The sequence below is a fragment of the Notoacmeibacter sp. MSK16QG-6 genome (assembly GCF_024158145.1).
In the GTDB taxonomy this organism is placed as follows: Bacteria; Pseudomonadota; Alphaproteobacteria; order Rhizobiales; family Rhizobiaceae; genus Notoacmeibacter.
This window is the reverse complement of sequence record NZ_JAMYXM010000007.1, coordinates 1-111,987: the sequence shown is the minus strand read 5'-3', so window position 1 is coordinate 111,987 and position 111,987 is coordinate 1. Positions and strand designations below refer to the sequence as shown.

Sequence of the window (111,987 nt, the reverse complement as noted above, 5' to 3'; positions counted from 1 at the left end):
TTATATGCGTTTAGGCGGGCTGATGCGCGAGCTGACGTTGAAGAGCGTGCAGGAGCAGGACGGCGGTGAATTGCGTCATTATGCGACTTTCGGCGGCGCTCCTATCGACATCCGGCTCGACATGCGGCGGATCATGACCGATGCCGACAAAAAGCTGAAAGCCTGGCACAAGCCGGATCGCCTGCTTTATCATGGTGTTATGACCGTGGGTCGTGGCGATGCGGTCCGTGAACTCGGCTTTACCGGAAGTTGCGGTTAGGCGCGGCGACCGATCTGCAAGCGGTGTCCAGAGAGACTGAGGCGTTATGGAATTTGCACTCCCCATACCTGCTGATCCGGGCGAATGGCTGGCTCTCGCCTCGGCCGTGGTGACGGCCGTTCTCGGTCTTTACATGATGGCGGTTCCGCGCCGCGCTCTCGGCCTTCGGCATATGGATGCCGAATTTATCGGGCTTCCGGCTTCCGGTATCGCAAGAGCAAGGGCTGGCGGCTTTCATCTCGGTCTTGGCCTGGCTGCGATCCTTCTGTGGCAGCCTCTTCTTTTTCTGGCTCTGGGCGCGGCCTGGATTTTCGCCGCGATTGGCCGGCTTCTCTCTGTGCTGATCGATTCGCCCGCACGGGGGCGCAACGCCGTTCTTCTGATCATTGAAGCACTTCTGGCGTTCGGCGCGGTGGCCGGGCCGCTCAGCCTGATCTGAAGCCGGCGGCCTTGCGCCGAAAGTCGGTGCTTCCACGTGCGACAAGAGCGCCAAAGGCGTGTTGCACGCTCAGATTGCCTCTGCTATAGCGGCCACGAAATCGACGGGAGGACGCCTTTACGAGGCCTGTTTCCGTTGTCTATTTCCAGCGAGATCAAAGGTTTCGCCTCGGCTTTCCATTTCGATGCCAGGCCCTTGATCTCGGTCGAACGAGAGATTGATCGCCCGTGTCGCAAACCACATCTCCCATTTCCGGTGTTGCTTCCCGCTATGCGTCTTCGCTTTTCGAACTGGCGCAGAATGAAGGCGCCGCCGATCAGGTGGAGAAGGATCTGACGGGGCTTGGCGATCTGATCGCTGAATCGGATGAATTGTCCCGTCTGATCAAATCGCCCGTCTTTGCAGCCGACGAGCAGGAAAAAGCTCTGCTTGCGATTGCACAGAAGGGCGGCGTCGCGTCGCTGACCGAGAATTTTCTTCGTGTCGTCGCAGCCAACCGGCGTTTGTTCGCGCTGCCTGGAATGATCGAAGCCTACAAGGCCATCGCGGCTGACGCTCGCGGCGAGGTGACAGCCAAGGTCGTCGCGGCGCACGATCTGTCCGAATCGCAACGGACCGAATTGGCCGAGACGCTGAAAGGCGTTGCCGGCAAGGACGTGGCGATCGACCTGTCCGTCGATCCATCCCTGCTGGGCGGACTGATCGTTCAGATCGGCAGTCGCCAGATCGATACATCTCTGAAAACCAAACTGAATTCGATGAAGCTTGCACTGAAAGAGGTCGGCTGATGGATATCCGCGCGTCGGAAATCTCCGAAATCCTGAAAAACCAGATCAAGAACTTTGGCCAGGAGGCCGAGGTTTCCGAAGTCGGACAGGTCCTGTCCGTTGGCGACGGTATCGCCCGCATCTATGGTCTGGACAACGTCCAGGCCGGTGAGATGGTGGAATTTGCCGGCGGCCTGCGCGGCATGGCGCTGAACCTCGAAGCCGACAATGTCGGTGTCGTGCTGTTCGGCGACGACCGCCAGATCAAGGAAGGCGACACCGCCAAGCGAACCGGCGACATCGTCTCCGTTCCGGTCGGTCCCGAGCTTCTCGGCCGTGTTGTCGACGCTCTTGGTAATCCGATCGACGGCAAAGGCCCCATCGGCGCAGCCCAGACCCGTCAGGTCGACGTCAAGGCGCCGGGCATCATTCCCCGCAAGTCGGTGCATGAGCCAATGGCGACCGGCCTCAAGGCCATCGATGCGCTGATCCCGATCGGCCGCGGCCAGCGCGAGCTGGTCATCGGCGACCGCCAGACCGGCAAGACGGCTATTATTCTGGACGCCTTCCTCAACCAGAAGCCGGCCCATGACGAAGTCCGCGAGAACGACAAGCTGTTCTGCGTTTATGTCGCCGTTGGCCAGAAGCGTTCCACGGTCGCCCAGTTCGTGAAGGTTCTGGAAGAGCGCGGCGCGCTGCCTTACTCCATCATCATCGCCGCCACGGCATCCGATCCGGCGCCGATGCAGTATCTGGCGCCGTTCACCGGCTGTACGATGGGCGAGTATTTCCGCGACAATGGCCAGCACGCGCTGATCGGTTATGACGATCTGTCCAAGCAGGCCGTGTCGTATCGTCAGATGTCGCTTCTTCTGCGCCGCCCGCCGGGCCGCGAAGCCTATCCGGGCGACGTTTTCTACCTGCATTCGCGCCTTCTGGAGCGCGCAGCGAAGCTGAACGACGACAATGGCGCGGGTTCGCTGACGGCCCTGCCGGTCATCGAGACCCAGGGCGGCGACGTCTCGGCCTTCATCCCGACCAATGTGATTTCGATTACAGACGGTCAGATCTTCCTTGAAACGGATCTGTTCTTCCAGGGTATCCGTCCGGCCGTGAATGTCGGCCTTTCGGTTTCCCGCGTCGGTTCGTCCGCGCAGATCAAGGCGATGAAGCAGGTGGCCGGCTCGATTAAGGGTGAGCTTGCGCAGTACCGCGAAATGGCGGCCTTCGCGCAGTTCGGCTCCGACCTCGACGCCGCGACGCAGCGTTTGCTCAACCGCGGCGAGCGCCTGACCGAACTGCTTAAGCAGCCGCAGTTCAGTCCGCTCAAGACCGAGGAGCAGGTAGCCGTGATCTATGCCGGCGTGAACGGTTATCTGGACAAGATTCCCGTCGATCAGGTGACCAAGTTCGAGGCCGGTCTCCTTACCCATATGCGCAATGACGGCAAAGAAGTGCTCGACGCCATCGCTCGCGAGAAGGCGCTGACCGACGAGATCAAGGACAAGCTGAAGGCCGAAGTCGACGCTTTCGCCAAGACATTCGCCTGATCGCGCTCCAGGAAGGACCATTCCATGGCCAATCTGAAAGAGCTTCGTGTCCGGATCGCCTCGGTCAAATCGACCGCGAAGATCACCAAGGCGATGCAGATGGTCGCCGCCGCCAAGCTGCGCCGCGCGCAGGAAGCGGCGGAGGCTGCGCGTCCCTACTCGAAGCGGATGAGCAAGGTGCTTGCCAATCTGGCAGGCGGCGGCGAGCCCGCAGACGCGCCGAAGCTGATGACCGGGACCGGTAAGGATGACGTTCATCTACTCGTGGTCTGCACAGCGGAACGCGGACTTTGCGGCGGCTTCAACTCGTCGATCGCGCGCCTGGCCCGCGATCACGCGCGGAGGCTGCTGGCGAACGGCAAGACGGTGAAGTTCATCTGCGTCGGCAAGAAGGGCTTCGATATTCTTCGCCGCGAGTTCGGCGATAAGATCATCGACCGGGTCGATCTGCGGTCCGTCAAGCGTCTCGGTTTCGCCGACGCCGACGCTATCGGCAAGAAGGTCATTGGCTTGTTCGAGGACGGCCAGTTCGATGTCTGTACGCTGTTCTACTCCGAGTTCGAGAATGTCGTGACGCAGACGCCGCAGGCTCAGCAGATTATTCCGGCGAAACCGGAAGCGATGTCCGAGGGCGATGCCGATGAGGCAGGCTCCGATGTGCTCTATGACTATGAGCCGAGCGAGGCCGACATTCTGCGCACGCTGATCCCTCGTAATATTTCCGTGCAGATTTTCCGTGCGCTGTTGGAAAACGCCGCATCGGAACAGGGCGCGCGGATGAGCGCCATGGACAATGCAACGCGCAATGCGAACGATATGATCGACCGTCTCACGCTGGACTACAACCGCCAGCGCCAGGCCAAAATCACGACCGAACTGATCGAAATTATTGCGGGCGCCGAAGCGCTCTGACGACTTAGGAGGCATTCATGGCCGAAGAAAACACCAATACGGCTTACACGCTGCCGGAAGGCCCGAAAGGCAAGGTCCATTCGGTCGTCGGCGCCGTCATCGACGTTGCTTTTGAAGATCATCTGCCGCCGATTCTCAACGCTCTGGAAGCTAGCAACAATGGCAACCGGCTCGTTCTGGAGGTTGCTCAGCACCTCGGCCAGAATATCGTGCGCACCATCGCGATGGACTCGTCCGAGGGTCTGGTTCGCGGGCAGGATGTGGTCGATACCGGTTCGCCAATTTCCGTTCCGGTCGGCGAAGGCACGCTCGGCCGTATCATGAACGTGATCGGTGAGCCGGTCGACGAAGCCGGGCCGATCCCCAGCGAAGGCACTCGCGCCATCCACCAGCCCGCGCCGGAATATGTCGATCAGTCGACGGAAGCGCAGATTCTCGAGACGGGCATCAAGGTCGTCGATCTTCTGGCGCCTTACGCACGCGGCGGTAAGATTGGTCTGTTCGGCGGCGCAGGCGTCGGCAAGACCGTTCTTATCATGGAGCTCATCAACAACATCGCGAAAGCGCACGGTGGTTACTCCGTCTTCGCCGGCGTCGGCGAGCGCACCCGTGAGGGCAACGACCTCTATTGGGAGATGATCGAGTCCAACGTGAACAAGGAAGGCGGCGGCGAAGGCTCCAAGGCCGCTCTGGTCTATGGCCAGATGAACGAGCCGCCCGGCGCCCGCGCCCGTGTTGCCCTGACAGGCCTGACCGTTGCCGAGCATTTCCGCGACCAGGGACAGGACGTGCTGTTCTTCGTCGATAACATCTTCCGCTTCACGCAGGCGGGTTCAGAGGTGTCGGCGCTTCTCGGCCGTATCCCTTCCGCCGTGGGTTATCAGCCGACGCTCGCGACCGATATGGGCGCGCTGCAGGAACGCATCACCACCACGACCACCGGTTCGATCACCTCGGTGCAGGCGATCTATGTGCCTGCCGATGACTTGACCGATCCGGCGCCGGCGACGTCCTTCGCTCACTTGGACGCGACGACCGTTCTGTCGCGCTCGATCGCGGAAAAGGGCATCTATCCTGCGGTGGACCCGCTGGACTCCACTTCGCGCATGCTCGATCCGCAGATCGTCGGCGAGGAGCATTACGACGTGGCCCGTCAGGTGCAGTCGATCCTACAGCGCTACAAGAGCCTGCAGGACATCATCGCCATTCTCGGCATGGACGAGCTTTCCGAAGAGGATAAGCTCAGCGTTGCCCGCGCCCGCAAGATCGAGCGCTTCCTGTCGCAGCCGTTCTTCGTGGCCGAGGTATTCACCGGCTCGCCGGGCAAGCTTGTTGCGCTGGAAGACACGATCAAGGGCTTCAAGGGTCTCTGCAACGGCGAGTATGACCATCTTCCCGAGTCGGCCTTCTATATGGTCGGTACGATGGAAGAGGCTGTCGCCAAGGCGCAGAAGCTGGCTGAAGAAGCGGCTTAAGCACTACGGCCATCAACCCTGTCGCTCCACGAAGCGGCGGCAGGGTTTAATACGAACCAAGCCGCCGGAGCGGAATTTCCATGGCATTCACATTCGAGCTGGTTTCGCCGGAACGTCTTCTCGTCTCGCGCGAGGTGGATTCGGTGGTCGTGCCTGCCGCAGAGGGTGAGTTGACCGCGATGCCGGACCACGCGCCGACCATGTCCGCTCTGCGGGCCGGTATGGTCACGGTCGAGGCTGGCGGCGACAAGGAAGAATATGTCGTGCTGGGCGGTTTCGCCGACATCCAGCCGGAAAGCTGTACGATCCTGGCTGAGTTGGCATCCGCGCCGGGCGAATTCGACCGCGATATCCTGGCATCCCGGATCGAAGAGGCGCGCACGCGTCTGAAGGAGACGTCAGACGATGACGAGCGCAGCGAGTTGGAAGAAATTCTTGGGTCGCTGACCACTCTGAACGAACAAATCCTCCCCGCCTGAGGCCATATGCCTTAGATTGGAAGGTTGAATAACGGACCCCGTGCGGGTCCGTTTTCTTTTGGGCTGACGCCGCGCCCATCCGCGCTAGTTCCCTGTCGGCGTACAGGGAGTGAACCGATGTCAGAGCCGATCGAAGTTGCCGTGTTCGATATTATCGAAACGGTGTTCTCGCTGGAGCCGGTGCGCCGGGCCATTGCGACATGCGGGCTGGATGGGCGCGATCTGGAAACCTGGTTCGCCTTCGGCTTGCGCGATGCGTTTGCCCTGGATGTCACGCACCGGGCCAAACCCTTTCCCGATATCCTGGCCGATGCATTGGACGAACTGCTTTGCATCCGTCGCGTCGGCGCCAATCAGGCAGAGAAGGATGCGGTTCTGGCCGCCTTTTCGCAAATGCCGGCGCAACCGGGCGCGGGGGAGTGTTTCGACATTCTGCGCGATGCCGGCATCCGCATTGTCGCGCTCTCCAACGGTCCGGCGGAACGAACCAGAGCCCTACTCGAGGGGGCCGACCTGGACGGTCACGTCTCCGATATTCTCAGCGTCGAGGCTGTTGGACGTTTCAAACCGCATGAGAGCGTTTATCGCCAGGCTTTCGAGGCGACGGGCCGTGCGCCTGGCGCGCATTGTATGATCGCCTGCCATGCATGGGATCTCCACGGCGCGAAATGCGTCGACATGCAGACAGCCTTTGTCGAGCGCGGCCAGCATTATCCAGCGGTTATGGAGCCGGCGGATATTATCGGCGACGAATTGATCGACGTGGCGAGGATGATCGTGGACCGCGCCGGATAGCCGATTACGGCAGAAGATGACTGAAATGGGCGATAACCTGCTCATACAGGGATCGCTTGAAGGGCACGATCAGACCGGGTAGATCGGTCATCTCCTTCCAGGCCCAGTCGTCGAATTCGGCGCTATGGCCGTCCGGCGGGGGATCGATGCGGATTTCGCTTTCGTCACCCTCAAAACGATAGGCGAACCAGCGCTGCTTCTGGCCGCGATATTTGCCTTTCAGCGCTTTGCCGATCAGATGATCTGGCAGATCGTAAGTTAGCCAATCCGGCGTTTCGTCGAGCAACCGGACGGTGCGGATGCCTGTTTCTTCGTAAAGTTCTCGCCTTGCTGCCGGTTCGGCATCCTCACCCTTGTCGATGCCGCCCTGCGGCATCTGCCAGAGGTGCTCCGAGCTTTGCACTTCGCCATTCGGTTCGACCTTGCGATGGCCTGCCCAGACCAGACCGTCGCGATTCAGCACCATGACTCCAATACAGGGGCGATAGGGCAGGTCTTCAGCTCTCGGCTTTGCCATCATCTTCTTTCGCTTAGCGATTGTCCTGGGCGAGGGCGCTGACCGGCACGAAACGAATACCCCGCGCTGCTGCCTTGTCCATCCATTGCGACAGCTCGTCCACCGTCACGCGGAAGGCGGAGGCAGTGGCGATCGCGGCTCCGTTCTCTCGCGCTTTCGTTTCGAGCGCCGTTAATGCGCGGCGGATCATTTCGGGTTCGCGGATGGTATCGACCGGATCGCCGGCCATGGCGAAGGGAGCGCCTTCGATAGCGGACAACCGCCCCGCCTGAGATGCCGGCGCCGTCCCGTCATCGACAAACATCAGCCCACGTCCTGCGAGTTCTTCGACAATGGGTTGGAGGGCAGCATTCTCGGTCAGGAAACGTCCGCCCATATAGTTGATGATACCGGCGTAGTTGGTCGTTGCCGCCAGCGCCTTCCGGGTCAGGGCAAGCGTCTCGTCTGACGTGGCATCGGCCAGCAAGGTGCCAGGCCCCGGATTGGTATTGGGATAGCCGAATGGCTCCATAGGCAGTTGCAGCAATAGTTCGTGGCCGGCCTGCCTCGCCGCCTGCTGCCACCGTGAAAGGCTGTTCCCTGTCGGCGCGAAAGCCAGAGTGACCGTGCCGGGCAACGTCTTGATCGCATGCTGCGTGCCTGTCTGCGACAGGCCCAATCCGCCGACGATCAGCGCTATGGCGGGTCCGTCGATTTGTTCTGCGGGACGCCGATACGCATCGAAAGGCCTCTCGCCGTCCGGTCCGATTTTCGGCAGAGGGCCGGCTGACGAGCTCTCGATCAATGCCGGTTTCGGTTGAGACGACAGTCTGATCGGGACCGAGAGCGACGATGCGTCACGAACGATGATTGCGCCGCCTGTTTCCGCCGGATTCGTGCCGTCCGGCAAATCGGGCATTGATTGATCGTCTGGCGCGACCCGAATGATGGCGGGACCGGAGCCATCGTCAATCCTTTGGCCAGGCGATCGGATTGTGGGTGCGGCGGGGGCCGCGATCTCTTCAGGTGGGGTGGGCGGTTCAGCCGGCGTATTATCTGCAGTCGCGACATCCGTATCGGCAGGCCGGGCGGGGGACCGAAGCGGATCGCGGTAAGTTGCGGTCCAGACCGAGCCGGCGAGGAGCAGCAGGGCGAGCAGGGCAGGGCCGCCGTGGCCGATCATGCGAAAGCGTCGGGGCGAATTCGGTTCGGCTGCCGGACGGTCGAGACCAAGCGGTCGATCGATAGATCGTGTGGCCGCATCTGTCTGGTTCGGCGAGTTCATGGAAGGCAGTCGAATCCGGACGATAAAATAGCAAAACGGCGGATCGTTCGATCCGCCGTCATGAGACGTCTATTTACTGAGCCGAACCGGCATCCGCGCGGTCCTGCGATGGCGGGAAGGACGGGTCCTTGTCTTCTCCGCGTAGCAGGCGCAGGGCGGCCTGGAGTTGAAGGTCGTCCTCGGCTTCCGGCGGCACGTAAGCAGACGAACCGGAACCTTCTTCATCCTCAAGATCGCCGGTGATGTGACCGCGGAGCGAGGACTCGCCGCGCTTCAGATCGGCCTCGCGGCCTTTCATTTCATCCGGAAGCGGCTGGGTGACGCGGATGTCCGGCGTAATGCCCTTGCCCTGAATCGAAGCATCGGAGGGCAGGTAGTAGAGCGCCGTGGTCAGCTTCAGCGCGCCATTCTCGGCCATGGGCAGCACGGTCTGCACCGAGCCCTTGCCGAAAGACCGCGTGCCGAGAACGGTGGCGCGGCGCATATCTTGCAAAGCTCCGGCGACGATTTCGGACGCGGAAGCGGAACCGCCATTGATCAGAACGATGACCGGCTTGCCTTCTGCCAGATCGCCGGGGGTCGCGTCATAGCGCTTGTACTCGCGGTCGTCGCGGCCTCGGGTGGAGAGAATCTTGCCTCGGTCGAGGAAGGCGTCGGAGACGGCAATCGCCTGGGTCAGCACGCCGCCCGGGTTGAGCCGCAGGTCGAGCACATAGCCCTTCAACTCGTCTTCCGGGATTTCCTTCTTGATCTTCTTGAACGCTTTTTCGAGGTCCGAGAACGTCTTTTCGGTGAAGGAGGTGATCTTCAGATAGCCGACATTGCCTTCGGCGCGGACCTTGACGGCTTTCACCTTAATGATGTCGCGGATAACCTCGATGTCCAACGGGCCGTCAGCGCCTTCGCGTAGGATTGTTAGAACGATAGGCTCACCGCGTGCGCCGCGCATCCGCTCCACCGCTTCGGCCAGTGTAAGGCCGCGGACTTCCTCGCCATCGATCTTCGCGATCAAGTCGCCGGCAAGAACGCCGGCCTTCATCGCGGGCGTATCGTCCATCGGGGTAATGACCTTGACGAGATCGTCTTCCATGGTGACTTCGATGCCGAGGCCACCGAATTCGCCGCGCGTCTGGACATTCATGTCCGACGCTTCCTCCGGATCGAGATAGGCCGAATGCGGATCGAGGGAGGCGAGCATGCCCTTGATGGCGCTCTGGATCAGTTCCTTCTCGTCCGGCTCGGTCACATACTGACCGCGCACGCGCTCCAGCACATCACCGAAAATGGCCAATTGCCGATAGGTCTCGCTACTGGCTGCCCTGGCTTGCAGATCGAGGCCATTGGTCACGACGGTCATGGCCGTTGCGCCGACAAGGGCGCCTGCAAAGAGCAGCGAGAGCTTACGAATCATCATCCGTCCTTTCAAAACTGCGATCCGACCACCATGCGGCCGGGTTCACGGGCTTTTTATCTTTCCAGAACTCGACGTAAAGAGCTGGCTCCGAAAGCGTATCTTCCAGCGGCGCCAAAGCCGCCAGTCTTGTATCGCCCATTTCGCCGACCGGCTCTCCTGCGAGCACGGCCTGGCCGCGCGTCACATTGATCGCGTGCATACCGCCCATCACAATCGAATAGCCTTCACCCGCATCCAGAATGATCGTCTGGCCGAAACTGCGAAACCGCCCTGCAAACAGCACCGTACCCCCTGCAGGAGCGGTTACGATGGAGCCTGATTGTGTCCGAACGGTGTCCCCAAGCCGTTTCTCGCCCGTTTCGTCCGTATCGCCGTATCGACTGTCGAATTGTCCGGCCACCGGAAGGACGAGTCGGCCCTTGCGGGAGGAGAAGGGCAAACTAGCCGAAAGGCGATGGTCGACATCCTTTTCGTCAGGGTCACGAAGCCGGGCCAGTCGATCGGCCAGTTCCTTGGCCGCGCGCGCCTTGGCTTCGGCTTCCTCGGTGCGCTTGCGTTTCGCCTCGAGCGCAGCCAACCGGGCAGCCTCGGCTGCGTCATCGGCTTTCTTCTGCGCTTCCAGCCGGGCAGCCTCTTCGGCCTTGCGGCGATCTTCCTCGAGCGTATCGATCAGTTCTGCCAGGCTAGAGGCTTCTTCAGCCAGCTTCGAGGCGCGGGCCTGTTCGGCATCGATCTCTGCCTGACTCTTCTGCCGTGCGGCATTCTTGGCGTCCAAAAGCAGAGAAAGCCGTTCGCGCTCCGCGGCCTGCTCCTGCTGAGCGCCGGCCAGTTCTTTCTTCTGATCGGTGATCCGTGCGGTGACGTTGCGCAGGTCCGAAAGGTCTCGCAGAAGCGCGGTGGTTTCTTCGCGCAGTTCGGGAACCACTGCGCCAAGAAGAATCGCGCTGCGCACCGCCGAAAGTGCGTCGTCCGGCGTGACCAGCAAAGCCGGCGGCGGATTGAGACCCATGCGCTGCAGCGAGGCCAGTACCTCAGCGAGAAGAGCGCGTCGTGCGGTAAGGGAAGTTCGTATGCCGGACTGCCTCTCGCGCAATCCCGTCAGCCGCGATTCGATATCGGCGATGTCTTCCGTCAGTTTGCGTTCGGCCTTCGCTGCCTCGATCAACGCTGCGCCGATTGCGCGCGCATCGTCGCCCAGCGCGGCGATCTCGGCAGCCAGCGTGGCGCGGCGGGCGGCACTTTCGGCAAGGCGTCGCGCCAGAGATTCATACTCGCTGCGCTTGACGTCTCGGCGGAGGGCGATCTTGCGGGCCTTGGTGTAATCGGCCTCGAAGCCCTTCGACTGGAAACTTGGAGGTGTTGCCGGCTCTTCCGCCGCAGCGGGTAAAACGGTCCCGGCCGATGCCAGAACGGAGCCGGCCAGCAGGACACGCAAACGGAAGAGGCAGCGCGCAATCATGCCGCTACCCTATCGCTACGGTCGTTAAGTTTCGCTTAACCATATCGGCGTCCCCTCCGATGGGCCGACCCTTTAGTACGCAACCGTGGAAACAATATGACACAAGCCCTGCGGCAAGCTTGCGGGCGGAAGAAATCACGAACGGTGATAGGGATGGCCGCTCAAAATGGTCGCTGCGCGGTAGAGCTGTTCGGCCAGAAGAATGCGCACGATCTGATGTGGGAACGTCGCTTTGCCGTAGGAGATCACGAGATTGGCCTTGTCACGCAGGGCGGTGTCGTGGCCGTCCGGCCCTCCAATGGCAATGACGAGATCGCCGCGCCCGGCATCGCGGTATCGGGCAAGCGTCTCGGCAAATTCGATGGATGGCAAATTCCTGCCGGCCTCATCGAGCAAAATCAGCGCCGCTCCATTGCCGAGATGAGCACCGAGACGGTCGGCTTCCTCCCGCTTTCTTTGTGCAGCGGATGAAGCGCGGCTTTCGGCAGGTTCGACAATGCCGCCGAATTGCAGGCCAAGCTGACCGCCGGCGCGCTGAAAGCGATCGATATAGCGATCGCACAATTGCGCTTCGGGGCCGGCTTTCATCCGGCCTATGGCATGGATCACAATCCGCATACGCCCGCCTTACAGGGCCGGCGCTCTCCGTTCAATGAACGGTGCCGTCCTCCAGGTCGGGCAACTGCCACATCTTCTCAAGATTATAGAATTCCCGGACTTCCGGGCGGAAGATATGGATGATGACGTCACCCTGATCGATGAGGATCCAGTCCGCCGAACCGTCACCCTCCACGCGGGCCACGCCGAATCCATCGTCCTTAAGCGCCTGCTTCAGGTGCTCGGCAATGGCGGCGACGTGACGGTGCGAGCGCCCGGAGGCGATGACCATGAAGTCACCAAGGCTGGATTTGCCCTGAATATCGATGGAGAGAATGTCCTCGGCCTTGGAATCATCCAGAGAAGTGAGGACTGCGTTCAGCGTCCGTTCGGCGGTGCTACGAGCCGGATCGGTTGTTCGTCTCGGCTCTGCGTTGCGATCGGTCGATGTAGTGGCCGCGAGGGCCTGTGCGTGCTGTGCCAGCGTCGTTCCTTTCTGTTGCTGCCGTCGCCTTTTAGGCGGCACGAATCTAAAGTTGGCAGTAAGGGGTGACAATTTCAAGACGTTGAAATGTTAAAGCTGGCGTGAAGCATGACGCAGCGACATATTCACAACAGCCGCCTACACGTTGTTGCAAAGGGCTGGAGATCATCTGTCATGAACGCCAACAATACCGCATATGTTCACGCCGAATCACAGCCGCCACGCATCAAAAAGTCGAATTACCCGCCGGTTTTCGCCGCGCGCGTGGAAGGCCGGATCAAACGGCCGCTCGGCGATCTGTTCGGCCTGACGAATTTCGGTGTCAATCTTACAACGCTGCAGCCGGGCGGCGAGTCGGCGCTGCTGCATCGCCATTCGAAGCAGGACGAATTCATCTACGTTCTGGAGGGTCGCCCGACTTTGCGGACCGATGAGGGAGAATGGGAGCTGTCGCCGGGCGACTGTGCAGGCTTTCCCGCTGGCGGAGCAGCGCATCACCTCATCAATCGTACCGAGAAACAGGTCGTCTATCTTGAGATCGGCGACCGGACGGCGGGTGATGAAGGCAGCTATCCGGAAGACGATCTAAAAGCCGTGATGACGGATGACGGGTGGGCCTTCACCCGCAAGGATGGCACCGAATATTAGCTGGATTTAAAAGGATGAATAACAAAGGTACATCATGGATATCGGATTCCTGATACTTTGCGCAGTCGTTGCCTTGGCAATTGCGATGTTTGTCCTTGTCGGATCCATCATGGTTCTTGAAGCGGACCTTATCTTCAATCCCAAGCATCGCCCTCACCCCATGGACGGGTGGACGCCTGGTTGGAAGGTTCTGAAAAAACGTTGGCGGCTTGTCGTCGCATTCATAATGATTTGGTTTGTGACAATGGGGCTAGGGTTTCTTGCCGTCGCCGTAGGCAACTGATCATTACTTTCGGATGTGGCGGGAGGTCCGATCAATATTCTCTACGGTTTTCTCATTGCGGATTTCCGTCGACGACAGGGCCGAGCGGGGACCGTGGATGAAGGTCCAGGCGGGCGGTTCGAGGCGCGGAAGAAGCGCGGCATCGTCTTCGTCGACCCGTGCGTGATCGAAGGTTCTGGCCATGCGGGACGACAGAAAGGCAAGTGTGGAGCCGGGCCGGTCAATAATGGCGATTGGATAAGTCTCGGCGATCTCTTCCCAGCGCTGCCAATGATGGAAGTCTGCAAGGCTGTCCGCGCCCATGATCCAGACGAAATAAACCGCCGGATTACGCCGGCGGATATGAGCAAGCGTATCGGCGGTGAAACCGGCGCCGGTCACCGCCTCGAAAGCCGTGACATCGATGCGGGGATGCGCCGCGACCTTTTCCGATTTGGCGATGCGTTCTGCCAGCGGCGCAAGCGCATTGCGGTCTTTCAGCGGGTTGCCGGGCGTGACCATCCACCACAGCCGGTCGAGCTTAAGGCGCTGTATCGCCGTCTCGGCGGCCAGCGCATGGCCCTCATGCGGCGGGTTGAACGAACCGCCAAACAAGCCGATGGCAAGCCCGGCGGGCGCCTGAGGCATCCGCAAATAGCGCTGATGCACGCCCGTCACATCAACATCAGGCCGGTCGCGAGCTGTTCCGATCAGCCGCATGATTGGCGCGCCCGCATCAAAGCAATCTGCGTCAGGGCCGGATCTGGCCGGTGCCGCGCACCCGATATTTGAACGAGCATAGCTGCTCCAAACCGACCGGGCCACGCGCGTGCATCTTGCCGGTCGCGATGCCGATTTCCGCGCCCATGCCGAATTCACCGCCATCGGCGAATTGGGTGGAAGCGTTGTGCAGAAGAATGGCGCTGTCGATTTCGGAAAAGAAACGGGCGACTGCGTCCGCATCCTCGGCGATGATCGCTTCGGTATGACGCGAGGACCAGCGATTGATGTGGCTGATCGCGCCGCCAATGCCATCGACCACGGCAACCGACACGATAGCGTCGAGATATTCGGTGGCCCAATCGGCGTCTTCCGCTTCCTTCGCCTGTGGCCATGCCGCGCGAATGGCATCGTCGCCGCGAATTTCGCAGCCAAGTTCCGCAAGCCTTTCAAGGATCGGCTTCAAATGCGTTTCGACGGCCGCACGGTCGATAAGAAGCGTTTCGAGCGCACCGCAAATGCCCGTCCGCCGCATCTTGGCGTTGGCGACGATCTCGACCGCCATGTCGCGTTTCGCCGATTGGTCGATATAGATATGGCACAGCCCTTCGAGATGCGCGAAAACCGGCACGCGCGCATCGGCCTCGACCCGTGCGACGAGACTTTTGCCGCCCCGTGGCACGATGACATCGATAGTGCCGCTCAAGCCCGTCAGCAATTCGCCGACGGCGGCACGATCTGTCGTCGGAATAAGCTGGATGGCGTCGTCGGGCAGCCCGGCTTCGCGTAGCCCTTCCACAAGTGCAGCATGGATGGCGCGTGAAGAATGAGCGCTGTCGGAGCCGCCGCGCAGGATCACAGCGTTGCCGCTTTTCAGGCAGAGCGCGCCTGCATCGGCGGTCACGTTGGGACGGCTTTCATAGATGACGCCGACGACGCCGAGCGGTGTACGAACGCGCTCGATATGTAACCCGTTCGGCCTGTCCCATTCAGTCATGATCGCGCCGACAGGATCGGGCAGTTCGGCAATCGCGCGCACGCCATCGGCCATGGCGGCGATCCGCTCCTCGTTCAGTTCGAGCCGGTCGAGAAAGGAGCCGGCAAGGCCACGGGCGCGTCCTGCTTCCATATCCTTCGCGTTGGCGAGGAGAATGGTTTCGCGCGCGGCCTCGATCTCTGAAGCCATGGCGCGAAGCGCTGCATTTTTGGCTTCCGTCGTTGCAATGGCGAGCGGCGCAGAGGCTGCACGAGCGCGAAGGCCGATGCCTGCCATCAGGGTCCGGATATCGCTGCTGCTCTCATCGACGCGGTCCAGCATGATCTCGTTCTCGTCCCAGTCCATTTCCTTTTACCGGAAAGGTAAACTTACCTTCCAGCATTGAAAAAGGCTTTTAGAGGCAGGGACGGGGCCGAGCAACCCGATTATCGAGAACGTTAGCTTAGTTGGGCGTAGCACGGAAATTCGTTGCGACGAGCGAGACATGTCGCTCAAGCGGTGGGCGAATTTCAAAAGCCTTTGGCTCTCGATCAAAGTTCCAAAGCCTCAACAAACACCAAGCATCCCGATTTTCATTCGCCACATCGTATTCGTTTCTACTTATATAGAATGGTGTTCTTTCCCAGCCCCGCGTTGTCTTCACTTCAATGAGTTTTTCTCTACCGTCATTTTCAAAGCTAGCGATATCGTAGCCGGCACCATCGCCAAAGTCTTCTGATGTCCATTTTACCTTCTCAGCAAGATCAGATCGCCCGGCTGCAGAGAGGGTTGCACGCTCATGGTTCAAGACACGAAGTTCACCAGCGCGTCCCAAAGCACGGTTTCGCTCGTCTCTTTCCGCAACGTTGAATCGCTTTGCTATTTCCATCAGCTTATCGAGATCGGCCGGAGGAGGACTATTACTCTGCGTCGGAGGAGGGCCAACCCAAAGTGGGCTGCCCTCTTCCCTCAGTTCGGATTTGAAGTGATCAACAAACGTTCCGGGTGGTCGATTCATCCACTCAGGGCTCTTTTCCATCCAACTCATCACTGCATCGACGAGCGACATCTGGAAGCTGGCGGCTGGAACATAGCCTTGCAGCCAGACCTCTCCAAGGCCTTGAAGTACCGCACTGACATTGCGATGTTTAAATTCAATCGATGCTCTTGAGCGATCAATGCGCTTCGTGAGTCTACGATTATATTCAGCTTTAGAGTATTCACGTTTTGCCGCATCAAGTTGAAGCATTTCAAAATAATCTGCTACTAGCAGGCTATTCTCTTGATCAGTCCAGTCATTGCCTCTAGCCATCTTTGGACAATTACCTTTATCAATCAAATTCCGCCAGTCTATATCACTACAAGATCGTCACGATGAACCATCGCGCTGCGGGGCGGCTGGTTGAGGATCGCTTCGATGTCGGCATTGCGATGGCCCGCGATCAATTTCGCATCGTCGCTATCATAGCCGGCAAGGCCGCGGGCGATCTGAGCTCCACTCTCGCAAAGGTGAATCGAGACGGGATCGCCGCGTCGGAATGTGCCTTCGACATGGCGGATACCCGCCGGAAGCAGGCTCTTGCCTGAACGCAGCGCCTTTTCAGCGCCTTCATCGATGTAAAGTTGACCTGCGCAGTCGATCGATCCGGCAATCCATCCTTTTCGGGCTGTGGCCGTGCCCGTCGTTTCGAACAGGGTGTGGCGGGCACCCCCTGCGATTGCAGAGATTGGCGAACGCGTCTTGCCTGAGGCGATGATCATGGCGCAGCCGGCGCCGGTTGCAATCTTGCCCGCCTCGATTTTCGTGCGCATGCCGCCGCGTGAAAGCTCCGAGCCCGCATCGCCGGCCATCGCTTCGATCTGCGGTGTGATCCGAGGCACTGTCGCGATGAATTCTGCGGCCGGGTCATTGGCGGGCGGCGCGGTGTAAAGACCGTCAATATCCGAGAGCAGGACCAGCAAATCCGCTCCGACCATAGTGGCGACGCGTGCCGCCAGGCGGTCGTTGTCGCCGTAGCGGATTTCCTCGGTTGCGACCGTATCGTTCTCGTTGATCACCGGCACCGCGCCGTGTTTGAGCAAGGTGCCAATGGTGGCGCGGGCATTCAGATAACGGCGTCGCGCTTCCGTGTCGGAGAGGGTGATGAGGATCTGGCCAGCTCGGATATCGTGCGTGGCGAGCGCGTTCGACCAGGCCGAAGAGAGCGCGATCTGGCCCATGGCGGCGGCGGCCTGGTTTTCTTCCAGCTTCAGAGAGCCATTCGGCAGGCCGAGAAGGGTGCGACCGAGCGCGATGGCCCCGGACGACACGACGAGAACCTCTGCGCCCTTTTGCCTCAGATCTGCAATGTCGGCACAGAGTGCCGCGAGCCAGTCGGCCCGTAGGCCGGTCTGCCGGTCGACCAGCAGAGCGGAGCCAACCTTGATGGCGATCCGCCGCCATTGCGAAAAATCGGTGTTACGCTCAACCATGCGGTTCAGTCTCCCGCCGCGTCGTTTCCGATTTGCGCCGGTTTCTCCCAGCGATCGTCCTTGCGTTGCGGGTTTTCGACATCGCGCTGGCCGGCAATCTCATCCATCAAAGCGCGCTGGACCGTATCGAGATTGTAATTGGTGGCTGACGAAAGATGAATCGGCTTTCGCCCCGCCGCATCGGTCAGCGCTTTCGCCTTCTCGACCAAGGTCTCGTCATCGACCGTGTCGGTCTGGCTGAGGGCCAGGATTTCCGGCTTGTCGGCAAGGCCATGCTCATAGGCTTCAATCTCACCGCGGACGGTTTGGTAGGCGGCTGCGACATCCTCTTCCTGCGCGGAGACGAGATGCAGCAGGACGCGGGTGCGCTCCACATGGCCGAGAAAGCGGTCACCGATGCCGACGCCTTCATGGGCGCCCTCGATCAGACCGGGAATATCGGCGATGACGAATTCGCGATTGTCGATCCGCGCGACGCCGAGATTGGGTGTCAGCGTGGTGAAGGGATAGTCGGCGATCTTGGGCTTGGCGCGCGTCACGGTCGCAAGGAAGGTGCTTTTGCCGGCATTGGGCAGGCCGACAAGACCGGCATCGGCGATCAGCTTGAGGCGCAGCCAGATCGTCCGTTCCTCAGCCTCCTGGCCGGGATTGGCGTGGCGCGGAGCCTGATTGGTCGAACTCTTGAAATGGGCGTTGCCGAAACCGCCATTGCCGCCGCGCGCGAGACGAACGCACTGGCCTGGCTCCGTCAGATCGGCGATGAGGGTTTCATTGTCCTCGTCGAAAATCTGCGTTCCGACTGGCACTTTCAGCACCACATCCTTGCCGTGGCGGCCGGTGCGGTTGCGGCCCATGCCATGCATGCCGATTTCCGCCTTGAAATGCTGCTGGTAGCGATAGTCGATCAACGTGTTGAGGTTTTCGACGGCTTCCGCCCAGACATCGCCGCCCTTGCCGCCGTCACCGCCGTCAGGGCCACCAAATTCGATATATTTTTCGCGGCGGAATGAGACCGCTCCGGCGCCACCGGGACCGGATTTGATGAAGATTCGGGCCTGATCGAGGAATTTCATGGCAATGCAGTTTCTGCGCGGGTCCGGCGCGTTGGAGAAAGCGGCTTCCTAGCGGAAAAGCATGAGTGTGGCGAGTGCCGGTTCAGCGTTTGTCCGGATAGAAGGTTACTTTCGAACGCGCGAGCGGCAGGAAGAATTTAGAGATAGTGACATCGTTGGCTACGGTGCCGTCCGACCGGGCCGTCATGCGGTGGGTGAAAGAAAGGACCATATCGCCGCCGCCCGGCGCGTAACCGTCATAAGTGAGCATTGCGCCCTCGGGCAGAAGCTGACCGTTTACAGAGGCAGTGTCAGAAAGTTCGCCGTCCTCACCCTCCGTTTGGACGGTTCCGGAAATGGTTATGCCATCCCGGCGGAGATCCCAGATCTGGTCGAATTCGCCATCTGGGAACGTAAAGGTTTCGACAAGTCGCAGCTTTCCGTTGTCGAGCTTCCCACTGAATCGGGCGGTAAAGGGCATCGACTTGCCGATCAACGGGTTCACCGTGCCCTCCGAACGAGCCTTGCCGTCGAAAAATGAAAACAGATCGAACGGCGCTGCATAAGCTGGAACCTCCATGGTCAGTCCAAGGGCGAGGATCATGGCGGCCAGCCGGTATTGGGCGCCGTTTTGAACAAGCGAGCCAAAGCCCCGTTCAACAAATGTCACAAATCGGCCAGTACGGTTTGACCGTTGTTGATCGCCAATCGAATGGCTCATGTGAACCTATTCCTATACGTTTCCATCTTCCGCAACAGGAGGATAGCGCATTGCTTGAGAAAGAAGATCTGGAATTTCGGGACGATGTGATGAGTCGTCTCACTGCGCCCGTCGCAGCACCGAAAGACGACGCGGTCGAACGCGTTCTGAAGGCCATCGACCCATATTTCGAACCGATGCTGATGGGAACTGCGCCCCGTGCCAGCCATGCGCCGGTTGGGGCGATGGTCAACGGGCTCCACAAAATCGAAGATCATCTAGGAAAGATGGATATCGAGCCGCTGGAAGGCGTCAATCGCACCCATACCGCGATCGCAGCCTATCTGCTCATGCAGGCTGTGCAGACACTCGACGATTACGAGATCGCTGACGAATTCGCCGAACTCATGGACCTGAACGCCAATCCCGAGGGCATCGTCTCTCATGCCGGCGAGATGGTCGATCTTTCTGCCGCCATCGATCACGATGCGCTGGCTCGGCATATCGGTCAACAGGCGGAGCGCGACGATGCGTTTCTAGACGGTCTGCGTCGTATGCGAAACCTCATCGACCGCAATAGCGAGCGCATCCGAGAATTTTCACTGAGGGGCGACGGAAAGGAGGGAAGCTGGTCGATCTGGCTGATCGTCACGTGTTCGCTTTCAAACGTGGTCTGCGCTGTCGTGGCCGGCGTCGTTCTCGTCATTATCGCGGGCGTCATCATCTATCGGATCGCCCGCCGTCGTCGCCGTCGCCGCTGACCGGCCGATAGAAAAACAAAAAGCCCGGCCGCCGAAACGAGCAGCCGGGCTTTGCAATGAAAAGCGTATTCTTATTCGGCCGCCTGCTGGAGCGCGTCGACCGAAACGTAGACCTTGCCGCCCGCGCGGGTGCGGAACGAGACATTACCCTCGACCAGCGCGAAGATCGTGTGATCCTTGCCGATGCCGACATTGTCGCCCGGATGCCACTTCGTGCCGCGCTGACGGATGATGATATTGCCCGGAATGACTTTTTCGCCACCGAACTTCTTGACGCCGAGACGGCGACCGGCGGAGTCGCGACCGTTGCGTGACGAGCCGCCTGCTTTCTTATGTGCCATCGTTATTCTCCTATGCGCTGGCGCATCCAGCGCGCATATCGTGATCCAATATGGAGGCGCGAACGCCTCCGGTCAAAGCGCCGATCAGCCGGCGAGTTCCTTGGCCTGCTCGCGCCAGTCTTGCAGCTGCGCAGCCGAAAACGGCATATCGGCGTCCAACTCGTCGATCCGCTTGTCGGTCAGCGCGGCGAGCTGAGCGTAAGTGGTGATGCCGGCATCGTTGAGTTGCTCTGCCGCCTTTGGGCCAATGCCCTTGATCTTCTTCAGATCGTCTGCACCGTCCGACTTTGCTGTCTTCTTGGCTTCAGCCGGCTTGGCGGCCGCTTCGCTCTTCGCAGGCGCAGCAGCGGCTTCCGTCTTGGCCGGAGCCTCGGCCTTTTTCGGAGCGGCCTTCTTGGCCGGCTTCTTGGCGCCATCATTGTCGGCGGCGATCTCGGTGATGCGAACGGTCGACAGAAGCTGGCGATGGCCGCGCTTGCGGCGCGAATTCTGGCGGCGGCGCTTCTTGAAGCTGATGACCTTCTTGCCGCGATGCTGGTCGACGATCTCGCCGGATACCGTCAGGCCGTCTAGCAGCGGCGCGCCGATCTTGATATCGTCACCGTCGCCAATCATGAGGACGCTTTCGAAGGTAACGGAATCGCCAACTTCGCCAGCCAGGCGTTCAATGGTGATCTGGTCGTCGGCGGCAACGCGATATTGCTTTCCGCCGGTCTTGATGACTGCGAACATTTATTTCATTCCTTGCTCGTCCGGGTCTGATCGCGTGACCTCAGGCCATGCGCCGCCCGTCTTTTTGTCAGTTTTGGCCACTTTCAGCGGCATTTCATCCCGTCGCTTCGACGGCGAACGGAAAAACCCGCCGGAGTTCGACACTCCCGCAGGCTGGCGTTGCACTAGTGAATTGTCGGCGGAAGGTCAAGCATTAGTGGGGCGTGTTACGGGGAATTTGTATCATTTGGGCTTGTGAAGCCGACGCGGCGTGATTATGCAGTGCGCGTTCGATCGCCGGTTCGGCCGGATCGTCACGCGGAGAGGTGGCAGAGTGGTCGAATGCACCGCACTCGAAATGCGGCATACCTTCACGGGTATCGGGGGTTCGAATCCCCCCCTCTCCGCCATTTAACAGTTGGCAAAGTCAGCACGTAGAGCGCGGTCGCTGAAGATCGGTCAGAGCGGTTGCGTCAGCCTCTTCCGGCAGGCCGGGCCGGGGCCGCGCATATAGTGACGTTCAGGGTGATAGATCGCGGAATACTGAGCGAAACTGCTTCGCAGAAGTGCGGTGAAACGAAGAAGGCCTGTTCTGAGCGCGGACATCATAAAATGACCTGATGGTGACGGTTCGTTTCAATAAATCGGCAAATTCTAAATAACGGGTGTACCGCTCAGGAGACCGCATCGTCCTGCGGCACATTGTCGCGCAGTTCCTGCAACCAGACATCTGCAACCGCATCGGATGGTGCGCGCCAGTCGCCGCGCGGGCTGAGGGCGCCGCCGGACGACACTTTCGGCCCGTTCGGAATGGCCGAACGCTTGAACTGGCTGAACTGGAAGAACCGCAGCAGAAATTTCTCCAGCCAGTGGCGGATTGTGGCCAGGTCATAGGCGTTTTTGCGGCTCTCGGGAAAGGCATCGGGCCAGATGCCCCGCTCCGCGTCGCGCCAAGCATGCCATGCAAGAAACGCGACCTTGGAGGGACGCTGGCCGAACCGCATGATGTGGTGCAGGAAGAAGTCGTTCAGCTCGTAAGGGCCGATAATCTCTTCCGTGCTTTGGATCGCCCCATCAGTGCCGGCCGGCACCAGTTCAGGCGAAATCTCGGTGGCGAGGATCGCTTCCAAAACGGTATCCGTTGACGGATCGAACTGGTCGGTGCGCGTCGCCCAGCGGATCAGATACTGGATCAGCGTCTTGGGTACGCCGGCATTGACGGCGTAATGGCTCATCTGATCGCCGACGCCATAGGTGCACCAGCCGAGCGCCAGTTCGGACAGGTCGCCGGTACCGATCACGAAGCCGCCATGCTGCCCGGCGAGCCGGAAAAGATAATCCGTGCGCAAGCCCGCCTGCACATTCTCGAAGGTGACGTCATAGACCGGCTCGCCATCGGCGAAGGGGTGGCCGATATCCTCCAGCATTTTGGTCGCCATCGGGCGGATGTCGATTTCCCCGGCCGCAATGCCGAGCGCTTCCATCAGTTTCCATGCATTGGACTTCGTATGATCGCTCGTGCCGAAGCCTGGCATGGTATAGCCGCGAATGGCACTGCGCGGCAGGCCGAGGCGGTCGCAGGCCTTCGCCGCGACGATTGCCGCATGGGTGGAGTCGAGGCCCCCGGAAATGCCGATAATGAGCGATTCTGCTTTCGTGGCTTCAATGCGGCGCATCAGCGCATCGACCTGAATGTTGAAGGCTTCGAAGCAATCTTCATCCAGCTTGTGCTGACGGTTCGGCACGAAGGGGAAGCGGCGGATCGGGCGGATCAAACCGAGATCGCCCGTCGCCGTCTCGTGATGGAAGCCGATGGTCCTGAAGCGGTCCTCGGGCCGTCCCGCGGCTTCTGCGGCATCGTTGAAGGTCTGCAGACGTATCCGGTCTCCGATAATCCGTTCGCAGTCGATATCGGCGATGCAAAGATCCGGCTCCCGCGTAAAGCGTTCCGATTCAGCCAGGAGATCGCCAAGCTCATAGATCATGCCCTGGCCGTCCCAGGCGACGTCTGTCGTGCTCTCCCCATGCCCGGCAGCGGAATAGATATAGGCCGAGGCGGTGCGCGCCGATTGCGAACGCGCCAGCATATGGCGTTCGTCGGACTTGCCGATGGTAATATTGGATGCGGAGAGGTTGGCGATAATGGTCGCGCCGGCCAATGCGCCTTCGCAGGACGGCGGAATGGCGGCCCAATAATCCTCGCAGATTTCAACGAACAATCTGAAGCCGGGAAGGTTTTGAGCCGCGAAGATCAGATCGACGCCAAACGGGGCTCGATAGCCGGCGACATCGATTGCGATTCCGCGGATATTGCGGCCATGCGCGAACCAGCGCTTTTCGTAGAATTCGCGATAGTTCGGCAAATAGCTTTTCGGCACGACGCCGAGCAGGCGGCCGTTAGCGATGACAAGCGCGCAATTGTAGAGACGGCTATTGTGCCGAAGCGGCGCGCCGATGAGAAGAACGGGTGTCAGCCCGGCGCTGGCCTCCACAATGTCGGCCACGGCTGCCTCCACCGCATCGAGCAGCGCGGTCTGCATGTGAAGATCGTCCAGCGCGTAGGAAGACAGGCATAATTCAGGATAGACGAGGAGATCGAGCGAAGCCTCATGGGCGCGCCGCGCTTCGGTCAGGATGGCGTCGCGGTTGAATGCGATATCCGCCGTGCGGACATGCGGCGTGCTGGCGCCGACCCGGACGAAGCCGTGGCGGTGCAGGGAATGAAAATTCTCGCTCGGAGCGCTGGCCATGCGCGGTTCTCCATTGTCTGGCCATGCTCAATAAAGCCGGCCCTTCGACCTGTCCAACCCCTTATGTTTCAATATTCGAGAACCGTTTCTGGACAGGAGCAGGGTTCATCTAGGAATTAGTTCGTCGTTAAGCATGTTGAGCTAGCATCGGCAAACTTTGCACGAGGTCTTTGCCCATGGTCAGCCGTTTTTTCAAATCACGCCCCGCTGAAAATGCAGATCGGCAAGACGATCTGTCGCTTTCGGCCTTGCAGCGAATGGCCGTGCCAACCTTCGTTCTGAATGCCGATGGCCGGGTAGCGCTATGGAATCCTGCCTGTGAAGCTCTGACCGGCATTAAGGCAGAGGACGTGATGGGCACGGACGATCACTGGAAGGGGTTCTACAAGGAGAAACGCCCATGCCTTGCCGATCTCGCTTTCGGCAAGAATCCGGAACTCGTCGCCAATCTGTATGCCACCCAGTCGCGAGAGATGAGCGGACCGGATCTGCGTGCCGAAAACTGGTGCGACCTGCCATCAGGCGGCCGGCGATATCTCCTGATCGATGCCTGTCCGATCATGGACGATAAGGGCGAGGTCGTGGCTGTCGTCGAGACCCTGCGGGACGAAACCCGGCAGGAAGAGAAACGTCTCGAACAGGAGGAGGCGCAGCAGACCCAGACGGCGATTGTCGATGACATCGGTAAAGCGCTGCGGCGTCTTGCGGGGGGCGATCTCGCCGCTGAGCTCACGACGCCGTTTCCTTCCCAATACGAGCCGCTACGCGAAAATCTGAACTATGCGGTCTCGCATTTGCGCGAAACGATAAGCTCGGTCATCTCCAATACGGTGCAGATCGATCATAGCTGTACGGACCTGCTTTCAGCCTCGGCCAGCCTTTCGGAGCGGACAGGCCAGCAGGCGGCCAATCTACAGCAGACCGTCGCCTCGCTCGCGCAGATCAGCGAAGGATTGCAGGCGACGTCCGAGGGGGCGGCCAAGGCCAATCACGCTATCGACGAGACGATGGAGCAGGCTCGTAACTCCGCAGAGATCGTGCAGGACACGATCGCGGCGATGAAGGCAATCGATGATTTCTCGTCTCAGATCAATCAGGTCGTCGCGGTGATCGAAGAACTTGCCTTCCAGACCAATCTTCTGGCGCTGAACGCCGGTGTCGAAGCGGCAAGAGCGGGCGAGGCCGGTCGTGGTTTCGCCGTGGTGGCGCAGGAAGTTCGCGAACTGGCGCAGCGCTCGGCCAAGGAATCAAGCGGGATCAAGGCACTTCTCGAAACGTCGAAATCGCAGGTGCGCAAGGGCGTCGAACTTGTCGACAGGACCGGTGAGTCCCTGCAAGCTATTGTCGAAAAGGCCGGTGTTGTCGATCAGATCGTCACTGAACTGGCCGGCGCCACCGAGGAGCATTCGCGCACGGTCAACGATATTCAGATCTCGGCGAAAAGTCTGGATCAGCTGACAACGCAAAACGCCCAGATGGCTGAAGAAGGCACGGAAGCCAATCAAAAGCTGGTCGATCAGGCGCGCCGGCTTGCGGAGATGCTGCGCGGATTCCAGGTAACGAATGGCGACCGGACCGCCTCCGGCGGTATCGCGCGGGCAGCCTAAACCAAGGCAAGCCGATCATCTGCTTACGCTCGCGTCAGAGGAAGCCGTGTTCGACCTTGTCGTAAACCTGCTCTGAAAACGCGACGAGGCTGGCGCCGATAAAGCCGGAAAAGAGAACCAGCGAGAACAGCGCCACGAGAATTTTCGGAACGAAGGTGAGCGTGACTTCCTGAATCTGCGTCAGGGCCTGAAACAGCGCGATTGCGAGGCCGGCGAACATGGCCGGTACAACGGCGGGAGCCGAGAGGCTGATCACCGTCCAGAGAGCCAGTTGCGACAGATCGAGCGCGTCTGTGGCGTTCATCAGGAGATCACCGTTCCGTTGGACATGGCAACCTCAGTGCCGTTCTCCAGAATCGCGACCGGCCCGGACGATTCGATGCGGACCTGCGATACGACGCCGCTTACGCCCTGGCTATCGGTGATGGTTCGGCCGATCAGCGATCCGGCTTCGGACAGCGACGACATGGCCAGAATCTGATCCAGTTTGGCGTTGATCTGCACGCCCTGCTCGACATTGGAGAAATTGGCGAGCTGGGCGACATAATCCATCGAGTCGGCCGGATTGGTCGGGTCCTGGTTCTTCATCTGCGTGACAAGAAGCTGCAAAAACATGTCGTAGTCGACCGTATTCTGCGCTGCGGCACTCGCCGTCGAACTCGTTGCAGTTGCGCTTTGGGTGGCGGAAACAGCGACCATGGTCAACCCACCGCGCGCTGGAGCGGCGCCGTGTTCTTTTCGAAGTCGGCCTTAATCCGCGAGATGGGATCGAGAATCGCCGATTCGATCGGAAAGAGCTGGCGGATACCGCGCATCGCTTCGAAATACCGCTTTTCATGGACCTGCTGATCGATGACCTTGAGATCGGACACCACCTTGTCGTTCTCGAAAGCGGACAGGAGCGACGGCAGGAGCTGGCGATAGACCGTCATCGACGCTTCGATGTCATTGGGCGTCATCAACATGAGCTGAACCACGAAATAAAGCTGCTTCAGAGGTGTGGTCGCGTCCTCCGCTTGCAGAATGTGGTTTTCCAGCAGGAAGTCGACATCGTTCAGAATTTCCATCGATGTCTTGCGGTCGAAACGGATGATCGCGCCGTTGATGTAGATCTTCTCGTTCGCCTTCAGCGAAATCTTGAATCCATTCATTTCAGACCATCCCGAATTATGCCCGTGATCTCGATCACGCCCGTAAAATTGTCGCTTCTGCCCTGACGGATAGCGTCCAGCGTTTTCAGCACCCAGATGCCAATTGAAATGAGGTTGGCGCGCAATTGCTCCGGCAATACGTTCTCGTTATCGGCAAGGTCCTCCATCAGCGTCATCCAAAGGCGACTGCTGAAATGGATCGCGCGGATGGCCTCGATGGAATTCGCGCCTTTTTCCTTTGCCTGTTCCAGCAGGTCGATGGATTGCGTCATCAGCTCCCGCTCACGACCTCTGGCGTCGCTGAGGGATTCTTCCTGCTGGTCGATGTAGTTCGCCATATACATTGGCTTAATTTCCCTCTTTCGTGGACGGCCCATTGCTCAGATGTATCTGAGCAGCGACAGGCTCTGCACCCGCCCCGTCAACGTGTAAGACGTCTCCAATTGCTGGATCAGATTGTTCAGTCTGGTCGCCGCCTCATAAGGATCGACGGCTACCATATCATCGGCGAATTCCTGCATGAGCGACGATTGCTGCGACAGTCGGTCTTGTGCATTCTGCAGGCGCTCTTCCATGCGGCCGACCTGACCCTGCAGGAGTGTGGTCTCCGCGGTCGCATTGGCGGCTGTCTCATGAACGAAGCTGCGGATGGCGTCCCCGACGCCCTCATCGACGTTCAGATCGAGGAAGGTGGCTCCAAGCCCGGCTGCGGCAAAGGCGAGGCGGAAAGCATTTTCGTTGGTGCCGACGCTTGTTTCCGCAATCTCGGTCGGCAGAATGCGTGACTTGATACCTTCATCCGTTGCACGGGACAGACCGCTCCACCCCGCCCCCGTAAAGAGCGACAGGGCATCGTTCTGCAGGAAATCCTTCATGTCGGCTGCGCTGACCGTGGAGACTGAAGGGTCTGCCGTTCCGAAGCCAAATCGCGCCGCAAAGGCGGCCTCGACGTCTGCGGCGAGTTGGCTGGTCTCGTAGTCGGATATCGGCGTTACATCGGTGTTGATGCCGGCAAAGACATGAATGCCCTGCTGAGATGTGTTGGCCAGCGAGGTAAGCTGTGTCAGGTAGCTCTTCATACCGTTCGAGCTGACAGCGCCGATCCCCTCGATATGGGCCGCGGCCGACAGAGCCTGCGTCGTGCTGGCGAAACTGTCCAGCGCCGCCTGGGAAGCGCTGAGCCTTCCGACAGTCAGGGAGTTGGCGGTCGATATGCTGTCCAGCCGCTCAGACTGCCTCATGAGATAGCGATAGCGATGAACGGTCGCGCCGAGTTTCTCGGCGGTATCCGCCGCCTGGCCCGTCACCGATTCCACCTGCGCCTTTTCGATCTTCGCTTGCGTGTTGAGCAGCGTGGTTCGAAGCGAGTTAGCCAGCGAGTATGTCGAAGCCCCTGTGACTCTCATCGCTTACCCCGTCGCCTGGAAGAGCTGGGCGAGCATCTCGTCGACCACCGAGATTATGCGCGAAGACGCTTCGTAAGAGTTCTGCAGATCGACCAGCAGAGCGATTTCTTCGTCGAGATTCACGTTGACCGTGTTGGAGAATCGTTCGGTGAGGCTCGTTGTCAGAGCGCTGGCCCGTTCCGCCGTGTCTGCCGCCGCCACGCGTGCTGTTTCCATATTCGCTTCGGTGGCGAGCGTGAAATCCATGAGACTCTTTGTCGGTCCGCCGGCAGCGGAGGCATCGAAAGCAAACGGCGTGTCGAATGCCGACACAATGGCTTCGAGACGGGTCGAATAGGAAGAGTAGCCGTTCGTGTTGACCATATAGCTTGCGCCGTTGGCCCCGCCGTCACGAAGCGCTGCCGCCGAGCCGCCCTGGCTGGAAACAAAGGCCGCATTGACGGAAAGCGAGAGCGCCATGCCGGGCACATGCGACGTAATCGCCGAAATGTCCGGTCCGCCATTCCATGTGAAGAGCCCCGCCATGTCTGGCAAAGTGGCCGATGCGTCGCTCTCGCCGAACGTCACGATCAGGCTGCGCGCCATCTCGTCCAGTTCACGCAAGGCTGTCGGAATGGTTTGCTGACTCATATTGAGAAGTGCTGACAGGCGGCCATTGGCCGCGGCGCTTTCGTCATCGGCCGGTACGCGCATCGCGATGCCATCGATATAGACCGCGTTTCTCGACGCGTCGGTCGGATCGATTACGGCGGTGACATCGCGTGGCACCTTGTCGAACAGGGTAACGCCATTGCTCGTAAGGAGCATCATGTCGCCATTCTCGCGGTCGATCTGCGAGACCGGGACGATGGCGGACATTTCGTTCAGAATACGGCTTCGTTCGTCCAGAGCATCGGACAAATCCTGACCGATCGTCTGGCCGCTGACGACCGCCTTGTTGACCCTTGCGAAGTCCGACAGCAATTGCTGAAGCTCGCCGGCCTCGTCCTTGATCTCCGAGCCGACGACATGAGCGAAACCGTAAAGCGACTGCGCGTTGCTTCTGATCGTCGTGGTGAGCTGTTCCGCCTTGCCGACGACCGCCTCGCCCAAAGCGGTATCCGCCGGAGAGGCGGCATAGAGTTCCATGGCCGACTGCAGTTCTTTCACCAGACCGGAGGTCGTGCCTTCGGCATTGCCGAGAAGGCGCGATAGCTGCTCCATCTTTTCGGCGTTCAGTTCCGCGCCCGAGGAACTGGTCATCGACTCACGGCGCATCAGTTCCATCTGCGGCGCGGCGGCGCGCTGGGTCGCGTAGGCGTTGTTGGAATTGGCGACGTTGTTGACCGCTATACGACGCACATAGTTCGGATCGTCCGCATGCGTGATGTTCGATGCAACAGTACTCACGCGCCGTGAAACATCGAAGATCGAAGCATGTGCGTTCATCAATGCGGCGGTGAGTGACATTCTACGCTCCGGTCAGCACCGGGAGGCCCGTCATGGGCTCCTTACGATGTTAGCGTTTCAGGTTGACGACAACGTCCATGATTTCCGACCCCGTCTGGAAGACCTTGGAATTGGCGGTGTAGCTGCGTTGCGCCTGGATCATCTCTGTGAGTTCTTCGGCGATATCGACATTGGACTGTTCCAGGGACGACGATATGATCGTCCCGAACCCGCTCGAGCCGGGGAAACCGACCTGGATATCGCCGGAGTTGGCGCTCTGGGTGAACATGGTCCCCGTGACCGGGGTCAGATTGGTCGGGCTTGGCACATCGGCCAGCGCGACCATGAAAAGATCTTTGTAGGAGCCGTCCTCATAGGCGACGCGCACGATGCCTTCATCGCTTATTTCCGTGCCGATGGCGCTGGAAGGCGGATTGCCGTTGACCTCGGCTTCAGTGACGGTGAACTGTCCGCCGAGCTTCATCTCGCTCAAGTCGATCTGAAGGCTGGCGCCATTCGGCACCGGTACGGTGAGGCTTGTCGGCGAGGCGCCCGTCAGAGCGCCTGTCGCCGTGTCGAACTGAAGGTTCGTGGTGCCGAGAGCCGGGTTGCCATATGGGAACGCTTCAAGCGATGAATTGGCGTCGGCCTGATTGTAGACGCTCACTTCCCACGTGTCGGTAGCGGTGCGCGTCACGTAAACGTCGAGCCGGACTTCATTGCCGAGGCTCTCATACGCTACCATCGATGTCTTGCCGGTGAAGGTCGCTCCGACAACGTTGTCTGACGGAAGCGTATTGGCTGTGACCGCAGCGCTCTCGATATCCGCTTGGGAATCCAGCGTCGCCTGGAAGGTGCCGAAGGTCGAAGCTGCAGGCGGCAGCGGCTCCTTGCTGACCTGTATGTCGACCAGGCCGGCGAGACCGTTGGGTACGGGCGCGACGCCCGACGCCATGCTGTAGCCCTGCAGGCGATAGCCGTTCGGGTTGACGAGATAGCCGTCCGCATCCTGTGTGAATGCCCCTGCGCGGGTCATGAAACCGTTATTGGCGCCGTCGCTGACCAGAAAAAAGCCGTGGCCAAGAATGGCAAGATCAGTCGAGGACGATGTCGTCTTCGGCACGCCCTGAGCTTCGACTTCGATCGTCCCAGTGGTGATGACACCGCCAGACGTGTTGCCGGCGCCGGTCACGAGCGTGGCGAAGTTGATGCCCTGCCTTTTATAGCCGGGCGTGTCGGAATTGGCGATGTTGTCAGCGACACTGGACAGGCGGCTCGACTGAGCGTTCATGCCAGAAATACTGGTCTGCATCGTGCCGAAAATGCTCATCGTCAATCCCCTCGGATAGCCACGCTGAAAGAGTAGGAAGCCAAGCTTGCGCGAGGCTGCCTAAGGCGGAAGCAACGGCGTTAGGCTTCCAGCGTCTCGCGATCGAAATCGGCTTCCGACGCGGATTCAATCAGCACGGGCTCTTCGATCTCTTCCGGCTCATTTTCCTGTTGAAGAGCGAGCCGGTAGCCAAGATAGCGCTTGCTATCGATTGGATCGTAGCCGAGTTTGACACGCAGTTTCTTGCGCAGCTTGGAGATATGACTCTCGACGACTGTTTCTTCGACGCCCTCTTCAAGAATGCCGTAGGTGGCAGTGAAGATCTGGGCGCGACTGACACGTCGTCCATTGACCGACGCCAAGTATTCCAGAATGCGTTGCTCGCGTCGCGGCAACTTTAGTGGAACGCCATCGATTTCCGGATCGCGTCCATCAAGATGAATGCGCAGACCCGGCTGTATATTGTTGTTGTCAGCAACATAGCCCCGGTGCCGTACCGCATTGATCCGGGCTAAAATCTCGCGCACATGCACCGGCTTCTTGACGACATCGTCGAAGCCTCGGCTGAATAGCCGCAGCGTTGTTTCGAGATTGCCGTTATCGGCCAATGCAAGCCGTGGCGATTTGCCGATCTTCTTGGCCAATTCCGCATCTATGCAGTCGGAATTATTTTCGGCAACAAGAACTGCTTCCACACCGGAGAGTTCTTCATCTGTAGCGCCGCTTGCCCAGATGCTGAATTCTTCGGCTTTGAACCCCACACAACAAAAACCTTCGCGACGAAAGAGTCCCTTATACCCTTCCGTAACCATTTCTCTGTCATCTATGACGACAATCATCCTGTTTCCCCTCGAATCAAACAGTTAATGATTACCTCTTCATGGTTGACAGGTGCCCGAATCGGCGACAACTGCGAAATCTTATAATTGACTGATCTTGCCGAAAACGAATCACCCTAAGTCGTTGAATTCAGATTCACTTCAACTTTGCTACCTAACGGCAGAACGCCGCTGCCTGCGGCGTCATTTCACCAAATCCTGATCGAATCATTCGCCGAATCACCGAACAGACATACCGCTTCTGAGCCGAATCATTATTCGCCCCGGCGTGATATCTCGCCACCGCCATCGACCAGGTTCCGTGTCGGGCGCGAAGCCTTTTCAAAAAGCCGGCCGCATACGCGACGTTCTGGTGCGGATCGAACATCGCCGGCAGGCTGGAGAACTCCTTTTCGTGATAGTGCAGATTGATCTGCATGCAGCCGACGTCGATGAGCCGGACACCTCTCTGGCGTTCGCGCCGGACAGTGGCGAGAGCATCCCTCAAGCTGTTGGGCTGTACCGTTCGACCGGCGATGTTGAGTGCGAAGGGCTGCATCCCGGATGACGATCCGCTCTCGGTCAGCCCGACCGCGTAGAGGACGCCAAGCGGTACGCCGGACCTTGCGGACGCGGCGATCATCTCCTTTTCGCAAAGATTGGCCGGGGCTCTTGCCACGATCTTCTGCCGGTAAAGATCAGATGCGGAGACCGGCTGCGACAGCGTCAGGAGTGCCGCTGCCAGAATTGCCATCTTCTGAACCGGAACCCACGAAATCGGTGAACCCTTCCGAATGATGATTTTGTCGGTTTTCGTCGGTCTGCGCATTCGAGCGGCGTTCATCGAATTGGTCTCCCGCACCTTGCTGCGCCTGATTCATCGCCGAATCGACTTGCGTGAAGCTGGCGACCGGTCGCCGGTCGCGCGGGGCTTCGATGGAGAGGGCCTCGACGCTGAGATTGGCTTCGTCCAGCGCGGTCCGCAACGACGTCTTTTCGCGCATGAGAGTGTCCTGGGCATCGGTCGAACCGGTCTGGATCTGAACGCTGAGACGCCCGTTGGTGTCTTTCAGAACGATCTCCAATTGGCCGAGATGAGCGGGTTGAAGCTGTAGCTTCAGCACTTTTGTCCTGCCGCCATTGAACTCCTGCATTTGAGAGACTGTCAGGTGCTGATCGATGGCATGGCTCAGGCTGCTGGCCGCCTGATCCAAAGCAGTAGCGGTCACGACTGGTGGAACAACTCCAGTGCGTCCAAGCGCTGTGGCCGAAGCGGGTGCCGCGGATGCGGCATTCATGGCGAGATCGGTGTTTTCCGGACTGTCGGGCGGCCCGTCCTTTGCTTTGACGTTTCTGACCAGGCCTATGGTTTCACTGCGAGCCTTGGGCGTCGTCGATGAGTCGGCCTGTGACGATTGGCTCGAAATCGCGTTCGTATCCGTGGGACGGTACTGGACCGATTTCTGCGTCGCCATCTGCGCCTGATCGGATTTTGGGGCCTCGTCAGTGTTCGGCACTTTGTCCGTATTTTTCGTATGGCCGATTTTCAAACCGTCCGCTCGCGCAAGCGCGGCAACCTTCTGGCCGGTCAGAATCGCGGGCTCCGCAGGACCATTATAGTCCCCATTGCTACGCCCATATGCTGGACCGGACTTTTCGGTTCGAGCGCCGGGCGCCTCCAACTCAGCGTCCTTCTCTTTTCTCGTGTCAGCGACCAGCTCTGCCGATGTTGTGACCTGTTGGGGAATGGCGTCAGGGCTGCCAACGATCTGATCGGCGGCCATTTCCTTCTCGTTCTGCCGGTCGTGTGATTCAACCTCCGCCGAGAGACCTTCGGAGGCTGTTTCGATCTTGCTCCCCTCGCTTGACTGCTCGCCATCGTCGGACGATGCTAGCCTCTGGCGCAATCGGGCGCTCATAAGCAGCGAGCTATGATCGTTTCCCTCGCCTTCGCTCGCTTCGAGTGGCGGTTTGCCGGTGGTCCCCTCGTTCAGGAGACGGCCGAACGCGGCGTCGCCGGTTTGCTGATCCGGCGGGCGTCCGGCTCCGTGGGAGCCGGGCGCCCTTTTCGGCGCAACAGGACCGCTTAGGGCTGCGAAGGGCAGATCCGTCATCATTGTTCGCTCAATTGTTCGATGGCGTTCAGCGTCGCGCTCAGGCGGTTGCGCAACGAGACCAGTTCGGGATCCGCTTCCGGTTCAGAGGGCATAGAGGTGGAAACCGGTACCGCTTTCGCACCGGCGAGTTGATCCATACGCGCGCGATGATCCGGGTGGAGTTCGGCCTTGAGGACGGGTTCCGACATATGATCGGGCTTCATCAACGCAGTGAGTTCAGCGATAGGCGGGGCGACACCCTGAATATGCGCCAAAGCGCGGCGCATGCTTGCGAGGAGCATGCGGTCCCGCCGTGAAAGCGTGTCGGTCGTTATGGCTTCGTCGATTTTTTTCGCTTCTTCGACATTACGAGCAGCAAGATGCGCCATTGCCTCATAGAGCTGGTCGTCGGCGTTGCTTTCTCCTGATCGCCGCAGCCAGTCGATCGCCATCAAGGCCAGCTCATGATTGCCCTTGATCGCGGCGCCTCGCGCGATCTCGCGTGCAACCAGGATGGATTGCTGCGGATTTATTCGTTCCAGGATCGCCGCCAGGCCATTTGGCGGCACCCAGTCGTGCTCGGTCAGCGTCACCGACAGGCGTCGCGCGAATTCGCTTAGAAAGATCGATTTCGGGAAACGCAAGCCGTAGCTTTCGGCGACAGCGAAGAAGGCATCGCCGTCGTTCATCTCCGCATGAATATCGAGCAGACGGCGCAGAGCCACCTCTTCTACAAGCGTACCCGTGCCGAGGATGGCTGCGATCTCCAGCGAACGTCGCGCCACGTCGCCATCGACACGCGCATTGGCGGTTCCTGTAGAAAGGGCCAGCAGCGCGCCGAGCGGGAATGCATATTCCGCGGGGTTGTGGTCGAACAGGTTCTCAGCGGAATCGGGATTGCCCTTCAGATAGCCGATCACGGAATGGCTCAAGGCGTAGAGCGGATGCGTCGGCGGCACGCGTCCGAGCAGATCGACCGACACGCGCGCATCGCCTCCTGAAAGCGCGAAGATCAAAAGCGATTCGACGGGCGCGTCTTCGCGCTCGAAGAGCTGGCGGTCGCTCAGCAGATTGATTTGCAAGCGATGAAGCACCTTGCCTTGCAGTGCGAGCGCACTGGGATCGCCCGAGATGATAGCGTCCTGAAATTCAAACAAGCCGGTGATGAAGGCGTCGAATTGCATCTTGGCCGCTTTCGAAGGATCCTCCGGCGGTGCATTTATGCTTTCCGTCGCCTTCTTCTCAGTAATAACGGCCTTTGTATCCCTCTCCATCGATGGCGCGAGCGGCTGCAGCGCTTCATCGAGCTTTGGAGGCAGTGGCTGATCGGGAACGATCACCGCCGTCGTTTCGCTCGCAAGGTGAACAGGCGTATCGAATCGCGCTTCCTGAAACGGGATCAACCGGCCACTTTTTCGTGCGGTGCCAACGCTATGCATGGCAGGCGGGCTCAGCGCATCGTCGATTGAACTGTCCTGCACGGCCGATGCCGGGGCGGCCACGCAGAGGCCTGCCGCCAGAAAGGACAGTCCGGTCTTCTGAAGACGGCCGCGTGTCATGGCGTTTCCAGCAGAATTTCAATGCGGCGATTGCGTGGGTCCAGACCGTCGTCCGGCACCATGGGCTTGCGGTCGGCGAAGCCGGCAATCTGGGTGACGCGGCTATCGTCAAGACCGCCGCGAAGCAGCATGAAGTAGACGCTTCGGGCGCGATCGGTGGAAAGGCGCCAGTTGTCGTCGCCCTTTTTTCGCATCGGACGTGAATCGGTGTGCCCTTGTATCAGGATATTGCCCGGCCTGTTCTGCAGTTCGCGGCCCACGGCCTCAAGCGCGAGAACGACCGGGCCTGTCGGCACGGCCGAACCGACCTGAAACATCTGGTCGGGCAGGTTGTCTGTGAGCGAGATACGCAAGCCTTCAGGCACCGGCGTCACAGAGAGAGCTTCGGCGATCTTTCCGGACGGGTCGGCTTCCTGCGCAACAGCCTCACGAAGGACGGTTTCGAGACGTTCCGCAGGCGTTTCAACGGTCTCAGCTTCATCGCCAAGTCCATCGGAAGATGCGGCCTCAGACTGCTGGCCTTCTTTCTCCAGCTCCGTTTCTTCAGGGCTCCGTTGGGAAATGCTCGCCTCGTCGTCTTTGACCTGCTCGCTCTCTTCAGCGGCCTCGTCATCATTGGCTTCCGGCAGGCCAGCCTCGCCATCTTCGATGTTTTGATCGAATACACGCGCTTCCGGGTCGCCATCGGAGGCGACGACCCTGAGCGGCTGCCAGAAATTCGGCGCGAAGGGATCGGCAAATTCGGCCGTCTTCTCCACCCCTGGATCGGCAACCATTTCGCCCCGTGCTGTCAGCAATGCGCGTTCTTCGGCAGCGAGACTTTCGAGCAACTGCGTTGGATTGGCCAGGTATGAGGTATCGGTCGTCTCGTTCTTCGCCGGCTGACTATGATCGTATTGTTCGGACTGGGTCTTCTCTGAATTGGACTCTGTTTTGCCGGATGCTTCGCCATCTTCGCTCGGTTCAGTGCTTTCGCTCTTGCTCATGCCTTTGACGGTCCGCCGGTCGTCGACCAGCTTGACCGGATTGAAATAGCTGGCGACTGATTGTTTGGTTTCCTCATTGGCCGCGTTGATCAGCCATAGCACCAGAAACAATGCCATCATCGCCGTCATGAAGTCGGCGAAAGCGATCTTCCACGCGCCGCCATGATGGCTATCGTCATGCTCGCTCGCGCGTCTGACGATTATGATCTCGCCATTGCCGCCGCTCATAACGCCTCGCAGTAATCTTGCAGGCGCGGCAGGTTGATCGCGCGCGTTGCGTTATCGAGATGCAGTAGAAGAGCATCGTGACGACCGGCTTTGACTTCGATTGGAAGGCCGCGCTGCTCGATCATGTCGCGGACCTGGTCGAGAAGATTCTGCGGCACCTCGGCATGAAAGAGCGCATCCGAAGTCTCGTTGGCTAAAGTGGCGGCAATGTCTTCGCCGAACGCTTCGACGGCGCGATCAGCGGCAACGCGAGAAACGAGGGGTTCCAGAATAGCCGCAACGCTGTCGCCGATCTCCGAGAGCAGGCGGTCTCTCAAGTCCCCGAGGGAACGCTCCAATTCGTCGACAAGTGTTTGCGCCAGGACTGTGGGTTGAGTCGTATCGCCAACCGGTTCGCCTGACAAATCTGCGCCGGCGGGCAGAATGGGATTGTCGGTCGGGTCGATGTGACCGATTTCGGCATCTGCTGCGATTTCATCGCCAATGACTTCGGTCGCGTTCTCCGCAGCATGGCGAAGATTATCCAGATCGGCGGGCGCGCCGAGCGATGCGGCCTCGCCGCCAAGTGGATCGGAGGATAGGTCGGACAGGGCCTGTGCCGCATCCTGCAGACTTTCACCGGCAATAGGATGAGGTGAGGGGAGGTCTTCCTGCAACGCCGTTTCGAAAGCTGCGACTTCGCTGTCAGACTGCTCGGGGGCGGTCGCAAACGGATCGTCAGCCGCACCCTGAGCGAACGGGTCATCCGGCGGGAGCGCAGGATCAATGGCGTTAGCTTCACTCTCGAAGGGATCGGTCAGCGGGGGTAGGTCAGCCAGCGCGAGAGGATCCGCTTCGGCGGTCTGCTCGTCCAGCGCTGGAAGCTCCGGTAAGTCCGCGCCGGATTGTTCGGCAAACGGATCGGCATCTATTCCGGCCCCGCTCTCGCTTAACGGTTCGAGAGACGGCAGTTCGGCATCGAGCGATGGCAGCGCGTCGAGGTCGGGCAATGCCGGCGCGCCGAATGGATCGTCCGCACCGATGTCAGGCAAAGCCGACGGCAATTCAGCGATGGCCGGGTTACTTTCATCTCCAAACGGATCGGGGTCGCTGCCAAGTGCATCGTCACTTAAAGGTGGCAATTCGGCGAGACCGACATCCGCGGATTCGGCAAACGGATCGGCCTCCAAGGCGTCGATAGCAGTCTTATCGTCAGACGCGTCGTCCAGCGGAGCGGTAGAGGACGCCGGTTCGTTCGGCAGGGCCACGAGATTGTCATCGCTGCCGAGCGGTTCGAAATCAGCCGTAGCAGGCGCTTGACCGAACGGTTCGAAATCATCGGCGTCGGCAAGAGCGACCTTGGAAGAGGTTTGGGATCGGAAGCGTGTCATGCCGCTCTACTCTTTTCGTTCGCCTTCATATCGTCGCGAACCCAACGGCGAAGAAGCTGCAACGTGCGGTCCCTGTCGATTTCCAGCATGGCAAGGACGCGCGCGCGGGGATCGTCGCCGACTTCCGCCATACGCTGGCGGAGCTCAATCTCGGCCTGCATTTCGGGCGTGTCGGCCATCTGGAAGCCAGCGGCTGGCGAGAAGTCGTTATCGATGGCGAAATCGCTGCCGGAACTGGAAAAGTCGTTCGTGCTGGAGAATTCGCTCGGACCGTCGAGTTGCGCGAAGGCGTCGTCCTCGTCGTCATCGCTATTAAGATCGGGCAGGAGCGACATTTCCGCCGGTTCACTGGCCTTCAACGCGGCCTTGTCAGCTTTGGCGGACTTGTTGGGCAGCAATTCCAGCGAATTCAGAAGCGGCCGGACGCCGAGCAGCAGGACCATCACCGAGACGACAACGAAAACAAGCGCGCGGATGGCCGTGGAAAGATGAGGCGAGACGACTTCCATCCAGCCGCCGCCAAGCGGGGCGAGCGACTCGTCGGCGGGAAGGAATTCGATAGCCGTCACATCGATCCGGTCGCCGCGATCGTCTTCGATACCGGCGGCGGTCGATATCAATGTGCGGATCGTATCCAGGCGCTCGTCTATCGTGACATTTGCCGAAGCAGCGCCTTTTTCCAGAATTTCGCGGTTGAGGAGCACGGCGACATTCAGTCGGCGAATGCGATAGCCATTCGTCAGTGTGGCGATCCGCTTGGAACTGATTTCGAAATTGGTCGTCTCCTCGCGACGTTCTCGCTCTTCCGAGCTTTTCGCCCCCGTCTCGCTGGCCCCTTCGCCGCCGCCCTCGGTCGGGATATTCTGCTCGATACTGGTGGTGTTGCTGCTTTTCGCTTCGTTCGCGCGGTCCTCGGAGCGCGAGATTTGGACGCTGCGTTCCACCTTGCTTTCGGGGTCGAAGATCGTTTCCTCGATCTGCCGACGGTCGGTGTCGAGATCGGCCTGAACGGCGACCCGGTAGTTGAGCTCGCCGATATAGGGGCGAAGTGCATTTCCAATGGTTCTGGACAGATCCGTTTCGATCCGGTTTTTCAGATCGAAAGCTGCGCCGACTGTTTCGGTGCCGCCCGTATCACCGGAAGCAAGCAAACGGCCCGATGCGTCGAGCACGGTGACATCCGCTTCATTCAGAGAGGGAATCGCGGCGGCGACGAGTTTGCGAATGCCCTCTGCCTTGGCCGCCAGATTGGAGCCATTTGAGGCCAGGAGGACCGATGCGGTCGGGCGCCTGTTGCGGTCGCGAAAGCCGGTCTGGTCCGGCATGACGATATGAACGCGCGCTGCTTTTACCCCATCGATCGACTGGACCGACCGGGCGATCTCTCCTTCCAAAGCTCGCACGCGCGTCACTTCCTGCATGAAGGATGTGAGACCGAGGGAGCCGAGATTGTCGAAAAGTTCATAGCCGGAACTGTTGCTGCCGGGCAGGCCCTTTTCGGCCAGAATCATGCGGGCGCGGGCGGTCTGCCCTGCCTCCACCAGCACGGTGCTGCCGCTGGAATCCATATCGTAGGCGATACCGGCTTCCGACAGGACGATACCGATCCGGTTCACATCGTCGCGGTCCAGCCCGACATAGAGCGTCTCGTATGTCGGCTGGGACAGAAAGATCACGCCGCCCATGATGAGGGCTGTCGTCAGAACGGCGACGGTCGCGAAGGTCGCAAGCCGTGCCTTGCCTATGGCGGTGAGGCTTTCGAGGAGAGCCTGAAGGCGTTCTGGCACGGTTCGCACATCCTGTTCTGATCGAAAGGCAGACTAGGCGACGAAACTTGCGTGGAATTGGACAAAAAGAGAGGGGGCCTCGAAAGACCCCCTCACGATCGTTTGGCGATAGGCTCGCTTAGCGGAACAGCGCCAGCAGGGACTGCGAGCCGGAATTGGCCATTGAAAGAGCCTGGATGCCAAGCTGCTGCTGGGTTTGCAGCGCCTGCAACTTGGTCGATTCTTCCGTCATGTCCGCGTCGACCAGCTTGCCGACGCCGCGCGCGATCGAATCCCGCAACTCGTTGACGAAGTCGGACTGGATCGAGACACGGTTCTTGGCCGAGCCAATATCGGCGGCCGCTGTCGTCATGCTTTCCAGAGCGGTATCGATGTCGGTCAGAAGATCATCGAGGTTGCCCGATGTAACGTCCATGGCGAGAACCGAAGTGCTGCTGGCCGTGCCGGCGGCGCCGAGGATGCCAGCGGTTGGCGTGGCCGTGCTGTCGACGAGCTGGACGCCGCTAAGATCGAGATCGATCGAAGTAACGGAGACCGCGCCCGTAGAATCGCGGGTGAAGGAAGCCACAAGACTTTTCGTGCCGCCGGAAGTCAGCCAGTTCTCACCTGAGAAGGAGGCGCTGTCGGCAATCGATAGTAGCTGCTCTTGCAACGCGCCGATCTCGCTTTGAACCTTGGATTTGTCGACACCCGGCTCCTGCGCCGCAACGATCTTGCTCTTCATTTCCTGCACCACGTCAATCGCAGAATTCATGCCCGTATAAGCCACGTCGAGCTTTGCGGCCCCAAGGCCGAGCGCATCCGTGACCGTACCAAGCGCCTTGCTGTCGGAGCGCATGGTGGTGGCAATCGACCAGTAAGCTGCGTTGTCCGAAGCGTCGGAAACGCGGTAGCCGGTCGAAATATTCTTCTGAGTGGCTTCGAGTGCGTTGTTGGTCGCCTGAAGAGACTTCAGCGCGGTCATCGCACTCGTATTTGTCATGAGGCTTGTCATATTAAAAATGCCCGTACTCAATACAATCGGGACATGCCTCGATCAAAAGGCAAAAACAGGCGCTCCGGCTTCATGCCGAACTTCCAGAAGAAGTGCATAGCGCTCCGTCATAATCATACTCTCACGGACTTGTTTCCTTGCCGTTGAGGGAGTTGGTGAACAAAATGGAAAATCGGCCCGCCAAATTATTAATTTGAAACGGAAAACGGGCCGCCTCGATTGAGGCGGCCCGTTATTGAGTGGGTCGAACTGTATGTTCGGCTTAACGGAACAGGGACAGCAGGGACTGCGAGCCGGAGTTGGCCATGGAAAGGGCCTGGATTCCAAGCTGCTGCTGCGTCTGAAGCGCCTGGAGGCGGGTCGACTCTTCCGTCATATCCGCATCGACCAGCTTGCCGATGCCGCTTGAGATGGAGTCCATCAGATTGCCGATGAACTCGGTCTGCATGTCGATACGGCTCTTGCTGGAGCCGAGATCGGCGGCGGCCGTCGTCATGTCTTCCAGCGTGGTTTCCACGTTAGACAGCATGCCGTCGATCACCGTATCGTCCACATTGGCGGCAGTGATGTCGAGCGTTGCAATGGTGTAAGTGACGTTGACCGGCGTGGCCGCGCCATTGGCGGTGGTGTAGCTCTTGTTGAGCATGCCGTTATCCACCGGCGTACCCGCACCGTCATCGCCGAAGAGCTTGACGTTCGAGATGTCGATCGAAATCGTGCCGATGGAGACCGTACCGGACGAATCGCGGGTGAAGGACGCCACGATATCCTTGGTGGTACCAGCCGTATCGACGAAATTCAGCCAATTTTCGCCGGAGAAGGATGCGCTTTCGGCAATCGAAGTCAGCTGGCCCTGCAGCGCGGTAATTTCGCTCTGCACCTTGTCCTTGTCGACACCAGGCTCCTTGGCGGCAACCAGCTTGGCCTTGATTTCATCGACGACGTCGATGGATGCATTCATGGCCGTGTAAGCGACATCGACCTTGGCGGCGCCAAGACCGAGAGCATCGCTGACGGTGCTGAGAGCCTTGTTATCGGAGCGCATGGTGGTCGCGATGGACCAGTAGGCGGCATTGTCAGAAGCGTCGGAGACGCGGTAGCCGGTAGAGATGTTCTTCTGCGTCGATTCCAGAGCCGCATTGGTCATCTGGAGCGACTTCAGCGCCGTCATGGCGGCAGTGTTGGTATGAATACTGGACATAAAGGGAAGTCCCTAAAAACGCGAATACAGGGACATGCCGAAGCTGGGTTCGGCCGCGACAATCGAAGGCATCATGCCAATCGCCCAAGCCTGGAGGTCGGTGCGACAATCGTCAGAAGCGACTATGCCGATGAAAGTCTAAGGAAGCGTAAGTACAGTAGTAACAAGGTGTTAACCGTGTTTCGAATGACTTTTCTGGTTCAAAAGAAAGGGCCGCCTCGGAGGAGGCGGCCCGTCATTGGGTGGGTCGAACTGTATGTCCGGCTTAGCGGAACAGGGACAGCAGGGACTGCGAGCCGGAGTTGGCCATGGAGAGGGCTTGGATACCGAGCTGCTGCTGTGTCTGTAGCGCCTGGAGGCGGGTCGACTCTTCCGTCATATCCGCATCGACCAGCTTGCCGATACCGCTTGAGATGGAGTCCATCAGATTGCCGATGAACTCGGTCTGCATGTCGATCCGGCTCTTGCTGGAGCCAAGATCGGCGGCGGCCGTCGTCATCGTTTCCAGAGCGGTTTCGACGCCGACAATCATGCCATCGAGCTGATCGTCAGTAACTGAGGTGATATCGAGATTGTAGATCGAGACCGTATAGGTCAGCGCTGCAGTTGTCGCGCCGCCATCGCCGTCATGGTCGTAATCGGCGATCGTGGAATCGAGGATGCCGCGTCCTGTGGCGGAAGCGGTCGTGCGGTCCACAGTTGCATCGTCGAACAGCTTCGAAGAATGGATGTCGACCGACACGGTGCCGATGGAAACGGCGCCGGAACTATCGCGAGTGAAGGACGCCACGATTTCTTTGGTGTCGCCGGAAACCGCACTGCTGGCCAGCCAGTTCTCGCCGGAGAAGGAAGCGCTGTCGGCAATCGCTTTCAACTGCTCCTGCAGGGCTTCGACTTCGCTCTGGATCTTGGTCTTGTCGACGCCCGGCTCCTTGGCGGCAACCAGTTTCGACTTGATCTCGTCAACGACATCGATGGCGGAATCCATGGCGGTATAGGCCACGTCGATCTTGGCGGCGCCGAGGCCGAGTGCGTCTTCGACCGTGCTGAGCGCCTTGTTGTCGGAGCGCATGGTGGTCGCGATCGACCAGTAGGCGGCATTGTCGGAAGCGTCTGAGACGCGGTAGCCGGTGGAAATGTTCTTCTGCGTCGATTCCAGTGCCGAGTTGGTCATCTGGAGCGCTTTGAGCGCCGTCATCGCGGCGGTATTGGTATGGATACTGGACATAAAGGGAAGTCCCTCGGGTAAGCCGTACAGGGACATGCCGAATAAAGTATTGGCGTGACAGCAATGGCATCATGCCGATCGCCGGCTTTGAAAGCGTAGCGACAACCGTCGCCGGACAATATGAAAGAGAAATTCTAAGGAAGCGTAAGTACAGCAATAACAGTATGTTAACCATAAATTTTTGATCGCCAAACAAAAGGGCCGCCCATAGGCGACCCCTTCTTTCAGGTCGGAGCGGGCAGAGCTCGCTCCTGTTCCGATTTTACTGGAAGAGAGACAGGAGCGACTGCGCGCCGGAGTTGGCCATGGAGAGAGCCTGGATGCCAAGCTGCTGCTGCGTCTGAAGCGCCTGAAGGCGGGTCGATTCTTCCGTCATATCCGCATCGACCAGCTTGCCGATGCCGCTCTTGATCGAGTCCATGAGGTTGCTGACGAACTCGGTCTGCATGTCGATCCGGCTCTTGGTTGAGCCAAGCCCGGCTGCAGCCGTGGTCATGCTCTCAAGTGCGGTTTCGACGCCGACAATCATGCCGTCGAGCTGATCGTCGGTCACGGATGAGATGTCGAGATTGTAGATCGAGACCGTATAAGTCAGCGCTGCAGTTGTCGCGCCGCCATCGCCATCATGGTCGTAATCGGCAATTGTGGAGTCGAGGATGCCGCGTCCTGTCGCGGAAGCGGTCGTGCGGTCCACAGTTGCATCGTCGAACAGCTTGGAAGCATGGATGTCGACCGACACGGTGCCGATGGAAACGGCGCCGGCGCCGGTGCGGGTAAACGAGGCGACAATTTCCTTGGTGTCGCCGGAAGAAGCGCTGCTTGCCAGCCAGTTCTCCCCGGAGAATGATGCACTGCCGGCGATGGCCTTCAACTGCTCCTGCAGCGCCTCGATCTCACTCTGGATCTTCGTCTTGTCGACGCCCGGCTCTTTGGCGGCAACGAGTTTCGATTTGATGTCGTCGACGACATCGATGGCGGAATTCATGGCCGTGTAGGCCACGTCGACCTTTGCTGCGCCGAGGCCGAGAGCATCGTTGACGGTGCTGAGCGCTTTGTTGTCGGAGCGCATGGTGGTCGCGATGGACCAATAGGCGGCGTTATCGGAAGCGTCCGAAACGCGATAACCGGTGGAAATGTTCTTCTGCGTCGATTCCAGTGCCGAGTTGGTCATCTGGAGTGACTTCAGTGCCGTCATCGCGGCGGTATTGGTATGAATACTGGACATGGAAACGGTCCCTAAGGTTCAGCCGTGAGGGACATGCCAATCGGAAAGGCTAGACGACCCTGGCATCATGCCGATCACGCTTTCAGTGCGTGATAGTCGTGGTGTTCACATTCCCCATTTCTGAGGCTTGCGATGGATGGCCGCCGACCGGCGGCCATCGCTCAGTTCCTTGTGTTCAACGCTTATGAGCGGAAGAGCGAGAGAAGCGACTGTGCGCCGGAGTTGGCCATGGAGAGGGCCTGAATACCGAGCTGCTGTTGCGTCTGAAGCGCCTGGAGGCGGGTCGACTCTTCCGTCATATCCGCATCGACCAGCTTGCCGATGCCGCTCTTGATCGAATCCATCAGATTGCCGACGAATTCGGTCTGCATGTCGATCCGGCTCTTGCTGGAACCAAGACCGGCGGCCGCGGTCGTCATATCTTCCAGCGTGGTTTCCACGTTAGACAGCATGCCGTCGATCACCGTGTCGTCCACATTGGCGGCGGTGATGTCGAGCGTCGCGATAGTATACACGACGTTGACCGGCGTGGCCGCGCCATTGGCGGTGGTGTAGCTCTTGTTGAGCATGCCGTTATCGACCGGCGTGCCGGCGCCGTCATCGCCGAACAGCTTCATATCGGAGATGTCGATGGCGATCGTTCCGATAGAAACCGCGCCCGCGCTGGTGCGAGTGAAGGAAGCGACAATCTCTTTGGAGGTTCCGTCGGTGTCGGTGAAGTTGAGCCAGTTCTCGCCGGAGAAGGATGCGCTCTCCGCGATAGCGGTCAGCTGGCCCTGCAGCGCGGTGATTTCGCTCTGCACCTTGTCCTTGTCGACGCCAGGCTCCTTGGCGGCAACCAGCTTGGCCTTGATTTCATCGACAACGTCGATCGCCGAATTCATGGCCGTGTAGGCGACATCGACCTTTGCAGCGCCAAGGCCGAGGGCATCGTTGACCGTGCTGAGCGCTTTGTTGTCGGAGCGCATGGTGGTCGCGATGGACCAATAGGCGGCGTTATCGGAGGCATCGGAGACCCGAAAGCCGGTGGAGATATTCTTTTGCGTCGCTTCCAGCGCAGAATTGGTCATCTGAAGCGACTTCAGCGCCGTCATGGCGGCGGCATTGGTATGGATACTGGACATTGAAAGAGGTCCCTAGGGTAAGCCGTACAGGGACATGCCGAAATGTAAGAGGCTGGACGATCAGGAGCATCATGCCGATCGCCAGGCCACATCGGGCCGGGCGATAATCGTCGAAACCGACAATCGGCGAAAATGGCTAATGAACCGTAACCGTAATGCTAACAGAAGGTTAAGGCTGGCGTTTTGGTTTGCGCCGGTCCGCCGGCTAAGTGAAAGACCGCACCATGGAGCCGACAAGAAGATTCCATCCGTCTATCAGGACGAAGAACAGCACCTTCAGCGGTAGTGAAAGAACGGTTGGCGGCAGCATCATCATGCCCATCGCCATGGTGATCGTCGAGACCACAAGGTCGATCACGAGAAAGGGCAGCACGACGAGGAACCCGATCTCGAAGCCGCGACGCAATTCGGAGATCATGAAGGCGGGGATGAGAATGCTGTACGCGACCGCCTCCTCACCGGTTTCATTCGCTTCAGCGCCATCGGCGATGGGCTGGATCTCTGCCCCGACTCCAATGAGGGGATTGTCGCCGTCCGTTCGCGGGCTGCCGGGAGCGGGGGAGGGAGTGTTCGGCCGGGCGGGCGCATCGTCCTCGCCGACAACCAGCGCGGGAGACAGATCGGCGAAAAGGCGCAGATCCGAATCTCGGACATTGGCCAGCATGAACTGGCGGAACGGTTCCGCTGTTCGCTGAAAGCCTTCTTCCTGTCCGATCTCATTGCGCATCATCGGGCCGAGCCCATCGTTCCAGGCGCGGTCGACGACAGGGCTCATCACATACCAGGTCATAAACAAGGCCAGGCTGACCAGGATGAGATTGGCTGGCGTGGTCTGAAGGCCGAGACCCGAGCGCATGATGGAAAAAACGACGATGAAGCGGGTGAAGCTGGTGACGGAAATCAGGATGCCGGGCGCCAGCGACAGAACAGTAAGAAGGCCGAATAGCTGGACGATATAGCCAGCCGTCTGCCCGTCTGCCGTTTCTCCCGGTTCCAGAAAGGCAGGCAATTGGAGTGACTGCGCGTTGGCCGGCCCGCCCGCCATGAACAAAAGCGCCATCGCACCCAGAAGAATCGGCAGGGCCGCCCGGCATCTCATTCGAACACCAGCGTCCGTATGTAGAGCTTGGAAACGCCGCCTTCGCTGCGTACCTTGGCGCGGCGCGTCAGATCGTCTCGAATGCGAAGATAACCGTTGGGGCTGCGAAGCTGATCGAGACGCAACTGGCGGACATAGGCCAGAATGTCCTGATGGACGTCGTTCAACGTGCCTTCGCTGACGGTAGAACTGGTTTCCACCGCGATCTGAAGCCGCATCAGAACATCGGCCGGCACGGCTAGATTGACGGTAATCGGTTCCAGATCGACGATGTCCTGGGTCAGTCCATCCAATGCGCCGTGCTGGGTGCTAGGTGCATAGGATTGGGCTTGGCCGTCGGCCAGTTCAGCGGCAGGCGTGTTGTTGGCCGAGGCCATTTCCTGTCCTGCCTTCATCCGTGGAGCCAGAACGAACGATCCCACGCCGAACCCGACTCCTCCGCCGACAATCAGCATAATCGCCACCGGAAGAACCAGTGTCTTAACGATTCCGGGTTTGGCGTTCTTGGATTTGTCTTTGGCAGGCATGAAACCGTTCCTGATCCTAGAGCGGGGTGATCAGGTCGATGACCTGCTGACCCCAGGGCGGCTGCTGAACCTCACTGATGCGGCCACGGCCTCCGTAGGAAATACGCGCTTCGGCAATGCGTTCGTATGCGATGGTGTTGTTGGGGCCGATATCGCCGGGCCGTACAATGCCGGCCACCTGCAGAATGCGTAGTTCGGCGTTGACGCGAACCTCCTGCGTGCCGCGAATAACGAGATTTCCGTTTGGCAGAACTTCCGTGACGACCGCACCCATCGAAAGGCGGATAACTTCGGATCGGTTTGTTGAGCCGCTACCGGAGAAATCGGAAGAGGAGGTGGTGCCGAGCGAGCCGGTGCCTGTGGCATTGCCTGTCTTGGTCTCGTCCTTGACGATCTCATAATCGTAATCGCCATTCAGGCCGAGCGAACGGCCCGATGTCCGCGAGCGATCAGACTCGTTGGAAATGGAGGCCTTGTCGTTGATCTGGATAAGGACGGTCAGCAGGTCGCCCTGCTCCAGGGCACGCTGCGAAACGTAAAGACCGCTGCCCTTTCTGTTCCACAGCGAATAACCGCGCTGTGGGGGCGACTGATAAGCAGGATAGGCGCTCCAGGCGACAGGCTGCGCGGTGGCTATACCCGCGCCGACCGGCGACATATCGGGCGGGCGGTTGATTTCCTTGAAGGATTGCGAGCAGCCGGCAATAAAAAGGGCTGTCGAAGCCAGCACGACAATGCGAACGGAAAGGCGCGCGCTCATCCGTTGCCCCTGTCGGCGCTTGCCGCCATGATCGCCGTGATGCCGGCGGCTTTCTTGGCCTCCATCTCATTGAGGATCGTGCCGGACTTGCCGGGCGGCATTTTCAGCAGGATGGCCGAGGCCAGCATCGGGTCGACAATTGTCAGCCTTTCGGCTGCCGCATCGGGCCGCATTCGTTCATAGATCGCGATCAGCGCTTCGGACGCGCGGGTGGCGAAGTCCTCACGCCGCTGCACCCATTTCTCGAACTCGGCTTTCTTGCGCTCCATCAGTTCGAGGCCGCGCTCCAGATCCGATTGCATCGTCTGAAGTTCTTCCTCGCGGGCGGAGTAGCGAAGCTCACGGGCCTGGTCCACGATGGCATCGCAATAGGCCGCTTCGTCCGATAAAATGACTTCTTCCTTGCTGAGCTGGAGATGCTGCGGCAGACGGCCGGCTTTTCCGGAAGCATCGCTCTTTTCATCTGCTGCATGAACAGGCGAACCGATGAGTAAAAATGCCAGTGAGAGGAAGAGAAAGCGCGGGCTCATTGCAACACAAGCTCCGCCTGAAGGGCTCCTGCCGATTTGATGGCCTGGAGGATTGCGATTGTGTCAGTCGGCTTGACGCCAAGGCGATTGAGGCCGGCGGCGATTTCACTCAGGCTGACACCGTTGAGAATGGATATCGGGCCGTCGGTCTGCTCGACATCGACGATGCTGCGCGACTCGACTGCAGTTACGCCGTCCGAGAACGGTTCGGGCTGCACGACCTGTGGCAGCTCCGTCACCGAGACCGCTAGAGTGCCCTGGCTGATGGCGACGGGCGAAATGCGCACATCGGCGCCGATGACGATGGTGCCGGTGCGCTCATCGATGACGACGCGCGCCGGCTGATCGACGGAAACGGGAATATTCTCGATGGCGGCGACGAAGCGGGCGGGGCTGACCCCGCGCGGCACCGACAGCGAGATCGTGCGGGCGTCGACCTCTCTTGCGACTGCGCCCGACCATGTCCGCTTGGCAAAGCCGTTGATCGAATCGGTCAGCCGTACGGCTGTCGTGAAGTCCGGATTACGGAGCTGGACCGTCAGATCGTCGTCGCCTTCGAACGAAGCCGCGACGGCGCGTTCGACGATAGCGCCGTTTGGAATGCGCGCCGCGGTCGGAACGCCTCGGCTCACCTCTTCGGCGTCGCCTTCGATGGCGAAACCGCTCGTCACGACCTGTCCTTGCGCCGCCGCATAGATTTCGGCGTCCGCGCCTTTCAGCGGCGTCAGAACGAGGGTGCCGCCGAGGAGGGAACTGGCGTCACCCAACGAAGAAACGGTGACGTCGATGCGTGTGCCGGGCCGAACAAATGGCGGCAGGTTGGCCGTCACAACCACAGCGGCGACATTGCGCGAACGCATCTGACCAAGCTCGGTAGCGATGCCGAGATTGTCGAGCATTGACCGCATGGACTGTTCGGTGAAGGGCGAATTGCGCAGGCTGTCGCCCGTACCCTTCAGGCCGACGACCAGCCCGTAGCCATAGAGCTGATTGTCACGCGAACCGGTGATCGAAGCGACATCTTTCAGACGGGAATAGCCGCCACCGGCGTCAGCGCCGGCCATGGCGTCAAGCGGCGCTGCAATCGCCATAGCCAGGCCAAGAAGGAAGGCGAGCGCCGCTTTCATGGCAGAAGCACCGCCGTGCCGTCGGCCTGCGCAAGCGCTTCGATCTGACGGCCCGTGTCACGATTGCGCAGCGTGATCGCCTGGCCTGGTGCGGCGCTGGTCAGCGCGACGGCATCCATACGGATCGTCAGGGCACCGCTTTTATAAGTGACCGGAACGAGAGCGCCGGCGTCGATGGCCGATTTTGTCCGCAGCGACGATATAAGAATGAGTCGCTGCGGCAGGATGGTCCGTTCTGCAACCATGCCGCGCGTCTGGCCGATGGCGTTGACGAAAGGCGCGTCGGACAGCACACGACCTTTGGTGTCGATCGTCGTCAGTACGCTTTCGTCGAGTGTCTCGCCGGGATGGATGACCCGCGTTGCAATGACGACCGGCTCGGCCGATGCCGGTAAGGCGAACGGTCCGACGCAGGCAGCAGCGATCTGAATAGCGACAACCCCCTTGAGGAGGGGGCGAGCCTTACGTTTCGAAAACGTTTCGGTCATGGCGCTATCTCAGATTTTTCGCAACGGTCGCGGCCATATCGTCAGCCGCCTGAATGACCTTGGAATTCATCTCGTAGCCACGCTGCGCCGCGATCAGCGCGGTGATCTCCTTGACCGGGTCGACATTGGAGCTTTCCAGATAGCCCTGGCGCACGGTGCCGAAACCGGGATCGCCTGGCACGCCTGTGACCGGCTCCCCGGAGGCTTCGGACTGGCGGAAGAGGTTGTCGCCGAGCGGAATAAGGCCGGCTTCATTGGCGAAGCTGGCCAGCGTGATCTGGCCGACTTCCTGCAACTCGGTCTGGCCATCGATCTGCGCGAAGACCTGACCCCCTTCGCCGATAGAGATGGCGACGGCCTCCGGCGGCAGGGTGATGGCGTCGGAGAGCGGCATGCCGTTCGGCATGACGATCTGTCCTTCCGCGTTGGTGTTGAACGCACCGGCGCGGGTGTAGAGCGTCTCGTCATTGGCGCCCGTGATGACGAACCAGCCCTTGCCGTTCAGCGCGACGTCCAGCGCGTTGCCCGTGTTCTCCAGCGTGCCCTGCTCGTGCACATTGCGGATGGCGGCGCTTCGCACGCCAAGCCCAAGATGCGCACCTTCGGGAATGACGCCGGTATCGGCGCGTGCGGACGATCCTTTCAGCCGCTCGGTCTGATAGAGCAGATCGGTAAATTCGGCCCGCGCACGCTTGAAGCCCGTCGTGTTGATATTGGCGACATTGTTGGCGATGACTTCCAGATTGGTTTGCTGGGCGGTCATGCCGGTGGCGGCGATGGAAAGGGCGCGCATCGTTCAGTTTCCTCAGATCTGCATCCGACTGATGTCGAGAAACGCGTTGACGAGCTTGTCACGAACGGCGATCGCCGTCTGCAACGACTGTTCGGCGGTCATGACGGCTTCGGCCACTTCCCGCGGTCCGCTCTGGCCGGAAAGCGCCGACATGGCCGCACGGTCGGCCTCAGAAACCTGATCGGCGACATTGTTCGCGCCTTGCGCAAGCGCGCTGGCGAAATCGCTGGCGACCGCTCCTGACGAGGCAGGCGCTCCGCCGGCTCCGGCGGCAGGTGTGATCCGTGTGGCTGCGATGGCGGAGAGTTTTTCGATCATCGGGCGTTCATCATGTCGATGGTGAGAGACACCAGTTCGCGCACCTGGCGCATAACCTGCAGGTTTGCCTCATAAGACTGGTTGGCTTCACGCATGTCGGCCATTTCGACCAGCACGTTGACGTTCGGCAGGCGAACGAAACCCTTATCGTCAGCCGCCGGGTTGCCCGGATCGAATTCCAGGGGAAATTTGCTGTTGTCGCGACCGATCTCGCTAACGGAAACGGACACGGCTCCCGTCGCCTTGTCGAGTGTGGATTCGAAGCTCACTGTCTTGCGGCGGAACGGGTCTTCGTCCGGCACGGAGGCGGTGGAGTTGGAATTGGCGATGTTTTCCGAGACGACCTTCAGGCGCTGGCTTTGCACCTCAAGGCCCGAGGACGAAACGCGGAGTGAGGAGAGAAGCGGGTCCATAATCAGGGCTTCGCGACGGAGAGGATCATGCGGTGAAACGCCTTGGCGATCGAGGTGTTAAGCTCGTAGCTCTGACGAAGCTCGGTCTGCTCCACGATCTCCCTTTCCATGGAGACCGCCTTTTCGGTCTGGATCACTTCGGTCGTGCCGTTCGTGCCACCGACATTGCCGGCGCTCGTCAGGTGAAGCGGGCTGGTGCGACGCAATGTGCTCGGCGTCTCTTCCAGAACGGCCTGAAAGGGCGAAACCTCAGCGGCCTTGTAGCCGGGCGTCTGGGCATTGGCGATGTTGTTGGCGACAGTCTGCTGGCGGACCGTCAACCATTCGGCTTGCTTTGAGGCCAGGGAGAAGATCGGCAGGGAGGACATGGCGCTTTCCTTTCGAAAAGCACCCTAGGCAAGCTTACTTGCGTGTAGCTTGCGCCGTGCCGGCCATGGGATCGGGCGCGATCTGCAATCGCTCCAGGCTCCCATCCTCGAAGACAAGAACGACCTCTTTGCGTTTTCCTCGAACCGAACTGATATGCTTTCCGTCAGCCAGTATCGAGCCTTTTCGGATCATCCGGACGGTGCCGCCGTCGACAATGGCGGCGCGTCCGTTATGAACCGCCAGCGCGCGTCGCCCGGATACGACCCGGTCACGCTGCCAGTCGCCAAATGCGTTGGATGTGCGAAACGGCGAAAATGGCGTCCGCTTTCGTTCGGATTCGATAAATTCCTTGGCGGCTTCGGAGGGGATGACCGTACCGACGGAGACGTCGTCATAAGGTGTGGCGATAATGGCGCGCTGGTTCAGGTCGCTACTCGAGCCTTCCTTGATCGGTCCGGCTTCGGCAAGATCGATGACGACCCGGTCGTATTGCATTTCCGGCGGGCCGAAACGGTCTGGATTGGCGGCGACGAAAAACGGCAGCGATGCCGCAGCCGCCGCGACGCCGGTGCCGCTCAGCGCAAGCAGCCCGTCACCCAGCCATGAGAGCAGAGCTCGCTCCGAACGCCGAGGCGCTTTGGCCTTTCGCTGTCGAGAAAACATTCTGGGGGTCCTCTGTTTTCACTGCTGAAACGGCTTTCAAGCGCCGGGCTATGAGATCGAAAGGATCGTTTGGTCCTGTGTCGCCAGGGCTCTGGCGAATGGTGTCGTAAATGACCGGCACCATCTGCACCGCCTTGTCTAAGAAAGGATCGGCTCCGGGCCGCCAGCCGCCGAGCAGGCGCAGATCCTGTGTTTCCTCGTATCGGGCAATCAGCGCCCGCAGCTCGGAAACGAAGAGACGGTGTTCATCGGTCCACGCACGCAGCGCCAGCCGCGACAGCGATTGCGTGACGTCGACTGGCGGATAACGGCCTTCTGCCGCAATGGCGCGTGACAGAACGACATGACCGTCGAGTATGCCACGCAATGTATCGCCAATCGGTTCGTTATGTTCGTCGCCATCGACAAGAACTGTCGCGATCATGGTGATGGAGCCGCCATTGCCGTCCAGCGCCGGGCCACCGCGTTCCATCAATTTCGGCAGTGCGGCGAAGACGCTTGGCGGGTACCCGCGCGCAATCGGGGCTTCCCCAAGAGCGATTCCCACCTCGCGCAAGGCGTGGGCGTAGCGTGTCACCGAATCAAACAGGACAAGAACGCGTTTGCCCTGATCGCGATACCACTCCGCCGTGGTCATCGTCAGTTCGGCGGCTCGGGCGCGCATCAGGGCCGTTTCGTCACTCGTTGCGACGATGGTGATCGCTTTTTTCCGCGCTTCTTCCCCAAGGGTCTCATGCATGAATTCACGCGCTTCACGCGTTCGTTCACCGATCAGTCCAATCACCACGACATCGAACGCGCCGGAATTGGCGAGCATCGACAAAAGCGTCGATTTACCGACGCCCGAACCGGCGAAGATGCCGAGTCGCTGGCCGTAACAGAGCGGGGTGAACACATCGATGGCCGCAACGCCGGTACGAAAGGCTTCGTCGACGCGACAGGCTGAAAGAATGCGTTGTTGATGCCGGGGCACATGCGCCGCAGGCGCGGTGGCCGTTTCAGGCACAATGATCGACTGGCCATCGATGGCCGTGCCGAGGCCATCCAGAACACGGCCTTTCCAACTCTCCGCCGGCCGACCGGTCTGTGGCGGGATGCGCAGGACAATATCGTCCCGTCTGATCCTATAGCCATCGTGAAACGGTGCGGCGCGGATATCGGCATTGTCGATACGCACGACCTGAAGTGGGACCGGTCCGTCCTGAGTCTGGCAGATGAGGCACTCGCCGAGGCTGACGCTCTTGCCAAGGCCGCGCAGCCGTAATTGGCCCGAGGCGATAGCGACCACTCGCCCGGCCTCCCGCGTTATGGGAGCCGCATCGGCGGCAAAGGCGGCAAGCGCCTGCAGGCGAGACTGGCCGGTCATCGGCCACCCAGGAACTTCACGGCATCATCGGTTTTGTCTGTCGTGCGGGTCATCAGGCTGTTGACCGATTCGAAACGCCGCTGAAGAGAAATGAGCTGCGTCATTTCCCGGATGGGATCGACATTGGATTCTTCAATGAAGCCCTGCACCACACCGGCATCGTTCCGATCAACGATCGGTTCTGGTGCGGAAGCCGGAATGATCGCCGAGCCTTCGGCACGGCCGACTTCTCCCGTTGGATCATACGAGAAAAGGCCGAGCGAACCAGCGATGCGACCGTTCTGGTAAAGCACGCCATCCTGGCCGGCTTCAACCGGACCGGCTGCGCCATCGATCCGGATCGGCGCGCCGCCTGCGTCGACGACGGGATGGCCGTTCAGCGTCTGCAGTTCGCCGTCATTGCTGACCGTGAAGCGTCCGTCGCGAGTGAGAACCAGCCCCTGATCGGACTGGATGCCGAACCACCCATCGCCGCGGATGGCAAAATCGAATGAATTGCCGGTTTCTGTGAGAGCGCCGTTGCGCGTATCCACGAACGTGCCGCCTTCCTTCACGAACGAATTTTCGCCCGTCTCCGTCTTGCTGAGCGCTTCTTCGAAGCGCATGCGGGTGGCGCGAAAGCCGACCGTGTTCACATTGGCGACATTGTCGGCAAGCGTTTCCATACGCTTTTCGATCGCCATCTGGGCCGAAAGGCCGATCTGCAGGCTTTCCTTCATGAGAGCTTCATCCGCTGTTACCTGGCAAGAAGCGACATCAGCATGTCGGCAGAAAGGGTCTGGGTGGAGCCGCTGAAGAGCAGGCCAACCTGGGATTCGGCGGTCGAACTGCCGTTTTCCATATCCCACATGGCGGAGAACCGCTCGATCATGCCGGCAAGCTTGTCGGGATCCTGAAAATCGGTGATGTCGATGCGGTCCTCGAGCATTTCGATTTGCTTGTCGATGTCGAGCATCGCCGTACTCTCCGGCAGGCCGAGAATTGTGCGCACCACCGTGGACATCGCTGAATCGGCAAGAATGCCTGTCACGCTCTCCAGATCGGGGGCCTTTCTTTCGAAATACATCGCCAGCCGCACCGCTTCGTTCTTGGCGCCCTCGTTCTCCTCCAGCGTCTGGCGCATATAGAGATCGACCGTGCCCTTCTGCGCCTTGGTGAATGTCGTGGCGGTCTCGCCGTGGCGGCTGAAATTGAAGGTTTCGGCGAAGTCGACATAGCGCTTATCGGCCAGCCGATTGGCAAAAGCGGTGCTTTCGTCGGTGCCTTCCTTGAGTACCTTGAGCATGAAGGCTTTGGCGTAGGACATATCCTCCAGGCCGAAGGCTTTCATGGCGTATTGGAAGATTCGGGAATCGTTGACGAAGTCTTCCGCCGTTTTGATATTGCCGACATTTTCCAGGTAGTAGGCCGTTTCGCGTTCGACCATGGGGTCGCTTTTGACGATGGTCAGCGAGCGGTCGATGTTCTGCGTCGTCAGCTGATAAGCCGCATATGTGCTGAGCATGATCGCATTTCCTTAAGGCGGACGCCGCCAGCGGGCGTCTTTGCCGGGAATATCGGCGGCCCGCCTTGCGCGAGCCTGACGCCGCAAGAAGCCGCCGCCGATCCTATTCCTGACGGCGTGGTCAAACCTTCCCTCCGTCCAGCCCGGCGCAAGGAATGTCTTCTAGCTTGCCAGCGAACGGTTCCATGCCGTCGATGGAGAAAAACCTTGGGTGTCATACTCGGTATTATCGTTACGCTCGGCTGCGTTATTGGCGGCTATATGGCCATGGGCGGCCATGTGCAGGTGCTGGTTCAGCCCTGGGAGTACGTCATTATTGGCGGGGCGGCGCTCGGAACGTTTCTGATGGCCAATCCGATGGCGGTCGTCAAAGACACCGGCAGAAGCCTGATGGAAGCAATGAAGGGCAAGGCGCCGAAGGAGCAGGACTATCTCGATATGCTGAGCCTGCTCTACACGCTTCTGCGGCAGTTGAAGGACCGGCCGAAGAGCGAATTCGAAAATCATATCGACAATCCGGATAGCAGCCCGATCTTCGAGGCCTACCCGACAATCCAGAAGAATGTCGAATTCCGTAATTTCATCTGCGATTATATGCGGCTTATGATGGTCGGCAACGCCCGCCCCCACGAGGTCGAGGCGTTGATGGAAGAGGAAATCCACACCGTCCGGCACGATGCTCTCAAGGGATATTACGCGCTTCAGGCAGTGGCGGACGGCCTGCCCGCTCTCGGTATCGTCGCCGCCGTCCTCGGCGTGGTCAAGGCAATGGGTAAGATCAATTCCACGCCGGAAGTGCTCGGCGGACTGATCGGCGCGGCGCTGGTCGGCACATTCTTCGGCATCTTCGCCTCATACGCCGTGGTGGGACCGATTGCCGCCAAGGTGAAGCTGCTTCGCGAGAAGAACATGCGCAAATATTTCGTCGCCAAGCAGACTTTGATCGCGCACATGAACGGTTCGGTGCCGCAAGTCGCGCTCGAGTTCGGCCGCAAGGCGATCTCGGCGCATGATCGTCCTTCCATCAACGCGGTCGAAGAAGCGACCGTTACCGCAGGAGTCATCGCATGAGCGTCAACACGCTGAGCAAACCGGAAAGCCTGTCCCGTTTCGTCGAAGCGCTGCAGGCGCGGACAACCGTCGCGCGTGACACGTCGGATCAGGACGAGCGGCTCGGCCGAAGCCTGGCGCAGCGGATGAGCGGCGATCTCGGACCGGACATTGCCGGCCTTGCCAAGTTCCACTTCGAAAGCGCCACGCGCACCGAGCTGGGTGCGTGGCACGCCGAGCAGCCCGGACAGGGGCTGATGGTTCGCTGCATGACCGGTGTGGAGGACGAACAGACGCCGGCTCTGCTGGCTACGATGGAAATGCAGTCTGTTCGCGATGTCGCGACACTGCTTCTCGGCGGCACCGTCTCGGCGAATGCGGACAAGGGCGACAAACCGCTGACCCGCATCGAACAGTCGATCTGCGATATGCTGTGGCGCGATCTCATCGTTGCGGTCGGCAAGGAAACCAAACATGAGATCGGGGTTCCCGATCTTTGCCGTCCGGCCGAAGTGGACTTGACGGCGGTGAAGGATAAGCGCGTGCTTGTCATGCAATTCACCGTTAAGGTCGGTGAACGCGACAGCATGATGCAACTGGCGATTCCCGCCGACCGTCTGCCCGTCAACATACCGGCCGCCCCGCCTGCCGCGGCGGCTGGGGCGGCTGCCAAGGCCTCCGGTCACGACGAGGGCGGTCCGAAATTCGGCAGCCTCAGAGTGGAAGCAACGATCCGTCTGTCGGGCGGAATGCTGACCTACCGCCAAATCGAGGAAATGGAAGTCGGTAGCGTGCTTCCGCTGGCCGATGCCGCCTTCTCCAATTGCATCATGCAGGTGGGGCAGGAAGTTCTGGCAACGGCGCGTGTCGGCAAAAGCGGCGACCACTATTGCATACGGATCAATGACGACTCGGCGAACTGAATGCCGGTACGGCGGTCGCTATAGAAGGGACGGGTGAAGGCCATGGGACTGGAAAGTCTTCAGGACGAACTGAGTGAACATATGAGCCAGATGGGCGCGGCTTCCGAATTTGGCGAAGAGCTGCCGCAGGCCGATGCGGCAACGCCGGCCGCTTCGCCGAAATCGCGTTCGCCTATCGCGATTCAGAACATACCGCTGGAACTGGAAGTCATTCTCGGGCGGATCGGGATGACGGTGGCCGAACTCGGCCGGGTCGGTCCCGGCCAGGTGTTGTCGCTCAACAAGATGATCGGCGAGCCCATCGATCTGGTGGTCAACGATACGAAGATCGGCACGGCGGAATTGATCGCGCTGGAGGGCGAACCGACGGCCTATGGCCTCAAGATCCTCTCCATTGACGGTAGCGACGAGGCCTGACGGCGCCGGCAAGCGACATGATCCAGATGATCGACACTCACCGGGCGATCGCCGTCATAATGGCGATGGGCAAGGAACGCGGCAAGGAGTTCATTCGCAACTTCCAGCCCGACGAACTGCGCCATATGGCCGAGTGCGCGCGAACCATGTCGCGCCTGACGGAAGAAGATCTGTCGCAGGTCGTCCACGATTTCGAAAACACGTTCGTTTCGGGCGCCGGTATCGACGAACTCGATGCCAAAGTGGCGGAAATGCTCGCCGATTCCTTTGGCGAAGACGGGCTGGTCGATCTTCTTGGCGGAGGCGCCGACAATGACAACAGTTCGATCTGGGCTCATCTGTCCAAGGTCGATCCGGAGGCTCTAGCTGAATTTCTGGGCGAGGAAAGCGAACTGGTCACGGCGTTCGTGCTGTCACGTCTTCCCGATCAGCTCGTCGCTCGGGTTCTTCTGACGTTGGAACGGCAGAAACGAAGCGAGGTTATCGGCTTCATGATCGCCGCGAAACCGCCAAGCGATGTGGTCGTCACGATGATCGAGGCGCGTCTGGAAGAAACGTTTGGCGGCGACGAGAGTGAAGAAGGCGACCGGGCAGGGGCCGTTGCCGCCGCACTCAACGAGTTTGAGCGCGAGGAACTCGACGAACTGCTCGACGATCTAAAGGCCATAGTAGCTCCCAAGCGGCTGGCCGCCGTTCGATCCAAGCTGTTCCGGTTCGACGATGTGGCGCGGCTCGAGGAGAGTGCGCTCGCCAGCATCTTTGACAGTATGGATCAGGAGCTTTTGACGCTGGCGCTCAAAGGCGCTTCCGACGAGGTGAAGGAATGTGTGCTGAATGCGGTCGGCCAACGCAACCGCCGCATGATCGAAGCGGAACTGTCATCGCCTCGTCCGATACGCGATACCGACATCGCTGCCGCGCGCCGCAAGATCGTCAGCGAAATTCTTCGCCGTGCTCACGATGGCGAATTCTCGCTTCCATCGGATCAAAGCGCTTAATCGCTTGGGATCGGATCGGGTATGAGCGAGCAGGACAAAGACAGTAAAACAGAGGATCCGACCGAAAAGCGGATTCGCGATGCGCTGGAGAAGGGCCAGACGGCGGTTTCCAAAGAAGCCACCCTGGCCGTCTCTCTGGGTGTTGTGCTGATCTGGCTGTTGTTGATCGCCCAGGGATCAATCGCCAGGTTCGCCGCCGATCTCGCCTATGTGGTCGACAATGCTGCGGGTGTTCCGATTGGCTCAGCCGAGGATCTGCGCCGGCTGATCTGGCACGTGATGCCATTAATGGCGGCGTTTCTATTGCCGCTTTTTCTGTTGCTCATGGGCGCGGGGATCGTGGCCTCTATCGTGCAGAACGCGCCGCGTCCGGTTCTGCAGCGTATCAAGCCGAAATGGAGTTCCATTTCGCCAGTCAAAGGCTGGACCAAGATTTTCGGCAAGCGCGGTTTGATCGAGTTCGCCAAGTCGCTTGCCAAGTTTCTCTTCGCCGCGCTGCTCGTCAGCGTGCTGCTGCGGTCGCGCCTGCTGGAACTGCCGTCATATATCAATCTGGACGTCATGCGGGCGCTTTCGGGCACCGGGCAGACGGCACAGATGCTTGTCGCCTATCTCTTCATTTTCATGCTGATCGTCGGCGTGGTCGATTTCATCGTATCGAAGACGATATGGAAGGCCGACCTTCGAATGACCAAACAGGAAGTGAAGGAAGAGCACAAACAGGCGGAAGGCGATCCGCTGGTCAAATCTCGTATTCGCGCCGTGGCGCGCGCCCGCGCGCGAAGCCGCATGATGGCGGCCGTTCCGGATGCAACTCTGGTCGTGGCCAACCCGACCCATTTCGCGGTCGCCCTGCGTTACGATACCGAGAAGGACGCCGCCCCGCGCGTCGTCGCGAAGGGGACCGACGAGGTCGCGCTGCGTATCCGCCGGGTCGCAGAGGAAGCGGGCGTGCCTGTCTTCGAAGACGTGCCGCTTGCACGTTCGCTCTACCGCATCGCGCCGCTCGATAGTCTCATACCCGCCGAATTCTATCGCGCGGTCGCCGCTCTCATACGCAGCATTCAGAATACGGGATCGACCCATGTTGCCCACTGATCAGAAGCTCGCTCGTGAAGCCATCCTCTCCGAGGGAATCGCGCCCTTCGCTGAAGAGCTTCTTCTTGCCGAACCGGTGCATTTCGCGGCCTTCATCGCGCTCGACCTGCATGTCTCCCTGGCGGAGATCGTCAATGAGGCTGCCAATTTTCATTTCACGCCCGGCTTCATCACGCTCGGCAACAGTTCGAGCATCGTTCTAGGCTGGAACAAGCTGCCGGAAATCTGTCTCGACCTTTGCCTCAACCGAGAGGAGCTGCAGGCCTATTTCCGTCTCTTCCTTTCGTCGGAGGGCGCGCGCGTGCAACTCGACTATATCGCGTTCGCAAATAGCGATGGCGATCCAGATGCGAATACGCGGTTTCTGGCGCAGACGCTGCAGGCGCAGCAGTTTATGCTGACCTGACCTGCTGCTCTTGGATAGGTGGACGAAGGCTCGGGCAGAAAGCCAGAGCCTTTTAAAAATCAGCCCGACGAAGAAAGACCCGGATCGGTGGCCGATCCGGGTCTTCTCTTTTCGTCAGATTAAAAGGCTGGGTCGCCTGTTTATCCCTGGAAGAGGGCCAGAATGTTCTGTGCCGAGGCATTGGCGATCGACAGCGACTGCACGCCAAGCTGCTGCTGAGTCTGGAGGGCCTGAAGACGCGTCGATTCTTCGCTCATATCCGCATCGATCAGCGCTGAAATACCGCGCGTCATGGCGTCGATCAGCGTCGCGACGAAGTCGGTCTGCATGTCGAGGCGGCTCTTCATGGCGCCGAGGTCGGATGCGCCGTTTGTCAGATCGGTGAAGGCGCTGTGAACGAAATCGATCATGTCGTCGATCGTTGCGTCGGTGACGTTCGCGGCAGTGATATCGAGCGTCAGGATCGAGAATGTCACCGCAGTCGGCGCGACACCGGACGTCGTTTCCTTCTCCAGCAAGCCGTCCTTGCCAGCCGTGGTATTGGCGTCCATCAAAGCGAGCGTACTGATGTCGATCTCAATCGTATCGACCGTGACGGTGCTGCCCGTACGGTTGAAGGACGAGACGATCTCCTCGGTGGACGAATACCCGGCGGCTGAGGAATCGATGTTCAGCCAGTTTTCGCCGGAGAAGCTGGCCGACTCGGCAATACCCACCAATTGCTCTTGCAATTGCTTGATTTCGTCCTGGATCTTCTCCTTGTCGACACCCGGCTCGCGGGCCGCGACAAGCTTGGATTTGATCGAATCGACGACGTCGATGGCCGAGTTGATCGCCGTGTAGGTAACGTCGATCTTGGCTGTGCCGAGGCCAAGTGCGTCCTGAACGGTGGAGAGCGCCGCCTTGTCCGACTTCATGACGGTGGCGATGGACCAGTAAGCCGCATTGTCGGCTGCTTCGGCGACGCGATAGCCGGTTGAAATGCGCTTTTGTGTGTCTTCCAGCGCCTTGTTCGTGGTCTCCAGGGTGCGCAGCGCTATCATGGCTGCAGAGTTTGTTCTGATACTTGTCATTGTAGCAGTCTCTTTGGCACCGCTTCGGCGCGTTTCGTTCAGGACATGCTGGATCATCCAGCTCGACCGGTTGGCTTCATGCCCGGCTCGAAAGCCGCCGGCCGCCTAGTCTCAAGCCGATCCGCTTTCGGCATCATGCCGCAGATCGATTCGGCAACGGCACATGCCGTCTTTATCAAACTACCCGGTCAACCTTGCGCGAGGCGTGCGGCCTAATCCTTGGCGCGTGCGATGAAGCCGATATCGGTGACTTCGATGGAATGGATGGCTTCGCTCTGGCCCATCGTATCGAGAGCCGCCATGATCCGTTTGGCGAGACGGCCGCGATGGGCGACCACGTCGGGGTCCAGATCCTGAACCTGATGGGTGCTGGCGAGAAGTCCGAGCGCCGCTGTCACATATGCCGTGGCGGCAGATGCGCTCAAGCCGTCATCGTGCAAGCCGCTGATATCCGCGACAATATAGCCATCGGTTTTTTCGCCCTCGCGGCGCGGCACCGCCACATTGCGAGCCTCGAATGGCTGGCCCGACGACTCGACTTCGGCCGCCGTATCGACGGCCGCCGGCGGCAGTGCTGCGAAGGACGCAATCGACGCGCCTGCAAAGATCGCCACGAAACCCGGGATCAAAACCTTCAACGACCATCTCCTTTTCAGCAAGCCTAGAAGCGGAAGTTTGTGCGAGACTGATCAGTTAACTTCCTGCGACTTTTACGCGAGCTGTTTACTCCTGGTTAAGCTCGATCCCCCTATCGTCTGACGCACTGGGAGCGAGTGACGATGAACGCTTGTGGCATGATTGCCGATCCCGATGCCCTTTGGGGCGGATGTTCCTGATCTCCAGATTGTTTCGGGGTTCTCCATGACCGTTTCGACGGTGGCGGCCATGCCCGCCGAAGACGACGTATGTGCGGCATCCGTGGTTCGGCCGTTCACGACGCTGATCTTTGCCGGACTTGCTGCTCAAAGCATTGCTATTGGCCTGTTCGCGCTCTCCTTTTCAGGGATCGAGATGCCGGGCCAGACCTTGCTGCCGTTCGCCTTCCTGACCTTTCTGGGTGTTGCTCTCGCCAGCATGATTGCGCTGGCGCACAGATTGCCACGGGAACTTGTCCGTCCTCTCGCAGGCCTCGGCGAGATTGCCAGAACGGGGCGCCCGTCAGGAAAACTGGATACAATTTTAGAGCGAGACGACGTTATCGGCGCTATCGCGCGCAAGCTCGTTCAGCCCGAACCCATTCCTGAACCCGTTGTCGAGGTTGAGCCCGCGCCAATCGAGGAGCCACCAGTCGCCGGCCTCGACGAGGAAAGTCGAGTGGCATTGGCGGAATTGGACGAAGCGCTCAAGGAACTGGCCAGGGGTAACTTCCAGCACTCTCTCGATATCTCGTTCCCCGGCGAAATCGGCATGCTCAAGGACAGCTTCGAGACCGCCCAGATATTTATCCGTGACACATTGAGCAAGGTTAGCCAAAGCGTCGAGGGCCTCGGCGCCGGCGTCGGCGAAATCGTCAGCGCCTCGGACGATCTGTCGAAGCGGACGGAGCGCCAGGCTGTCGCCCTCGAAGAGACGGTGTCCACGCTCGGAACGGTCGTGGACGAGGTCCGGACATCGGCTACACGGCTCGAAGAGACGAGCAATGTGGCGACGAGCGCCCGTCAGGATGCGGAAGCCAGCAGCCAGGTCGTCGACGAAGCGCTGAGCGCGATGGAGCAGATCGAGACTTCTGCCACGAAGATCAATCAAATCATCACCGTCATCGACGAGATCGCATTCCAGACCAATCTTCTGGCTCTGAACGCGGGTGTCGAAGCAGCGCGCGCGGGCGATGCGGGGCAGGGCTTCGCGGTCGTCGCGTCGGAAGTCCGCGCTCTGGCGCAGCGCTCGGCCAACGCCGCGCGGGAGATTTCCAGCCTGATCACCCAGTCGACGAAGCAGATCGCCGACGGCTCGCGGCTCGTCAACCAGACCGGATCGGCGTTGAAGCGCATTTCCGATCACGTCCTGAATATCAGCCAGAATGTCGGGACCATCACCGAGAGCGCGCAGGAACAGACCCATGCGCTCGATACGCTTAACAAAAGCGCGGTTGAGATGGATGGCATGACGCAGCAGAACGCGGCGATGGCGGAAGAGGTTACCGCCGCCAGCCATTCGCTTCAGAGCCATACATCTGAAATTTCCGCTCTGCTGCAGGATTTGCAGACCGGCTCGGTTTCACAGCGTCGTTCGGCGAGGCCGCAGGCCGCTCTGCCCCCTCAACGCCCGGCCCGTGGCTCTGTCGCCGCGACGGACGGTCATGAATTGAAGTCTGCCGCCGCCGCTCTGAAGAGCGCAAACACGGCCCGCTTTGCCGATCTGGCGCGCCAGGGGAGGGAGGAGCCGAAACAACGGAACCGCCATGCCGATAGCGAGAGAGCCGCGTCGCAAGCCTCGCGTTCCGTTCCGTTGCAGGAGCCAGCGGCATCCAAATCCTTTGCGCCTAATCTGACGCTTGGGAATGCGGCTATCGATGAGGACTGGGAAGAATTCTGATGCAAGACGATATGCAAGCCTTCACCCCGCTCACAGTCGAGGAACCGGAGACGCCGGTCGCGCCGGCTGAGTTCACCGAGGTTTTGCCACTGGATGACAGTGCAAGACTGACGCTTGATGACGCCGCGCCCTCGCTGGAAATGGAAGAGCTTCCGGCCTTCGAAGCGATGGATGATTCTGCATCGCTCGACGACCTCGCCGCTCCGGTGTCGGGGGATGAAGAGGAACTGCCTCTGCCGGACCTCGATGCCCTACCGGAGACTAGCGAAGACACGATGGGAAGCACCGGGCAAAGCGCCGATCCATTCGCCGACCTGGCCATCGATGGAGGGTCAGACGATGATGGCGACGACCCATTCGCCGATCTCGCTGAACCGGTCAGTGCCAGCCCCGATGTTCAGGTGCAGATCGAAGGCGCGGAAACGCCCGGTCGGTTGGCGCTGCCGGAAATTCTCGATCTCGATCAGGCCGAGAATTTGCGCGCGACCCTTCAGGAGCGGATCGGAACTAATCTGACAATCGACGCCGCTGCCGTCTCGCGCATCGACACACCATGTCTGGAAGTCGCCATCGCCGCTTCGAAGCAATGGCTCGACGATGGATTCTCGCTGGATTGGGAGAACCCGTCGGAACCCTTCACCGCTTCACTCGACCGTATCGGTCTGTCCATTGATTTTCTTCGTATTGAAGGAGCGAACTAATGTCTCAAACAATTCTCGCCGTCGACGATTCCCGGACCATCAGACAGCTCGTGGAAGCGTGCCTGAAAGGCGCAGGCTTCAACGTCGTAACCGCCGAGGACGGTCAGGACGGCCTGGCCAAGCTGGAAGGCTGCGAGCCGGACGTCATCATCACCGACATCAACATGCCCAATCTCGACGGCTACGGCTTCATCTCCGCCGTGCGCGGCGGCTCCAATAGCTCTGCCGCCCCCATCCTGGTCCTGACCACGGAGTCCAGCCAGGAAAAGAAGGTGCGCGCCCGTGATGCTGGCGCAACCGGCTGGATCGTCAAACCCTTCAGCCCAGAAAAACTTCTGGCCGCTATCAACCGCGTTCTTGCCTGATCGGAGACGGGTCAATGGATCTGGACAGCATCAAAGTCACCTTTTTTCAAGAGTGCGCAGACCAGCTCGCTGAAGTCGAACAGGGCTTCATGACGCTGCAAAGCGATCCGGAAGAGGTGGATTGTGTCCATGCCATCTTTCGGGCGATCCACTCCATCAAGGGTGGCGCTGGTGCGTTCGGCTTCACGGAGCTGGTCGAGTTCGCCCATAAAGTTGAAAACGGTCTCGATGTCATCCGCAACGAGCCGGACCCAGGTCGCGACCCGCGTCTCGATCTGATCGCGTCGGCCTGCGACCAGCTGAGCGACGTCATTGCTGCGACGCGCGATGGCGGAGAAATTCCCGATACGAGCGATTTTGTCGCCAAGCTGTCGGAAGCCTTCGCAGGCGATATTTCGGACGAACCGGAGCCGGAAATCGAATTCGACGCCGTTCCAATCGATCTTACGCCGCTTTCCCTTGAAGAGGCGGCACCAGCCGGGACGACCCATACGATCAACATCAAGCCGACGCTGGCCTTTTATCAGCGCGGCAACGATGTCCAGAAGCTTGCCCGCAATCTGTCTGAACTCGGCGAGCTAAGCGTCGAGACCGATAGCAGCCAGGTACCCAATCTGAGCGGTTTCGACAGTACGAAGACCTATCTCTGCTTCACTCTGCGCCTGACGACCGAGTCGCCCGATGACGAGGTTTCGGACATCATCGAATGGTGCGAGGGCGACTGCGAAATCACCCATTCAATCGATGCTCCGGATGGCGGCGCTTCCGACGACATGCCCGATCTGGACAATCTGCTGGCCGGTTTCGAATCTGCCGAGGGCGATGACGATGAAGCCGAAACAAGCACGGGCGAAGAGCCAGAAATCGCTCTTGAGGCTGTGACCGCTCCCGTCGCCGAGATCGAAACTTTGCCATCGCCAGAAGCCAATTTGCCTTCGCGAGAGGCCAAGGAGCCGACGCCCGCGCAGAAAGACAAGCCGGCAACCTTGAAGACCTCACCGACGATCCGCGTAGAATCTGACCGCGTCGACCGACTGATCAACCTGATGGGTGAAGCTGTCATCAGTCAGGCCATGCTCGCGCAGAGCCTTTCGACGGAAATGGACAATCGCGATTCGCCTTCGCAGAACATGCTGCGCGAAATCGAGCGTCTTATGCGCGAGATTCAGGAAAGCGTGATGGCCATCCGCGCCCAGCCGGTCAAACCCGTTTTCATGCGTATGTCGCGGATCGTGCGCGAAGCGTGCAGTCACACCGGCAAGAAAGCCGTTCTTGCCCTCGAAGGCGAGAACACGGAAGTCGACACCACCGTGATCGAAGGGCTGAGCGATCCGCTGACCCATATGATCCGAAACGCTATCGACCATGGTATCGAAACACCGGAAGACCGCCGCGCCAAGGGCAAGGACGAACAGGGCACGATCAAGCTTTCCGCCTGCCATCAGTCCGGGCGGATCGTCGTTTCGGTCGAGGATGACGGCGCGGGGCTCAACCGCGAGCGGCTTGTCAAAAAGGCGACCGAGAAAGGCATTATCGAGCCAGGCGCCGAGCTGAGCGAGAGCGAGATCGACAATCTGATCTTCGCGCCCGGCTTTTCGACTGCCGAGCAACTCACCGATCTCTCGGGTCGCGGCGTCGGCATGGATGTCGTCCGCCAGTCGATCCAGGCGCTTGGCGGCCGTGTTTCGATCAGCTCCAATCCCGGCCATGGCACGCAGATCCGGCTGAGCCTGCCGCTGACGCTCGCTATTCTTGACGGGATGGTGGTGCGGGCTGCGGACGAGGTCTTCATCGTCCCGCTTTCCTGTGTTCTTGAAACGCTCAGCGTTGCCAAGGAGAACGTTCACGATATTGGCGGCAAGCCGGTCGTAAAGGTCCGCGATACCCTTGTCCCGGTTATCAATATCGCCGCGCGGCTCGGTTTCCGCACGATCGACGAGATGCCGGAGAAAGCGACGCTTCTGATCGTCGAATCGCAGTCTGGCGCGTCGGCCGCTCTCCTTGTGGATCAGTTCGACGGCCAGCAGCAGTTCGTCATCAAATCGCTGGAAGCCAATTTCGGCCGCGTGTCCGATGTCAGTGCCGCGACCATTCTCGGCACCGGGCGGATCGCACTCATTCTCGATGTCGATGAAATTCTCGAAACGGCATTGGGACTTCGTCAAAACAACGGTTCAGTCCTCGTTATGGAAAGGGCAGTGGCATGACTGAAAATCACCACAGCACACGCGAATTCATCGCCTTCATGGTGCAGGGACGTCAGTTCTGCATCGACATAACCTCGATCCGCGAAATTCGCGGATGGAACGATGCGACAAAGCTGCCGCACGTCCCGGACTATGTGGTCGGTGTCGTCAATCTTCGCGGCACCATCCTTCCGATCATCGACGTTTCGGCGCGGTTCGGCCTTGGCGATTGCAAGCCCAGCCCGCAAAGCGTCGTGATCGTGGCCCAGGTGGGCGACCGGATGGCCGGCATGCTGGTCGACAGCGTTTCCGATATTCTTCAGGTGGCGCCGGACGACATTCGCGATCTGCCGGATATGGATACGCCGGTCGGCGCGGAGTATCTACGTCAGGTCATTCTGCATGAAGACGCGATCATCTGCGAAGTGCTGCTGGAGAACATCATCTCCACGACCTTGCAGGATGCTGCCTGATGAGCCTGCCTGCGCCTGCTGAAGTCCTTGCGGCACCGCGGTTGACCGCCGAAGCGTTCGATACGATCCGTCGGATCGTATCGGAACGGGCGGGAATCGAACTGTCGGAAAGCAAGCGCGAACTGGTCTCTGGCCGGTTGGCGCGGCGGCTGCGCGCGCTTAAATGCGGTTCATATGAGGATTATGCCAGGCTTATCGCCTCGCAGGATGGCGCCGATGAATGCCATTCGATGATCTGCGCGGTGACGACCAATGTCACCGATTTCTGGCGCGAGCCGCATCACTTCGAGCATATACGCGATCATGTCGCGGCAGCCGCCATCGCAGACGCCAAGGCAGGCAAGCCCGTGCGCTTCTGGTCGGCAGGCAGTTCGGACGGCCGCGAGGCGTTGTCGCTGGGCGCGACCCTTCTGGACGTCGCCAATGGTAGCCTTGCCGGCGCCGATCTTCGCATTCTGGCCACCGATATCGACACCGATATTCTTCGCAAGGCGCGGATCGGTCAGTATGCGGCAGCCGAGGGCGACAAGCTTCCGCCAGAGTTGCGCCAACGCTGGTTCAGGGAAAACGGAGGTACCGTGGAGCCGGTCGAGGCCCTGCGTAAGCTCGTGCAGTTCAATCCGCTCAACCTGAAGGACAAATGGCCGATGAAACGCCGGTTTCGGGCGATCTTCTGCCGCAACGTCCTGATCTATTTCCCGAACGATCTGCAGGCGCAGCTAATGGAACGGTACGCCGATATGCTGGAGCCGAACGGGTATCTCTATCTCGGTCATTCGGAGCGGCTGCATGGCTCCGTCCTGAAAAAATTCAAACCATGCTGCCCTTCCGGATTTCAGAAAGTGAGCCAGGCCTGATGACACAACGTTACAAGGTTCTCATCGTCGACGATTCGCCGATCATGCAATCGATGATTGCGCTGATCCTGAAGGAAGATCCATCGCTGCAAATCGTCGGCACCGCTGCCGACCCGTTCGAGGCGCGCGACCAGATCAAGGCGCTCAATCCCGATGCGATCACGCTGGACCTCGAAATGCCCAACATGAACGGGCTGGAGTTTCTCAAGCGCATCATGAAACTACGGCCCATGCCGGTCGTCGTGATCTCGGGTCATGCAACCGAGGGTAGCCCTGTCGCATCGGAAGCGTTCCGTCTTGGGGCCAATGCCTGCCTGCCAAAGCCGAATCTTTCGGACGAGCAAGCCATGCAGACCATGCGTCAGGCCGTTCGCGACGCCTGTCTGATGGGTGTTGCGAAGGGCGATAAAGCAAAGCCGCACCTTGCCTCGGCCAAGCCTGCGCCCACCGCCGCGCCTAAAGCTTCCAATGGTTCTGCGCCAGACATTATCGCTCTCGGCTCATCGACCGGCGGCATCGAGGCACTGGAAGCCATTCTTGGCGACTTTGCTGCCGATTGTCCCCCGACCGTCATCACGCAGCATCTGCCGGGCCGTTTTTCCAATGGGCTGGCCGCGCGTCTGGACCGCGCCATACAGCCCCATCTGAAAGTGGCAGAAGACGGAGAAACATTAAAAACTGGTTGTGTCTATCTGGCCCCCGGCGAGGTCGGGCATCTGCATATTCGCGGGCGCAGCGCGCTGACCTGCCATATCGTAGAGGGCGACCCCGTGCAGGGTCACAGGCCGGCGGTCGACGAAATGTTCCGCTCGCTCGCCGCACTGAGCAATTTCTCCATCAGCGCCGCCGTGCTCACCGGAATGGGCGCTGACGGCGCGCAGGGGCTCCTGAGCCTGCGTCAGGCCGGCGCACGAACCTTTGCTCAGGACCAGGCGACGAGCCTGGTTTACGGCATGCCTCGCGTTGCGGCCGAATGCGGAGCCGCGCAACAGGTTCTCCCATTGCAAGCCCTGGCGGATGCATTGCAAGGCCGCCAGGCCATGAAGAAGGTCGTCAATCAATGAGCATTCAAGACATGTTGCACGTTATGGTTGTCGATGACAACGTGACCAGCCGTATGCTGACGGTTGAGATGCTTCAGGGTTTGGGGTTGAAAAACATCCAGCTTGCCAAGGACGGGCGGGACGGCTTCACCAAACTCAATACCAAGCCGGTTCATGTGGTCATTTCCGACCTCTACATGCCAGACGTCGATGGCATGAAGCTGCTGCAGGCGGTGCGGGCGAGCGGCAAGCTCTCCAAGACGGGCTTTATCATGATCACAGGCCGGAAAGACGCCAAGGTCGTCGATCAGGCTCGCAAGCTCGGTGCGAACAATGTGCTAGCCAAGCCGTTCACGCCGGCGGTGCTGAAGGGGGCTCTGGAAGCCGTGGTCGGAAAGTTCGCCTGACATGACGCAGATGGGCTTGCACAAGAAAATCGTCGGTCAAGGCGAGTATGCCGTGACGTCGGATCTCGACGTGACGCTGAGTGCTGTGCTCGGGTCGTGCGTGGCCTGCTGTGCATTCGATCCGGTCAAGGGTCTGGGTGGAATGAATCACATTCTGCTGCCGGGCAATACCGGCGCCAGCGCGGCCGAACAGCGCGGCTATGGCGCGTGGCTGATGGAAATGATGCTCAATGAGATGTTCAAGCGCGGCGCATCGCATAATGATATTCGCCTGAAGCTGTTCGGCGGCGCGCGCATGTTCACGTCGAACTGTCAGCCAGGCGAAGAGAACATCGCGTTTGTCCGCGAGTTCGTCAGGGCCGAAGGTTATCAGGTGGTGGCCGAAGACCTTGGGGGCCAGAAGGCGCGCCGCATCAATTTTCAGGCCGTAACCGGCCGGGCCTGGGTCAAGGCCATTGACGATACGATTGTCGAGCAGTCGGTCAAGCCGCTGCCGGAGCCGGCAACGACCGGCGATGTCGATTTCTTCTGAGGAGTTTGGGTATGGCCGGCGAAATGCGCCTTTTCGACGATAGCAACGATCTCTGGGGTGATGAGGGCGAAGTTGCCAACCATAGCGCCCAGGAACCGATCGCCGTCAGCTTCCGCAAGCTGGTGGGCGTGGTTGCCTCCCAGTTGCGGGACATCGCGGCGCGCCTCGATGTCGATCAGGCCTGGCCGATAGACCAGCTCGATAAACAGTCTCTCGATTTTCTTCAAAATCTCGATCTGCATTCGCAGCAATTGAAGGAAATGGCCGAACTTCTTTCGCACGTCGATGCAATGCCGAAAGCGCAGGACGTGGTCGAGATCGGAACCTGCCTTGAATCCATCGCGCGTCTGATGCGCGAAAGCTGAGCGAACTAACTTCAGAATGATTGGGTGGCGCGGGAAAAGGCTTCGGTCGTCGTCCCAGCTAGCCTGAAAATCTCAGTTGATGAGGCCGTTGCGCAGAGCGTTCGCGACGGCGTGAACCCTGTTGGTGCATTCGAGTTTCTTTGCCGACGAGATGAGATAGTGATTGACCGTGTGTTCGCTCAGACCGACGATCGTCGCAATCTCCGAACTGGTCTTTCCCATCGAGCACCATAGCAGGCATTCGATCTCTCTTGCCGTGAACCGCTCGCGTATGGCGGACACGTCTTCTTCCATCGCTGCTTGAGCGCTCATTCGCCTGCCCCGAATCACTTTCAACTCGAAAGTTGGCTGACGCTACTATCGCGGAGTCATAGGTTGCAACATTTGCAAAGCGCTTATTTTTCGGGCGCGTGCCATAATCGGCAGCAAATGGTGAGGTCAATCGCCAAAATTGCATGGCCTTCGAGGTGCCAGGCAGTCAATCGGTTCAGCCAATTATACTGATTGTTCCAGTCATCATTTTCTTAATTTTTTCTATCCTCCAAATGCAATATTTGAGGCAAATTAAGTCTGCTTTCATCTTTGTATGTGCATCTTATGATTTCAGGGAGGATCGGTACTCAACCCGTTTGGCATTATCGCCAAGCCCTTATTCCGGCGTGTGCGCACGCCTGAACAAGTGTGCAGTTTACCCCCGTTGTAAGAGGTAGGATCAATCGATGCTGAGCAGCAAACATTCCGACGACACCAATATTCTGGCGGCCCTTCACCGCACGCACGCCATCATCGAATTTTCCGTCGATGGGACAATTCAGCGCGCCAACGAGCTCTTTTGCAAGACGATGGGCTATTCCGAAAAAGAGATCATCGGCAAGCATCACTCGCTTTTCGTCCCTGACGAATACAAAACATCGAGCGAATATGCTTCGTTCTGGAAAAATCTTGCAGCCGGCAACGCCGATCACCAGCAATATCAGCGGATTGCGAAAGGCGGGCGGACGGTATGGATCGAAGCGTCATACAATCCGGTTCTGCGCAAAGGCGTGCCTTATAAGGTCGTAAAGATCGCAACAGATATCACCGCTGAGAAGACGAAATCTCTTCAAAATTCGGGCCTGATGGACGCGATCGACCGTTCACAGGCAGTCATCAGCTTTCAGCCGGATGGCACCATTCTCGAGGCCAATGACAATTTTCTTTCGGCCGTCGGCTATTCGATAGAAGAAATTCGCGGCCATCATCACGCCATGTTCTGCGATTCCGCCTACACGAAATCGGCCGAATACAAAGAATTTTGGGAGACCCTTCGCAGCGGCCAGTTCATCGCATCGGAATTCGAGCGGATCGGCAAGGGCGGAAAGCGGGTCTATATTCAGGCCTCCTACAATCCCACTTTCGACGAGCGTGGCAAGGTGACCGGCGTGGTCAAACTTGCGACCGATGTTACCGAACGTGTGGAGAATGTACGGCTTCTCGCGGGCGCCATGCGCGCTTTGGCGGAAGGCGATCTGACACATTCGATTTCCGAGACTTTCGTGCCGGCTCTGCAGCAACTGCGCGACGACTATAACGATACGCTTGTCCAGCTTCGCGAACTGGTGGGCGAGACCCAGTCAAATGCCAACTCGATCAGTTCCAGCTCGCAAGAGGTTCGCATCGCATGTGACGATCTTGCCAAACGGTCGGAGCAGGCAGCCGCCTCTATCGAACGGACGGCAGCGGCGCTGGAAGAGACAAGCACGAATGTCGAGAATGCCAGCAGCCAGGCTCAGGAGGCAGCGGATCTCGCCATGCGCACCCGCAAGAACGCCATGGAGTCCGGTGAGGTGGTCAAGAGCGCGATCACCGCAATGGGACAAATCGAGGAATCGTCTTCCAAGGTCGCCGACATCATAGGGATCATCGACGAGATCGCCTTCCAGACGGGCCTGCTGGCGCTCAATGCTGGAGTCGAGGCGGCGCGGGCCGGTGAAGCCGGTCGCGGTTTCGCTGTAGTGGCGCAGGAAGTGCGCGAACTGGCGCAGCGTTCCTCTACAGCGGCCAAGGAGATCAAAGGCTTGGTCGGCACGTCGGTCGAACAGGTCGATAGCGGTGTGGCGCTGGTCAATCAGGCGGGAGAAGCGCTTCAGCAAATCGTGGCGCAGATTGAGGAAATCGATGAGCGGATTTCATCGATCACGGAGGGCTCCAAGGAGCAGGCCGTCGGCCTCAGGGAAATTTCGCGCTCGGTCAATCAGGTCGATGAAAACGCCCAGCAGAATGCCGCGATGGTGGAAGAAATGACCGCCGCCAGCCACTCTCTGGCGAGCGACGCCGAGAAAACCCAGTCACTGATCGGCCGTTTCAACCTCGGGGAAGAAGGCGCTCGTTCATCAAAGATGACGCCGGCATCGTCCCTTCAGGATGTGTCGAAAAAGCTCCAGGCGGCCGCTTAAATCAAACCTGAAACAGAAGGGCAGGCGGTGCGCGCGCATTGCCTGCCCTTAGTGATTTGAGGAAACTCGAGAAGAGGGCTTGGCGCCGCCCTTTGGCTCGATAAGGTTCTGGCGCGTTTCTGCTGCGGCGAAAATATCCGACTGTAGAGCGACAAGATCGAATTTCATCTCGATATTGAAACGCTCACGTGCGCGCTTTTCCAGATAATCTGCCAGGGTGAAAAGGTCGTCGAATTGGGTGCGGCGGTCTTCGTCAGACGAGGTCGCGATCCATTCGTTGAAGCTGTCCTCAATCGCGAATTGTAGCGGCCGAAGCGCGCCCGCATCATGGCTGGTTGGCAAAACGACAGAAAGAGCAAGCGACTGGTAGCCGACGATCTCTCCATTTGGAGAAATGAGCGGTGCGACCAAGACCGGTAGATCGCGGCTTTCGGCGCTCTGGATATTTGCGGTTCCGCTGGCAACCTCTTCGTGGCCGCCCGATGCTTTATCGATATTGGCTTCAAGCGCGAGCATTTCCGACGATGGCTGTGGAACGGACATGACAAGACCGGCAGCCAATCCTCCGATGCCGAGCAAGCCGAACAGCAGAGATTGCCACATTATCCGTACATGCCCGGCATCATGGAGTAGGTGCCGTCATTTTCCGAATCGCGGGCCATGTCCATCAGCGTGTCGGTCACCTTGCGATTGACGTAGATGCTGATTTCGATCTGACGCCGGTTGGCTGCGATCGCCTTGTTCAGGTCCGACAGCTTGTCCTGATCGATCGCCTTGATCTCATTTTCGTGAAGGCGCGCACCGAGCCGCACGAACTCTGTCAGCAACTGGTTCTTGCGCGTGTTGAACTGCGACAATTCTCCTTCGCCATTGACGCGAAGATATTCCGTTTCTTCGGCCAGGCATCGCGAAATCGAACCGATCAATCGCTCGGCTGCGCCAACACCTTCTGAAGTCAATCTCCTGTCCAATGGATTGTCCTCGCTCACCCGTGGTTCTTGTTTTTAGCCGCTCTGCTGCTGACGCAGCATGCGGAGCGTTATCTTGTCGACGATGGCCGCGCCGTCGGCTGTGCCGGTCCGGACGTCTCCGCTGCTAAGGGCGAAACGCGAGGAGATCGCCTCGGCAATGCCGATTCCTCCGCGCTTGGCGAAGGTCTCGCCAATCTTCTCAGCCTGCATGGAGCGCCACATGTCGCCGGCAAAACCTTCGCCATAAACAGCGCTGGTTTCTTTCGGCATCATTTGCTGGATCATCTGTTGCAGCATCATGGCCTCGAAACGTTGCATAGCCGGGTCCTGATTCTTGCCGACTACCGCAACCTGCTCTGCCGGCGGCTCTCCAGCCATTGCCGTTATCGCCGGGATAGCCGCCGCCGTACCCTTCAGTTCGTTTGTAAAAGCCTGCGCCGTTCTGCCGCTTGCTTCAGCCAAGCCCGCCAGCCGCGCCCGAGCCTGCTCGACAGTCCGGTTATCGGCGGCGCGCGCAACATCGGCGATCAGATCGCCAGGAAAGTCGACAGCCATGGCCCTTCTCCGTGTCTGTTGGCAGCAGTCTAAGCGCCGAAGCTTGCAAGAGACTGGTCATTCGTTCGAGCCAGTCAGAATTCGCTCTTTGAGATGCGCCCAGCCAAATCCTCGTCCCGCGCCTGTTGCTCGCCAATCTGTTCCGTGCGGCGTCGATCGTCCTCAATCGTGTCGATCCAGCGCTCCTCCCTTTTGAGGTCTAGCGATAACGCCTTGATCGATTCGCGAAGCGTGTCCGCCTGCCCGCGAAGCAAAATCCGCCGTTTGCCGATCATGCCGACGAACCGGTCCAGTGACTGATTATCGCGCGTTATCAGTTCCTCGATCTCATCCAACTCGCGTTCGACACCCATCAAAAGAATACGCAGCCGATCACGCTCCTGTTCACGCTGAGCGCGCAGGCGCGAGAGGGTCTTGATCAGTTTTTTGCGGCGGGCGGGCGACTGCATCGGCTGTTCTCACCAACGCCCGATCAGGGCGAGCAGACCATTGCCGAATTGCGAGAGTATGGGCTGAATGGTGAAGGCGGCGAGGAACAGCCCGCCCAGAAGAACAGCCGGAAGCGACATGAAGTACACCGGGATCTGAGGCGTCAGCTTGTTAACAAGCCCCACCGCAAGATTGACGATAATGCCGTAGGCCAGAAAGGGGATGCCAAGGCGAAGTGTCAGCAGAAAGCCGTCCGTCGCAAGATTATTGGCGCGTGTCAGAACCGCTTCTGCCGACATGCCCGTGCCGATCGGCAGAAGCTGATAGGACTGAACCAGCGAAGCGATCACGGCATGATGGAAATTCAATGTGAAGAGAAGGGTTAGCGCCGATAGCGAAATGAACGTTCCGAGCGAGGCCTGGGGCGTGGATTCCGCGACCGCCGGACCGAGCATGCCACCATAGCCGATGGTCATTGCGATTGCCGATGTGATGAACTCAAGAGCGGCCACGACGATCCGCACCGAAAATCCGATAATGACACCGATCATTGTTTCGGTCGCGATCATCCGAAGCAGATTGTCGCTTTCGCCAAGCTTCGCGACGCCTGTGACAGTTGTGACGGATGGAAGTACCGCCGCTGCCAGGGTTATAACGAGCAGCATGCGAACCCGCGGCGGAATACGCGATGAACCGATGCCGGGCAGGATCATCAGGCAACCGCCGATCCGACAAAGTATCAGGAAGAACTCCAGGCCTAGTTGCTGGACCAGGAACGCCAATCGCTCCTCCCAATCTAGCCTATCGAGCCAAGCAGTTTGACCTGCATGCCGCGCGCCAATTCGGAATGGGCGATGACCGGAAGACTTGGATGCAGCCGCTCTAGTATCATCCGCACATAGGGACGCGTTTCCGCCGAAGTCAGCAAGGTGAAGGGGACGCCGCTTTTGGCGTGGCCCGTGATGACGGCTCCGGCGTCGTCCGCAAACTTTTCCAGCGCGGCAGGGTTCATGTCGAAGTCGCGAACCTCGCCATTATTGTCGCGGCGCAGGCTCTCCTGAAAGAGGATGTCCCACTGGGTGCCGAGCCGCAGCACATTCAGCACGCCATTCTTGGACAGATCGCCGCAGATCTGCTGGCTGATGCGCATCCGCACATGCTCGACCAGCTTCTCGGTGCGCCGCATATGCGGCGCGACTTCGGCAACCGCTTCCAAAATGAGATTGAGGTTGCGGATAGAGACGCGGTCGGCCAGCAACATTTTCAGGATTGCCTGAAGGCCGGGATAGGAGAGGTGATTGGTGCAGATATCGTCCGCAAGCTTGCGATATTCCGGTTCAAGCCGGTCGATCAGATGGCGCACAGCCTTGTAGGAAAGAAGCTGCGGCAGATTATTTCGCACCACTTCCGACAGATGCGTCAGAAGAACGCTGACATTGTCGGCCGTCGAGATGCGCCGACGCTTCAATTCGTCGACGAGATGACCCGGCAGGCTCATCGCATCCATGCCGAAGGCCGGCTCCTTCACCTTGACGGAGGGCAGGTCCGCCACCGCTTCTTCGGGGCAGAGCGCCAGAACTTCGCCAAGGCGTAATTCGTAGGAGGCCAAAACGGTGCCGAAGACGCGGATCTGATAGTGACCTGGCGGGATGGTCAGATCGTCCTTGATCGCCACTTCCGGAATGACGAAGCCGTACTCGCTGGCGAATTTCTTACGAATCCGCGACATGCGGAAGGTCAGTTCCTCGTTTTGCGGAAGGAGTGCGACCGAGACCTGTTTGCCCATCACCACTTCGATTTCGCTCACGGTGAGCGAATGCTTCAGCGAGCGGTCGTCGGCCTGCTGCTGCTCGGCGATCTCGGCATCCCGCTCCGTCTTGGCGAGCGCTTCCTTGTCGCGCGCGATGCGCTGGATACGGATGGCCGTTCCGGCGAATACGCCGGCAAGAATGATGAAGGGCAGAAAGGGCAGGCCCGGCATGAAGGCCAGAACGCTCAGCAGCCCCGCGCCGACATAGAGGGCGCGTGGGTAGGCGCCGAGCTGCTTGAACAGGATCACGTCGGCAGAGCCGCGCGTGCCGCCCTTGGAGACGAGAAGGCCGGCAGCCAGGGAGGTGATAAGGGCCGGAATCTGCGAGATCAGACCATCGCCGACAGAGAGTTTGACGAAGACGTCGGCTGCCTCGCCGAAATTCATATCATGACGGCTATAGCCGATGGCGATGCCGCCGAACACGTTGACGGCCGTGATGATGAGGCCGGCCACCGCATCGCCGCGAACGAATTTCGATGCGCCGTCCATGGAACCGAAGAATGAGCTTTCCTCTTCCAGTTCGCGGCGGCGAATCTGGGCTTCTTTTTCGGTGATGATGCCGGCGCCAAGGTCGGCGTCGATGCTCATCTGCTTGCCTGGAATGGCGTCTAGCGTGAACCGTGCGCCGACTTCGGCGATTCGGGTCGCGCCCTTGGTAATGACGATGAAATTGACGACGACGAGGATGAGAAAGACGACCACGCCGATCAGAAAATCGCCGCCCATGACGAATTTGGCGAAGCCGCCGATGACGTGGCCCGCCGCGTTTTCGCCCTCATGGCCTTCAGACAGGATCACGCGCGTTGTGGCGATATTGAGCGACAGACGCAGCATGGTGGCGATAAGCAGCACGGTCGGAAAGGCGGAGAAATCGAGTGGGCGGTCGATCCAGAGCGCCACGAGAAGGATCAGGATCGACAGAGACAGCGAGAGCGCAAGCCCCATATCGATCAGGAAGGACGGGATCGGCAGGAACAGAATGACGAGGATCATTGCCACGCCAACGGCCAGGCCGATGTCGGATCGTTTGGCTGCTACATTGTTGGCAGGGCTGCTGCTGACCAGGCTCAATGGAAACTCCGCACGCTGACGTGGGCAAGGTAGCGGGGCAAGCTTGTGCCTGACTGACGGTATCGTCCCACGGTGCCGTCAGTTACGACGATCAATAGGCTTGTTTCGTTTCAGCGCCGGTCGCTAGTAGGATGACGCTTTCATCGCATGAAAGGATTTCCATGCCGGCTGACGCGCTGATCCATTCCATCTGCGACGCGACCTCGCCTCGCGCGCCAGCGATGATCGTCACCATTTACGGCGATCTTGTCATGCCCAATGGCGGGGTGATGGGCATGGCGACGCTGATCTCGCTTTGCGGACGATTGGGCTTTTCGGAGAGTCTCGTCAGAACAGCCGTTTCCCGGCTCGTGACGGCCAACCGACTGGAAGGCGAACGTCAAGGGCGGCGCAGCTTCTACCGCCTGACGCAGGCGGCGCGAGAAGAATTTTCAGACGTTTCGAAGCGGCTCCACAGCCCATCGTCCACACCCGCAAACTGGATGATTCACATGTCGCCCAGCGCCTCAGCCCTTGCTGCGGCGTCTTCTGGAAAATTAGGGCGGCTGGGCGGCGATCTCTTTCTCGCTCCCGAGCAGAGGGATGGGCCGGTTGAGGCGCAATTGACGTTTGAGGTCGCATCGGTTTCCGACGAGTCTGCTCTTCGTGAGCTTGCCGCCTCGATCTGGCCGCTCGACAATCTCGCCGCGGGCTATCGCGCGTTCGTTCAGCGCTTCTCCGTGTTCGAGACTGGCGATGCGGATATTTCGCCGCAGCAGGCGCTGCTGCTGAGGCTACTGCTGGTGCATGAATTCCGTATGATACTTTTGAGCGATCCCCGTCTGCCAGCAAATGCCCTGCCAGCAGATTGGCCGGGCGATAAGGCGCGCCGTCTTTTCGACGCTCTTCATGACGCACTCTCGGCACGCGCACATCACGCAATCACGCAGCTTTTTGCCGATATGCCAGCGTTCGGTGACGATCCCGATTCCGCCTCACGACCCACGGGTCTCTAGTACCCTCATACTGAAACATCACATATTTTTCGATTTTCTTTTATTATGTGATGTTTAGTGCTATGAGCGTATCTGACGGAGGAGATGTCGCCGAACAAATGCCCCACGAAATAGGGCAATCTGTCATCACTATGGAGGATTTCCATGTACGGCCAGGAACTTGGCGCGAAGGAACGCGACGGTATCGAAGCGGGAACCGAGGAGCTGGAAGCGGCTTTTCAGGCGCGGATCGATCGCGGCGAACGGGTCGAGCCGAAGGACTGGATGCCGGAGCATTATCGTAAGACGCTGATCCGTATGATGGGCCAGCACGCCCATTCGGAAATCGTCGGCCAGTTGCCGGAGGGCAACTGGATTACCCGTGCCCCTACGCTGGAGCGCAAGCAAATTCTGCTGGCAAAGGTACAGGATGAGGCCGGCCACGGGCTCTATCTCTATTCCGCTGCGGAGACCCTTGGCGTCACGCGCGACGATCTGACAGAACAGCTTCTTTCGGGTAAGATGAAGTATTCGTCCATCTTCAACTATCCCACGCTGAGCTGGGCCGATATCGGCGCGGTCGGCTGGCTGGTCGATGGCGCGGCGATCATGAACCAGGTGCCGCTGCAGCGGACCTCCTATGGACCTTATTCGCGCGCGATGATCCGCATCTGCAAGGAAGAGAGTTTCCACCAGCGGCAGGGCTTCGACATCATGCGCAAGATGGCGAACGGCACGAAAGAACAAAAGGATATGGCGCAGGATGCGTTGAACCGCTTCTGGTATCCGTCGCTGATGATGTTCGGCCCCTCCGACAAGGAATCGGTGCACTCCGACCAGTCGATGAAATGGCGCATCAAGATCAACACGAATGACGAGCTTCGCCAGAAGTTCGTCGATCAGACGGTGCCGCAGGCCGAGTTCCTTGGCCTGACCGTTCCGGACGATAAGCTGGCCTGGAATGAGGAAAAGGGCGGCTATGATTTCTCCGAACCGGACTGGGCCGAGTTCTTCGAGGTCATCAAAGGCAACGGTCCCTGTAATGAAGAGCGGATCGAAGCGCGCCGCAAAGCCTGGGACGATGGGGCTTGGTTCCGCGACGCGCTGACCGCCCATGCCGAAAAGCAGGCGCGACGCCGGGCCGAAGGCGCGTTGCAGGCCGCCGAATAATCGACACGGATCATTGGGGAGAAGAGCCATGAGCAAAGAATGGCCGCTCTGGGAGGTTTTCATTCGCGGACAACACGGTCTGAATCACCGTCATGTCGGCAGTCTTCACGCACCCGATGCCGAAATGGCGATCAACAATGCGCGCGACGTCTACACACGCCGCAAGGAAGGCGTTTCGATCTGGGTGGTGAAATCCGTCGACATTACCGCTTCGGCGCCGAGCGAGAAGGGGCCTCTTTTCGATCCCGCCGAGAGCAAGACATATCGGCACCCGACATTCTACGACATCCCCGATGAAGTGGGGCATATGTAATGCCGTCGCTACCGGACATGAATAGCACCGATGTCGTCGGCATGGCTCGCCGCGCGGCCGAACATCAGGCCCCGCGCGACCGCCACATTCACAACGAGGAATTGAAGCCCGCTCTCTTCGAATGGCTGTGCCGGATGGGCGACAGCACGCTTATCCTCGGCCATCGCCTTTCCGAATGGTGCGGGCATGCGCCAGTTCTCGAAGAGGACATCGCGCTTGCCAACGTCGCACTCGATCTGATCGGTCACACGCAGATGTGGCTCGGTCTCGCCGGCGAAGTCGAGTGTGAGGGCCGGGATGCCGACCGGCTGGCCTTTCGGCGCGACGTTGCCCATTTCCGCAATGTTCTTCTCGTGGAAAAACAGAATGGCGATATCGGCTCGACGCTGATGCGCCAGTTCCTGTTCGATGCCTGGCATATCGAGCGGCTGCGCGGGCTAAGCGAATCGTCGAGCGAACGCGTGGCTGAGATCGCAGCCAAGGCCTTCAAAGAGGTGAGCTACCATGTCGACCGGTCGGCCGATCTCGTGATCCGGCTTGGCGATGGCACCGATGAAAGCCATCGGCGAATGCAGAAGGCGCTCGATTCGCATTGGACTTACGCCAATGAGATGTTCACCGACGATGGGGTGGACGAGGCGGTCGCTGAGGTCGGTATCGCGGCGCGCTCGTCTGAGCTCAAGCCAGCATGGGACAGGCTGGTTGACGAAGTTTTTGCTGAGGCCACGCTGGTTCGTCCCGATAATGACTACGCCCGTAGCGGCGGCAAGAACGGCCAGCGCCATACCGAGCATCTCGGCCATCTTCTGGCGGAGATGCAGTTCCTCCAGCGGGCTTATCCCGACGCGAGCTGGTGATGACGACCACCACGCTTCCATGCATCGAAGACGTCTGGGCCTGGCTGTCGGAAGTGCCCGATCCAGAAATTCCGGTGATTTCTGTGACGGATCTCGGCATCGTTCGGGACGTGTATTTCGACGGCGAAACGCTGGTCGTTGCCGTCACGCCGACCTATTCGGGTTGTCCGGCGACGTCGATTATCGAACTCGATATCGAAACCGCGCTTGCCCGGCGGGGTCTCGAGAAAGTTCGCATCGAGCGGCGAATATCGCCGCCATGGAGTACGGACTGGATCGGCGATGAAGCGCGCGAGAAGCTGCGGACCTATGGCATTGCTCCACCTGACAAAAGCGGCGCGCAGTCTGGCGGCGCAGTTCGAGCAGCGCGTTACTTTGGCGGTGCGGCTTTGAGCATCGCCTGCCCGCGCTGCGGCTCCACCGAGACCGAGAAGGTCAGCCAGTTCGGTTCGACGCCTTGCAAGGCCGCTTATCGCTGCAAGAGCTGCCTCGAACCGTTCGATTATTTCAAATGCATCTGAGTGAGACGCGATGAGCCGATTCATGCCACTGATGGTGACAGGGGTAGAGCGCGACACGCGCGATTCCGTGATCGTTTCGCTTCAGCCGCGCGATGAGGATCGCGGCCATTTCTGTTTCACGCAGGGCCAGTACCTGACCTTCCGCCGCATGTTCGGTGAGGATGAGCTACGTCGTTCCTATTCGATCTGCGCCGGCTGCGACGATCCGGTTCTTCGTGTCGGGATCAAACGGGTGGATGGCGGCGCCTTCTCCACTTTCGCCAATGAAGAACTTAAGGTCGGCGATACGCTGGATGCTATGCCCCCACAGGGTCGTTTCAATGCGCCGATCGATGCGGACAATACGCGCCATTATGTCGGTTTCGCTGCTGGCTCCGGTATCACACCGGTCCTCTCCATCATCCGCACGATCCTGAAGCGCGAGCCGCAGTCGCGTTTCACGCTGGTCTACGCCAATCGGCAGGTCAATTCGATCATGTTCCGCGAAGAATTGGAGGATTTGAAGAACCTGCATCTCGGACGTCTGTCGATCCTTCACATTCTGAAATCCGAAGCGGAGGATAGCGAAGTGTTCGGCGGGCGGATCGACCGCGAAAAGCTGGATAAACTCTTTGAGCTTTGGATCGATCCGGGGGCGATCGACACCGCTTTCATCTGCGGGCCCGAAGCGTTGATGCTGACTATTGCGGGCGCTTTGCGCGATCACGGTCTGGACGATAGCCAGATCAAATTCGAACTGTTCGCCTCCAGCCAGCCTGGCCGTGCCGCGAAGCGGGCAGTATCGAGCCAGCAGGCGCAGAGCGAAGGAGACACGGAAGCGACGATCACGCTGGACGGAACGACGCGGTCCTTCGCCATGAGAAGGGATGTCAGCCTTCTCGATGCCGCGCTCCAACACGATATTGACGCGCCGTATTCCTGCAAAGCCGGTGTGTGTTCGACCTGCCGGGCCAAGGTGTTGGAAGGCGATGTCGACATGGAGACAAACCACGCTTTGGAGGATTATGAAGTGCGCGCCGGATACGTGCTCTCCTGCCAGTGTTACCCCATGAGCGACAAAGTCGTTCTTTCCTATGATGAGTGAGGGGTCGACCGATGAGCAGTATGGCAAACATCGACGACTATCTGGCGCAGGGTGGGGTGCTGACATCGCCCGACAATGTGCCGCCCCGCTATCGTGGTGAGTTGCTGCGGCTGATGTCGTCCTTCGTCGACAGCGAACTGGCTGGCTCCGCAGGTTTTGCCGACGCCATCAACATGGCGCCCGGCATCAAGGAGCGGATCGCCGCCAGCCGGATCGTTCTGGAGAAAACCGATCACGCCGAGCGGGTGCTCGACCTGATGGCCGAGTTCGGCACCGACAAGGCGCGCTATAACAGCGCCCATGACTGGGCTGCGCGACTCGACCGCGACGCCAAAGTCGCTGCGCGCCGACAGGGCGCGGACATGCGGTTGGCCGTTTTTCATCTGCCATTGCAAGGCTGGATTGACGCCGTCGCGATGAACGTTCTCATGGGCCTGGCGACCGACATTCATCTGGCTGAGATGGCCAAGGTTTCTTACGCGCCGCTGGCCGAGACCATCCGCGACATCCGGCCCCGCGAAAAGCGCCATACGGAGCTCGGCATCGAGGAGCTGGGCAAGGTGGTTGCCGATGAGACAGGTCGTGAGGAGGCGTGTGTCTCGGTTGCCTACTGGCGGCCGCGCGTGGCCGATACGTTCGGCGAAGCGCAGTCGCAGGGGTTCGAGCGGTTGCGTGCAATGGGCTTGCGTTCGCGTCCAAACGACGAACTACTTCATGAATGGCAGGCGGTGGCCAATCGGCAATTGCAGGAGCTTGGCCTCGCATAGAGGCTCTCTGCTTACTGCCGGACGGGAGACCGGTATATGGTGAGGAAAATATGATGGAACGAGAGGTTGTAACCTCCGTGGAATCCGGCGCCGCCGGCGATGCTGGGCTAGCACGTAATTTCAGCCTTGCCGAACCGCCTGCCGGGTTCGTCGACGATCCCTATCCGACCTATAGGGCGTTGCTCGCCCATGCGCCGGTCAGGAAGCTGGGCGAGAATAGCTACCTGCTCAGCCGCCATGCGGACCTCACGAGCGTTTACAAGGACACCACTCTCTATTCCTCCGATAAGACGGTCGAGTTCGGCGAGAAATACGGTGATGCGCCGCTTTTCCAGCATCACACGACAAGTCTTGTCTTTAACGATCCGCCGCTGCATACCCGTGTCCGCTCGATCCTTGCCGGCGCGCTTAATCCACGCGCGGTCTCAGCGCTGGAAAGCGATGTCGAGGCACTGGTCGGCCGGCTGCTGGACGATCTTGAGTCTAAAGCCGGGTGCGGTGAGACCGTCGATCTAATCGAGGACTTCGCTTCCGCCATTCCGGTCGAAGTGATCGGCAATCTGCTTGCCGTGCCGCATGATGAGCGCGGACCCTTGCGCGACTGGTCGCTCTCCATTCTCGGCGCGCTGGAGCCAGTTCTGAGCGAGGAGGAAGAGCGTCGCGGCAACCGGGCCGTGACGGAATTTCTCGCCTATCTTGAAACACTGGTGGCGCGGCGGCGCGAGCAGCCGGGCGATCCCGAAAAGGACATGCTGACCCGGCTGATACAGGGCGAGAAGAGCGGCGAAAAGCTGTCTGAAAAAGAACTATTGCAGAACTGCATCTTCATCCTCAATGCGGGCCATGAGACCACCACCAATTTGATCGGCAACGGATTGGAACTGCTCGACCGCTTCGCCGACCAGCGCCAGCGTCTGCTCGACGACCCGTCCCTGATCCGCACGGCAGTCGAAGAAATGCTGCGTTATGAGTCGTCGAACCAGCTTGGCAACCGGATGACGACTGTACCGGTCACATTCGACGGGGTTGAGATGCCAGCCGGCACCTTCCTTACGCTGTGCATCGGCGCAGCCAATCGCGATCCGACGATCTTTGACGAGCCCGACCGGTTCGACATTGGACGACGGCCGAACCGGCATCTGGCCTTCGCTTCCGGGCCGCATCAATGTATCGGCATGAGCGTTGCCCGGATGGAAGGGCAGACCGCGATTGCGCGCTTTCTCGACCGATTTCCAGCCTACAGTCTCAGCGGTGGCGCGGTCCGAAGCCGGCGTCTGCGGTTTCGCGGGTTCCTAAAGCTGCCGGCGAGACTGCAAGCCTGAGAGCGAGCCGTCTGCTGGCAGTACTGGGCGCTTCAGGGAACGAATCGGGCCGACTGGAATTGGATTCGCATTAAAGCCGCATTCGCGGCCGGTTGCATCGCGTTCATTGTCGGAGAAGCGTTCATGGCACCTCGCCCTGTCTGGAAAGGTCAGCTTCGCCTGTCGCTGGTCTCGATCCCCATCGAGCTATACACCGCCACGAAGACGGCCTCAAAAATCAGCTTCCGGCAAATTCACGAGCCGTCTGGCAAGCCGGTTTCCTATCAGAAGACGGTGGCCGGGATCGGGCCGATCGACACGGCGGACATCGTCAAGGGATATGAAACGGACGATGGCGAATATGTGCTGATCGACCCGGACGAGGTCGATGCGATCAAGCTGGAGACCAAGAAGACCTTGGAACTCGTACAGTTCGTCGGCTCCTGCGAAATCCCGCCGCTCTATTTCGACAAGCCTTATTACGTCACGCCGACCGATGAACTGGCGCAGGATGCCTATCGCGTCGTGCGCGATGCGCTGCGCCAGAGCGAAAAAGTCGGCCTCGGCCAGCTTTCCATGCGCGGCAAGGAATATCTTGTCGCGATCAAGCCCTGCGGTGACGGGCTGCTTCTGGAGACGCTGCACTATGCCGAGGAGATCCGGAATGCCGAGCCGATCTTCTCGGAAATCAAGGATGAAAAGATAGACGACGATCTGCTTGATGTCGCCACCACGCTGATCGACCGCAAGACCGCGCCTTTCGACGCGTCCTCCTTCACCGACAATTATGCCGATGCGCTGCGGGAATTGGTCGAAGCGAAGGTGTCGGACAAGAAGGGCGCGCGCGTGCCGGTGAAGGATGGCGAAACCACTTCCAGTGGGAAGGGTGGCGACAATGTCGTCGATCTGATGGCCGCCCTGAAGGCTAGCCTCGACAAGGCGGACGACACGAAGTCCAAGAAGTCCTCCGGAAGTTCCAGCAAATCGAAGCCGTCTTCCTCGCGTAGCCGGAAGAAGGCATCATAAGCGATGGCGAGCCGCCGTGAGCAGGCCGCTGAGGCGCTGAAGGCTTACGACGAGAAGCGCGACTTTTCGAAGACGGCCGAGCCGTCATCCTCGTCGAAGACCAATGTGCCGCCGTCGCTGCATTTTCTGGTGCAGAAGCACGATGCGACGCGGCTTCACTATGATTTCCGCCTCGCCTGGAACGGCGTGCTGCTCTCCTGGGCGGTGACGCGCGGGCCGAGCCTCGATCCCGGCGAAAAGCGCCTTGCGGTCCGGACGGAGGATCACCCGCTGTCTTACGGTGATTTCGAAGGCACGATACCGAAGGGCCAGTATGGCGGCGGCACGGTGATGCTGTGGGATCACGGGGCGTTCGCGCCGCTTGCCGATTTCGAAGAGGGCCTCGCCGAGGGCAAGCTGAAATTCGAGCTCTTCGGCCAGCGCATGGTGGGCGGCTGGACACTGGTGAAGATGAAGGGCCGCCCCAGCGAAAAGCGCGAGAACTGGCTGCTGATCAAGGAGCGCGACGGCCACGCGGTCGATGAGGACGCCGAGGGGCTGATCGAGCGCAACACGCTTTCGGTGAAAACCGGGCGGACGTTGAAGCAGATCGCCGACGGCGCGAAAGCCAGGGACCTGCCGGAGAAGGGCAGGGCGGCGCGGCAGGCGCTTCCGGCGCAGAACAAAGGGCGGGCCAAGCGCAAAACAGGCAAGCTGCCGCCCTTTCGCGAGCCGCAACTGGCGACGCTGGTCGACGATGCGCCTGAGGGCGAGGACTGGCTGCACGAGACGAAATATGACGGCTATCGCTGCATCGCCGCAATCGGCGGCGGCGAGGTGCATCTCTGGACGCGCAACGGCAAGGACTGGACGGAGCGCTACAAGGGTGTGCCGGATGCGCTCGTGGCGCTCTCCTGCAAAAGCGCGATGATCGATGGCGAGATCGTCTCGCTGCATGGCGGCAGGGGCAGCGCCTTTTCGGCGCTTCAGGCCGATCTGGAGGCCGGCGCGCCGCTGCGCCTGCAGGCCTTCGATCTGCTGGAACTGGACGGCAAGGATTTGACCGATCTGCCGTTGACCGAGCGCAAAGAAAAACTGGAAGCGCTGATCGCCGATGGGCCTGAAAGCGTTGCGCTCGGCTATTCGGAGCACATTGCCGGCGACGGTCCGGCGGTCTTCAAGGCGATTGCGAAGGCCGGCGGCGAAGGCATTATCAGCAAGAAGGCCGACGCCAAATATAGGAGCGGCCGCAACCGCAATTTCCTGAAGATCAAGGCGGAGAAGCGCCAGGAATTCGTGATCGGCGGCTGGAGCGAGAGCGACAAGAAGGGGAGAGCCTTTTCCTCCCTCCTGCTCGGCGTGTTCGATGGCGACGATCTCGTCTATCGCGGTCGTGTCGGTTCCGGTTTCAACGAGGCGTCGATGGATGAGCTTGCAGCGGCGATGAAGCCACTTTCGCGGAAGACCATGCCGTTTACGGCGGTGCCGCGCGAATTCCGCAAGGGCGCGCATTGGGTGACGCCGAAGCTCGTTGCCGAGGTCAAGTTCGCCGAGCTGACTGCCGACGGTCATATCCGCCATGGCGTCTTTCTCGGCCTCCGCAAGGATAAGCCCGCCGACGCTGTCGTGGACGAGAAAACGGCCGGCGCCGCCGAGGCGTCGATCGATGAGGTGACGGAGATGGGAGCCACGAAAGGCCGGGCCGGCGGCAAGGCGAAAGCGTCCTCTCCCTCGTCACCGAAGAAAGCCGGCGGCGACAAGGTTGCCGGCATCACCATCACCAGCGACAAGCGCGTCATCTTCGACGATGCCAAATGGACCAAGCGCGACGTGGCCGAATGGGCCGACGCCGCCGGGGAGCGCCTGTTTGAGCTGGCGGGCAAGCGGCCGCTCTCGCTTGTTCGCTGTCCGGGGGGTGTGCGGGGCGGTAAGGAATGCTTCTTCCAGAAGCATTACGAAGGCAGCTTTCCGCCCGGCATCGGCGCGGTGAAGGTCACCGAAAGCGACGGCGACACGGCCGATTATCTGATGGTCGAGACGCCGCAGGGCTTCGTCGCCGCCGCGCAGATGGGCACGATCGAGTTCCACCCCTGGATCGCGGCGGCCGACAGGCTCGACAAGCCGGACCGCATCATCTTCGATCTCGATCCCGACGAGGGCCTCGGCTGGGGCGACGTGAAGAGCGCCGCCACGGATCTGCGCGATCTCCTCGCCGATCTCGGCATCGCCACCGTGCCCGTCGTCACCGGCGGCAAGGGCATCCATGTCACGGCGCGGCTGCGGCGCATCGCCGATTACGACACGGTGACGCTGTTCGCCCAGACGCTCGCCGCCTATCTCGGCGACAGCCAGCCGAAGCGCTTCACCGCCAATATGCGCAAGGCCAAGCGCGGCGGGCGCATTTTCGTCGACTGGCTGCGCAACCAGCGCGGCGCGACCGCCGCCAGCCCCTATTCGCTTCGGGCGCGCAAGGGCGGGCCGCTCGCCATGCCGGTCACGTGGGACGAACTGCAGGGCCTGAAGGCGGCCAACACATTCGATCTTTCCAATGGCTACGAGCGGCTCGACGCGCCATGCCCGCTGATCGACGGCACGGAGCTGCAGAGTATCGGCAAGCCGCAGGTGGAGGGGTTGGAGAAACTGATGAGCGGGTAAACTCCGACCCGATTGTCCTTTCCATGAATTTATTCACAGTGCTCTGAGCGCCCGCACACTGTCATCCGATCGAACGGATGAATGGTGGCTTGGATAGGTGCCTGACAACGGACTTGACCGCCTGCGCTCGGACGCTGCGCTGAACCGTGCGCGTTTTGCGGTTGCCGCTGCTGCTTGGCAGGAAGCGAAGCGCCAGACTTTTGCTGCTGACGACGCCCTGCGTCGCGCATTCGCAATGCGCCTCGACGCTGCGGCAGCCAAGAACGACCGCATGCTATTGCGAACTGTTGGCGGCAAGTTCACGCCGCCGCTGACGCGTGACGATCTGCCGGATGTCGCTGAGGCGCGGGCAGCGGCGCTCACGGAATGGGACCAGCGCAACGCATCGCTCGCCTTTCAGGCAGACGCCGATCCGGAGCGTGAGGCAGCCCGGCGGGCGCGCATGGAATGGCGGCTTCTCCAGCGCTTTGCTGTGCGTATCAATGCTGAACGACAGCAGGAACTTGGCATCGATCAATATGTTTGGCGCAGCCGCGACGATGCTGATGTCCGGCCCCTGCATGCCACACATGACGACAAGGTGTTCGACTGGGACGATCCGCCGGAAGGCGGACATCCGGGCCATGCCTTCAACTGCCGCTGCTATGCGGAACCCTACCTGCCTGACGAAGAGCCAGACTGGGTGCCCGATGTCGGGCCGGAATTCGACGCCGCGCTGAGGGATGCGGAAAATCTCGGTGCCTATCGTGCAGTTAGAGATTTTGCTGCCGATTTCCTTCCGTCAGTTGAAGAACTGATCGCGCTGGCCGGCGTTGCCGGCGATTTCGCCTATCTCGTTATCAAAAGCCAGACGCTCGGCCTCACCGACGAGGAAACCGCGCGTCTGGACGAATTGGCCGGCGCGGTCCGCAACGCGATCGAGAATGTTGGCAACCTTATTGAAAATTCGCCCGAACTTCTTGTCGCGTTCCGAGACCATGTTGCCGCCGTTAAAGAGCGTGCCGAACGGTTGGAAGGTGCCCATCGGAAGGGTTTTGCAACGCAGGCTGACGCCACCGTCGCTCGTGAACGGCGCGGTTATCTTGAAGCCGCGATTTTCCTCCACCTCCTGACGTCTATACGACTCCGTGCTCCCGATCTTCAAAGGTTGCTCCGGCGCGGCGGCAGTTCACCAAACTTTGACGGCGAAGATGGCTTTGGCGGATTTGTCGCGGCGTTGAAGCGCGCGAGCCGTAGGCTTCGAAACCGCTCACTCGATCACGATTTCAAGGTCGTGAAAAACAGTGGCGTCATCTTCGGCCCGCCCATACAGCAGCAGGGGTTGTCGTTCGAAAAATATCTTGCCAACGCTGCCGATCTGGGCGATTGGTTATACGAACAAAAGAAGAACTTTAAGATTTTTGATTTCTACGATCGGACGACAAGAGTGGCCACCAGTGTGAAGACCATGAATCTTTCTCGTCGAACCCTGCAAGAAAATCCAGACCGAGTATTCAAATATTTGAAGAGAGACTTGGATAAGATTAGAGGTTTCACGTTCGATACGATTGGAGAGGAGATCGTTAGCGGCAATAGGATCAAGAAGCGGCGCCTTGAATTGGCGATCCCATCTGATTTTTCGCAGCTGCAATTGCGCCAAGTCAATCGCGCTAGGGCTTACGCGGAGAGTTGGGGGATTGAGATGAATGTGACAGTGGTGAAGTGATGGAACGTTTCGATCAATTCCATGATCGCGACACGCGGTGGCCGCCAGATCGGCGAGCATCAGTCTTTTCTTTTCGACTCTTCTACCGCGTCCACTCTTTTGCTTGCTACGGCATGGCGGGTCTAGATCCTCAAGGGTTTGACAAAATTATTTCCGGAAAATTGGGTCCATCAGAAATGGGGGAGGTTACTTGGACGGCATTGCGCGCCAGCCGGTATCTAGAGAATCCTGAAGCCGTGCGGGCCGTTCGGGATTACGTGAGATCAGACGCATCTGGCCAAACTGTTAGGGAGATGAAAAAGCGCGCCGGTGTTCGAAGTATCAAGGCGCTTTTTCGCGGAGCCGGAAACGTCGATCTGCTTTGGACCGAAGGAGTGATCGAACTGGAACCGCACCGGCATCTCGGCGGCGAGCGTTGGGCGCTTTTTGATAACCGCGAGACGATCAAGTTTCCTGAAACCGTTTCTGATGAAGAGCTCGGCACGGCGCTCTTGTCCGAACTCGAAGTCAGTCGAAACGGTAGCTACGAGGGGACGTAGATGGTTTTAATCGGAACTTTCCCGTTGCTCGCCATCATTAATGAGTCACGCACCAACCGGACCATTTCCTCCCCGCCCGGATTGCTCCTGCAACCCAATCGAACGAGGAGATGTCCCATGGCGCGATACGACCTTGGAAACATCACGAACGGGCCTTTCAGGTCACCATGGCCGGTGAGACCTACACCTTCGACAGTTTCGAATGCGCGATCACCGCGCGGGCGTTGACCTTCCTGCAATGAGATTCGCGCTTGGTTCGGTTAAGTCATCCGACTATGCGGAGCTACAATCTTACCAATTCAATCGTGCTAGATTGTATACCGAGAGTTTATAGATTGTGCTGAATGTGACGGTCATCAAATGATGAAACTCTTTAAAAGAGCTGCCGCTGCATCGAATGCCGAACCGCATTGGCAAGCCGAGCAACGAATTGCCTCCCTGTTTCGGCTTCGCTCATTTTATCGCGTGCATTCTTTCGCTGTACATGGAATGGCGTTGCTCGACCCTGACAGATATGATGCGTTTTTATCGCTCGATATTGAGCCGAAAGATCTGGCTTTGCACTCACGTGAGGCGCTTGCAGCCAGTCGGTTCATCACCGACAGCGAGGAAGGGAAACGTATCTGGAACTACACCACGTCTGATGCGTCTCGAACTGTGCTGGATGAGATGAAGAAGAAGGCTGGCGTCCGCAGCTTGAAAGCACTTTACCGCGATGCCGGTTGTGTGGATCTGGTCCTTTCCGGCGGAGTCATCGAACTCCAGCCATGGCGGCATATGGGCGGCGAGCGGTGGATGCTCTTCAAGAACCGCGAGACGATCAAGTTTCCTGAAACCGTTTCTGATGAAGAGCTCGGCACGGCGCTCTTGTCCGAACTCGAAGTCAGTCGAAACGGTAGCTACGAGGGCACGTGAGACAGAGCGGCAGAAGTGTTCGATAAGAAGGTCTTGCTCCATGTTAGGTTGGTTGCGACAGCGCCGGAAGCGCCGCAAAGAGCTTTCGCTTGAGTACGAACGCTTTTCCCGTCAGCTCGATAGTATAGGCGATCGGCAATGGGATCGAATTGTCAAGCATATCGGCTCGCGCGATCCAGGGCCGTTAACTGATGATGATCGACCAAAAGTGACATTTGTCTACGAAGAGGCTTTCTCGTTATGGCGCGGGTACGTTGAAGGACGACGACAATCCGATCTCACGCCGCAAGAGTTAGAGCAAAGGATCGCTCGTTTCGAGCGCGGGCTTCACAGGCATCTAGAAACAATCTTCAACATGGAGCTCCAAGCCCACGCCGGTCTTCTGGACTATATCTGGCGAACGGGTCAGACCTGTCCCGATGATGATCACCATTGGCGGGACGGTGAAGAATTCTATTGGGAGAAGGCGTTCAAGACCGGCTATCCCGGCGATTTCCCGGAATGCGACTGTTACGGTGAGCCATTGCCGACGCCGGATGGGATGAGGATCGGGAAGAGGGCGATGGCCAGGGAGACGCGATGGAAGAGGATGACGTGCCGGACATCTCAGACGAGCAAAGTTGAGAACGCGGTGTGGGAGCCACCCGTAACCATTCCCTCCCCGCCCGGATTGCTCCCTCGACCCATGCAGACAGTTTGAAGATAGAGATGATCGTGACGGTAGTATCCCGATGATCGGCAGCAATCGCACCAAGCCGCGTTCGCCAACCAGACGGGAAGCAAATGTCGTCCAATTTCGACGCTTCTATCGCATCTATTCATGTCTCGTCTGGGGTGCGTCGATCTACGATCCGGACGGTTATGAACAATTCCCGACGATCGATATCGATGACGAGAAATTGGGAAACGCGGTTCGCGAGGCGCTTGCGGCAAGCCGAGCGTCGCTAGATGACGAATTATGGGATCGAGCCTATGATTACAGAAGAACCGGCGAATTCAAAAAAACTGATAGAACAATGCTGGAATTGGCCGGTGTAAAGAGCTTGAGAACACTATATCGTGGTGCTGCTAGCGTATCCGTCTGGCACGATCAAAATTCTATCACCATCTTGGCCTGGAAAAACAAGGGCGTTGAAAGCTGGGGCCCTGTGCGGAATTATGAGCGTTTGGAGTTGCCGGATACGATCACCGATGCCGAACTTGGCGCGGCTGTACGGGAGCATCTGGCGATCAGCAAATCCGCTTGATGTCGCGCATCGATCAATTCTACGACAGGAATACGAGACGTCCGCCCGAGCGGCGGGCTGCCGTGTTTTCTTTTTCCGCGTTTCATCGCGTCCATTCCTGGGCGTGCTTTGGGATGGCAACCCTCGATCCCGATGACTTGGATGAAATTCTGTCGGCGGAGTTGGGCGCTAGAGAGTTGGGAGCTGCTGCTTGGACAGCACTGCGTGCGAGCCGCTATCTGGAGGATGGCGTAGAGGTCAGGCGGGTGTGGGAGGCTCTCAAAACCGATCCTTCCAAACGCATATTTGAGGAGATGAAAAAGCGAGCAGGTGTTCGGAGCATAAAAGCGTTGTTCCGAGGTTCCGCGAGTGTTGATCTGATATGGACGGAAGGAACGATCGAATTGCAGCCGCACCGCCATATCAGGGGCGATCGCTGGGCGCTTTTTAAGAACCGCGTGACGATCAAGTTTTCCGAAACTGTCTCCGAGGAGGAGCTTGGCACAGCGCTACTGTCGGAACTTGAAGTCAGTCGCAACGGTAGCTACGAGGGTATATAGGGCGGGCGAGTGGCTAAGAGCCGACGCGCTCGCCATGCCGGTGACGTGGCACGAACTGGCGAGCCTGAAAGCCGCCAACACCTTCGACCTCTCCAATAGCTATGATCGGCTCGATGTGCCGACTGCTGATCAAAAGCGACCTGCAGAGCATTAGCAAGCCGCAGGTGGATGGGCTGGAGCGGTTGATGCAGGCTAAGTTAGCTGCGGCTTCGCGAAGCCGCCGCCAGCGCCAATTCGACAAGTGCTTTCGCAGCCTGGCCCGCGCTTTCGGCATAGGCGGGGTCGCGATGGACAAGCATGGTGGAGAATGCGCCGTCCATCAGGAGCACGATGTGCCGGGCAAGGGCGTCGGGTTCGTGCAGACCTTCGTTCCGAAATTCGCCGGCGATCCAAGCCTCGAATTTCTTCTTGTGCGCCGCGCCGACCTTCATGGCCGGGTGACCCGGCAGATTGGCGAGTTCTCCGGCCGTCCGCAAAAAGCCGCAACCTCTCCATTTCGGATGGCGCGCCGCGATAGCCAGTTGCGTAAAGATCGCCTCGACCTTTCGTGGCAGGCCGCCCTCAGCATTCGTGAACCACTCCTCGAATAGCAGGAGGTTTGGCTGGTCGCGCGAGGCCAGATAATCGGCGACGAGCTCGTCCTTGCTGCGGAAGTGATAATAGAGCGTCTTCTTCGTCAATCCGGCCTTGGCGGCGATGGCGTCGACACTGACCGCGCGGATACCTTCTGCATAAAACAGACTATTGGCGGCATCGAGAATGCGGTCGCGCGCAGGAGGGGGTGAGGCTGTTTTCATATATATACTAACCAGTGAGTTTCTATTGTTCTGACGTTTCCCTACGCTTCGGTCAAGCCCACAGACAAAAGGACGACACGATGGAAACGGTTTTACACGAACAGCGCGGCGCGATTGCCCTTCTCACCCTGAACCGACCCGAAAAGCTGAACGCACTCAACTACGAAATCAACGATCGGCTGATGGCCCTTCTGGACGAGCTTGAAGGGCAGGCGCGCTGCCACGCGATCGTTCTGACAGGGGCGGGCGACCGCGCCTTTTCCGCCGGTGGCGATATCCACCAATTCGCTGCCAGCATCCGCAACGGCGCCGATGAGGCGGTCCGCGATTTCTGCCGGCGTGGCCAGTCCATGACGGCGCGGCTGGAGAATTTTCCGAAACCCATCATCGTGGCCGTCAACGGCATCGCCTTTGGCGGCGGCTGCGAAATCACGGAGGCAGCGCATCTGGCCGTTGCGTCCGACCGGGCGGTCTTCTCCAAGCCGGAAATCGCTATCGGCATCCCGCCGACTTTCGGCGGCACACAGCGTCTGTCGCGCCTCGCCGGCAGAAAGCGCGCGCTGGAACTGCTGTTGACGGGCGACCGGTTTTCCGCCGAGCGCGCCTATGAACTCGGTCTCGTCAACAAGGTGGTGCCGCACGATCAGCTTCTCCACGAGGCCTTCGCGCTGGCCGAGCGCATCCTGCGCCATTCGCCGCTGACGGCGGCGCGTATCATCAGCGCGGTGACGCGCGGCCTCAACACCACCATTGACGAGGGCCTTCTCATCGAGCGGGAGCAGTTTGCGCGCATGTGCGCCACCGGCGACGTGCACGAAGGGCTGACCGCATGGATCGAGCGGCGCAAGCCCCGTTATAGCGGCCGCTGAAACGGCAGGCGCACCAAAACCCACCGCTGGCCCGACACGGCCGGCGGCGTTGAAACGAAGTGAGCAAAGACGGCGGCCGGAAAGGCGCTTGTCCTTGGTGTGTGGGTGCGACCTTACGGCCACCGCCTGACGATTTGTGGCGTTCGCCTTTCAGACGGGAGCCTTCCGGGCAAAGGGGTGTCCGTGGCGGAACCCCGCCGCCGGTCCCTCGCCGCGGGCTCAAACGGTTCCCGGCTATCGACAACCCGCAGCCAAAGGGGATTGCTACACCCCACCGCAACCGGCCACGGATTACCGGCTGCGCGCTGCGCTCGTCACCGCCCTCCCAAGAATTTCCGGTTCGCGATCCCGTTGCTCCGAAAGGCGGCTGGCAGGGATTGTAGGCGAGGTTGGGAGGGGGTGGATAAGGAAGTAGGTTGGGCAGCTTCGCGCCCGCAACCGGCCATTCACCGGCGTGGGGTTCCAAAAGCGGCCGTTCACTACAACCCGCGCCAAGGTTCGCCAAGCGCCGTCGCGCCGGTCGTTCCATCCTTCAACGATCGCATTCGCAACTGCGGTCTATCGAAGGCCCTTCAATAGCAGCATGTCCATCGATTCCCCATGAAGGACCGAAATATCGCCTGTCGTCTCGAGCACCACAGCACGGACCTGATCTTTCTCAAGAGCGTTGGCCTCGCGCAGCTTGGCACGCAGATCCGGTTCAGTGACGCGCGCGATGCGAAGAGCGTCATGATCGATCTTGCCATCCCGCATCAGGATCAGTGGCGTGTTGCCGATCAGTTTGGCGAAGCGTGAAGAGCGGTACTGGAGACGGGCTAGAAGATGCTGGATCGCGAACAGGCCGACGAATGCAGCCATGTTCTGTGCCAGTTTCGCCCAGCTGTCGGCCTGCGCACAGCCAGCCAGCAACGATCCGCAAGCAACCGTCATGACGAAGTCGAAGCTCGTTATTTTCGAGAAAGACCGCAAGCCATTGATGCGGACCAGCGCGATGACCCAAAGCATCCCGATGATCGACAGGATGACGCCGCGAAAGATGGCGTCGACGAGGGGATCAGACACGAACATTGGCTATCTCTCCTGGACCGACATGTGCTGAATGCCCCGCTGGTGGTGACTTCTGGGGCTGAGGCTTTTGCCCGTCGATCATCCCCCGCCAAGCCGAAATGACCGCCGGCAGGCGGAAGGCCTGCCGCGCTTTAACAAGAGGCGGCCTCTCACGCCAGCTTTGGAGCCGGCGGATGATGGCTTCGATGTCGTTGCCATCGACCAGTTGATCAGGTGACGAGACGATTTCGGCGTTGGCCCCGGTCTCCGCATCAACGAGGACAGGCATGCCACACGCATTGGCTTCTGCAAGAACGAGACCGAATGTTTCGGCGAAATGCGTCTGTGGATAGAACAGGCACAGACCGCGCTGCATCTCGCTCATGAGAGCGGCGGGGTCGAGCCGGCCAAGGAAACTGACGCCTTGCGGGATTATTCCAGTTTCCCATGCCAGATAACCGGGATCGGCCACACGAAGCCGCAGTTCTTTCCCGAGCTTTTTTCGCACAGTGTCAAACTGTTCGAAGACCTGTGTCAGACCTTTGTGCGGCGCGCTGGCAAACAGCAGTCTGTTCGGATCACGCGGGCGAGCAACCGGGCGAAAGCTTTCTCGCAACGGATTGTAAATGTAGCTGACGCGTGAATCGCCGGGTGAAAATCCGAGGAATGTCCGCACGGTCTCCGCGTGGGTTTCAGAGACACAGAGTGTCTTAATGCCAGCCTTGGTGATGCGCTCACCGAGATGGCGGTGCTTTCGACCGGGAAAGCAGTGCAGCCAGACGACAATGCGAATATCCGGGTGGTCCCGCCGAAGCTTCAGCGCCACCTTCCAGGAATTGATGACAATGATCAAATCCTTGCTGCCGAGATGGCGTGGAATATCGGCCAGTGGTCGAAATGATACCTTATCGACGGTTTCTGACCCCACCCGCCTGTTCTGGCATACAACGACATCCCGGTCTTCGGCCAGCCCCATGGCTATCCTCAAAAGCGTCGCCTCGGTACCGCCCAGTCGCGCGGTTTCGATGGTGGCCGGACAATAGGAACGCGGACATAGCGGATCGACGAAGATTAGCCTTTTCTGCATGGGCCGTAGCCAATCACGAAGCCGTTGCAAAGCTGAGAGGATGCGACCCTCCATGCTGCGCCCCTATCTGAGTGGAAATGGCCTGACGCGTCGGTGCCGTCGCAAGTGCGTTCGAAAGCTGAGATCGACTCGGATGGCTCACATATTCGATCTCGATGCCCTCGAGATCGATCGGCACAGGGTCAACCTTACGCTCGGAGAACCAGCGCTCCACTTTATTCCAGACCATGCGCCTGTCGGCCATTCGTCGTTCGCTTTCATAATCGGTGGTCGTGCTCTGAGTAAGTGAAGCGGAGGTTTCGATCTTGGTCATCAGCGGTTCGGGCAGGACCCAGATGATCTCGCCGCCTAAAATGACGCGATTGCGGAACTCTCGGTCTTCTTCAATGCAGTCCTCGAAGCCGCCGAGCCGCTGGAAGATGGAGGCGCGGAACAGCCCTGAATTGATGTGTGTCCAGTCGCCGGGAATTGTGCTGCCCATCTGGAGGTTGGGAAGCAGGTCGTCGACGAGCGACAGGCTCCGACCGATCTCGAAGGCGCGTCCGTCCGGCAGGATCAGTTCATGATGGGTAAGGACGACGCCGATATCCAGCCGTGCGTCAGGTGTCTGCCCGACCAGCCGCCAGTTGAGGCAGCTATTGGCATAGATGTTCGGCTGCTGCATCACCCGCGCCTGGCGCAACACCTTGTCCCGATGAGGCAGATCATCGGAATCATGGAAGGTCAGGGCCGTACCAGCGCTAAGAAGAATGCCTAGATTCTTTGCGCGAGCGGTGCCGACATTGCGGGCCAGACGGACGTAGTTGAAGTCGTCGCGTGTGAAGAACGGACGCAACTCTTCGAAGGTATCGTCGTCCGATGCATCGTCTATCACGGTGACTGTGCGGCAAGAATGAGACTGGCTGAGCGAGGCCTCCACCGCGCCTCCAATCGAATGGTCGCGATTATAGGTCGGGATGATGATGTCAACCTGCATTTGCTTCCTCATGTCGCTCGTCGGCAAATCTGCGCGCATAATTTGCGAGGCTGGACCGGGTGTAGAGCGCGCCCGACAGAGGCAGCATCAGAACAGCCCCGGTCGTGAAAAGAAGAATGTCGGCATGGAGAATCGCGCCCCCGAAAACCATTAAGCCCAGCAGCGCCAGTACCCAGACCACTAGGGTTCGGTCAGACGAATAGTGGTTGTCGGGCTGTTTCATGGTTCGTTTGAAAGTAAGAGGCAGACGGCATAGTGCCGTCATCGTCGCGAAGACCGAAGCCGGCTGCAGAGCGGCCGAGGCCATCACAGCGTCTCTCCTGACGCGCCAGCAGGCGTTTGCTGCCGCGCCTTCTCTCAGAATCGGAAACAGTCCGATGCCTGTCTGAAAGAGCAGACAAAATGCAGCGAGCTGCGCCAGCCGATAATGCGCGTGTTGCGGCTCGGCCATCGCGTGCGATACCACCGTAACCAGCAAGCTCGACAATAGCATCACGACGGGCACAAAACTCCATCTCGCCCACGCAAAGAGTTGAACGATGACCGAAACGGTGGTCCATCCGGAGATCGCGTTGGCCGGTCGTGGGGAACGCAGAAATCTCGCGAGCGCCGAAAGATTGCCGTGTATCCAGCGTTGGCGCTGCTCTTCCAGTGACCGCAAAGATAGCGGCAGGAGGCCGCGACCCATGACACGGTCGACAAAACGGCCGGTGTAGCCGAGACGAGCCAACCGCGTGCCGAGTTCAGCATCCTCGGTCACCGTGCAGGCGCTCCAGCCTCCGGCATGCCTTAACGCTGCCATGGAAATAACGCTCAGCGTACCGGTCGGCAGAACCGAAAGGCGATGGCTGGCGACGCCGGCGTAGTCGCGAAAATAGATCGCCAGCTCCCGCGCAACGCCCTCGCTGACCCCCTCCACACATCTGTACGCCTGGGGGTATTGCAGATGATCGCTGCCCCATCTCAGCTCCTCGGCACAATCGGCTAGGTAGTGCGGATCTGTCAGGTAATCGGCGTCGATGGTCACGACATGGGTTGCACGCCGATCGGCGACGGCAAGCGCTTCGTTCAATGCCCCGGCCTTGGCGCCTGCGAGCCGATCAAAATGTAGGAAAGATACGCTATGCTTCCGGCAATATTCGGCAAGCGGTTGCCACACCTTTCGATCAGGCGTGTTGTTATCGACGACGATGACTTCGCGACGCTCGATCGGCCAGTCCTGCGCGAGCAGGGCCTCGACACTTGAGATCACAAGTTCTGGCGGCTCGTTGCAGCACGCAAGGTGGATCGAAAACCACGGCGGGGCGACCTCGGTTTGAGCGTGCGGGTGAGAGGGCGAAGTATGCGTCAGCAACAGCCGCAGGCCAAGGATCGCACCCTCCAAAATCAGCACGGCCAAAATGATGATAATCGCAAGGAGAGGCACGAATAGCGCGACGCTAGCGAGAACTCCGACTAGGGCAAGGAGGCGCCAGGCAGGCCTGATATTCGCGGAACAGAAGGTGATCATCTGATGGCTTGTAGGCCATAGATCACCGGCGTGCTTTAAGCGCGCTTAACCTTGCTCGCGGAAGCGTCAAACCAAGACGTGTCCATCTCGCGATAGCGGTCTACAAAATCGACCAACTCGCGCATCTTCCGTTCATTCGTCAGTCGGACCTTTCCGTCGACGCGCTCCAAGAAGCCATATCGTGTTAAGGCTGTAAACGCGCGGCTGACATAGACGTTGGAGAGCGAAATCGCGTCACCGATCTCTGCTTGCGTCAGTGGCAAACGCATCATATCGCCAAGATCGGGATTGGTGACCCTTAATCTAGAGATTAGATCGAGGAGAAACCAGGATAGACGCTCTCGCGAACTCATGCGGCTGAACACACGAATATTGTCGATAAGGACGCACTGATCGCGTAATGCAAGGGCGAAAAACAGGCTTGTGATCTTGGTCGAGTTTCTAAAAATCTCGACCAGAGCCGATTTTTGGAACGGGCAGAGCACACAATCCTCGGCAGCCACCAAGTTCGTCGTCACGTGTTCGTAGGCAATATCGGGAAAGCCGATAATATCGCCGGGATGATGGATCTTGACGATCTGCCTGCGCCCATCGATCAGCACCGTTGACGAATGGAGCCACCCTTCCTTGACGACATAAATGGCGTCATTGTCGTCCCCCCCAGTATAAATTTCTTTTCGAGCCGTGAACGCCGTTTCGCGTTCCTCAAGCTCGGCGAGCAACTCACGATCTTTATCTGATAAGTCAATGTAATGCCGCAGCTTCTTCACGAAGCAACTATCCTTACCGCCTGCCAATGCACATCACCTATTCACTTTAAAACCATGTATTCGCCGGTCGCATGACGCTCACCGGCCGATCAATTGACATAACCGCTTCGGATCAGAATCTTACGCCATAAGCCGGCAATCGAACATGGGCTTTAAGCGCGCTTAACGTCAGTGACCGGTTTCCACTTCATAAGGTGGGAAGGCAATTTTGCCTGAAATCCGACAGCTTTCTAATAAGCAACGGGTGATCGCTGAAGAGGTGCGTATATATACGAATGACCGCAGTCCGGCCTCATATTTCCGCCGTGAGCGCGAGAAGCGGGACGCGCAGTTCCCGCGTGTCGTTGGACGACGAATCTATTTTCACGAAACTCTCAGCGAATGCGGTCGCCGAGGACATGGGCCAACACAGCATCGCTCGGTCCATGGATGTTCTACGTGAGGCCGGCTGGCTCTCGAGCGCATTGCCGCGAGACCGTGGCGGTTCCGGGTTGGGTGAAGGCGGAGAACGCGCACGATACTCGGTCCACGCCTTCGCTCGTCTTGCCGGCGCCAATATGTCGATCGCCCGGCTTTTCGAGGGACACGTCAACGCCATCGGCTTGATCATGACCTACGGGGACGCGGATCTCAAAGCGATGATCTGCGAGCATGTGAGACGCGGTTCGCTGCTCGGCATCTGGGGCGCCGATGGATCGCGGCCGGTTGTCATAGGCGAAGACGGCAAACTGGATGGGACAAAGCAGTTTGCCTCCGGTCTCGGTATCGTCGCATTCGCGCTGATCACCGCCAAGGTGGCATCGGGGACGCAGCTTTGCTTCGTGCGCGTCGATGATCCGGCGCGGCAAGACGCATCGTCCTGGGCGATGAGCGGCATGCGCGCAACTGTCTCCGGCACCTACGACTTCTCCGGCCTTGCCGATTTCGAGACAGTTGGCGAGGTTGATGCCTATTATCGCGAGCCGCTTTTTGTCGGTGGCGTCTGGCGCATCGCGGCAATTCAGGCTGGCGGCACGTTTGCCCTGCTCGAAGCCGCACGTGACGCGCTCCGCGAACGCGGCAGGCTGGATGCGGAACCACAGCTCGCTCGGCTCGGCACCATTACGGCGCGCGCTTTCGGATCGCTCGGTCTCGTTGAGCGGGCGGCCCGAACCGCCATGCAGGCGGACGGCGACCCGGAGGACGCTGTGGCCCTGTCGATTTTCGCCCGTCTTTTAACCGAGGAGATTGCGCAGGACGCTATCGCTGCCGTCGAACGCTCGGTCGGATTGGCGCATTTCGATGCGGCCAGCCAAACCGGTCGGATCGCGCGGGATCTGGCCGTCTATATCCGGCAAGCCGCACGGGATGCGTTCTTGCAGCGGGCGGCCGCGCAGGTTCTTGGCAATTCGAAGCCGCTTCTCCAACTCTGGAACGAGCCGTGAGTGCCAAACCTATGATGCCTGAACGTCTCGCCGGTGGTGCGCCCATTCTCGTTTTGGCGCCACACCCGGACGACGAAAGCCTTGCCTGCGGCGCACTGCTCGCCGCCTGTTTCGAGACGGTTGGCGCGCATGTGGCGTGCGTGACGGACGGCCGCTTCTCCCATCCGAATTCCCGCAAATGGTCGGGCGATCACATTGCGAAGTTGCGGCGTTGCGAATTGACCGAAGCGATTGGCGTTCTCGGCGGAAAAGCCGATGCTATGACGTGGCTCGGTTATCGCGATTGCCATGCACCGACTGACGAGGAAGACTGCCATGAAGCGGTCGAAGAACTGCTTGCCCTGATCAGTCGCCTGGGAGCGAAAAGCGTTTTCAGCACGGCATCAGCAGATCCGCATAAGGACCACAAAGCCGTATCCAGACTGGGCCGCAGGCTGTTGCGACACCGACCCGATCTTCGGCTTTTCGAATACTCCGTCTGGGCGCGCTGGAATTTTCGGCAATACGAGAGCGAGGGGCTACGAATACGCTCCGGTGACTGGCGCGACAGAAAAGAGGCGGCAATCGCCTGCCATCGCAGCCAGCGGGGCGAAGTGATCGATGACGACCCGGAAGGGTTCGCGATGGCGCCCGGTTTCGCCGAATTCTTCACTGCCCATGACGAATATTTCGCAGAGGTTCGTCCATGAGTGGCGTCGACCTCCTGCATCTTGAAGGCCTTTATGAAGATAGCGACGATCCTTGGGATTTTCGTACAAGTCTGTACGAGAAGAAAAAGTTTGCAGACACACTGGCCGCTCTAAAGGAAACCCGATATCGGGCCATTCTGGAAGTCGGGTGTGGCAATGGTGAACTCGGACGATTGCTGGCGGCACGAACCACCGATTACATCGGGTTCGATGCGATCGAGACAGCTATTCGCTCAGCATCCAGAGCGGTGCCGAACGGGGAATTTCACCTTGGGTTCTTTCCCTGTTTCCTGCCAGAAGGCGGCTTCGATCTCATCGTCGTCTCGGAGTTTCTTTATTTTCTGAGCGAAGGGGCCATCGGCAAGCTCGCCGAGCAGATCATGCGACGCTGGCCCGATGCGGAAATCGTCAGCGTCAACTATCTCGGCGCATCCGGAAACCCGCTGGAGGGCACCGCGGCCGCCGATCTTTTCACCGCCTTGCTCGCCTCCGGTCATTACGATCATACCGTGATGATCCAGGCACCGAAATACCGGATCGATCGGTTCTTGTCCTCGCGGCAAGGGACCGAAGCACAGGTTGGCCAATGAAGCGTCATGCGCCGACCAGTCTGGAAAGGCTTCTTGAGTACCAGACGCCCATCGAGCGCGGCACCGCAACCGGGCATTCCATACCTGCCGAACGGACGACTGCCGTCGTCATTCCAGCCCGAAACGAAGCCGCGACAATCGGTGCCTGCCTCGACGCGCTCTCCCGGCAATGCGGGGAAGCGCGGGCGCTGACATTCGTGGTCCTCGTTGCGAATAATTGTACGGATGGGACAGCGGAAGCAGCCTCGGCAGCGGCGCGTGACAAGGGATTGGCATCAATCGTCCTCGATATCGAATTTCGTGGCGACGGCAATGTCGGGCTGGCGCGGAAGATCGGGGTCGCGGCGGCGCTCTCCGCGCAGCCGTTTCTCAACCGAATTCTGACAACCGATGCCGACTGCAGGGTTAACGCCGATTGGCTCGAAGCGAGCTTCCGTCATCTGGCGGAGGTCGATGCCGTTTGCGGCAAAATTATTCCCAACCCGGACGAGACGAGCGAGTTTCCGACGTTCATGAAGGCATCCGGTGCTTTGGAATACACCTACTCGCAGGCCAGCCTGGAATTCGCTCATCTTATCAATCTCGGGCCCCCGATCCCCTGGCCTCACCATGGGCAGGCCGGCGGCGCGAGCCTCGGCTTCCGTCGCGAGGCCTATGAAATATGTGGCGGCTTTAGATCGACGGTTTGCGGCGAAGACCGGGACATTGTCCGACGCATGAAAATGTCCGGGCAAACGGTCATTCATGCTGACGATGTGCGCGTCATGGCTTCGTGCCGCCTTATTGGCCGCGCACCGGGCGGAATGGCGGACCGGCTTGTCGAACGAACCACCGATCCGCAGGCCTATACCGATGAATGCCTCGTCCCCGTGCCCGCGCTGCTCGCCAAGGCTCCAGAGGTCGCGCGTGCTGGATTGTTCCGCGATCCGGAAAAGCCGGTTCCCGCCCAGACCCGCCTTCGTCCGGCCGAACTTCCCGCCCAGATCGAACATTTGAGTGAAATCAACACCATACTGCGCGAAACGCGACCCGAGCAAAGGCTCGATGTCGTGAAGACCCTGCTCGACCGGCATCTGCAAGCGGACACTGATCTGCCTGACGCCTTCAACCGAACCCTCTATCGCGATCATCCCGGTTTTATGCGGACCTGATCGGCGCCTTCAAAATCCGCGCCGATCCGGTCAGTCAAAATCGTCCAACATCCCAAAGCTCGAAACAAAGGAACATCTCATGGCAAAACGTCCAGCAGGCAAAGGCGGTGAGACTCACCAGACGGCGCAGAATGACGATACAGTCATGACCACCGCGCAAGGTGCCCCGATCGCAGACGACCAGAACTCACTGAAGACCGGCCCGCGCGGTCCCGTGCTTCTGGAAGATCATATCCTGCGTGAGAAGATCTTCCATTTCGACCACGAACGCATCCCCGAGCGCGTCGTCCATGCGCGCGGCTACGGCGTTCACGGCCATTTCGAGCTCACCGATCCGATCCCGGACCTCAGTCGCGCCGATATCTTCCAGCGCAAGGGGGAGAAGACGCCGGTCTTTGTCCGTTTCTCGACCGTTGCCGGTAATAAAGGGTCGCCCGATCTGGCGCGCGATGTGCGGGGCTTTGCCGTCAAGTTCTACACGAATGAGGGCAACTGGGACCTTGTCGGCAACAATATCCCGGTCTTCTTCATCCAGGATGCGATCAAGTTTCCCGATCTCATTCACGCCGCCAAGCCGGCGCCGGATCGCGGCTTTCCGCAGGCCCAGACGGCGCATGACAATTTCTGGGACTTCATCTCGCTATCGCCTGAAACGATGCACATGGTCATGTGGATCATGTCGGATCGGACGATCCCACGTTCGTTCCGCACCATGGAAGGGTTCGGCGTCCACACGTTCCGGCTCGTCAACGCCAAGGGCAAAAGCAGCTTCGTCAAGTTCCACTGGAAACCGAAACAGGGTCTGCAGTCGGTCGTCTGGAACGAAGCGCTCAAGATCAACGGCGCCGACCCCGACTTCCATCGGCGGGACATGTGGGACGCCATCGACCGCGGCGATTTTCCCGAATGGGAACTCGGCGTTCAGGTGTTCGACGACGATTTTGCCGACAAGTTCCCCTTTGACATTCTCGACGCGACCAAGATCATTCCGGAGGAAGACGTGCCGGTCCGCATCATCGGCCGCATGGTACTCGACAACAATGTCGACAACTTCTTCGCCGAAACCGAGCAGGTCGCCTTCTGCACGCAGAACATCGTGCCAGGCATCGATTTCACCAACGACCCGCTGCTGCAGGGCCGCAACTTCTCCTATCTCGATACACAGCTGAAGCGATTGGGGGGGCCGAACTTCACGCATATTCCCGTCAATGCGCCGCGCTGTCCGGTCCGCCATTTTCAACAGGACGGACACATGGCGATGCGCAATCCATCCGGCCGCGCCAACTACGAGCCAAACTCCTGGGGCGAGGATGGCGGGCCGCGCGAGGCGCCAGAGATCGGCTTCACCAGCTATGCAGAGCCGGTGGAGGGCGAAAAGCGCCGCGTTCGGGCGGAGCTCTTCGCTGATCATTACAGCCAGGCGCGGCAGTTCTACATCAGCCAGACCGAGATTGAGCAGAAGCACATCTCCGATGCGCTGGTGTTCGAACTGTCCAAGGTCGAGCGTATGGAAATCCGCGAGCGCGTCGTCTCTCACTTGCGCAACATCGATGAGGACCTGGCCAAATCCGTCGCCGACGATCTGGGCATCGAGAAGCTTCCGACCAAGGCCAAGGCCGCGCGGGATATCGTCGAAGACCTCGCGGCCTCGGATGCGCTCAGCATTCTGAAGAACGGGCCCGACAGTTTTGCAGGCCGCAAGCTCGGCCTTTACGTCTCGAACGGCGCCGATGCGGCGCTGGTCAAGGCGCTGAAGGAGGCTGCCTCCTCCGAAGGGGCGGTGTGCGAGATCGTCACGCCGCAGATCGCCGGCGTGGAGTTGTCGGACGGATCGAAGCTCGCTGGCGATCAGAAGATCGATGGCGGGCCGTCGCTCCTCTATGATGCAGTGGCAATCCTTCTGACCGAAGAGGCAGCGAAGCGGGTGGCCGACGACAAGCCTTCTCAGGATTTTGCCAGCGACGCCTTCGCGCATGCTAAGTTCATCGCCTATACGGAGGGCGCGATGCCGCTTTTCGAGGCCATTGGCCTCGACGAAAAGATCGATGATGGTTTCGTCGAAGTCGGAAAGAAATCAGACGTCTCGGACTTCATCGAAAAATGCCGCGATCTGCGCTACTGGGATCGTCAGGCGGTCAAAACCGCGTAACGAGTGTCAATATTTTAAGTGGTGGCAGACATTCACGCTCAAAACTGCGCGGATGTCTGCCGACGGCCTCAGCGTGAATTCAACCAGACACCCGCAGGCCCGCCAGGACCGCCGGTAGCGGCGAGCCAGTTTCCCACTCGTTCGCCACTTTGATAACGGGCTCATACGTGTCATCTCATCGGTCCCGGATTGCGGTTTCAAAAAAGAATCGGACGATTTCGGCACTGGCATCCGGTCCGGCGGGGTCTGTGTAGGATCCGTCAGGCTGGCCACCCGACCAGGCGTGTCCCAGCCCCTCAATGCGCCACTGTTCAAGCACCGGCGCTCCGTCGATCGTCGTGGTGATTGACCGATGGACGTCACGTCCTGACACCATGCTCCGCGTTTCGGTCTCGATGGTCATGTCTCCTGCGCGATCAATAACCGCTCGCCCGATCCGGTCCGCGTTCGAGACGTGAACTGTCGCATCGGCCGTTCCGTGTATGACAATCGTAGGAACTGGCGAGGCAGCGGGAGGAGCAACTGTTAAATCGCGGCGACCGGCCATCGCTTCGAAAGCGGATGGCACATCTTTGGCCGCACCGTATGGAAGCCCGGAATGCGTACCGACAGCTGAAAACAGATCGGGATAGGTCTCGCCGAGGATCACGGCCATGGCCGCACCGGCGGAAAGCCCGGCGACGAAGGTCCTGCCTGGAGGAAGATCAAATTCCGCCATCACCTTGCGGACCATTCCGGCGAGGATCGCCGGCTCTCCCCGGTCCCGCTTTTGATCGCCTCGGCGGAACCAGTTCCAGCACGATTGCGCGTTCTCGCCACGTGATTGATGCGGATAAATGATGATAAGGCGCCGCGCCTCGGCGATTGCGTTCATACCCGTGCCGGCGGCAAAGTCCTCCGGAGTCTGGGTGCAGCCGTGCAGCATGAGCACAACGCCTTCAATGCCTTTGGCGGCGGTCGAAGGGACGTATGTCCGGTAGGTTCGACTGCCCGCGGCGCAAGCGAAGACATCGCGCCGAAATTCCGCTCCGTCGGGTAGGGGTGGATCGGAAAAATCTTTTGCGACCAGCGACCGTCCAAAACCATCCAATACCGTTTCCATTGACGAACGGGAGGATTGTGTAATCCCACCCAACCCGCCGTCGCTCTTTGGAAGCAGACCGTGCTGGGCAAGCGTTCGGCGTACGAGATCATTGGCGAAGTCAGTGTGCTCTGGGCGAGCGCCATCGTTCGCCGGGCGCCGCGCGCCGACGTTGAATTTTATCATTTCCGTTGCCTCGATATTTGTGAACGTTTCTAAGTGATGCGGTCGTTCAGCGCTTTCCTCACCTCGGGACTTGCCTGAAGCGCTCCGAGAACCGAGATCGAACCTATTGTTTCAAGCGCAAGCTCCGGCGTGACGTCGCTGTCAATTCGAGCAAGGCCGACGACCTTGACGTGCAGCGTCTCGCCGGCTTCTCGGATCGTTTCTAAATCTGCACGGCTGTAGTTTCGCAATCCCAATTCCATCGTGTGCCGCTCGATGGACCTGCTAACGGTTTCGCCGTGGCCATCAAGCTGATTGCGGATCGCCGTTCGAATGAAATCGCTGCGGTTGGAGTAGAAGCCTTCCTGCACGAGCAGATCGATCCGCCCAAGGTCGACATAGCCGAGATTGATCGTGATCTTCTCGCTGTCAGGAATTTTATCTCGCATTCCACTCTCCATCCATGTGGATGTTATATGGATGGTTTAGGCTGGGAATGCAAGTGCCGGCGAGGATCACCACACCATGAGGCGCGATATCTTATACCCGCATTTGAGGGATTGTTGCCGGCTAATTGTATTTCTGAACGAGATCGAGCACCCGCTCGATAGCGCCCGGATCGACCGGCTTCGCCACGATATCGACAACGAGATCGCGATGCGCGTTGGCAATCTCCGTCTGGCCCGTGACGAAACATCCGGCGATGCCTCGCTCACCAAGCCAGCGTGCAGCATCGACGCCGGTTTTTCCATCGGCTAGATCGATGTCAATGAACACCAGATCCGGTGCGGTATCGTCCCACAGTGGCCGCGCCTCGGAAAAACCGGCAGCCGCGCCGACGAATTCATGGCCCGCATCCTCAATCATTATTTCGAGATCAAGAACCACGAGCGGATTATCTTCCAGGCAAAAAACTTTCATTCGCACCGATCCGACCAGAGGTGATGACCAACGAGTTCAGTCACTTTTCGATCCGATCAGGACAAGTTTTCGATACGGGAACGAGGTCCATGCGCTTCCACGAAAAGGCCCTGGGGTTCAAATCGAAGCTGAGGTGGACCGCCAAAAAGCGTTTGCAAAGCGCTACGAATATATCGGGTGCCGTAACCCTTATGGGTTGGCTCTGCGAGCTGTGGACCGCCGGTTTCCTGCCAGCGCAGCCAGAACTCCTGGCCATCAAGCCGCCATTCGACCGATATCTGTCCAGTCGGCACGGACCATGCGCCATATTTGATTGCGTTGGTCGTCAGCTCATGCATCGTCAGGCTCAAATTTGCCGCCGCATCCTTGTTGAGGCTAACTGCCGGTCCCGACAACCGATATCGGGCAACGTCACCCGATCCGTATGGTGAAAGGATCAGCGTGATCAATTCGTGAATGTCGATTGCCTCGCCGCCGACTTCAAACAAGGCCGAGTGAACGGATCCCAAAGCCTTCAGACGTCCGCTGAAGCCCTGCGTCAGTTCTTCAAGGCTGTCGCTGTTACGCGCCGTCATTCGGAAAATTGCCGTGACACTCGCAAGAATGTTTTTCACCCGGTGATTAAGTTCGTGTCGGAGTTCGAGCTCCAGTGCTATGTGATCTCGTACGTCGCGTTGCCTCAGTCGTGCGAGAAGCGCCGCCTGGATACCACTCAGGAGCTCGATTGTCGCGAGGGGCCGCTGATAGAAAATTTGCCTCGATCCCGGCCACTTGTCCGCCAGATGCTGCGCCATGGCAGCATGCGATGCGCCCCTTTCGACAAGCACGAAGACAGTCAGCTCCGACCATTCCGGTTGTCCAACCAGATGGTCATGGATGATTGCGATCGCCTGTGTGGTCAAAGCCTCCTGCGTTACGATCAGGGCGCCGGGAAGCTGATCGCTAAGGGCAGACGAAAGCGCTACCGTATCTGAGGAGGTTGCGTTGGCGATCTCATGCGTTCGGAGCAAGCTCGAAAGCATTTGCCCGTCACTGCGAAACGGCGCAAAAATGAGGACCTTGTCGAGGTCGTTGGCCAAATGTCAGCCCCCGCTATGCCGATACGTCAAGCGGGGGAGGGGCAACGCTGACCCCATCAGACGTGATTGAAAGCTCTTGAACGCTCAGGGCATGAGGGCCGTGCCTTTTCTTGACGACAGTGATCGAGCGCCTCAGGCGATGGCCGTCTTCCTCGATCCTCAGAAGTAGCACCGTGTCGCCGAGGAAACTGACGTCGACATCCAGCGAAACATTCTCGCCGATCAGACCATGTTGCGCGACGATCAGCATCGTCAGAACACCCCTGCGGGCCAGAAACTTCAAAAGCGACTGAATGTCCTGAACGGCCTGGCTCCGGTTTGGCAACGCGCTGAGATAGCCTGTGAAACTGTCGATCACCACAACGCGCGTGCGATCCTTGGCGACCTCCTCCTGCACGATCTGGCCGAATTGCCCAGCCGTGACCTCGCCGGGATTGAAGTCCTTGATCAGAAGTGCGCCGCTCTCCTGAAACCCACGAAGGTCCATGCCGAGCCCTTCGGAGCGACGGAAAAAGGTCTCGACCCGCTCCTCGAACAGAAAAAGGGCAACGTGCTCGCCACGTTTTAAAGCCGCTGTCGCATAGAGCGAAGCCATCGTGGACTTGCCGGTTCCAGCCTGCCCGATCACAAGCGTCGTCGTGCCGGCCTCCTGGCCGCCTCCAAGCAAATCGTCGAGGTTTTTAACGCCAGACTTGATCAGATCGAGCGACTTGGTCTGCTCCGGCACAACCCGAGGCACGATCCGAGGGAAGCAGATAACGCCGACGCCTTCGCGGATGACCATGTCGTGGTAACCATCCGCAATCGGTCTGCCACGCATCTTCGATACTTCGATCCGCCGACGCGCAACGCCATAGTCCGGCAGCGTTTTGTCCAGTCGAACGACGCCATGAGCAATGGCCTCGATCTCATCGTCACGCGACCGACCCTGTTGCGTGTCGGTATCGATCAGAAGGCCGGTGATTGCCCGCTTCGACAAAATTGTCTTCAATCCGATCAGTTCGCGACGAAAACGGGCATCGTCTCCCGTCAGTACGCGGACCTCTAGAAGTGAGTCGTAGACAACGCGGCGCGGAGAATACCGCTCGACGGCGTCGACAATCGCCTGGCGCGTCTCGTCGAGCTTGAGATCGGCCGTTTGAAAAATGGATTGGTCGGCGGTGAGCGACGCATCCTGCGACGCCGACAACTCTGCGACATCGATCCCCTCGAGGGTCCAGCCGTGCGATGCCGCAATTTGCTCCAGCTCGTCTTTTGTCTGGGCCAGACTAACATAGAGGCAACGCTCGCCCTGCTCCACACCGGCGCGTAGAAACTGCAACGCCGCCGTTGTTTTGCCCGAGCCCGGCACGCCTTTCAAAACATAAATATTCGAGACGGGGAAACCGCCTTTCAAGACCTGGTCGAGGCCGGGCACGCCTGTGGCGATTGTCGGATATTCACGGGGCATTCATTTCTCCTAGCACGATATGTCGCAGCAGCTGGACGGGCGGCAGCGCGCGCGACGCTACGCTAATTGCCCGGTGTGATCGAGAGCCTCGTCCTGCGAAAGAGGTGTAGATATGTTTGCCGCGCTTCATCGCGCCGCTCGGTTCATGCAGTGTGGCGGGTACGGAGTTTGGAGAGACCATCGCAACGCCGAGAGTAGAAAGAACTGGAGACGTGTTCTATCAAATCGACTTGCGATCGCGCTCAAGGCTTTATTTTCAGCCGGCGGACTACGCGATGCAGGGGATTGGCATCCGGACTTGCTGGCTGCCGGGATAAGAAGTTGCGCGTTCATCCCAAAGCCAATCGTTGTCTGAGCGGAACTCAAAAAGCTATCGCACGATACGATCCTGCCGGACTGGGCAGCTCAACGGCCAAAACGGCCACAACAAAAAGGCGATGACGGATTTTCAGACGTAACCGAGTGGCCGCTTGCAACCCCCCAGTTCGCGATGCTCGATTATTCTACCGACGGCCAATAGTGGCCGAAGGAGTATGGACATGGGTACAGCACAGTATGATCCTGCAGCGCTCGGCAGGCCCGCATGGAACGCCGGTCGAATGGTTGGCGTGAAGAAACCTCTGAAACAGCGCCAGATC

The 111,987-nt window shown here is 59.5% G+C and carries 118 protein-coding genes, 1 tRNA gene and 2 pseudogenes (1 of these 121 only partly in view); 53 read left to right on the top strand and 68 right to left on the bottom strand.

Annotated elements, in window-relative coordinates; translation table 11 throughout:
• The 8 genes from NIM86_RS16240 to NIM86_RS16205 all read left to right on the top strand — a co-directional run.
• A protein-coding gene (locus NIM86_RS16240; RefSeq protein ID WP_253383666.1) for a hypothetical protein crosses the window boundary here: on the top strand, positions 1-259 show its 3' end. Its footprint begins 680 nt before the window's first position; only the last 259 of its 939 coding nucleotides appear in the window; the start codon falls outside the window, past its left edge; the stop codon is at positions 257-259.
• A gap of 46 nt (positions 260-305) precedes the next feature.
• Positions 306-698, top strand: coding sequence for a DUF4345 domain-containing protein (locus tag NIM86_RS16235; RefSeq protein ID WP_253383665.1), 393 nt, complete (start codon positions 306-308; stop codon positions 696-698).
• Between the two features lie 227 nt (positions 699-925).
• A complete protein-coding gene (locus NIM86_RS16230; protein ID WP_253383663.1) occupies positions 926-1,486 on the top strand; it encodes a F0F1 ATP synthase subunit delta in 561 nt (186 codons plus the stop codon).
• Positions 1,486-3,015 carry a F0F1 ATP synthase subunit alpha gene (gene atpA, locus NIM86_RS16225; RefSeq protein ID WP_253383662.1) on the top strand — a complete coding sequence of 510 codons (1,530 nt, stop codon included), beginning with the start codon at positions 1,486-1,488 and terminating at the stop codon, positions 3,013-3,015. The genes NIM86_RS16230 and atpA overlap by 1 nt, the downstream gene beginning before the upstream one ends.
• 24 nt (positions 3,016-3,039) lie before the next feature.
• Entirely contained in the window at positions 3,040-3,927 is an 888-nt protein-coding gene (locus NIM86_RS16220; RefSeq protein ID WP_253383660.1) for a F0F1 ATP synthase subunit gamma, read from the top strand.
• A 17-nt stretch (positions 3,928-3,944) separates the two neighbouring features.
• Positions 3,945-5,402: a F0F1 ATP synthase subunit beta gene (atpD, locus tag NIM86_RS16215; RefSeq protein ID WP_253383658.1), complete on the top strand. Its 1,458-nt coding sequence runs from the start codon at positions 3,945-3,947 to the stop codon at positions 5,400-5,402.
• A gap of 74 nt (positions 5,403-5,476) precedes the next feature.
• Positions 5,477-5,881, top strand: a complete 405-nt coding sequence (locus NIM86_RS16210) for a F0F1 ATP synthase subunit epsilon (RefSeq protein WP_253383686.1) — start codon at positions 5,477-5,479, stop codon at positions 5,879-5,881.
• A gap of 117 nt (positions 5,882-5,998) precedes the next feature.
• Complete coding sequence (locus NIM86_RS16205; RefSeq protein WP_253383656.1) at positions 5,999-6,676, top strand: HAD family hydrolase; 678 nt, start codon at positions 5,999-6,001, stop codon at positions 6,674-6,676.
• Between the two features lie 4 nt (positions 6,677-6,680).
• Here the strand turns inward: NIM86_RS16205 and NIM86_RS16200 are convergent, their stop codons facing one another.
• From NIM86_RS16200 to rsfS, 6 genes are all read right to left on the bottom strand, one after another.
• Entirely contained in the window at positions 6,681-7,196 is a 516-nt protein-coding gene (locus tag NIM86_RS16200; protein ID WP_371872930.1) for an RNA pyrophosphohydrolase, read from the bottom strand.
• A 10-nt stretch (positions 7,197-7,206) separates the two neighbouring features.
• Complete coding sequence (locus tag NIM86_RS16195; protein ID WP_253383655.1) at positions 7,207-8,457, bottom strand: divergent polysaccharide deacetylase family protein; 1,251 nt, start codon at positions 8,455-8,457, stop codon at positions 7,207-7,209.
• A 73-nt stretch (positions 8,458-8,530) separates the two neighbouring features.
• The gene (locus NIM86_RS16190) at positions 8,531-9,868 is read right to left on the bottom strand and encodes a S41 family peptidase (RefSeq protein ID WP_253383682.1); all 1,338 of its coding nucleotides are present in this window, start codon (positions 9,866-9,868) and stop codon (positions 8,531-8,533) included.
• Entirely contained in the window at positions 9,858-11,330 is a 1,473-nt protein-coding gene (locus NIM86_RS16185) for a murein hydrolase activator EnvC (protein ID WP_253383654.1), read from the bottom strand. The genes NIM86_RS16190 and NIM86_RS16185 overlap by 11 nt, the downstream gene beginning before the upstream one ends.
• Before the next feature lie 135 nt (positions 11,331-11,465).
• Positions 11,466-11,948, bottom strand: coding sequence for a 23S rRNA (pseudouridine(1915)-N(3))-methyltransferase RlmH (gene rlmH, locus NIM86_RS16180; RefSeq protein WP_253383653.1), 483 nt, complete (start codon positions 11,946-11,948; stop codon positions 11,466-11,468).
• A 31-nt stretch (positions 11,949-11,979) separates the two neighbouring features.
• Positions 11,980-12,453, bottom strand: coding sequence for a ribosome silencing factor (gene rsfS, locus NIM86_RS16175; RefSeq protein ID WP_371872929.1), 474 nt, complete (start codon positions 12,451-12,453; stop codon positions 11,980-11,982).
• Between the two features lie 132 nt (positions 12,454-12,585).
• Here rsfS and NIM86_RS16170 point away from each other — a divergent pair, with 132 nt between their 5' ends.
• Both NIM86_RS16170 and NIM86_RS16165 read left to right on the top strand, forming a co-directional pair.
• Entirely contained in the window at positions 12,586-13,059 is a 474-nt protein-coding gene (locus tag NIM86_RS16170; RefSeq protein ID WP_253383652.1) for a cupin domain-containing protein, read from the top strand.
• Positions 13,060-13,093: 34 nt separating this feature from the next.
• Positions 13,094-13,342: a hypothetical protein gene (locus NIM86_RS16165; RefSeq protein ID WP_253383651.1), complete on the top strand. Its 249-nt coding sequence runs from the start codon at positions 13,094-13,096 to the stop codon at positions 13,340-13,342.
• 3 nt (positions 13,343-13,345) lie between these two features.
• Here NIM86_RS16165 and NIM86_RS16160 read toward each other — a convergent pair whose 3' ends face one another.
• From NIM86_RS16160 to NIM86_RS16135, 6 genes are all read right to left on the bottom strand, one after another.
• On the bottom strand, positions 13,346-14,041 hold the full coding sequence (locus NIM86_RS16160) for a nicotinate-nucleotide adenylyltransferase (RefSeq protein WP_253383650.1): 696 nt from the start codon (positions 14,039-14,041) through the stop codon (positions 13,346-13,348).
• A gap of 31 nt (positions 14,042-14,072) precedes the next feature.
• Positions 14,073-15,359: a glutamate-5-semialdehyde dehydrogenase gene (locus tag NIM86_RS16155; protein ID WP_253383678.1), complete on the bottom strand. Its 1,287-nt coding sequence runs from the start codon at positions 15,357-15,359 to the stop codon at positions 14,073-14,075.
• 121 nt (positions 15,360-15,480) lie between these two features.
• Positions 15,481-16,329: a DUF3883 domain-containing protein gene (locus NIM86_RS16150; protein ID WP_253383648.1), complete on the bottom strand. Its 849-nt coding sequence runs from the start codon at positions 16,327-16,329 to the stop codon at positions 15,481-15,483.
• A gap of 38 nt (positions 16,330-16,367) precedes the next feature.
• Positions 16,368-17,489 (bottom strand): glutamate 5-kinase, encoded by a 1,122-nt coding sequence (proB, locus tag NIM86_RS16145; RefSeq protein WP_253383646.1) that lies wholly within the window; start codon positions 17,487-17,489, stop codon positions 16,368-16,370.
• Positions 17,490-17,494: 5 nt separating this feature from the next.
• A complete protein-coding gene (gene obgE / locus NIM86_RS16140) occupies positions 17,495-18,562 on the bottom strand; it encodes a GTPase ObgE (protein WP_253383644.1) in 1,068 nt (355 codons plus the stop codon).
• An 82-nt stretch (positions 18,563-18,644) separates the two neighbouring features.
• Positions 18,645-19,262, bottom strand: a complete 618-nt coding sequence (locus tag NIM86_RS16135) for a DUF3833 family protein (RefSeq protein ID WP_253383642.1) — start codon at positions 19,260-19,262, stop codon at positions 18,645-18,647.
• Positions 19,263-19,312: 50 nt separating this feature from the next.
• On the opposite strand from NIM86_RS16135, the gene NIM86_RS16130 reads away from it, so the two are divergent.
• Positions 19,313-20,002, top strand: coding sequence for a hypothetical protein (locus NIM86_RS16130; RefSeq protein WP_253383640.1), 690 nt, complete (start codon positions 19,313-19,315; stop codon positions 20,000-20,002).
• A gap of 71 nt (positions 20,003-20,073) precedes the next feature.
• Here the strand turns inward: NIM86_RS16130 and rpmA are convergent, their stop codons facing one another.
• Together rpmA and NIM86_RS16120 are read right to left on the bottom strand one after the other, a co-directional pair.
• Positions 20,074-20,343 carry a 50S ribosomal protein L27 gene (gene rpmA, locus NIM86_RS16125; protein ID WP_253383638.1) on the bottom strand — a complete coding sequence of 90 codons (270 nt, stop codon included), beginning with the start codon at positions 20,341-20,343 and terminating at the stop codon, positions 20,074-20,076.
• Positions 20,344-20,427: 84 nt separating this feature from the next.
• Positions 20,428-21,075, bottom strand: a complete 648-nt coding sequence (locus NIM86_RS16120; protein WP_253383636.1) for a 50S ribosomal protein L21 — start codon at positions 21,073-21,075, stop codon at positions 20,428-20,430.
• 299 nt (positions 21,076-21,374) lie between these two features.
• Here NIM86_RS16120 and NIM86_RS16115 point away from each other — a divergent pair.
• A tRNA-Ser gene (locus tag NIM86_RS16115) sits at positions 21,375-21,464 on the top strand.
• A gap of 264 nt (positions 21,465-21,728) precedes the next feature.
• On the opposite strand, the gene NIM86_RS16110 is transcribed toward NIM86_RS16115, so the two are convergent.
• Positions 21,729-23,804: an NAD(+) synthase gene (locus NIM86_RS16110; protein WP_253383634.1), complete on the bottom strand. Its 2,076-nt coding sequence runs from the start codon at positions 23,802-23,804 to the stop codon at positions 21,729-21,731.
• A gap of 176 nt (positions 23,805-23,980) precedes the next feature.
• Here NIM86_RS16110 and NIM86_RS16105 point away from each other — a divergent pair, with 176 nt between their 5' ends.
• Positions 23,981-25,411: a methyl-accepting chemotaxis protein gene (locus NIM86_RS16105; RefSeq protein ID WP_253383633.1), complete on the top strand. Its 1,431-nt coding sequence runs from the start codon at positions 23,981-23,983 to the stop codon at positions 25,409-25,411.
• Between the two features lie 34 nt (positions 25,412-25,445).
• On the opposite strand, the gene fliQ is transcribed toward NIM86_RS16105, so the two are convergent.
• The 33 genes from fliQ to NIM86_RS15940 all read right to left on the bottom strand — a co-directional run bounded on the left by fliQ (position 25,446) and on the right by NIM86_RS15940 (position 55,299).
• Positions 25,446-25,715 carry a flagellar biosynthesis protein FliQ gene (gene fliQ / locus NIM86_RS16100; RefSeq protein WP_253383632.1) on the bottom strand — a complete coding sequence of 90 codons (270 nt, stop codon included), beginning with the start codon at positions 25,713-25,715 and terminating at the stop codon, positions 25,446-25,448.
• Entirely contained in the window at positions 25,715-26,110 is a 396-nt protein-coding gene (gene flgD / locus NIM86_RS16095) for a flagellar hook assembly protein FlgD (protein ID WP_253383631.1), read from the bottom strand. The genes fliQ and flgD overlap by 1 nt, the downstream gene beginning before the upstream one ends.
• A gap of 2 nt (positions 26,111-26,112) precedes the next feature.
• Positions 26,113-26,562 (bottom strand): flagellar biosynthesis repressor FlbT, encoded by a 450-nt coding sequence (gene flbT / locus NIM86_RS16090; protein ID WP_253383630.1) that lies wholly within the window; start codon positions 26,560-26,562, stop codon positions 26,113-26,115.
• Entirely contained in the window at positions 26,559-26,906 is a 348-nt protein-coding gene (gene flaF, locus NIM86_RS16085; RefSeq protein WP_253383629.1) for a flagellar biosynthesis regulator FlaF, read from the bottom strand. Before flaF ends, flbT begins: the two co-directional genes overlap by 4 nt.
• Before the next feature lie 36 nt (positions 26,907-26,942).
• Complete coding sequence (locus NIM86_RS16080) at positions 26,943-27,968, bottom strand: flagellar hook-associated family protein (RefSeq protein ID WP_253383628.1); 1,026 nt, start codon at positions 27,966-27,968, stop codon at positions 26,943-26,945.
• A gap of 3 nt (positions 27,969-27,971) precedes the next feature.
• A complete protein-coding gene (locus tag NIM86_RS16075; protein ID WP_253383627.1) occupies positions 27,972-29,417 on the bottom strand; it encodes a flagellar basal body rod C-terminal domain-containing protein in 1,446 nt (481 codons plus the stop codon).
• Positions 29,418-29,466: 49 nt separating this feature from the next.
• Complete coding sequence (locus tag NIM86_RS16070) at positions 29,467-30,726, bottom strand: flagellar hook protein FlgE (protein ID WP_253383625.1); 1,260 nt, start codon at positions 30,724-30,726, stop codon at positions 29,467-29,469.
• An 80-nt stretch (positions 30,727-30,806) separates the two neighbouring features.
• Positions 30,807-31,565 (bottom strand): response regulator transcription factor, encoded by a 759-nt coding sequence (locus NIM86_RS16065; RefSeq protein ID WP_253383623.1) that lies wholly within the window; start codon positions 31,563-31,565, stop codon positions 30,807-30,809.
• A gap of 154 nt (positions 31,566-31,719) precedes the next feature.
• On the bottom strand, positions 31,720-32,289 hold the full coding sequence (locus NIM86_RS16060; RefSeq protein ID WP_371872932.1) for a transglycosylase SLT domain-containing protein: 570 nt from the start codon (positions 32,287-32,289) through the stop codon (positions 31,720-31,722).
• Positions 32,243-33,661, bottom strand: coding sequence for a flagellar hook-length control protein FliK (locus NIM86_RS16055; protein WP_253383621.1), 1,419 nt, complete (start codon positions 33,659-33,661; stop codon positions 32,243-32,245). Before NIM86_RS16055 ends, NIM86_RS16060 begins: the two co-directional genes overlap by 47 nt.
• Positions 33,658-35,199 (bottom strand): hypothetical protein, encoded by a 1,542-nt coding sequence (locus NIM86_RS16050; protein ID WP_253383619.1) that lies wholly within the window; start codon positions 35,197-35,199, stop codon positions 33,658-33,660. Before NIM86_RS16050 ends, NIM86_RS16055 begins: the two co-directional genes overlap by 4 nt.
• Positions 35,196-36,413 (bottom strand): MotB family protein, encoded by a 1,218-nt coding sequence (locus NIM86_RS16045; RefSeq protein WP_253383617.1) that lies wholly within the window; start codon positions 36,411-36,413, stop codon positions 35,196-35,198. The genes NIM86_RS16050 and NIM86_RS16045 overlap by 4 nt, the downstream gene beginning before the upstream one ends.
• Entirely contained in the window at positions 36,410-37,783 is a 1,374-nt protein-coding gene (locus NIM86_RS16040; protein ID WP_253383615.1) for a hypothetical protein, read from the bottom strand. Before NIM86_RS16040 ends, NIM86_RS16045 begins: the two co-directional genes overlap by 4 nt.
• The gene (fliF, locus tag NIM86_RS16035) at positions 37,780-39,570 is read right to left on the bottom strand and encodes a flagellar basal-body MS-ring/collar protein FliF (RefSeq protein ID WP_253383613.1); all 1,791 of its coding nucleotides are present in this window, start codon (positions 39,568-39,570) and stop codon (positions 37,780-37,782) included. The genes NIM86_RS16040 and fliF overlap by 4 nt, the downstream gene beginning before the upstream one ends.
• A gap of 118 nt (positions 39,571-39,688) precedes the next feature.
• A complete protein-coding gene (locus NIM86_RS16030) occupies positions 39,689-40,564 on the bottom strand; it encodes a flagellin (RefSeq protein ID WP_253383611.1) in 876 nt (291 codons plus the stop codon).
• A 262-nt stretch (positions 40,565-40,826) separates the two neighbouring features.
• Entirely contained in the window at positions 40,827-41,765 is a 939-nt protein-coding gene (locus tag NIM86_RS16025; RefSeq protein ID WP_253383609.1) for a flagellin, read from the bottom strand.
• Between the two features lie 265 nt (positions 41,766-42,030).
• The gene (locus NIM86_RS16020; protein WP_253383607.1) at positions 42,031-42,993 is read right to left on the bottom strand and encodes a flagellin; all 963 of its coding nucleotides are present in this window, start codon (positions 42,991-42,993) and stop codon (positions 42,031-42,033) included.
• Positions 42,994-43,255: 262 nt separating this feature from the next.
• A complete protein-coding gene (locus tag NIM86_RS16015) occupies positions 43,256-44,218 on the bottom strand; it encodes a flagellin (protein WP_253383605.1) in 963 nt (320 codons plus the stop codon).
• A gap of 182 nt (positions 44,219-44,400) precedes the next feature.
• Positions 44,401-45,342 (bottom strand): flagellin, encoded by a 942-nt coding sequence (locus tag NIM86_RS16010; protein WP_253383603.1) that lies wholly within the window; start codon positions 45,340-45,342, stop codon positions 44,401-44,403.
• A 205-nt stretch (positions 45,343-45,547) separates the two neighbouring features.
• Positions 45,548-46,441 carry a flagellar type III secretion system pore protein FliP gene (locus NIM86_RS16005; RefSeq protein ID WP_253383601.1) on the bottom strand — a complete coding sequence of 298 codons (894 nt, stop codon included), beginning with the start codon at positions 46,439-46,441 and terminating at the stop codon, positions 45,548-45,550.
• The gene (locus NIM86_RS16000; protein WP_253383599.1) at positions 46,438-46,968 is read right to left on the bottom strand and encodes a flagellar basal body-associated FliL family protein; all 531 of its coding nucleotides are present in this window, start codon (positions 46,966-46,968) and stop codon (positions 46,438-46,440) included. Before NIM86_RS16000 ends, NIM86_RS16005 begins: the two co-directional genes overlap by 4 nt.
• 16 nt (positions 46,969-46,984) lie before the next feature.
• The gene (flgH, locus tag NIM86_RS15995; RefSeq protein WP_253383597.1) at positions 46,985-47,728 is read right to left on the bottom strand and encodes a flagellar basal body L-ring protein FlgH; all 744 of its coding nucleotides are present in this window, start codon (positions 47,726-47,728) and stop codon (positions 46,985-46,987) included.
• Positions 47,725-48,258 carry a MotE family protein gene (locus NIM86_RS15990; RefSeq protein WP_253383595.1) on the bottom strand — a complete coding sequence of 178 codons (534 nt, stop codon included), beginning with the start codon at positions 48,256-48,258 and terminating at the stop codon, positions 47,725-47,727. The genes flgH and NIM86_RS15990 overlap by 4 nt, the downstream gene beginning before the upstream one ends.
• Positions 48,255-49,349, bottom strand: coding sequence for a flagellar basal body P-ring protein FlgI (locus tag NIM86_RS15985; protein WP_253383674.1), 1,095 nt, complete (start codon positions 49,347-49,349; stop codon positions 48,255-48,257). The genes NIM86_RS15990 and NIM86_RS15985 overlap by 4 nt, the downstream gene beginning before the upstream one ends.
• Positions 49,350-49,381: 32 nt before the next feature.
• Entirely contained in the window at positions 49,382-49,873 is a 492-nt protein-coding gene (gene flgA, locus NIM86_RS15980; RefSeq protein ID WP_253383593.1) for a flagellar basal body P-ring formation chaperone FlgA, read from the bottom strand.
• A gap of 4 nt (positions 49,874-49,877) precedes the next feature.
• Positions 49,878-50,666, bottom strand: a complete 789-nt coding sequence (flgG, locus tag NIM86_RS15975) for a flagellar basal-body rod protein FlgG (RefSeq protein WP_253383591.1) — start codon at positions 50,664-50,666, stop codon at positions 49,878-49,880.
• A gap of 12 nt (positions 50,667-50,678) precedes the next feature.
• A complete protein-coding gene (locus NIM86_RS15970) occupies positions 50,679-50,984 on the bottom strand; it encodes a flagellar hook-basal body complex protein FliE (protein ID WP_253383589.1) in 306 nt (101 codons plus the stop codon).
• Positions 50,981-51,397 carry a flagellar basal body rod protein FlgC gene (flgC, locus tag NIM86_RS15965; protein WP_253383587.1) on the bottom strand — a complete coding sequence of 139 codons (417 nt, stop codon included), beginning with the start codon at positions 51,395-51,397 and terminating at the stop codon, positions 50,981-50,983. The genes NIM86_RS15970 and flgC overlap by 4 nt, the downstream gene beginning before the upstream one ends.
• 2 nt (positions 51,398-51,399) lie before the next feature.
• On the bottom strand, positions 51,400-51,765 hold the full coding sequence (locus NIM86_RS15960) for a flagellar basal body protein (RefSeq protein ID WP_253383585.1): 366 nt from the start codon (positions 51,763-51,765) through the stop codon (positions 51,400-51,402).
• A 34-nt stretch (positions 51,766-51,799) separates the two neighbouring features.
• Positions 51,800-52,429: a hypothetical protein gene (locus NIM86_RS15955; protein WP_253383583.1), complete on the bottom strand. Its 630-nt coding sequence runs from the start codon at positions 52,427-52,429 to the stop codon at positions 51,800-51,802.
• A complete protein-coding gene (locus NIM86_RS15950) occupies positions 52,359-53,795 on the bottom strand; it encodes a FliI/YscN family ATPase (protein WP_253383581.1) in 1,437 nt (478 codons plus the stop codon). The genes NIM86_RS15955 and NIM86_RS15950 overlap by 71 nt, the downstream gene beginning before the upstream one ends.
• The gene (flgF, locus tag NIM86_RS15945) at positions 53,792-54,514 is read right to left on the bottom strand and encodes a flagellar basal-body rod protein FlgF (protein ID WP_253383580.1); all 723 of its coding nucleotides are present in this window, start codon (positions 54,512-54,514) and stop codon (positions 53,792-53,794) included. Before flgF ends, NIM86_RS15950 begins: the two co-directional genes overlap by 4 nt.
• Before the next feature lie 17 nt (positions 54,515-54,531).
• Positions 54,532-55,299 (bottom strand): DUF1217 domain-containing protein, encoded by a 768-nt coding sequence (locus NIM86_RS15940; RefSeq protein WP_253383579.1) that lies wholly within the window; start codon positions 55,297-55,299, stop codon positions 54,532-54,534.
• 207 nt (positions 55,300-55,506) lie between these two features.
• Between NIM86_RS15940 and motA the strand changes: the two genes are divergently transcribed.
• The 6 genes from motA to NIM86_RS15910 are packed head-to-tail and all read left to right on the top strand — an operon-like array spanning position 55,507 to position 60,191.
• Positions 55,507-56,370 (top strand): flagellar motor stator protein MotA, encoded by an 864-nt coding sequence (gene motA, locus NIM86_RS15935; RefSeq protein ID WP_253383578.1) that lies wholly within the window; start codon positions 55,507-55,509, stop codon positions 56,368-56,370.
• Entirely contained in the window at positions 56,367-57,272 is a 906-nt protein-coding gene (locus tag NIM86_RS15930) for a FliM/FliN family flagellar motor switch protein (RefSeq protein WP_253383577.1), read from the top strand. Before motA ends, NIM86_RS15930 begins: the two co-directional genes overlap by 4 nt.
• Positions 57,273-57,314: 42 nt before the next feature.
• Complete coding sequence (locus NIM86_RS15925) at positions 57,315-57,689, top strand: FliM/FliN family flagellar motor switch protein (protein WP_253383576.1); 375 nt, start codon at positions 57,315-57,317, stop codon at positions 57,687-57,689.
• A gap of 26 nt (positions 57,690-57,715) precedes the next feature.
• Positions 57,716-58,687 carry a FliG C-terminal domain-containing protein gene (locus tag NIM86_RS15920; RefSeq protein ID WP_253383575.1) on the top strand — a complete coding sequence of 324 codons (972 nt, stop codon included), beginning with the start codon at positions 57,716-57,718 and terminating at the stop codon, positions 58,685-58,687.
• A 21-nt stretch (positions 58,688-58,708) separates the two neighbouring features.
• The gene (locus NIM86_RS15915; RefSeq protein WP_253383574.1) at positions 58,709-59,785 is read left to right on the top strand and encodes a flagellar biosynthesis protein FlhB; all 1,077 of its coding nucleotides are present in this window, start codon (positions 58,709-58,711) and stop codon (positions 59,783-59,785) included.
• Positions 59,772-60,191, top strand: a complete 420-nt coding sequence (locus NIM86_RS15910) for a hypothetical protein (RefSeq protein ID WP_253383572.1) — start codon at positions 59,772-59,774, stop codon at positions 60,189-60,191. The genes NIM86_RS15915 and NIM86_RS15910 overlap by 14 nt, the downstream gene beginning before the upstream one ends.
• Before the next feature lie 140 nt (positions 60,192-60,331).
• On the opposite strand, the gene NIM86_RS15905 is transcribed toward NIM86_RS15910, so the two are convergent.
• Positions 60,332-61,264 (bottom strand): flagellin, encoded by a 933-nt coding sequence (locus NIM86_RS15905; RefSeq protein ID WP_253383571.1) that lies wholly within the window; start codon positions 61,262-61,264, stop codon positions 60,332-60,334.
• Positions 61,265-61,476: 212 nt separating this feature from the next.
• Entirely contained in the window at positions 61,477-61,902 is a 426-nt protein-coding gene (locus NIM86_RS15900) for a hypothetical protein (protein WP_253383570.1), read from the bottom strand.
• 223 nt (positions 61,903-62,125) lie between these two features.
• Here NIM86_RS15900 and NIM86_RS15895 point away from each other — a divergent pair, with 223 nt between their 5' ends.
• The 10 genes from NIM86_RS15895 to NIM86_RS15850 are packed head-to-tail and all read left to right on the top strand — an operon-like array spanning position 62,126 to position 70,728.
• Positions 62,126-63,799, top strand: a complete 1,674-nt coding sequence (locus NIM86_RS15895) for a methyl-accepting chemotaxis protein (protein ID WP_253383569.1) — start codon at positions 62,126-62,128, stop codon at positions 63,797-63,799.
• Complete coding sequence (locus tag NIM86_RS15890) at positions 63,799-64,500, top strand: STAS domain-containing protein (RefSeq protein ID WP_253383568.1); 702 nt, start codon at positions 63,799-63,801, stop codon at positions 64,498-64,500. Before NIM86_RS15895 ends, NIM86_RS15890 begins: the two co-directional genes overlap by 1 nt.
• Complete coding sequence (locus NIM86_RS15885; protein WP_253383567.1) at positions 64,500-64,865, top strand: response regulator; 366 nt, start codon at positions 64,500-64,502, stop codon at positions 64,863-64,865. Before NIM86_RS15890 ends, NIM86_RS15885 begins: the two co-directional genes overlap by 1 nt.
• A gap of 14 nt (positions 64,866-64,879) precedes the next feature.
• Positions 64,880-67,072: a chemotaxis protein CheA gene (locus NIM86_RS15880; RefSeq protein ID WP_253383566.1), complete on the top strand. Its 2,193-nt coding sequence runs from the start codon at positions 64,880-64,882 to the stop codon at positions 67,070-67,072.
• Entirely contained in the window at positions 67,069-67,524 is a 456-nt protein-coding gene (locus NIM86_RS15875; protein WP_253383564.1) for a chemotaxis protein CheW, read from the top strand. Before NIM86_RS15880 ends, NIM86_RS15875 begins: the two co-directional genes overlap by 4 nt.
• Positions 67,524-68,381 (top strand): protein-glutamate O-methyltransferase CheR, encoded by an 858-nt coding sequence (locus tag NIM86_RS15870; RefSeq protein ID WP_253383562.1) that lies wholly within the window; start codon positions 67,524-67,526, stop codon positions 68,379-68,381. The genes NIM86_RS15875 and NIM86_RS15870 overlap by 1 nt, the downstream gene beginning before the upstream one ends.
• Entirely contained in the window at positions 68,381-69,445 is a 1,065-nt protein-coding gene (cheB, locus tag NIM86_RS15865) for a chemotaxis-specific protein-glutamate methyltransferase CheB (protein ID WP_253383560.1), read from the top strand. The genes NIM86_RS15870 and cheB overlap by 1 nt, the downstream gene beginning before the upstream one ends.
• Positions 69,442-69,831: a response regulator gene (locus NIM86_RS15860; RefSeq protein WP_253383559.1), complete on the top strand. Its 390-nt coding sequence runs from the start codon at positions 69,442-69,444 to the stop codon at positions 69,829-69,831. The genes cheB and NIM86_RS15860 overlap by 4 nt, the downstream gene beginning before the upstream one ends.
• A 1-nt stretch (position 69,832) precedes the next feature.
• Positions 69,833-70,363, top strand: coding sequence for a chemotaxis protein CheD (locus NIM86_RS15855; protein ID WP_253383558.1), 531 nt, complete (start codon positions 69,833-69,835; stop codon positions 70,361-70,363).
• Positions 70,364-70,374: 11 nt separating this feature from the next.
• Positions 70,375-70,728 carry a hypothetical protein gene (locus NIM86_RS15850; protein ID WP_253383557.1) on the top strand — a complete coding sequence of 118 codons (354 nt, stop codon included), beginning with the start codon at positions 70,375-70,377 and terminating at the stop codon, positions 70,726-70,728.
• 72 nt (positions 70,729-70,800) lie between these two features.
• Here the strand turns inward: NIM86_RS15850 and NIM86_RS15845 are convergent.
• A pseudogene (locus NIM86_RS15845) lies at positions 70,801-70,986 on the bottom strand (helix-turn-helix transcriptional regulator); the annotation flags it as partial.
• Positions 70,987-71,447: 461 nt separating this feature from the next.
• On the opposite strand from NIM86_RS15845, the gene NIM86_RS15840 reads away from it, so the two are divergent.
• A complete protein-coding gene (locus tag NIM86_RS15840) occupies positions 71,448-73,163 on the top strand; it encodes a methyl-accepting chemotaxis protein (RefSeq protein ID WP_253383556.1) in 1,716 nt (571 codons plus the stop codon).
• 48 nt (positions 73,164-73,211) lie between these two features.
• On the opposite strand, the gene NIM86_RS15835 is transcribed toward NIM86_RS15840, so the two are convergent.
• The 6 genes from NIM86_RS15835 to flhA all read right to left on the bottom strand — a co-directional run bounded on the left by NIM86_RS15835 (position 73,212) and on the right by flhA (position 78,002).
• Positions 73,212-73,766 (bottom strand): hypothetical protein, encoded by a 555-nt coding sequence (locus NIM86_RS15835; RefSeq protein WP_253383555.1) that lies wholly within the window; start codon positions 73,764-73,766, stop codon positions 73,212-73,214.
• Complete coding sequence (locus tag NIM86_RS15830; RefSeq protein ID WP_253383554.1) at positions 73,766-74,134, bottom strand: hypothetical protein; 369 nt, start codon at positions 74,132-74,134, stop codon at positions 73,766-73,768. Before NIM86_RS15830 ends, NIM86_RS15835 begins: the two co-directional genes overlap by 1 nt.
• A gap of 33 nt (positions 74,135-74,167) precedes the next feature.
• A complete protein-coding gene (locus NIM86_RS15825) occupies positions 74,168-74,689 on the bottom strand; it encodes a rod-binding protein (protein WP_253383552.1) in 522 nt (173 codons plus the stop codon).
• 74 nt (positions 74,690-74,763) lie between these two features.
• Complete coding sequence (locus NIM86_RS15820) at positions 74,764-75,138, bottom strand: hypothetical protein (RefSeq protein WP_253383550.1); 375 nt, start codon at positions 75,136-75,138, stop codon at positions 74,764-74,766.
• A gap of 9 nt (positions 75,139-75,147) precedes the next feature.
• Positions 75,148-75,900 (bottom strand): flagellar biosynthetic protein FliR, encoded by a 753-nt coding sequence (locus tag NIM86_RS15815; protein ID WP_253383548.1) that lies wholly within the window; start codon positions 75,898-75,900, stop codon positions 75,148-75,150.
• A gap of 14 nt (positions 75,901-75,914) precedes the next feature.
• Complete coding sequence (gene flhA, locus NIM86_RS15810) at positions 75,915-78,002, bottom strand: flagellar biosynthesis protein FlhA (RefSeq protein WP_371872925.1); 2,088 nt, start codon at positions 78,000-78,002, stop codon at positions 75,915-75,917.
• 161 nt (positions 78,003-78,163) lie between these two features.
• Between flhA and NIM86_RS15805 the strand changes: the two genes are divergently transcribed.
• The 17 genes and pseudogenes from NIM86_RS15805 to NIM86_RS15730 all read left to right on the top strand — a co-directional run bounded on the left by NIM86_RS15805 (position 78,164) and on the right by NIM86_RS15730 (position 93,594).
• Positions 78,164-78,997 (top strand): PaaX family transcriptional regulator C-terminal domain-containing protein, encoded by an 834-nt coding sequence (locus NIM86_RS15805; protein WP_253383546.1) that lies wholly within the window; start codon positions 78,164-78,166, stop codon positions 78,995-78,997.
• 144 nt (positions 78,998-79,141) lie between these two features.
• Positions 79,142-80,146, top strand: coding sequence for a 1,2-phenylacetyl-CoA epoxidase subunit PaaA (paaA, locus tag NIM86_RS15800; protein ID WP_253383545.1), 1,005 nt, complete (start codon positions 79,142-79,144; stop codon positions 80,144-80,146).
• Positions 80,147-80,174: 28 nt separating this feature from the next.
• Positions 80,175-80,459 (top strand): 1,2-phenylacetyl-CoA epoxidase subunit PaaB, encoded by a 285-nt coding sequence (paaB, locus tag NIM86_RS15795; protein ID WP_253383544.1) that lies wholly within the window; start codon positions 80,175-80,177, stop codon positions 80,457-80,459.
• Positions 80,459-81,316, top strand: a complete 858-nt coding sequence (gene paaC / locus NIM86_RS15790; RefSeq protein ID WP_253383543.1) for a 1,2-phenylacetyl-CoA epoxidase subunit PaaC — start codon at positions 80,459-80,461, stop codon at positions 81,314-81,316. The genes paaB and paaC overlap by 1 nt, the downstream gene beginning before the upstream one ends.
• Positions 81,316-81,837, top strand: coding sequence for a 1,2-phenylacetyl-CoA epoxidase subunit PaaD (paaD, locus tag NIM86_RS15785; protein WP_253383542.1), 522 nt, complete (start codon positions 81,316-81,318; stop codon positions 81,835-81,837). Before paaC ends, paaD begins: the two co-directional genes overlap by 1 nt.
• Positions 81,838-81,847: 10 nt before the next feature.
• Positions 81,848-82,921, top strand: a complete 1,074-nt coding sequence (locus tag NIM86_RS15780; RefSeq protein WP_253383541.1) for a 2Fe-2S iron-sulfur cluster-binding protein — start codon at positions 81,848-81,850, stop codon at positions 82,919-82,921.
• A gap of 11 nt (positions 82,922-82,932) precedes the next feature.
• Positions 82,933-83,688 (top strand): Phenylacetic acid catabolic protein, encoded by a 756-nt coding sequence (locus NIM86_RS15775; RefSeq protein ID WP_253383539.1) that lies wholly within the window; start codon positions 82,933-82,935, stop codon positions 83,686-83,688.
• Between the two features lie 53 nt (positions 83,689-83,741).
• Positions 83,742-85,010 (top strand): cytochrome P450, encoded by a 1,269-nt coding sequence (locus tag NIM86_RS15770; RefSeq protein WP_371872931.1) that lies wholly within the window; start codon positions 83,742-83,744, stop codon positions 85,008-85,010.
• 123 nt (positions 85,011-85,133) lie between these two features.
• Positions 85,134-86,015, top strand: a complete 882-nt coding sequence (locus NIM86_RS15765) for a Ku protein (protein WP_253383537.1) — start codon at positions 85,134-85,136, stop codon at positions 86,013-86,015.
• A 3-nt stretch (positions 86,016-86,018) separates the two neighbouring features.
• The gene (gene ligD / locus NIM86_RS15760; RefSeq protein WP_253383536.1) at positions 86,019-88,649 is read left to right on the top strand and encodes a DNA ligase D; all 2,631 of its coding nucleotides are present in this window, start codon (positions 86,019-86,021) and stop codon (positions 88,647-88,649) included.
• A gap of 235 nt (positions 88,650-88,884) precedes the next feature.
• A pseudogene (locus tag NIM86_RS17290) lies at positions 88,885-89,241 on the top strand (hypothetical protein); the annotation flags it as partial.
• A gap of 90 nt (positions 89,242-89,331) precedes the next feature.
• The gene (locus NIM86_RS15750) at positions 89,332-90,354 is read left to right on the top strand and encodes a hypothetical protein (protein WP_253383534.1); all 1,023 of its coding nucleotides are present in this window, start codon (positions 89,332-89,334) and stop codon (positions 90,352-90,354) included.
• Positions 90,354-90,893, top strand: a complete 540-nt coding sequence (locus NIM86_RS15745) for a contact-dependent growth inhibition system immunity protein (protein ID WP_253383533.1) — start codon at positions 90,354-90,356, stop codon at positions 90,891-90,893. The genes NIM86_RS15750 and NIM86_RS15745 overlap by 1 nt, the downstream gene beginning before the upstream one ends.
• Before the next feature lie 110 nt (positions 90,894-91,003).
• On the top strand, positions 91,004-91,135 hold the full coding sequence (locus NIM86_RS17205; protein WP_256478538.1) for a hypothetical protein: 132 nt from the start codon (positions 91,004-91,006) through the stop codon (positions 91,133-91,135).
• 118 nt (positions 91,136-91,253) lie between these two features.
• The gene (locus NIM86_RS15740) at positions 91,254-91,808 is read left to right on the top strand and encodes a contact-dependent growth inhibition system immunity protein (protein WP_253383532.1); all 555 of its coding nucleotides are present in this window, start codon (positions 91,254-91,256) and stop codon (positions 91,806-91,808) included.
• A gap of 731 nt (positions 91,809-92,539) precedes the next feature.
• Complete coding sequence (locus tag NIM86_RS15735; protein ID WP_253383531.1) at positions 92,540-93,055, top strand: contact-dependent growth inhibition system immunity protein; 516 nt, start codon at positions 92,540-92,542, stop codon at positions 93,053-93,055.
• Positions 93,055-93,594, top strand: a complete 540-nt coding sequence (locus tag NIM86_RS15730) for a contact-dependent growth inhibition system immunity protein (protein WP_253383530.1) — start codon at positions 93,055-93,057, stop codon at positions 93,592-93,594. Before NIM86_RS15735 ends, NIM86_RS15730 begins: the two co-directional genes overlap by 1 nt.
• 197 nt (positions 93,595-93,791) lie before the next feature.
• Here NIM86_RS15730 and NIM86_RS15725 read toward each other — a convergent pair whose 3' ends face one another.
• Positions 93,792-94,391, bottom strand: a complete 600-nt coding sequence (locus NIM86_RS15725; RefSeq protein WP_253383529.1) for a TetR/AcrR family transcriptional regulator — start codon at positions 94,389-94,391, stop codon at positions 93,792-93,794.
• Positions 94,392-94,471: 80 nt separating this feature from the next.
• On the opposite strand from NIM86_RS15725, the gene NIM86_RS15720 reads away from it, so the two are divergent.
• Entirely contained in the window at positions 94,472-95,260 is a 789-nt protein-coding gene (locus tag NIM86_RS15720) for a crotonase/enoyl-CoA hydratase family protein (protein WP_253383528.1), read from the top strand.
• A gap of 558 nt (positions 95,261-95,818) precedes the next feature.
• On the opposite strand, the gene NIM86_RS15715 is transcribed toward NIM86_RS15720, so the two are convergent.
• The 5 genes from NIM86_RS15715 to NIM86_RS15695 are packed head-to-tail and all read right to left on the bottom strand — an operon-like array spanning position 95,819 to position 100,602.
• The gene (locus NIM86_RS15715; protein ID WP_253383527.1) at positions 95,819-96,328 is read right to left on the bottom strand and encodes a DUF421 domain-containing protein; all 510 of its coding nucleotides are present in this window, start codon (positions 96,326-96,328) and stop codon (positions 95,819-95,821) included.
• Positions 96,315-97,394 carry a glycosyltransferase gene (locus NIM86_RS15710; RefSeq protein WP_253383526.1) on the bottom strand — a complete coding sequence of 360 codons (1,080 nt, stop codon included), beginning with the start codon at positions 97,392-97,394 and terminating at the stop codon, positions 96,315-96,317. The genes NIM86_RS15715 and NIM86_RS15710 overlap by 14 nt, the downstream gene beginning before the upstream one ends.
• Before the next feature lie 13 nt (positions 97,395-97,407).
• Positions 97,408-98,370 (bottom strand): glycosyltransferase family 2 protein, encoded by a 963-nt coding sequence (locus NIM86_RS15705; RefSeq protein WP_253383524.1) that lies wholly within the window; start codon positions 98,368-98,370, stop codon positions 97,408-97,410.
• The gene (locus NIM86_RS15700) at positions 98,360-99,880 is read right to left on the bottom strand and encodes a glycosyltransferase family 2 protein (RefSeq protein WP_253383523.1); all 1,521 of its coding nucleotides are present in this window, start codon (positions 99,878-99,880) and stop codon (positions 98,360-98,362) included. Before NIM86_RS15700 ends, NIM86_RS15705 begins: the two co-directional genes overlap by 11 nt.
• Before the next feature lie 35 nt (positions 99,881-99,915).
• Positions 99,916-100,602, bottom strand: a complete 687-nt coding sequence (locus tag NIM86_RS15695; RefSeq protein WP_253383521.1) for a Crp/Fnr family transcriptional regulator — start codon at positions 100,600-100,602, stop codon at positions 99,916-99,918.
• Between the two features lie 473 nt (positions 100,603-101,075).
• Here NIM86_RS15695 and NIM86_RS15690 point away from each other — a divergent pair, with 473 nt between their 5' ends.
• The 5 genes from NIM86_RS15690 to NIM86_RS15670 all read left to right on the top strand — a co-directional run bounded on the left by NIM86_RS15690 (position 101,076) and on the right by NIM86_RS15670 (position 106,653).
• Entirely contained in the window at positions 101,076-102,074 is a 999-nt protein-coding gene (locus NIM86_RS15690; RefSeq protein WP_253383519.1) for an acyl-CoA dehydrogenase family protein, read from the top strand.
• Positions 102,071-102,763: a PIG-L family deacetylase gene (locus NIM86_RS15685; RefSeq protein WP_253383517.1), complete on the top strand. Its 693-nt coding sequence runs from the start codon at positions 102,071-102,073 to the stop codon at positions 102,761-102,763. Before NIM86_RS15690 ends, NIM86_RS15685 begins: the two co-directional genes overlap by 4 nt.
• Positions 102,760-103,353: a trans-aconitate 2-methyltransferase gene (locus NIM86_RS15680; RefSeq protein ID WP_253383515.1), complete on the top strand. Its 594-nt coding sequence runs from the start codon at positions 102,760-102,762 to the stop codon at positions 103,351-103,353. Before NIM86_RS15685 ends, NIM86_RS15680 begins: the two co-directional genes overlap by 4 nt.
• Positions 103,350-104,504 (top strand): glycosyltransferase family 2 protein, encoded by a 1,155-nt coding sequence (locus NIM86_RS15675; RefSeq protein ID WP_253383513.1) that lies wholly within the window; start codon positions 103,350-103,352, stop codon positions 104,502-104,504. The genes NIM86_RS15680 and NIM86_RS15675 overlap by 4 nt, the downstream gene beginning before the upstream one ends.
• 79 nt (positions 104,505-104,583) lie before the next feature.
• Positions 104,584-106,653 carry a catalase gene (locus NIM86_RS15670; protein ID WP_253383511.1) on the top strand — a complete coding sequence of 690 codons (2,070 nt, stop codon included), beginning with the start codon at positions 104,584-104,586 and terminating at the stop codon, positions 106,651-106,653.
• A gap of 175 nt (positions 106,654-106,828) precedes the next feature.
• On the opposite strand, the gene NIM86_RS15665 is transcribed toward NIM86_RS15670, so the two are convergent.
• The 5 genes from NIM86_RS15665 to NIM86_RS15645 all read right to left on the bottom strand — a co-directional run bounded on the left by NIM86_RS15665 (position 106,829) and on the right by NIM86_RS15645 (position 111,349).
• Positions 106,829-107,920, bottom strand: a complete 1,092-nt coding sequence (locus NIM86_RS15665; protein WP_253383509.1) for a PHB depolymerase family esterase — start codon at positions 107,918-107,920, stop codon at positions 106,829-106,831.
• 29 nt (positions 107,921-107,949) lie between these two features.
• Entirely contained in the window at positions 107,950-108,348 is a 399-nt protein-coding gene (locus NIM86_RS15660; protein ID WP_253383507.1) for a CopG family transcriptional regulator, read from the bottom strand.
• Positions 108,349-108,469: 121 nt separating this feature from the next.
• A complete protein-coding gene (locus tag NIM86_RS15655) occupies positions 108,470-108,820 on the bottom strand; it encodes a response regulator (RefSeq protein WP_253383505.1) in 351 nt (116 codons plus the stop codon).
• A gap of 56 nt (positions 108,821-108,876) precedes the next feature.
• Positions 108,877-109,842 (bottom strand): sensor histidine kinase, encoded by a 966-nt coding sequence (locus NIM86_RS15650; protein WP_253383503.1) that lies wholly within the window; start codon positions 109,840-109,842, stop codon positions 108,877-108,879.
• Between the two features lie 70 nt (positions 109,843-109,912).
• Positions 109,913-111,349: an ATPase domain-containing protein gene (locus NIM86_RS15645; protein WP_253383502.1), complete on the bottom strand. Its 1,437-nt coding sequence runs from the start codon at positions 111,347-111,349 to the stop codon at positions 109,913-109,915.
• Between the last annotated feature and the right edge of the window lie 638 nt (positions 111,350-111,987).

Excerpts from the sequence above, each read along its gene's own strand:
- NIM86_RS16235 (WP_253383665.1), top strand. The coding sequence starts at position 306 with ATGGAATTTGCACTCCCCATACCTGCTGATCCGGGCGAATGGCTGGCT.
- atpA (WP_253383662.1), top strand. The coding sequence starts at position 1,486 with ATGGATATCCGCGCGTCGGAAATCTCCGAAATCCTGAAAAACCAGATC.
- NIM86_RS16220 (WP_253383660.1), top strand. The coding sequence starts at position 3,040 with ATGGCCAATCTGAAAGAGCTTCGTGTCCGGATCGCCTCGGTCAAATCG.
- atpD (WP_253383658.1), top strand. The coding sequence starts at position 3,945 with ATGGCCGAAGAAAACACCAATACGGCTTACACGCTGCCGGAAGGCCCG.
- NIM86_RS16205 (WP_253383656.1), top strand. The coding sequence starts at position 5,999 with ATGTCAGAGCCGATCGAAGTTGCCGTGTTCGATATTATCGAAACGGTG.
- NIM86_RS16200 (WP_371872930.1), bottom strand. The coding sequence starts at position 7,196 with ATGATGGCAAAGCCGAGAGCTGAAGACCTGCCCTATCGCCCCTGTATT.
- NIM86_RS16195 (WP_253383655.1), bottom strand. The coding sequence starts at position 8,457 with ATGAACTCGCCGAACCAGACAGATGCGGCCACACGATCTATCGATCGA.
- NIM86_RS16190 (WP_253383682.1), bottom strand. The coding sequence starts at position 9,868 with ATGATTCGTAAGCTCTCGCTGCTCTTTGCAGGCGCCCTTGTCGGCGCA.
- NIM86_RS16185 (WP_253383654.1), bottom strand. The coding sequence starts at position 11,330 with ATGATTGCGCGCTGCCTCTTCCGTTTGCGTGTCCTGCTGGCCGGCTCC.
- rlmH (WP_253383653.1), bottom strand. The coding sequence starts at position 11,948 with ATGCGGATTGTGATCCATGCCATAGGCCGGATGAAAGCCGGCCCCGAA.
- NIM86_RS16170 (WP_253383652.1), top strand. The coding sequence starts at position 12,586 with ATGAACGCCAACAATACCGCATATGTTCACGCCGAATCACAGCCGCCA.
- NIM86_RS16165 (WP_253383651.1), top strand. The coding sequence starts at position 13,094 with ATGGATATCGGATTCCTGATACTTTGCGCAGTCGTTGCCTTGGCAATT.
- NIM86_RS16160 (WP_253383650.1), bottom strand. The coding sequence starts at position 14,041 with ATGCGGCTGATCGGAACAGCTCGCGACCGGCCTGATGTTGATGTGACG.
- NIM86_RS16155 (WP_253383678.1), bottom strand. The coding sequence starts at position 15,359 with ATGCTGGACCGCGTCGATGAGAGCAGCAGCGATATCCGGACCCTGATG.
- NIM86_RS16150 (WP_253383648.1), bottom strand. The coding sequence starts at position 16,329 with ATGGCTAGAGGCAATGACTGGACTGATCAAGAGAATAGCCTGCTAGTA.
- proB (WP_253383646.1), bottom strand. The coding sequence starts at position 17,489 with ATGGTTGAGCGTAACACCGATTTTTCGCAATGGCGGCGGATCGCCATC.
- obgE (WP_253383644.1), bottom strand. The coding sequence starts at position 18,562 with ATGAAATTCCTCGATCAGGCCCGAATCTTCATCAAATCCGGTCCCGGT.
- NIM86_RS16135 (WP_253383642.1), bottom strand. The coding sequence starts at position 19,262 with ATGAGCCATTCGATTGGCGATCAACAACGGTCAAACCGTACTGGCCGA.
- rpmA (WP_253383638.1), bottom strand. The coding sequence starts at position 20,343 with ATGGCACATAAGAAAGCAGGCGGCTCGTCACGCAACGGTCGCGACTCC.
- NIM86_RS16120 (WP_253383636.1), bottom strand. The coding sequence starts at position 21,075 with ATGTTCGCAGTCATCAAGACCGGCGGAAAGCAATATCGCGTTGCCGCC.
- NIM86_RS16110 (WP_253383634.1), bottom strand. The coding sequence starts at position 23,804 with ATGGCCAGCGCTCCGAGCGAGAATTTTCATTCCCTGCACCGCCACGGC.
- NIM86_RS16105 (WP_253383633.1), top strand. The coding sequence starts at position 23,981 with ATGGTCAGCCGTTTTTTCAAATCACGCCCCGCTGAAAATGCAGATCGG.
- fliQ (WP_253383632.1), bottom strand. The coding sequence starts at position 25,715 with ATGAACGCCACAGACGCGCTCGATCTGTCGCAACTGGCTCTCTGGACG.
- flgD (WP_253383631.1), bottom strand. The coding sequence starts at position 26,110 with ATGGTCGCTGTTTCCGCCACCCAAAGCGCAACTGCAACGAGTTCGACG.
- flbT (WP_253383630.1), bottom strand. The coding sequence starts at position 26,562 with ATGAATGGATTCAAGATTTCGCTGAAGGCGAACGAGAAGATCTACATC.
- flaF (WP_253383629.1), bottom strand. The coding sequence starts at position 26,906 with ATGTATATGGCGAACTACATCGACCAGCAGGAAGAATCCCTCAGCGAC.
- NIM86_RS16080 (WP_253383628.1), bottom strand. The coding sequence starts at position 27,968 with ATGAGAGTCACAGGGGCTTCGACATACTCGCTGGCTAACTCGCTTCGA.
- NIM86_RS16075 (WP_253383627.1), bottom strand. The coding sequence starts at position 29,417 with ATGTCACTCACCGCCGCATTGATGAACGCACATGCTTCGATCTTCGAT.
- NIM86_RS16070 (WP_253383625.1), bottom strand. The coding sequence starts at position 30,726 with ATGAGCATTTTCGGCACGATGCAGACCAGTATTTCTGGCATGAACGCT.
- NIM86_RS16065 (WP_253383623.1), bottom strand. The coding sequence starts at position 31,565 with ATGATTGTCGTCATAGATGACAGAGAAATGGTTACGGAAGGGTATAAG.
- NIM86_RS16055 (WP_253383621.1), bottom strand. The coding sequence starts at position 33,661 with ATGATGACGGATCTGCCCTTCGCAGCCCTAAGCGGTCCTGTTGCGCCG.
- NIM86_RS16050 (WP_253383619.1), bottom strand. The coding sequence starts at position 35,199 with ATGACACGCGGCCGTCTTCAGAAGACCGGACTGTCCTTTCTGGCGGCA.
- NIM86_RS16045 (WP_253383617.1), bottom strand. The coding sequence starts at position 36,413 with ATGAGCGGCGGCAATGGCGAGATCATAATCGTCAGACGCGCGAGCGAG.
- NIM86_RS16040 (WP_253383615.1), bottom strand. The coding sequence starts at position 37,783 with ATGACACGCTTCCGATCCCAAACCTCTTCCAAGGTCGCTCTTGCCGAC.
- NIM86_RS16030 (WP_253383611.1), bottom strand. The coding sequence starts at position 40,564 with ATGACAAGCCTCATGACAAATACGAGTGCGATGACCGCGCTGAAGTCT.
- NIM86_RS16025 (WP_253383609.1), bottom strand. The coding sequence starts at position 41,765 with ATGTCCAGTATTCATACCAACACTGCCGCCATGACGGCGCTGAAGTCG.
- NIM86_RS16020 (WP_253383607.1), bottom strand. The coding sequence starts at position 42,993 with ATGTCCAGTATCCATACCAATACCGCCGCGATGACGGCGCTCAAAGCG.
- NIM86_RS16015 (WP_253383605.1), bottom strand. The coding sequence starts at position 44,218 with ATGTCCAGTATTCATACCAATACCGCCGCGATGACGGCACTGAAGTCA.
- NIM86_RS16010 (WP_253383603.1), bottom strand. The coding sequence starts at position 45,342 with ATGTCCAGTATCCATACCAATGCCGCCGCCATGACGGCGCTGAAGTCG.
- NIM86_RS16005 (WP_253383601.1), bottom strand. The coding sequence starts at position 46,441 with ATGAGATGCCGGGCGGCCCTGCCGATTCTTCTGGGTGCGATGGCGCTT.
- NIM86_RS16000 (WP_253383599.1), bottom strand. The coding sequence starts at position 46,968 with ATGCCTGCCAAAGACAAATCCAAGAACGCCAAACCCGGAATCGTTAAG.
- flgH (WP_253383597.1), bottom strand. The coding sequence starts at position 47,728 with ATGAGCGCGCGCCTTTCCGTTCGCATTGTCGTGCTGGCTTCGACAGCC.
- NIM86_RS15990 (WP_253383595.1), bottom strand. The coding sequence starts at position 48,258 with ATGAGCCCGCGCTTTCTCTTCCTCTCACTGGCATTTTTACTCATCGGT.
- NIM86_RS15985 (WP_253383674.1), bottom strand. The coding sequence starts at position 49,349 with ATGGCGATTGCAGCGCCGCTTGACGCCATGGCCGGCGCTGACGCCGGT.
- flgA (WP_253383593.1), bottom strand. The coding sequence starts at position 49,873 with ATGACCGAAACGTTTTCGAAACGTAAGGCTCGCCCCCTCCTCAAGGGG.
- flgG (WP_253383591.1), bottom strand. The coding sequence starts at position 50,666 with ATGCGCGCCCTTTCCATCGCCGCCACCGGCATGACCGCCCAGCAAACC.
- NIM86_RS15970 (WP_253383589.1), bottom strand. The coding sequence starts at position 50,984 with ATGATCGAAAAACTCTCCGCCATCGCAGCCACACGGATCACACCTGCC.
- flgC (WP_253383587.1), bottom strand. The coding sequence starts at position 51,397 with ATGGACCCGCTTCTCTCCTCACTCCGCGTTTCGTCCTCGGGCCTTGAG.
- NIM86_RS15960 (WP_253383585.1), bottom strand. The coding sequence starts at position 51,765 with ATGTCCTCCCTGCCGATCTTCTCCCTGGCCTCAAAGCAAGCCGAATGG.
- NIM86_RS15955 (WP_253383583.1), bottom strand. The coding sequence starts at position 52,429 with ATGTTTTCTCGACAGCGAAAGGCCAAAGCGCCTCGGCGTTCGGAGCGA.
- NIM86_RS15950 (WP_253383581.1), bottom strand. The coding sequence starts at position 53,795 with ATGACCGGCCAGTCTCGCCTGCAGGCGCTTGCCGCCTTTGCCGCCGAT.
- flgF (WP_253383580.1), bottom strand. The coding sequence starts at position 54,514 with ATGAAGGAAAGCCTGCAGATCGGCCTTTCGGCCCAGATGGCGATCGAA.
- NIM86_RS15940 (WP_253383579.1), bottom strand. The coding sequence starts at position 55,299 with ATGCTCAGCACATATGCGGCTTATCAGCTGACGACGCAGAACATCGAC.
- NIM86_RS15930 (WP_253383577.1), top strand. The coding sequence starts at position 56,367 with ATGAGCGTCAACACGCTGAGCAAACCGGAAAGCCTGTCCCGTTTCGTC.
- NIM86_RS15925 (WP_253383576.1), top strand. The coding sequence starts at position 57,315 with ATGGGACTGGAAAGTCTTCAGGACGAACTGAGTGAACATATGAGCCAG.
- NIM86_RS15920 (WP_253383575.1), top strand. The coding sequence starts at position 57,716 with ATGATCGACACTCACCGGGCGATCGCCGTCATAATGGCGATGGGCAAG.
- NIM86_RS15915 (WP_253383574.1), top strand. The coding sequence starts at position 58,709 with ATGAGCGAGCAGGACAAAGACAGTAAAACAGAGGATCCGACCGAAAAG.
- NIM86_RS15910 (WP_253383572.1), top strand. The coding sequence starts at position 59,772 with ATGTTGCCCACTGATCAGAAGCTCGCTCGTGAAGCCATCCTCTCCGAG.
- NIM86_RS15905 (WP_253383571.1), bottom strand. The coding sequence starts at position 61,264 with ATGACAAGTATCAGAACAAACTCTGCAGCCATGATAGCGCTGCGCACC.
- NIM86_RS15895 (WP_253383569.1), top strand. The coding sequence starts at position 62,126 with ATGACCGTTTCGACGGTGGCGGCCATGCCCGCCGAAGACGACGTATGT.
- NIM86_RS15890 (WP_253383568.1), top strand. The coding sequence starts at position 63,799 with ATGCAAGACGATATGCAAGCCTTCACCCCGCTCACAGTCGAGGAACCG.
- NIM86_RS15885 (WP_253383567.1), top strand. The coding sequence starts at position 64,500 with ATGTCTCAAACAATTCTCGCCGTCGACGATTCCCGGACCATCAGACAG.
- NIM86_RS15880 (WP_253383566.1), top strand. The coding sequence starts at position 64,880 with ATGGATCTGGACAGCATCAAAGTCACCTTTTTTCAAGAGTGCGCAGAC.
- NIM86_RS15875 (WP_253383564.1), top strand. The coding sequence starts at position 67,069 with ATGACTGAAAATCACCACAGCACACGCGAATTCATCGCCTTCATGGTG.
- NIM86_RS15870 (WP_253383562.1), top strand. The coding sequence starts at position 67,524 with ATGAGCCTGCCTGCGCCTGCTGAAGTCCTTGCGGCACCGCGGTTGACC.
- cheB (WP_253383560.1), top strand. The coding sequence starts at position 68,381 with ATGACACAACGTTACAAGGTTCTCATCGTCGACGATTCGCCGATCATG.
- NIM86_RS15860 (WP_253383559.1), top strand. The coding sequence starts at position 69,442 with ATGAGCATTCAAGACATGTTGCACGTTATGGTTGTCGATGACAACGTG.
- NIM86_RS15855 (WP_253383558.1), top strand. The coding sequence starts at position 69,833 with ATGACGCAGATGGGCTTGCACAAGAAAATCGTCGGTCAAGGCGAGTAT.
- NIM86_RS15850 (WP_253383557.1), top strand. The coding sequence starts at position 70,375 with ATGGCCGGCGAAATGCGCCTTTTCGACGATAGCAACGATCTCTGGGGT.
- NIM86_RS15840 (WP_253383556.1), top strand. The coding sequence starts at position 71,448 with ATGCTGAGCAGCAAACATTCCGACGACACCAATATTCTGGCGGCCCTT.
- NIM86_RS15835 (WP_253383555.1), bottom strand. The coding sequence starts at position 73,766 with ATGTGGCAATCTCTGCTGTTCGGCTTGCTCGGCATCGGAGGATTGGCT.
- NIM86_RS15825 (WP_253383552.1), bottom strand. The coding sequence starts at position 74,689 with ATGGCTGTCGACTTTCCTGGCGATCTGATCGCCGATGTTGCGCGCGCC.
- NIM86_RS15820 (WP_253383550.1), bottom strand. The coding sequence starts at position 75,138 with ATGCAGTCGCCCGCCCGCCGCAAAAAACTGATCAAGACCCTCTCGCGC.
- NIM86_RS15805 (WP_253383546.1), top strand. The coding sequence starts at position 78,164 with ATGCCGGCTGACGCGCTGATCCATTCCATCTGCGACGCGACCTCGCCT.
- paaA (WP_253383545.1), top strand. The coding sequence starts at position 79,142 with ATGTACGGCCAGGAACTTGGCGCGAAGGAACGCGACGGTATCGAAGCG.
- paaB (WP_253383544.1), top strand. The coding sequence starts at position 80,175 with ATGAGCAAAGAATGGCCGCTCTGGGAGGTTTTCATTCGCGGACAACAC.
- paaC (WP_253383543.1), top strand. The coding sequence starts at position 80,459 with ATGCCGTCGCTACCGGACATGAATAGCACCGATGTCGTCGGCATGGCT.
- paaD (WP_253383542.1), top strand. The coding sequence starts at position 81,316 with ATGACGACCACCACGCTTCCATGCATCGAAGACGTCTGGGCCTGGCTG.
- NIM86_RS15780 (WP_253383541.1), top strand. The coding sequence starts at position 81,848 with ATGAGCCGATTCATGCCACTGATGGTGACAGGGGTAGAGCGCGACACG.
- NIM86_RS15775 (WP_253383539.1), top strand. The coding sequence starts at position 82,933 with ATGAGCAGTATGGCAAACATCGACGACTATCTGGCGCAGGGTGGGGTG.
- NIM86_RS15770 (WP_371872931.1), top strand. The coding sequence starts at position 83,742 with ATGGAACGAGAGGTTGTAACCTCCGTGGAATCCGGCGCCGCCGGCGAT.
- NIM86_RS15765 (WP_253383537.1), top strand. The coding sequence starts at position 85,134 with ATGGCACCTCGCCCTGTCTGGAAAGGTCAGCTTCGCCTGTCGCTGGTC.
- ligD (WP_253383536.1), top strand. The coding sequence starts at position 86,019 with ATGGCGAGCCGCCGTGAGCAGGCCGCTGAGGCGCTGAAGGCTTACGAC.
- NIM86_RS15745 (WP_253383533.1), top strand. The coding sequence starts at position 90,354 with ATGGAACGTTTCGATCAATTCCATGATCGCGACACGCGGTGGCCGCCA.
- NIM86_RS17205 (WP_256478538.1), top strand. The coding sequence starts at position 91,004 with ATGTCCCATGGCGCGATACGACCTTGGAAACATCACGAACGGGCCTTT.
- NIM86_RS15740 (WP_253383532.1), top strand. The coding sequence starts at position 91,254 with ATGATGAAACTCTTTAAAAGAGCTGCCGCTGCATCGAATGCCGAACCG.
- NIM86_RS15735 (WP_253383531.1), top strand. The coding sequence starts at position 92,540 with ATGATCGGCAGCAATCGCACCAAGCCGCGTTCGCCAACCAGACGGGAA.
- NIM86_RS15730 (WP_253383530.1), top strand. The coding sequence starts at position 93,055 with ATGTCGCGCATCGATCAATTCTACGACAGGAATACGAGACGTCCGCCC.
- NIM86_RS15725 (WP_253383529.1), bottom strand. The coding sequence starts at position 94,391 with ATGAAAACAGCCTCACCCCCTCCTGCGCGCGACCGCATTCTCGATGCC.
- NIM86_RS15720 (WP_253383528.1), top strand. The coding sequence starts at position 94,472 with ATGGAAACGGTTTTACACGAACAGCGCGGCGCGATTGCCCTTCTCACC.
- NIM86_RS15715 (WP_253383527.1), bottom strand. The coding sequence starts at position 96,328 with ATGTTCGTGTCTGATCCCCTCGTCGACGCCATCTTTCGCGGCGTCATC.
- NIM86_RS15710 (WP_253383526.1), bottom strand. The coding sequence starts at position 97,394 with ATGCAGAAAAGGCTAATCTTCGTCGATCCGCTATGTCCGCGTTCCTAT.
- NIM86_RS15705 (WP_253383524.1), bottom strand. The coding sequence starts at position 98,370 with ATGCAGGTTGACATCATCATCCCGACCTATAATCGCGACCATTCGATT.
- NIM86_RS15700 (WP_253383523.1), bottom strand. The coding sequence starts at position 99,880 with ATGATCACCTTCTGTTCCGCGAATATCAGGCCTGCCTGGCGCCTCCTT.
- NIM86_RS15690 (WP_253383519.1), top strand. The coding sequence starts at position 101,076 with ATGGATGTTCTACGTGAGGCCGGCTGGCTCTCGAGCGCATTGCCGCGA.
- NIM86_RS15680 (WP_253383515.1), top strand. The coding sequence starts at position 102,760 with ATGAGTGGCGTCGACCTCCTGCATCTTGAAGGCCTTTATGAAGATAGC.
- NIM86_RS15675 (WP_253383513.1), top strand. The coding sequence starts at position 103,350 with ATGAAGCGTCATGCGCCGACCAGTCTGGAAAGGCTTCTTGAGTACCAG.
- NIM86_RS15670 (WP_253383511.1), top strand. The coding sequence starts at position 104,584 with ATGGCAAAACGTCCAGCAGGCAAAGGCGGTGAGACTCACCAGACGGCG.
- NIM86_RS15665 (WP_253383509.1), bottom strand. The coding sequence starts at position 107,920 with ATGATAAAATTCAACGTCGGCGCGCGGCGCCCGGCGAACGATGGCGCT.
- NIM86_RS15660 (WP_253383507.1), bottom strand. The coding sequence starts at position 108,348 with ATGCGAGATAAAATTCCTGACAGCGAGAAGATCACGATCAATCTCGGC.
- NIM86_RS15655 (WP_253383505.1), bottom strand. The coding sequence starts at position 108,820 with ATGAAAGTTTTTTGCCTGGAAGATAATCCGCTCGTGGTTCTTGATCTC.
- NIM86_RS15650 (WP_253383503.1), bottom strand. The coding sequence starts at position 109,842 with ATGCTTTCGAGCTTGCTCCGAACGCATGAGATCGCCAACGCAACCTCC.
- NIM86_RS15645 (WP_253383502.1), bottom strand. The coding sequence starts at position 111,349 with ATGCCCCGTGAATATCCGACAATCGCCACAGGCGTGCCCGGCCTCGAC.